107 protein-coding genes and 4 tRNA genes (2 of these 111 cut by a window edge) are annotated in these 115,343 nt (G+C 33.3%); 50 read left to right on the top strand and 61 right to left on the bottom strand.

Annotated elements, in window-relative coordinates; all coding sequences use genetic code 11:
* The 6 genes from mraY to mraZ all read right to left on the bottom strand — a co-directional run.
* A protein-coding gene (gene mraY, locus BSF42_RS12795; protein ID WP_095953479.1) for a phospho-N-acetylmuramoyl-pentapeptide-transferase crosses the window boundary here: on the bottom strand, nt 1–532 show its start. The gene continues 701 nt to the left of window position 1, outside the view; the window shows 532 of its 1,233 coding nt (coding positions 1–532); the start codon lies at nt 530–532; the stop codon falls past the left edge of the window.
* An 81-nt stretch (nt 533–613) separates the two neighbouring features.
* Nucleotides 614–2,077 (bottom strand): UDP-N-acetylmuramoyl-L-alanyl-D-glutamate--2,6-diaminopimelate ligase, encoded by a 1,464-nt coding sequence (locus BSF42_RS12790; RefSeq protein ID WP_095953478.1) that lies wholly within the window; start codon nt 2,075–2,077, stop codon nt 614–616.
* Nucleotides 2,074–4,080 carry a penicillin-binding protein gene (locus tag BSF42_RS12785; RefSeq protein ID WP_095953477.1) on the bottom strand — a complete coding sequence of 669 codons (2,007 nt, stop codon included), beginning with the start codon at nt 4,078–4,080 and terminating at the stop codon, nt 2,074–2,076. Before BSF42_RS12785 ends, BSF42_RS12790 begins: the two co-directional genes overlap by 4 nt.
* The gene (locus BSF42_RS12780; RefSeq protein ID WP_095953476.1) at nt 4,071–4,418 is read right to left on the bottom strand and encodes an FtsL-like putative cell division protein; all 348 of its coding nucleotides are present in this window, start codon (nt 4,416–4,418) and stop codon (nt 4,071–4,073) included. Before BSF42_RS12780 ends, BSF42_RS12785 begins: the two co-directional genes overlap by 10 nt.
* Nucleotides 4,419–4,439: 21 nt before the next feature.
* Nucleotides 4,440–5,348, bottom strand: a complete 909-nt coding sequence (gene rsmH / locus BSF42_RS12775; protein WP_172426683.1) for a 16S rRNA (cytosine(1402)-N(4))-methyltransferase RsmH — start codon at nt 5,346–5,348, stop codon at nt 4,440–4,442.
* Nucleotides 5,323–5,796, bottom strand: a complete 474-nt coding sequence (mraZ, locus tag BSF42_RS12770; RefSeq protein ID WP_095953475.1) for a division/cell wall cluster transcriptional repressor MraZ — start codon at nt 5,794–5,796, stop codon at nt 5,323–5,325. Before mraZ ends, rsmH begins: the two co-directional genes overlap by 26 nt.
* Before the next feature lie 377 nt (nt 5,797–6,173).
* Between mraZ and BSF42_RS12765 the strand changes: the two genes are divergently transcribed.
* A complete protein-coding gene (locus BSF42_RS12765) occupies nt 6,174–6,938 on the top strand; it encodes an alpha/beta fold hydrolase (protein ID WP_095953474.1) in 765 nt (254 codons plus the stop codon).
* Between the two features lie 43 nt (nt 6,939–6,981).
* The gene (gene yihA, locus BSF42_RS12760; RefSeq protein WP_095953473.1) at nt 6,982–7,614 is read left to right on the top strand and encodes a ribosome biogenesis GTP-binding protein YihA/YsxC; all 633 of its coding nucleotides are present in this window, start codon (nt 6,982–6,984) and stop codon (nt 7,612–7,614) included.
* 877 nt (nt 7,615–8,491) lie between these two features.
* Here yihA and gldC read toward each other — a convergent pair.
* Nucleotides 8,492–8,827, bottom strand: a complete 336-nt coding sequence (gene gldC, locus BSF42_RS12750; RefSeq protein WP_172426682.1) for a gliding motility protein GldC — start codon at nt 8,825–8,827, stop codon at nt 8,492–8,494.
* The gene (gldB, locus tag BSF42_RS12745) at nt 8,827–9,783 is read right to left on the bottom strand and encodes a gliding motility lipoprotein GldB (RefSeq protein ID WP_095953471.1); all 957 of its coding nucleotides are present in this window, start codon (nt 9,781–9,783) and stop codon (nt 8,827–8,829) included. Before gldB ends, gldC begins: the two co-directional genes overlap by 1 nt.
* Nucleotides 9,784–9,882: 99 nt before the next feature.
* Between gldB and nadE the strand changes: the two genes are divergently transcribed.
* Both nadE and BSF42_RS12735 read left to right on the top strand, forming a co-directional pair.
* Nucleotides 9,883–10,689 (top strand): NAD(+) synthase, encoded by an 807-nt coding sequence (nadE, locus tag BSF42_RS12740; RefSeq protein ID WP_095953470.1) that lies wholly within the window; start codon nt 9,883–9,885, stop codon nt 10,687–10,689.
* 93 nt (nt 10,690–10,782) lie between these two features.
* Nucleotides 10,783–11,412 carry a response regulator transcription factor gene (locus BSF42_RS12735; RefSeq protein ID WP_008467169.1) on the top strand — a complete coding sequence of 210 codons (630 nt, stop codon included), beginning with the start codon at nt 10,783–10,785 and terminating at the stop codon, nt 11,410–11,412.
* A 102-nt stretch (nt 11,413–11,514) separates the two neighbouring features.
* On the opposite strand, the gene dnaG is transcribed toward BSF42_RS12735, so the two are convergent.
* The 5 genes from dnaG to BSF42_RS12710 all read right to left on the bottom strand — a co-directional run bounded on the left by dnaG (nt 11,515) and on the right by BSF42_RS12710 (nt 17,324).
* Nucleotides 11,515–13,587, bottom strand: a complete 2,073-nt coding sequence (gene dnaG, locus BSF42_RS12730) for a DNA primase (protein WP_095953469.1) — start codon at nt 13,585–13,587, stop codon at nt 11,515–11,517.
* Nucleotides 13,588–13,713: 126 nt separating this feature from the next.
* Nucleotides 13,714–14,742 (bottom strand): hypothetical protein, encoded by a 1,029-nt coding sequence (locus BSF42_RS12725; protein WP_095953468.1) that lies wholly within the window; start codon nt 14,740–14,742, stop codon nt 13,714–13,716.
* A 124-nt stretch (nt 14,743–14,866) separates the two neighbouring features.
* On the bottom strand, nt 14,867–15,598 hold the full coding sequence (locus tag BSF42_RS12720) for a hypothetical protein (RefSeq protein ID WP_095953467.1): 732 nt from the start codon (nt 15,596–15,598) through the stop codon (nt 14,867–14,869).
* Entirely contained in the window at nt 15,585–16,145 is a 561-nt protein-coding gene (locus BSF42_RS12715; protein ID WP_095953466.1) for an RNA polymerase sigma factor, read from the bottom strand. The genes BSF42_RS12720 and BSF42_RS12715 overlap by 14 nt, the downstream gene beginning before the upstream one ends.
* A 201-nt stretch (nt 16,146–16,346) precedes the next feature.
* A complete protein-coding gene (locus tag BSF42_RS12710; protein WP_095953465.1) occupies nt 16,347–17,324 on the bottom strand; it encodes a polyprenyl synthetase family protein in 978 nt (325 codons plus the stop codon).
* 160 nt (nt 17,325–17,484) lie between these two features.
* Here BSF42_RS12710 and BSF42_RS12705 point away from each other — a divergent pair, with 160 nt between their 5' ends.
* Complete coding sequence (locus BSF42_RS12705) at nt 17,485–18,345, top strand: hypothetical protein (protein WP_095953464.1); 861 nt, start codon at nt 17,485–17,487, stop codon at nt 18,343–18,345.
* 238 nt (nt 18,346–18,583) lie between these two features.
* Here the strand turns inward: BSF42_RS12705 and rlmN are convergent, their stop codons facing one another.
* Nucleotides 18,584–19,630 carry a 23S rRNA (adenine(2503)-C(2))-methyltransferase RlmN gene (gene rlmN / locus BSF42_RS12700; protein WP_095953463.1) on the bottom strand — a complete coding sequence of 349 codons (1,047 nt, stop codon included), beginning with the start codon at nt 19,628–19,630 and terminating at the stop codon, nt 18,584–18,586.
* Nucleotides 19,631–20,172: 542 nt separating this feature from the next.
* Between rlmN and BSF42_RS12695 the strand changes: the two genes are divergently transcribed.
* The 6 genes from BSF42_RS12695 to BSF42_RS12670 all read left to right on the top strand — a co-directional run bounded on the left by BSF42_RS12695 (nt 20,173) and on the right by BSF42_RS12670 (nt 24,770).
* Nucleotides 20,173–20,742, top strand: a complete 570-nt coding sequence (locus BSF42_RS12695; RefSeq protein WP_253251043.1) for a YceI family protein — start codon at nt 20,173–20,175, stop codon at nt 20,740–20,742.
* Between the two features lie 5 nt (nt 20,743–20,747).
* A complete protein-coding gene (locus tag BSF42_RS12690) occupies nt 20,748–22,139 on the top strand; it encodes a hypothetical protein (protein ID WP_095953461.1) in 1,392 nt (463 codons plus the stop codon).
* 32 nt (nt 22,140–22,171) lie between these two features.
* Nucleotides 22,172–22,696: a hypothetical protein gene (locus BSF42_RS12685; protein ID WP_253251042.1), complete on the top strand. Its 525-nt coding sequence runs from the start codon at nt 22,172–22,174 to the stop codon at nt 22,694–22,696.
* Nucleotides 22,697–22,868: 172 nt separating this feature from the next.
* Nucleotides 22,869–23,267 carry a hypothetical protein gene (locus tag BSF42_RS12680; protein WP_095953459.1) on the top strand — a complete coding sequence of 133 codons (399 nt, stop codon included), beginning with the start codon at nt 22,869–22,871 and terminating at the stop codon, nt 23,265–23,267.
* Nucleotides 23,268–23,379: 112 nt separating this feature from the next.
* Nucleotides 23,380–24,021: an O-methyltransferase gene (locus BSF42_RS12675; protein WP_095953458.1), complete on the top strand. Its 642-nt coding sequence runs from the start codon at nt 23,380–23,382 to the stop codon at nt 24,019–24,021.
* 26 nt (nt 24,022–24,047) lie between these two features.
* Nucleotides 24,048–24,770 carry a phytanoyl-CoA dioxygenase family protein gene (locus BSF42_RS12670; protein ID WP_095953457.1) on the top strand — a complete coding sequence of 241 codons (723 nt, stop codon included), beginning with the start codon at nt 24,048–24,050 and terminating at the stop codon, nt 24,768–24,770.
* Nucleotides 24,771–24,963: 193 nt separating this feature from the next.
* Here BSF42_RS12670 and BSF42_RS12665 read toward each other — a convergent pair whose 3' ends face one another.
* The 8 genes from BSF42_RS12665 to BSF42_RS12630 form a co-directional block, all read right to left on the bottom strand.
* Nucleotides 24,964–25,527, bottom strand: a complete 564-nt coding sequence (locus tag BSF42_RS12665) for a phosphatase PAP2 family protein (RefSeq protein ID WP_095953456.1) — start codon at nt 25,525–25,527, stop codon at nt 24,964–24,966.
* Nucleotides 25,527–25,874, bottom strand: coding sequence for a twin-arginine translocase TatA/TatE family subunit (locus tag BSF42_RS12660; RefSeq protein WP_095953582.1), 348 nt, complete (start codon nt 25,872–25,874; stop codon nt 25,527–25,529). Before BSF42_RS12660 ends, BSF42_RS12665 begins: the two co-directional genes overlap by 1 nt.
* 154 nt (nt 25,875–26,028) lie before the next feature.
* Complete coding sequence (locus tag BSF42_RS12655; RefSeq protein ID WP_095953455.1) at nt 26,029–28,272, bottom strand: M1 family metallopeptidase; 2,244 nt, start codon at nt 28,270–28,272, stop codon at nt 26,029–26,031.
* 65 nt (nt 28,273–28,337) lie between these two features.
* Entirely contained in the window at nt 28,338–28,844 is a 507-nt protein-coding gene (locus BSF42_RS12650) for a DUF6702 family protein (protein ID WP_095953454.1), read from the bottom strand.
* Nucleotides 28,841–29,596: a hypothetical protein gene (locus BSF42_RS12645; RefSeq protein WP_095953453.1), complete on the bottom strand. Its 756-nt coding sequence runs from the start codon at nt 29,594–29,596 to the stop codon at nt 28,841–28,843. The genes BSF42_RS12650 and BSF42_RS12645 overlap by 4 nt, the downstream gene beginning before the upstream one ends.
* A complete protein-coding gene (locus BSF42_RS12640) occupies nt 29,586–30,314 on the bottom strand; it encodes a carboxypeptidase-like regulatory domain-containing protein (RefSeq protein ID WP_253251040.1) in 729 nt (242 codons plus the stop codon). Before BSF42_RS12640 ends, BSF42_RS12645 begins: the two co-directional genes overlap by 11 nt.
* Complete coding sequence (locus BSF42_RS12635) at nt 30,301–31,071, bottom strand: carboxypeptidase-like regulatory domain-containing protein (protein WP_253251039.1); 771 nt, start codon at nt 31,069–31,071, stop codon at nt 30,301–30,303. The genes BSF42_RS12640 and BSF42_RS12635 overlap by 14 nt, the downstream gene beginning before the upstream one ends.
* Nucleotides 31,058–31,825, bottom strand: coding sequence for a hypothetical protein (locus BSF42_RS12630; protein WP_095953579.1), 768 nt, complete (start codon nt 31,823–31,825; stop codon nt 31,058–31,060). Before BSF42_RS12630 ends, BSF42_RS12635 begins: the two co-directional genes overlap by 14 nt.
* A 165-nt stretch (nt 31,826–31,990) precedes the next feature.
* Between BSF42_RS12630 and pepE the strand changes: the two genes are divergently transcribed.
* Complete coding sequence (gene pepE / locus BSF42_RS12625) at nt 31,991–32,698, top strand: dipeptidase PepE (RefSeq protein WP_095953452.1); 708 nt, start codon at nt 31,991–31,993, stop codon at nt 32,696–32,698.
* Nucleotides 32,699–32,846: 148 nt separating this feature from the next.
* On the opposite strand, the gene BSF42_RS12620 is transcribed toward pepE, so the two are convergent.
* Together BSF42_RS12620 and BSF42_RS12615 are read right to left on the bottom strand one after the other, a co-directional pair.
* Nucleotides 32,847–32,919: transfer RNA gene (locus BSF42_RS12620), tRNA-Gly, on the bottom strand.
* A 105-nt stretch (nt 32,920–33,024) separates the two neighbouring features.
* Nucleotides 33,025–33,097: transfer RNA gene (locus tag BSF42_RS12615), tRNA-Gly, on the bottom strand.
* Nucleotides 33,098–33,232: 135 nt separating this feature from the next.
* On the opposite strand from BSF42_RS12615, the gene BSF42_RS12610 reads away from it, so the two are divergent.
* Nucleotides 33,233–33,670 carry a GNAT family N-acetyltransferase gene (locus BSF42_RS12610; protein ID WP_172426681.1) on the top strand — a complete coding sequence of 146 codons (438 nt, stop codon included), beginning with the start codon at nt 33,233–33,235 and terminating at the stop codon, nt 33,668–33,670.
* Nucleotide 33,671: 1 nt separating this feature from the next.
* Entirely contained in the window at nt 33,672–35,255 is a 1,584-nt protein-coding gene (locus tag BSF42_RS12605; protein ID WP_095953450.1) for a murein L,D-transpeptidase, read from the top strand.
* On the opposite strand, the gene BSF42_RS12600 is transcribed toward BSF42_RS12605, so the two are convergent.
* Entirely contained in the window at nt 35,244–35,969 is a 726-nt protein-coding gene (locus BSF42_RS12600; RefSeq protein ID WP_095953449.1) for a murein L,D-transpeptidase catalytic domain family protein, read from the bottom strand. The genes BSF42_RS12605 and BSF42_RS12600 overlap by 12 nt on opposite strands.
* 300 nt (nt 35,970–36,269) lie before the next feature.
* Here BSF42_RS12600 and BSF42_RS12595 point away from each other — a divergent pair, with 300 nt between their 5' ends.
* Together BSF42_RS12595 and gpmI are read left to right on the top strand one after the other, a co-directional pair.
* A complete protein-coding gene (locus tag BSF42_RS12595; protein WP_095953448.1) occupies nt 36,270–38,699 on the top strand; it encodes a DUF5916 domain-containing protein in 2,430 nt (809 codons plus the stop codon).
* A 140-nt stretch (nt 38,700–38,839) separates the two neighbouring features.
* On the top strand, nt 38,840–40,357 hold the full coding sequence (gene gpmI, locus BSF42_RS12590; protein WP_095953447.1) for a 2,3-bisphosphoglycerate-independent phosphoglycerate mutase: 1,518 nt from the start codon (nt 38,840–38,842) through the stop codon (nt 40,355–40,357).
* A 200-nt stretch (nt 40,358–40,557) separates the two neighbouring features.
* On the opposite strand, the gene BSF42_RS12585 is transcribed toward gpmI, so the two are convergent.
* On the bottom strand, nt 40,558–41,811 hold the full coding sequence (locus tag BSF42_RS12585) for a DUF445 domain-containing protein (protein WP_095953446.1): 1,254 nt from the start codon (nt 41,809–41,811) through the stop codon (nt 40,558–40,560).
* Between the two features lie 245 nt (nt 41,812–42,056).
* Here BSF42_RS12585 and map point away from each other — a divergent pair, with 245 nt between their 5' ends.
* From map to BSF42_RS12545, 7 genes are all read left to right on the top strand, one after another.
* Nucleotides 42,057–42,875: a type I methionyl aminopeptidase gene (map, locus tag BSF42_RS12580; protein ID WP_095953445.1), complete on the top strand. Its 819-nt coding sequence runs from the start codon at nt 42,057–42,059 to the stop codon at nt 42,873–42,875.
* A gap of 253 nt (nt 42,876–43,128) precedes the next feature.
* Nucleotides 43,129–43,911 (top strand): class I SAM-dependent methyltransferase, encoded by a 783-nt coding sequence (locus BSF42_RS12570; RefSeq protein ID WP_095953444.1) that lies wholly within the window; start codon nt 43,129–43,131, stop codon nt 43,909–43,911.
* Between the two features lie 102 nt (nt 43,912–44,013).
* On the top strand, nt 44,014–46,914 hold the full coding sequence (locus tag BSF42_RS12565; protein WP_095953443.1) for a DEAD/DEAH box helicase: 2,901 nt from the start codon (nt 44,014–44,016) through the stop codon (nt 46,912–46,914).
* 73 nt (nt 46,915–46,987) lie between these two features.
* Entirely contained in the window at nt 46,988–48,247 is a 1,260-nt protein-coding gene (locus tag BSF42_RS12560; protein ID WP_095953442.1) for a DUF5103 domain-containing protein, read from the top strand.
* 79 nt (nt 48,248–48,326) lie between these two features.
* Nucleotides 48,327–48,713 (top strand): Co2+/Mg2+ efflux protein ApaG, encoded by a 387-nt coding sequence (gene apaG, locus BSF42_RS12555; RefSeq protein WP_008467225.1) that lies wholly within the window; start codon nt 48,327–48,329, stop codon nt 48,711–48,713.
* Between the two features lie 154 nt (nt 48,714–48,867).
* Entirely contained in the window at nt 48,868–50,493 is a 1,626-nt protein-coding gene (pruA, locus tag BSF42_RS12550) for an L-glutamate gamma-semialdehyde dehydrogenase (protein WP_095953441.1), read from the top strand.
* Between the two features lie 285 nt (nt 50,494–50,778).
* The gene (locus BSF42_RS12545; protein ID WP_095953578.1) at nt 50,779–51,510 is read left to right on the top strand and encodes a hypothetical protein; all 732 of its coding nucleotides are present in this window, start codon (nt 50,779–50,781) and stop codon (nt 51,508–51,510) included.
* A gap of 67 nt (nt 51,511–51,577) precedes the next feature.
* Here BSF42_RS12545 and rsmG read toward each other — a convergent pair whose 3' ends face one another.
* Complete coding sequence (gene rsmG, locus BSF42_RS12540) at nt 51,578–52,207, bottom strand: 16S rRNA (guanine(527)-N(7))-methyltransferase RsmG (protein WP_095953440.1); 630 nt, start codon at nt 52,205–52,207, stop codon at nt 51,578–51,580.
* A 107-nt stretch (nt 52,208–52,314) separates the two neighbouring features.
* Between rsmG and BSF42_RS12535 the strand changes: the two genes are divergently transcribed.
* Both BSF42_RS12535 and BSF42_RS12530 read left to right on the top strand, forming a co-directional pair.
* A complete protein-coding gene (locus BSF42_RS12535) occupies nt 52,315–53,412 on the top strand; it encodes an acyl-CoA desaturase (RefSeq protein WP_095953439.1) in 1,098 nt (365 codons plus the stop codon).
* A 73-nt stretch (nt 53,413–53,485) separates the two neighbouring features.
* The gene (locus BSF42_RS12530) at nt 53,486–54,676 is read left to right on the top strand and encodes a pyridoxal phosphate-dependent aminotransferase (RefSeq protein ID WP_095953438.1); all 1,191 of its coding nucleotides are present in this window, start codon (nt 53,486–53,488) and stop codon (nt 54,674–54,676) included.
* A gap of 53 nt (nt 54,677–54,729) precedes the next feature.
* Here the strand turns inward: BSF42_RS12530 and BSF42_RS12525 are convergent, their stop codons facing one another.
* Together BSF42_RS12525 and BSF42_RS22690 are read right to left on the bottom strand one after the other, a co-directional pair.
* Entirely contained in the window at nt 54,730–55,632 is a 903-nt protein-coding gene (locus BSF42_RS12525; protein WP_253251055.1) for a serine hydrolase, read from the bottom strand.
* Entirely contained in the window at nt 55,571–55,789 is a 219-nt protein-coding gene (locus BSF42_RS22690; RefSeq protein WP_253251056.1) for a hypothetical protein, read from the bottom strand. The genes BSF42_RS12525 and BSF42_RS22690 overlap by 62 nt, the downstream gene beginning before the upstream one ends.
* A 344-nt stretch (nt 55,790–56,133) precedes the next feature.
* Between BSF42_RS22690 and BSF42_RS12520 the strand changes: the two genes are divergently transcribed.
* The 3 genes from BSF42_RS12520 (at nt 56,134) to BSF42_RS12510 (ending at nt 59,322) form a co-directional block, all read left to right on the top strand.
* The gene (locus BSF42_RS12520; protein ID WP_095953437.1) at nt 56,134–56,589 is read left to right on the top strand and encodes a PA2169 family four-helix-bundle protein; all 456 of its coding nucleotides are present in this window, start codon (nt 56,134–56,136) and stop codon (nt 56,587–56,589) included.
* Between the two features lie 124 nt (nt 56,590–56,713).
* A complete protein-coding gene (locus BSF42_RS12515) occupies nt 56,714–57,304 on the top strand; it encodes a hypothetical protein (RefSeq protein WP_095953436.1) in 591 nt (196 codons plus the stop codon).
* 143 nt (nt 57,305–57,447) lie between these two features.
* Nucleotides 57,448–59,322 (top strand): U32 family peptidase, encoded by a 1,875-nt coding sequence (locus BSF42_RS12510; RefSeq protein ID WP_095953435.1) that lies wholly within the window; start codon nt 57,448–57,450, stop codon nt 59,320–59,322.
* 47 nt (nt 59,323–59,369) lie between these two features.
* On the opposite strand, the gene BSF42_RS12505 is transcribed toward BSF42_RS12510, so the two are convergent.
* Entirely contained in the window at nt 59,370–60,167 is a 798-nt protein-coding gene (locus BSF42_RS12505; RefSeq protein ID WP_095953434.1) for a hypothetical protein, read from the bottom strand.
* Between the two features lie 886 nt (nt 60,168–61,053).
* Here BSF42_RS12505 and purT point away from each other — a divergent pair.
* From purT to BSF42_RS12490, 3 genes are read left to right on the top strand one after another with little or no spacing between them, the layout of a single operon-like run.
* Nucleotides 61,054–62,214 carry a formate-dependent phosphoribosylglycinamide formyltransferase gene (purT, locus tag BSF42_RS12500; RefSeq protein WP_095953433.1) on the top strand — a complete coding sequence of 387 codons (1,161 nt, stop codon included), beginning with the start codon at nt 61,054–61,056 and terminating at the stop codon, nt 62,212–62,214.
* A 3-nt stretch (nt 62,215–62,217) separates the two neighbouring features.
* Nucleotides 62,218–62,538, top strand: a complete 321-nt coding sequence (locus tag BSF42_RS12495) for a DUF6370 family protein (RefSeq protein WP_095953432.1) — start codon at nt 62,218–62,220, stop codon at nt 62,536–62,538.
* Entirely contained in the window at nt 62,538–63,113 is a 576-nt protein-coding gene (locus BSF42_RS12490; RefSeq protein ID WP_095953431.1) for a Crp/Fnr family transcriptional regulator, read from the top strand. Before BSF42_RS12495 ends, BSF42_RS12490 begins: the two co-directional genes overlap by 1 nt.
* A gap of 77 nt (nt 63,114–63,190) precedes the next feature.
* Here the strand turns inward: BSF42_RS12490 and aceA are convergent, their stop codons facing one another.
* Nucleotides 63,191–64,471 (bottom strand): isocitrate lyase, encoded by a 1,281-nt coding sequence (gene aceA, locus BSF42_RS12485; RefSeq protein WP_095953430.1) that lies wholly within the window; start codon nt 64,469–64,471, stop codon nt 63,191–63,193.
* 400 nt (nt 64,472–64,871) lie between these two features.
* Nucleotides 64,872–66,473, bottom strand: a complete 1,602-nt coding sequence (gene aceB, locus BSF42_RS12480) for a malate synthase A (RefSeq protein ID WP_095953429.1) — start codon at nt 66,471–66,473, stop codon at nt 64,872–64,874.
* 209 nt (nt 66,474–66,682) lie between these two features.
* Here aceB and BSF42_RS12475 point away from each other — a divergent pair, with 209 nt between their 5' ends.
* The 4 genes from BSF42_RS12475 (at nt 66,683) to BSF42_RS12460 (ending at nt 70,587) form a co-directional block, all read left to right on the top strand.
* Nucleotides 66,683–68,164 carry a helix-turn-helix domain-containing protein gene (locus tag BSF42_RS12475; protein ID WP_095953577.1) on the top strand — a complete coding sequence of 494 codons (1,482 nt, stop codon included), beginning with the start codon at nt 66,683–66,685 and terminating at the stop codon, nt 68,162–68,164.
* Between the two features lie 5 nt (nt 68,165–68,169).
* The gene (locus BSF42_RS12470; protein ID WP_095953428.1) at nt 68,170–68,529 is read left to right on the top strand and encodes a hypothetical protein; all 360 of its coding nucleotides are present in this window, start codon (nt 68,170–68,172) and stop codon (nt 68,527–68,529) included.
* Between the two features lie 659 nt (nt 68,530–69,188).
* Nucleotides 69,189–69,905 carry a pirin family protein gene (locus BSF42_RS12465; RefSeq protein ID WP_095953427.1) on the top strand — a complete coding sequence of 239 codons (717 nt, stop codon included), beginning with the start codon at nt 69,189–69,191 and terminating at the stop codon, nt 69,903–69,905.
* A 148-nt stretch (nt 69,906–70,053) separates the two neighbouring features.
* A complete protein-coding gene (locus BSF42_RS12460; protein ID WP_095953576.1) occupies nt 70,054–70,587 on the top strand; it encodes a YceI family protein in 534 nt (177 codons plus the stop codon).
* A 175-nt stretch (nt 70,588–70,762) separates the two neighbouring features.
* Here BSF42_RS12460 and BSF42_RS12455 read toward each other — a convergent pair whose 3' ends face one another.
* Nucleotides 70,763–71,626: a helix-turn-helix domain-containing protein gene (locus tag BSF42_RS12455; RefSeq protein WP_095953426.1), complete on the bottom strand. Its 864-nt coding sequence runs from the start codon at nt 71,624–71,626 to the stop codon at nt 70,763–70,765.
* 276 nt (nt 71,627–71,902) lie between these two features.
* On the opposite strand from BSF42_RS12455, the gene BSF42_RS12450 reads away from it, so the two are divergent.
* Nucleotides 71,903–72,265: a DUF983 domain-containing protein gene (locus BSF42_RS12450; protein WP_095953425.1), complete on the top strand. Its 363-nt coding sequence runs from the start codon at nt 71,903–71,905 to the stop codon at nt 72,263–72,265.
* 72 nt (nt 72,266–72,337) lie between these two features.
* Nucleotides 72,338–73,213 (top strand): ACP S-malonyltransferase, encoded by an 876-nt coding sequence (fabD, locus tag BSF42_RS12445; RefSeq protein ID WP_095953424.1) that lies wholly within the window; start codon nt 72,338–72,340, stop codon nt 73,211–73,213.
* Nucleotides 73,214–73,302: 89 nt separating this feature from the next.
* On the opposite strand, the gene BSF42_RS12440 is transcribed toward fabD, so the two are convergent.
* From BSF42_RS12440 to BSF42_RS12425, 4 genes are all read right to left on the bottom strand, one after another.
* The gene (locus BSF42_RS12440) at nt 73,303–73,626 is read right to left on the bottom strand and encodes a hypothetical protein (RefSeq protein WP_095953423.1); all 324 of its coding nucleotides are present in this window, start codon (nt 73,624–73,626) and stop codon (nt 73,303–73,305) included.
* Nucleotides 73,611–73,805: a hypothetical protein gene (locus tag BSF42_RS12435; protein WP_095953422.1), complete on the bottom strand. Its 195-nt coding sequence runs from the start codon at nt 73,803–73,805 to the stop codon at nt 73,611–73,613. The genes BSF42_RS12440 and BSF42_RS12435 overlap by 16 nt, the downstream gene beginning before the upstream one ends.
* A 131-nt stretch (nt 73,806–73,936) precedes the next feature.
* A complete protein-coding gene (gene galE, locus BSF42_RS12430) occupies nt 73,937–74,950 on the bottom strand; it encodes a UDP-glucose 4-epimerase GalE (RefSeq protein ID WP_095953421.1) in 1,014 nt (337 codons plus the stop codon).
* 176 nt (nt 74,951–75,126) lie between these two features.
* Nucleotides 75,127–76,257: a DegT/DnrJ/EryC1/StrS aminotransferase family protein gene (locus BSF42_RS12425; protein WP_095953420.1), complete on the bottom strand. Its 1,131-nt coding sequence runs from the start codon at nt 76,255–76,257 to the stop codon at nt 75,127–75,129.
* Nucleotides 76,258–76,392: 135 nt separating this feature from the next.
* On the opposite strand from BSF42_RS12425, the gene BSF42_RS12420 reads away from it, so the two are divergent.
* Both BSF42_RS12420 and BSF42_RS12415 read left to right on the top strand, forming a co-directional pair.
* Nucleotides 76,393–77,637 carry a 3-deoxy-D-manno-octulosonic acid transferase gene (locus BSF42_RS12420; protein ID WP_095953419.1) on the top strand — a complete coding sequence of 415 codons (1,245 nt, stop codon included), beginning with the start codon at nt 76,393–76,395 and terminating at the stop codon, nt 77,635–77,637.
* A 335-nt stretch (nt 77,638–77,972) separates the two neighbouring features.
* The gene (locus BSF42_RS12415; RefSeq protein ID WP_057117327.1) at nt 77,973–78,188 is read left to right on the top strand and encodes a hypothetical protein; all 216 of its coding nucleotides are present in this window, start codon (nt 77,973–77,975) and stop codon (nt 78,186–78,188) included.
* A gap of 127 nt (nt 78,189–78,315) precedes the next feature.
* Here the strand turns inward: BSF42_RS12415 and BSF42_RS12410 are convergent, their stop codons facing one another.
* The 4 genes from BSF42_RS12410 to mutS all read right to left on the bottom strand — a co-directional run bounded on the left by BSF42_RS12410 (nt 78,316) and on the right by mutS (nt 81,837).
* Entirely contained in the window at nt 78,316–78,696 is a 381-nt protein-coding gene (locus tag BSF42_RS12410) for a DUF1508 domain-containing protein (protein WP_095953418.1), read from the bottom strand.
* 197 nt (nt 78,697–78,893) lie between these two features.
* Nucleotides 78,894–78,979 (bottom strand) — tRNA-Leu (locus tag BSF42_RS12405).
* Nucleotides 78,980–78,994: 15 nt separating this feature from the next.
* Nucleotides 78,995–79,067, bottom strand: a tRNA-Gly gene (locus BSF42_RS12400).
* A 163-nt stretch (nt 79,068–79,230) separates the two neighbouring features.
* Nucleotides 79,231–81,837 (bottom strand): DNA mismatch repair protein MutS, encoded by a 2,607-nt coding sequence (mutS, locus tag BSF42_RS12395; RefSeq protein ID WP_172426680.1) that lies wholly within the window; start codon nt 81,835–81,837, stop codon nt 79,231–79,233.
* Between the two features lie 157 nt (nt 81,838–81,994).
* On the opposite strand from mutS, the gene BSF42_RS12390 reads away from it, so the two are divergent.
* The 3 genes from BSF42_RS12390 to BSF42_RS12380 all read left to right on the top strand — a co-directional run bounded on the left by BSF42_RS12390 (nt 81,995) and on the right by BSF42_RS12380 (nt 85,272).
* Nucleotides 81,995–82,426 carry a DUF1573 domain-containing protein gene (locus BSF42_RS12390; protein ID WP_095953417.1) on the top strand — a complete coding sequence of 144 codons (432 nt, stop codon included), beginning with the start codon at nt 81,995–81,997 and terminating at the stop codon, nt 82,424–82,426.
* 77 nt (nt 82,427–82,503) lie between these two features.
* Complete coding sequence (locus tag BSF42_RS12385) at nt 82,504–83,040, top strand: RNA methyltransferase (protein WP_095953416.1); 537 nt, start codon at nt 82,504–82,506, stop codon at nt 83,038–83,040.
* A 42-nt stretch (nt 83,041–83,082) separates the two neighbouring features.
* Complete coding sequence (locus tag BSF42_RS12380) at nt 83,083–85,272, top strand: T9SS type B sorting domain-containing protein (protein ID WP_095953415.1); 2,190 nt, start codon at nt 83,083–83,085, stop codon at nt 85,270–85,272.
* A 107-nt stretch (nt 85,273–85,379) separates the two neighbouring features.
* Here the strand turns inward: BSF42_RS12380 and folK are convergent, their stop codons facing one another.
* The gene (folK, locus tag BSF42_RS12375) at nt 85,380–86,513 is read right to left on the bottom strand and encodes a 2-amino-4-hydroxy-6-hydroxymethyldihydropteridine diphosphokinase (RefSeq protein ID WP_095953414.1); all 1,134 of its coding nucleotides are present in this window, start codon (nt 86,511–86,513) and stop codon (nt 85,380–85,382) included.
* A gap of 138 nt (nt 86,514–86,651) precedes the next feature.
* On the opposite strand from folK, the gene sppA reads away from it, so the two are divergent.
* From sppA to BSF42_RS12360, 3 genes are all read left to right on the top strand, one after another.
* Entirely contained in the window at nt 86,652–88,409 is a 1,758-nt protein-coding gene (gene sppA / locus BSF42_RS12370; protein WP_095953413.1) for a signal peptide peptidase SppA, read from the top strand.
* Between the two features lie 10 nt (nt 88,410–88,419).
* Nucleotides 88,420–89,370 carry an alpha/beta hydrolase gene (locus BSF42_RS12365; protein WP_095953412.1) on the top strand — a complete coding sequence of 317 codons (951 nt, stop codon included), beginning with the start codon at nt 88,420–88,422 and terminating at the stop codon, nt 89,368–89,370.
* Nucleotides 89,371–89,540: 170 nt separating this feature from the next.
* The gene (locus BSF42_RS12360; protein WP_095953411.1) at nt 89,541–92,141 is read left to right on the top strand and encodes an AsmA-like C-terminal region-containing protein; all 2,601 of its coding nucleotides are present in this window, start codon (nt 89,541–89,543) and stop codon (nt 92,139–92,141) included.
* A 77-nt stretch (nt 92,142–92,218) separates the two neighbouring features.
* Here BSF42_RS12360 and BSF42_RS12355 read toward each other — a convergent pair whose 3' ends face one another.
* Together BSF42_RS12355 and BSF42_RS12350 are read right to left on the bottom strand one after the other, a co-directional pair.
* The gene (locus tag BSF42_RS12355) at nt 92,219–93,265 is read right to left on the bottom strand and encodes a glycosyltransferase family 9 protein (RefSeq protein WP_095953410.1); all 1,047 of its coding nucleotides are present in this window, start codon (nt 93,263–93,265) and stop codon (nt 92,219–92,221) included.
* 254 nt (nt 93,266–93,519) lie between these two features.
* A complete protein-coding gene (locus tag BSF42_RS12350; RefSeq protein ID WP_095953409.1) occupies nt 93,520–94,314 on the bottom strand; it encodes a DUF2797 domain-containing protein in 795 nt (264 codons plus the stop codon).
* A 242-nt stretch (nt 94,315–94,556) separates the two neighbouring features.
* Here BSF42_RS12350 and BSF42_RS12345 point away from each other — a divergent pair, with 242 nt between their 5' ends.
* The gene (locus BSF42_RS12345) at nt 94,557–96,080 is read left to right on the top strand and encodes a GH3 auxin-responsive promoter family protein (protein WP_095953408.1); all 1,524 of its coding nucleotides are present in this window, start codon (nt 94,557–94,559) and stop codon (nt 96,078–96,080) included.
* A gap of 16 nt (nt 96,081–96,096) precedes the next feature.
* The gene (locus tag BSF42_RS12340) at nt 96,097–96,336 is read left to right on the top strand and encodes a redox-active disulfide protein 2 (RefSeq protein WP_095953407.1); all 240 of its coding nucleotides are present in this window, start codon (nt 96,097–96,099) and stop codon (nt 96,334–96,336) included.
* Nucleotides 96,337–96,825: 489 nt separating this feature from the next.
* Here the strand turns inward: BSF42_RS12340 and serB are convergent, their stop codons facing one another.
* The 7 genes from serB to BSF42_RS12305 all read right to left on the bottom strand — a co-directional run bounded on the left by serB (nt 96,826) and on the right by BSF42_RS12305 (nt 100,885).
* Complete coding sequence (gene serB, locus BSF42_RS12335; RefSeq protein ID WP_095953406.1) at nt 96,826–98,055, bottom strand: phosphoserine phosphatase SerB; 1,230 nt, start codon at nt 98,053–98,055, stop codon at nt 96,826–96,828.
* A 152-nt stretch (nt 98,056–98,207) separates the two neighbouring features.
* Complete coding sequence (locus BSF42_RS12330) at nt 98,208–98,648, bottom strand: VOC family protein (RefSeq protein ID WP_095953405.1); 441 nt, start codon at nt 98,646–98,648, stop codon at nt 98,208–98,210.
* Between the two features lie 35 nt (nt 98,649–98,683).
* Nucleotides 98,684–99,121 carry an SRPBCC domain-containing protein gene (locus tag BSF42_RS12325; protein WP_095953404.1) on the bottom strand — a complete coding sequence of 146 codons (438 nt, stop codon included), beginning with the start codon at nt 99,119–99,121 and terminating at the stop codon, nt 98,684–98,686.
* 2 nt (nt 99,122–99,123) lie between these two features.
* Nucleotides 99,124–99,531 carry a VOC family protein gene (locus BSF42_RS12320; protein ID WP_095953403.1) on the bottom strand — a complete coding sequence of 136 codons (408 nt, stop codon included), beginning with the start codon at nt 99,529–99,531 and terminating at the stop codon, nt 99,124–99,126.
* A gap of 97 nt (nt 99,532–99,628) precedes the next feature.
* Nucleotides 99,629–100,033: an SRPBCC family protein gene (locus BSF42_RS12315; RefSeq protein WP_095953402.1), complete on the bottom strand. Its 405-nt coding sequence runs from the start codon at nt 100,031–100,033 to the stop codon at nt 99,629–99,631.
* A 30-nt stretch (nt 100,034–100,063) separates the two neighbouring features.
* Nucleotides 100,064–100,474 carry an SRPBCC domain-containing protein gene (locus BSF42_RS12310; RefSeq protein ID WP_095953401.1) on the bottom strand — a complete coding sequence of 137 codons (411 nt, stop codon included), beginning with the start codon at nt 100,472–100,474 and terminating at the stop codon, nt 100,064–100,066.
* 3 nt (nt 100,475–100,477) lie between these two features.
* Nucleotides 100,478–100,885, bottom strand: coding sequence for a VOC family protein (locus BSF42_RS12305; protein ID WP_095953400.1), 408 nt, complete (start codon nt 100,883–100,885; stop codon nt 100,478–100,480).
* Between the two features lie 141 nt (nt 100,886–101,026).
* Between BSF42_RS12305 and BSF42_RS12300 the strand changes: the two genes are divergently transcribed.
* Entirely contained in the window at nt 101,027–101,992 is a 966-nt protein-coding gene (locus tag BSF42_RS12300; RefSeq protein WP_095953399.1) for a GlxA family transcriptional regulator, read from the top strand.
* A gap of 155 nt (nt 101,993–102,147) precedes the next feature.
* On the opposite strand, the gene BSF42_RS12295 is transcribed toward BSF42_RS12300, so the two are convergent.
* The 7 genes from BSF42_RS12295 to BSF42_RS12260 all read right to left on the bottom strand — a co-directional run bounded on the left by BSF42_RS12295 (nt 102,148) and on the right by BSF42_RS12260 (nt 109,049).
* Nucleotides 102,148–102,795, bottom strand: a complete 648-nt coding sequence (locus tag BSF42_RS12295) for a murein L,D-transpeptidase catalytic domain-containing protein (RefSeq protein WP_095953398.1) — start codon at nt 102,793–102,795, stop codon at nt 102,148–102,150.
* A 149-nt stretch (nt 102,796–102,944) separates the two neighbouring features.
* A complete protein-coding gene (locus BSF42_RS12290) occupies nt 102,945–103,589 on the bottom strand; it encodes a hypothetical protein (protein ID WP_095953397.1) in 645 nt (214 codons plus the stop codon).
* A gap of 450 nt (nt 103,590–104,039) precedes the next feature.
* Entirely contained in the window at nt 104,040–105,272 is a 1,233-nt protein-coding gene (gene clpX / locus BSF42_RS12280) for an ATP-dependent Clp protease ATP-binding subunit ClpX (RefSeq protein WP_095953395.1), read from the bottom strand.
* Between the two features lie 164 nt (nt 105,273–105,436).
* A complete protein-coding gene (clpP, locus tag BSF42_RS12275) occupies nt 105,437–106,111 on the bottom strand; it encodes an ATP-dependent Clp endopeptidase proteolytic subunit ClpP (RefSeq protein WP_095953394.1) in 675 nt (224 codons plus the stop codon).
* A 337-nt stretch (nt 106,112–106,448) separates the two neighbouring features.
* The gene (locus BSF42_RS12270) at nt 106,449–107,771 is read right to left on the bottom strand and encodes a trigger factor (RefSeq protein ID WP_095953393.1); all 1,323 of its coding nucleotides are present in this window, start codon (nt 107,769–107,771) and stop codon (nt 106,449–106,451) included.
* 113 nt (nt 107,772–107,884) lie between these two features.
* Nucleotides 107,885–108,229, bottom strand: a complete 345-nt coding sequence (locus BSF42_RS12265) for a phage holin family protein (protein ID WP_095953392.1) — start codon at nt 108,227–108,229, stop codon at nt 107,885–107,887.
* A gap of 55 nt (nt 108,230–108,284) precedes the next feature.
* Nucleotides 108,285–109,049 (bottom strand): alpha/beta fold hydrolase, encoded by a 765-nt coding sequence (locus BSF42_RS12260; protein WP_095953391.1) that lies wholly within the window; start codon nt 109,047–109,049, stop codon nt 108,285–108,287.
* A 209-nt stretch (nt 109,050–109,258) separates the two neighbouring features.
* Here BSF42_RS12260 and BSF42_RS12255 point away from each other — a divergent pair, with 209 nt between their 5' ends.
* Nucleotides 109,259–110,641 (top strand): hypothetical protein, encoded by a 1,383-nt coding sequence (locus BSF42_RS12255; protein ID WP_095953390.1) that lies wholly within the window; start codon nt 109,259–109,261, stop codon nt 110,639–110,641.
* 53 nt (nt 110,642–110,694) lie between these two features.
* Here the strand turns inward: BSF42_RS12255 and BSF42_RS12250 are convergent, their stop codons facing one another.
* The 3 genes from BSF42_RS12250 to BSF42_RS12240 all read right to left on the bottom strand — a co-directional run bounded on the left by BSF42_RS12250 (nt 110,695) and on the right by BSF42_RS12240 (nt 114,619).
* On the bottom strand, nt 110,695–111,549 hold the full coding sequence (locus BSF42_RS12250) for a DUF4249 domain-containing protein (RefSeq protein ID WP_095953389.1): 855 nt from the start codon (nt 111,547–111,549) through the stop codon (nt 110,695–110,697).
* Between the two features lie 5 nt (nt 111,550–111,554).
* Nucleotides 111,555–113,828: a TonB-dependent siderophore receptor gene (locus BSF42_RS12245; protein WP_095953388.1), complete on the bottom strand. Its 2,274-nt coding sequence runs from the start codon at nt 113,826–113,828 to the stop codon at nt 111,555–111,557.
* Between the two features lie 77 nt (nt 113,829–113,905).
* Complete coding sequence (locus BSF42_RS12240; protein ID WP_095953387.1) at nt 113,906–114,619, bottom strand: pyridoxine 5'-phosphate synthase; 714 nt, start codon at nt 114,617–114,619, stop codon at nt 113,906–113,908.
* Nucleotides 114,620–114,734: 115 nt separating this feature from the next.
* Here BSF42_RS12240 and BSF42_RS12235 point away from each other — a divergent pair, with 115 nt between their 5' ends.
* Nucleotides 114,735–115,343, top strand: the 5' portion of a protein-coding gene (locus tag BSF42_RS12235) for a CBS domain-containing protein (protein ID WP_095953386.1). Its footprint extends 51 nt past the window's final position; the window shows 609 of its 660 coding nt (coding positions 1–609); its start codon is at nt 114,735–114,737; the stop codon falls past the right edge of the window.

The following is a 115,343-nucleotide window of genomic DNA, read 5'->3' as shown; positions in this document are numbered from 1 at the left end:
GCACAACAGTTGTATTTGCAGCCGTTCTAAAAACATCTGTACGGCCTGTATCTGTTCTTACTGTAACGGCAGGATTAAAATAAAGAACTGCTCCAACAATAATTCCTAAACCAACCTGACCAATAACTTTAAAAATACCTTTAAGCCCTTGTTTATCTTTTTTGAATATTTTGATATAATCGTCAACGAAACCAATTGTTCCCATCCACAAAGTTGTTACAATAAGTAAAACGATGTAAATGTTATGCAATCTCGCAAATAACAAAACTGGAACTAAGGTTGCAAAAATGATGATCAATCCACCCATTGTCGGCGTACCAGCTTTTTCATTTTGACCTGCAAGACCAAGTTCACGTACTGTTTCTCCAACTTGCTGACGACGAAGAAAATTAATAATTCTTTTACCGTAAATTGTTGACAAAAGCAATGAAAGCATAAATGCCAAAGCTGATCTAAATGTAATGTACTGAAACACTCCTGTTCCCGGCACATCTAATGTTTTGTCAAAATATTCAAATAAATAGTATAGCATATATCTTTTATTTTAAATTCCAATTTTGAAACTCCAAATTCCAATTCATTCTGTGGTACTTTCGGATTTAAAAACTGATTGTTATTTATTTAGTTGATTTAAAATTTCTTTTACTGTTTCCATATCATCAAAATGATGGCGAACACCACTTATTTCCTGATAGGTTTCATGTCCTTTACCTGCAATCAGAATAATATCTTTTGGCTGCGCCAACTGACAAGCGGTTTTAATTGCTTGTTTTCTATCTGTAATACGCAGCATTTTTTTGTAATTCTGAGGCTCAACCCCTTGCTCCATTTCGTCCAAAATAACTTCTGGATCTTCATTTCTTGGGTTATCCGATGTCAATATAGCTTTATCACTCAAATCTGAAGCGATTTTTGCCATAATTGGGCGTTTCGTTTTATCACGATTTCCACCGCATCCAACAACAGTAATTAATTGTTCGTTTTTTGTACGGATGTCGTTTACTGTTTTCAAAACATTTTCAAGTGCATCCGGTGTATGTGCGTAATCCACGATTGCAGTTATGTTTTCATCTGAAACAATATATTGAAAACGACCCGAAACACTTTCTAAATCAGACAATAAGCGCAACGCTTCAAGACTATCAATTCCAAGCTCTACAGCTGTTCCATAAATAGCTAAAACATTATAGGCATTAAACGTTCCAATCAGTTTTACCCAAACCTCATTATCATTAACTTTTAACAATAATCCAGACAATTGGCTTTCTAAAATCTGCGCTCTGTAATCGGCGTAGGATTTTAAAGCATACGTCAATTTTTTAGCCGCTGTATTTTGCAGCATTACAGTTCCGTTTTTATCATCGATATTAGATAAAACAAAAGCTGATTTTGGAAGAGAATCAAAAAATGATTTTTTAACGTCTCTATATTCTGCAAAAGTTGGATGGTAATCTAAATGATCGTGTGAAAGATTCGTAAAAATCCCGCCCACAAAATGCAAAGCTTCTGTTCTCTTTTGATGAATTCCGTGTGAACTCACTTCCATAAAACAACGTGTAACTCCAGCTTCAACCATTTCATTTAAATAATGGTTAATCGTTAACGAATCTGGCGTTGTATGCGTTGCTGGATATTCTGTTTCATCTACCATGATTTTTACAGTTGATAACAATCCAACTTTAAAACCTGCTTTTTGAAATAATTGAAATAATAATGATGCAATTGTTGTTTTTCCGTTTGTACCCGTTACGCCAACTAATTTTAGTTTTGCAGATGGATCTTCAAAATAATTAGCAGCCATAAAAGCCAAAGCGGTATTCGTATCTTTTACTTGAATATAAGTGACTTCTTTAACCGTATTTTCTGGAAGCGTATCGCAGATAATTGCTTTTGCCCCTAACTGAATTGCCTTTTCGATGTAATCATGTCCATCTGAAAGTGAACCGCAAATTGCCACGAAAACATCATTTGCTTCAACCTTACGTGAATCAAATTCAATTTTTTGAATAGCAGTTTCTGTTGAACCTTTTACAGATTCAATAGCTACTTTATATAATATGTCTTTTAATACTTTCACGATAATTCTAATACAATTGTTGTGTTCTTGCTAATATTGGTTCCCGCTTGAATCGATTGATTCTTTACTTTCCCCATTCCATTTACTTTTACTTTTAAACCTAAATTCTCCAGTAAAGCAATTGCGTCCATTCCAGGCATTCCTTTTAAATTCGGAACCTGATTGCTTTTTTTATTGGCCTCAACAGTATATTTATCATAACTAGAATCTTGTTTTGGAACGCGAGAATCTAATTTTTTAATTTTATTTGTTGAAGGCGCATCTGTAAATATTTTTTGAGCGATTCTTTTAAAAACCGGCCCTGCAACATCTGCTCCATAATAATTATTTCTTGATGTATTTGGTTTATGAACCACTACAATACAAGAATATTTAGGATGATCGGCTGGAAAATATCCTGCGAAAGATGAAGCATAATACATTCCTTCTCTTCCTGCTTTACCATAATTTACCATCGCTGTTCCCGTTTTTCCTGCCATCGAAAAATCTTTCGAATACAACTTAGAACCGGTTCCTTTTTTTACTACATTCTGCAAAACTGCTCTTACTTTTTTAAGTGTTTCAGGCGAACAAACCTTTGGATTAATTACTTCTGTATCAAACTTTTTTATGGTTTTATTCCATTCTTTAATTTCTGATACAAATTGTGGTTTTACCATTACACCATTATTTGCAACTGCATTATATAAGGTCAAAGTCTGCATTGGCGTAACGGAAACTCCATATCCAAAAGCCATCCACGGAAGTGAAACTCCAGACCAGTTTTTATCTTTCGGATGTGGAATAATTGCTCTTCCTTCTCCTTGAAAATGCAGTCCTAATGTTTTATTCAATCCAAAATTCTTGATGTGATCTACAAATTTTGCCGGGTTGTTTTTATAGTTTTCATAAACCGCCTGAACCATTACGGTATTTGACGACAGCTCGAATCCGCGGGCTAAAGAAACTTTTCCGTAACCGCCTACGTGCGAATCACGAACAGAACGTCCATAATATTTTACTAGACCGCCGTGGCTGTCGTAAACCGTACTTGTATCTGCAACTTTGTCTTCTAAAATTGCCATTAAATCAACCAATTTAAAAGTCGATCCCGGCTCGTGAGATTCAGCAATTGCGTAATTTGTTGTTTCGTAATAAGATCCGTCTTCTGCTCTTCCTAAATTTGAAATCGCTTTTACATAACCCGTTTCTGTTTCCATAACGACAACACAACCGTGATCTGCCTCGTAATCTTCCAATTGTTTTAATAAAGCATGATGCGCAATATCCTGAATAAAAACATCTATTGTAGAAATAACATCGTAACCATCAACAGGATCAACTTCATTTAAATCGCGAATTGGTTTCCACTGCCCTTTTGCAATTTTTTGTTTTAAAATTTTACCGTCTTTTCCGTTCAAATAACTCTTAAATGCCCACTCAATTCCTTTTCCAACTTCTACTCCTGTTGCCGGATCAATTTTATCGTAACCAATTGTTCTTTCCGCAATTTTTCCTATTGGATGTTTTCTAACCGTTTCCTGTTCAACAATAATTCCTCCTTTAAAAGCACCTAAATTAAAAAGCGGAAAACCTTTAATTTTTACATATTCAGTATAACTCAATTTGCGTGCAATCAAGTAATAACGGTTTTTATTTTCTCTGGCTTTTCTTAATTCTTTTTCATAATATCCGCCTGGTCTATCCAAAACAGTTGCCAAAGAATCTGATAATGCTTTTACATATTTCTCAAAAGTTTCCTTTTTTGGCGCTTTTGCATCAAATCGAATTTCATAATTCGGAATTGAAGTTGCCAATAAACTTCCATCAGCAGAATAGATATTTCCTTTGTTTGCCGGAATTACAAAATTTCTAACCGTACGCTGTTTGGCCAGTTTTCTATAATAATCTCCTTCAACCCATTGAATATTGGTTAATTTAACAACAATAGCAATTGCCATCAAAAAGATGAAAACTGCTACGAGGTAAATTCTGTAGGATATATGTTTATCTTCTACTGCCATATTCTTTTAAAGAAATTTTTTTCTTCTTCTTTTTTAACTTCTATTTTCGTTGGAGGAACGGTTGACGGAAAAATTTGTTTTTCTAACATTTTATCCGAGATCGTTGACTCCATTTTTAATTTCATCAATTCTGAACGTCGATCTACAAATTCAGATCGCAGTTCTTTTACTTCATTGTTTAATTTCGCAATTTCAAAAACCTTTTGTTCGTATCGCTGTGTATTTGCAATCATCAAAATGGCCAGCAGAATTATAAAAACAATAAAACGCCAGTTTTTTACTGCATCTTCATGGATCAGAAATCTTGCTTTTAATATGCCAAATACTCCACTTTTCATTTTTTCCTACCTTAATATATATTAGATCTTTTCAGCAATTCTTAATTTGGCACTTCTTGCTCTATTATTAATTTTGATTTCCTCGTTATCTGGGACAATCAATTTTCCAATAGTTTTAAATGGAACTGAAAAGTTTCCGAAAAAATCTCTCTCTGGTTCTCCTTCAAACATTCCATTTTTGATAAATCTTTTTACCAGACGATCTTCTAAAGAATGATAGGATATTACAGAGAATCTTCCTCCTGGTTTTAAAATTTCTAATGACTGCTCGATAAATTCTTTCAAAACATCCATTTCCTGATTTACCTCAATTCGAATGGCCTGATAAATCTGAGCCAATATTTTATTTCGAACTTTCTCTGGTAAAAATTTCTTGAGAACATCTTTTAATTCGTCTGTTGTTTTGATCGGATAATCTTTTCTCGCCTCCACAATTGTTCTTGCTAAAACCGGCGCGTTTTTCAACTCTCCATAATCAAAAAAAACACGACGTAAATCCTGTTCTTCATATTCGTTAACCACACGATAAGCATTTAAATCATTTTTTTGACTCATCCGCATATCAAGTTCGGCATCAAATCTGGTTGAAAAACCTCTTTCAGGAACATCAAATTGATGTGATGAAACTCCTAAATCTGCCAAGATTCCATCTACTGATTTTACTCCGTGAAAACGTAAAAATCTTTTTATAAACCTAAAATTCTCATTTATCAGTGTAAACCTTTCGTCTGGCAATGCATTTGCAAGCGCATCTTCGTCTTGGTCAAATGCAAACAGCTTTCCGTTTGGCCCTAATCTTCTTAAAATCTCTTTTGAATGACCACCGCCTCCAAACGTAACATCTACATACACACCATCAGGTTTAATATTTAAACCATCTACTGTTGGATGAAGCAAAACCGGATTATGATATTCCATTGTCGTCGTCATTAATATTTCCCATTACTTCTTCGGCTAAATCTGCAAAATCCATATCTTCGCCGCTAATTGATTTTTCGTATAAATCTTTATCCCAAATCTCCACAATATTAACCGCAGATGAAAAAACCACATCTTTAGAAATACTTGCAAAAGCCACCAAATCTTTTGGCACCAGCAATCTTCCCAACGCATCAACCTCAACCACTTTAACACCAGCAGTAAACCTCCTAATGAAATCGTTATTCTTTTTTACAAAGCGATTAAGCTTGTTTATTTTTTTCATCATTACATCCCATTCTTCCATAGGATACAACTCTAAACACGGCTGAAAAACAGAACGCTTCAAAACGAATCCGCTTTGAAGGGAAGCTGTCAATTGCTTTTTCAAAGGAGCAGGCATCATCAGCCTCCCTTTAGCATCGACTTTACATTCATATGTTCCAACAATTGTGTTCAAAAAAACTAGTTAACATGTTATACAGCAAAAATATAAAAAAAAATACCACATTTTACCACTTTATACCACTTTGTTAATAAGTTTAACCACATTGCTACCACTTTTCATAATTCACCTGCAATCAATACCTTAACTATTAATTAACAGATTATTAAATACGTTATTCATTCAAAAAAATAATGCGCTAAATTTCTTAAAAAATTGATTATAATGCAGATTTCTTAACATTTGAAGATTTTAACAAATAACGCATTAAATACTGATTTTTAGCTAATTATATATTCTACTGAAATTATCTAGTTAAAAAATGGCAGCAAAAATTCATTTTTATTTATTTAACCCTATATTTGTCGAAATTGAAATTGGCATTAGATTAGATGGACAAACACTATAAAAAAGAAGGCAAATACAGCTATTTTGAAGCTGGAGAAGGTACACCTATCGTTATTCTGCATGGGTTAATGGGAGGTCTAAGTAACTTTGATGGTGTAGCACAATATTTCCCAACAAAAGGATATAAAGTTGTTATTCCAGATTTGCCAATATATACTCAAAGCATTTTAAAAACTAACGTAAAAAGTTTTGCCAAGTATGTAAAAGATTTTATCACTTTTAAAGGATTTGACAGAGTAATTCTTCTAGGAAATTCTCTTGGAGGACATATTGCTTTGTACCACACAAAACTTTATCCTGAAAAAGTTGCCGGACTTGTAATTACCGGAAGTTCTGGACTTTACGAAAGCGCAATGGGAGACAGTTATCCAAGAAGAGGCGACTATGAATACATCAGAAAGAAAGCTGAAGATGTATTTTATGACCCAAAAATTGCAACTCCTGAATTGATTGATGAAGTATACGCAACTGCTAATGACCGCATCAAATTAATCAAAACTTTAACGATTGCCAAAAGCGCAATTCGTCATAATATGGCCAAAGATTTACCTAAAATGGATGTAGAAACCTGCATTATTTGGGGTAAAAATGACTCTGTAACTCCTCCAAATGTTGCAGAAGAATTTGATAAATTATTACCAAACTCAACGTTGTACTGGATTGACAAATGCGGACACGCAGCGATGATGGAGCACCCTCAGGAATTTAATGAAGTTCTTGAAAAATGGCTTACTGAAAAAAATTTATAAGCCATTAAAATTTATTTTTTAGGAGGTTTTAAAACTAAGAACCATGAAAATTAACACCGCCGAATTTATTATCAGCAATTCTGATGCATCAAAATGTCCGAAGGATTTTTTGCCGGAATATGCTTTTATAGGAAGATCAAACGTAGGTAAATCATCGTTGATAAACATGATTACCAACCACAAAAATTTAGCAAAAACATCTGGAAGACCAGGAAAAACGCAATTAATAAATCACTTTAAAATCAACAACAATTGGTTTTTGGTCGATTTACCTGGTTACGGTTATGCTAAAGTTTCAAAAAAGACAAAATCAATTTTCCAGCAGTTTATTACTGATTATTTTGAAAACAGGGAACAACTAGTTTGTGCTTTTGTTTTGATTGATATACGTCATGAAGCTCAAAAAATTGATATTGAATTTATGTCATACATGGGAGAAAGCGAAATCCCGTTTTGCATTATTTTTACCAAAGCTGACAAAATCAGTAAAGTAAAAATAGATTCTCATGTTGCCGCTTACAAAAAACAAATGTTTGCTAATAACTGGGCCGAAATGCCTCAGTATTTCATAACCTCATCTACAGAATCAGTTGGTAAAGAAGAACTCTTAACTTATATCGACGAAGTAAATCAGGAAGTTTTTAAAAACAATAGCGACTTTTTGAGTTCTCTTTAAGAGGTTAGATTCCAAAATATAAAAAATCCAAATTCGAATCGTAATGATTCGAATTTGGATTTTTTATGTTCTGTAATGATACTATTTTAAAATTGCCTAAGTGATTTTTTGAGCCTTTCTTTTATAGTCAGCGCTTTCCATTCCTTAAAGATCAAAGCTTGATATAAAATATAAAACAACGAATTAAAAAACCAAAAATCAAGCAGGAATGGTTCTGTAAAAATTACCGAATCGGTATTACCAGTTAAAAATATACTCAAACTGCTCATTAGATAAATTACCAATCCATTAGAAAAATATAAATAATTAGATTTTACTTTTTTGAAATTCTGGATTAAAAATATTAATCCATATAAAATCAATAAAGCTGTAGTAACACCAATTTCAAACAAATTAAACCTCCAGTAAAGATCGGGCGTTCTATAATATTGTATCGCCAATGAAATCAAAACAGTTATCAGAAAAAACAGAATAATCTGCTTCAAAAAAACATTGGTAAATAAACTTCGAAAAAAAATACTCAGGATAATGAATTGGAAAATAAAATAATAGTGCGAAAGGAAAAAATTTGTTCCCGGCGCTGTAAATCCAATAATATTACAAAGCAGTTCGTGCACGAATAAACCAATCAAATAAATCGTAATAATACGATATTGAAAATCTTTGTTTTTTCGAGTGGAATAAAAGAGAATACTATTTAACAGCAAAAAAAATAATCCTACGAGACTTACTAAAAATGGGAACAACATACAATGGATTTTACGTCACTAAAATAGGCTATAAAAAATTTAAATTCCAATCTTTTATTTAAAACAAAAAATTCCAAACTCCAATTATTACGATTGGAATTTGGAATTTTATTTGTTGGAACTTCTATTTATTTTGTCAAATCCAGTTTTTCTGCGAAGTAATCACAGAAATCTTTCATTGTATCTGACATTTTTTCGTCGTCTGTTGCGCGTTTAAAAGTATCCGCCATAGCAACTAAAGTCTGGTGGAAGAAAATTTTCATTTCGTCTACGGGCATATCTTTTGTCCATAAATCGATACGCATTGTTTCTTTTGCCTTACTGTCCCAAATAGACAGCATAATTGCTTTTGCCTCTTCTGCCTGCACGCCTCCATCTTGTGCGCTCCATGTTAGTTTTTCCGGAACACGGTTTTCGTCTAATTCTATATTGAATTTAATCTCTGAATTTATTGTATCTGCCATTATTTTTTAGGTTTATATTTTGATTTTTCGAAAATTTCTTTGGGCTCCACTTTAAATAATTCAGCCAAAGAAACACTATTGTTTTTCATGTAAGAACGTACCATCTGCCAGCCAATCCAAGCTCCTACGCGACCTGGAGAATCATTATCTATTTCCAGATAGAATTTAGAAAAAGGGGCCGGTGTCATAAATCGGGTTGTTAATTTTGGATCATCGCTGTAAAGCATTTCTTTTTCTATAAAATAACGCCACATGTAGGCTTCATTTTCTTGGCACCATTTAATCTGTTCTGGTGTATATCCTATTTTTTCTGCATCAGTATATTCTGGAAGAAGCAAATCTTTTGCATAAAGCTGTTTTCCTTCAAAAACCATTTGCGCCACTAAGCTTCTATCCGGCATATTTGGAATATTTCGATAAGAAAAACTAGAAACCACGTCTGGCATTATTTGTCTTTCTTCAAAATTTTCTTTTAAGTAGTTTGGAAACTCATAAAACTTATGATCTTTTCCTAAGTACAATTCCAAAGCCACGATTACCAAACTATCTGCATAAATTGCTTTTGCAGTATAATCCATCTCTCCTATAACTGTAATCACTTTTGGAATTTTAGTTTTAGGAAAATAATATTTTACGTGTTGAAAAAGAGCATCAAATTCTTTACGAACAGGCTCAAAATTGCTGTATTTTTTTTGTACTTCTTCATAAACTTCTTTCCAAATTGGATCGTTCATTTTCTGAAGCCAGATATTATCATCATTACCTGCAGGAAAGAAAAAAGGATACTGCTTTTTTACCTTTGCAAGATCTTGAGGTTTTGTCTCAAAAAACACTTTATCAAAACGTTCTACTTTAATATCTACAGGAATTTCCTCTACTTCTTTTTCTACCTTAGATTTTTGGTCGCAAGACAAAAAAAACAGGCACAGAACCACTGCAAAGCGATAAATTTTCATTTTATTTTAATTAGATTTGTGTTAGCAGAATTTAAAGTAAATGTATACTTGAAATAATTCTGCAAATATACATCCCTGCATTTTAAAACTTAAACTATTATGGCTAAAAAAAGTACAATTCAGACAGAAAAAGTAAATACGCATATTGTAGAGTGGTTAAAAAATTACGCTGGCAGCGCAAAAGTGAACGGTTTTGTAATCGGAATCTCTGGCGGTGTTGACTCTGCGGTAACTTCAACTTTATGCGCGCAGACAGGACTGAAAGTATTATGTGTAGAAATGCCTATTCATCAGGCAGAAAGCCAAGTGAGCAGAGCAAAGGAACATATTGAACAGCTAAAAAAACGTTTTCCGAATGTTTCTGAAGTTCAAACTGATTTGACAGCAGTTTTTGAATCCTTTAAAAGTGCTGTACCAAAAACGGATGATGACGCAAAAGTAAGCTTATCATTAGCCAATACCCGCGCTCGTATTAGAATGACTTCTTTATATTATTTAGCAGGTCTTCATGGTTTATTAGTAGCCGGAACTGGAAACAAAGTAGAAGATTTTGGAGTAGGTTTTTATACCAAATATGGAGATGGCGGCGTAGATTTGAGCCCAATTGCTGATTTAATGAAATCTGATGTATATGCTTTAGGAAAATTTTTAGCAATTCCTCAATCAATTTTAACAGCTGCACCAACAGATGGATTATTTGGCGACAATCGTACCGACGAAGATCAATTAGGCGCAAGTTATGACGAACTCGAATGGGCGATGTTAGCCGCGGAGTCAGGAAAAACGGCAGATAACTTCGAGGGGAGAGAAAAATCTGTCTTTGAAATTTATAAAAGATTAAACACCAGCAACAAGCATAAAATGGACCCAATTCCGGTGTGTATTATACCAAAAACGTTAAAATAATTTTTTTTAACATTTGTCTGCAATTAATTACAGAATTTATTTATTAATTTTACAGTTCCAAAAACATGAACAATTCTAAAAAAGGTAAAAATTATGATTAAAGTATGTCTAGCAGACAATCATCCTGTGACGCACTTTGGCGTTAAGTCTTATTTTAAAGACCACGATCAAATTTCAATTGTTGCCAACGTAGGCAATTTTTCAATGGTTAGAGATATTCTTCAGACGAAGGAGATCGACATTTTAATTCTAGATCTAGAATTAGAAGGTCTTTCAAGTATCTTTGAAATTAAATCTATCCTAAAAAATTTCCCAAAAACAAAAATTGTTATTTTCAGTGATCTTGCTGAGCAGATGTACGCTCCAAACGCAATTAAAGCAGGAGTTTCCGGGTATGTGCACAAAACAGAAAAACTAGAAACTCTAGGACATTCTATTATTAAAGTACACGAAGGAAAAATTATCATCAACGAAACAGTACGCAAAAACATGGCACTTATTGCTAAACAAAGCAAAAGCGAGCGTCTGTACAGAAAACTTTCGAATCGCGAGATCGAAGTTTTGCGTTACTTAAGTGATGGAAAGAAAAACAATGAAATCTCTAAAATCTTAAATCTGAACGAAAAAACGATCAGTACTTACAAACTAAGATTATTGACTAAATTAAATGTTACTAATTTAGTTGACTTAGTTAATAAAGCGAAGACTTTAGAAATTATTTAATCCCAAATCGAAGATCTTAATTTTTATTTTTTTTTAAGTAAATCGAAAATCTTTATAAAAACTCTATCTTATGATTTATCATTCGATAGAGTTTTTTTCTTTTTAATGATAATGATAAGGCACCACTACACGTCCTAGTTTCTTTGAAAAATTAACCAGCAGTTTAGAATAATCGACTACCATACCCATAACTTCTGAATTGTCTTCTTGTGGATCTGTCATTATAGAATTTTTCAATTCTGAAATAATTCCAGATACCAAATACCATCTCATAGAAAAGATAGTTTCAGAAACATTCTGCTCAATGGTTTCGCTTTTATGTTTTGGAAAAATATTCTGTCCTTCCCAATTATGAATGGTTAATTTTTCATCTTCCATTAAAATATTGGTTACTTCCTGAGCAAATTCAGGCTGTAAGTGCATCAGATATTTATCTAGACTAAAAGTTTCATTTTGATTGTAAAAATCAATTATATTGGTATAAATATCTTGAAATAATTTATTAGACAATTCTACCTCATCTTCCTGCAGACTTAAATATACTTTTTCGAATACTTTATATTCTCTTTTTTCAGAAACTTCCTTTACATTTCCTTCTTCATCTGCTTTTAGGAAAACGTCTTCAAAATTTTCAACCACACTTCCGTACAAAAGAAGAATTTCAATAATTTTTCTTTCAAAATTGTATAAAATATCTACTTTTTCTTGGGGCGCTTCCGGATAATAGCCAGGTTCTCCCGGATAATCGTCTGGCGGCCCTGTTCTTGGATCTTCTGGATCTCCACCTGAAAAATTACCTTGGCTTTGTTTTTGGTTTCTAACAACTTCAAAAGGCTTTTGTTCCTGCTTTTGCTTTTTGTTCGCTTCAGCAATATCTTTTTGAATTAACTGCGCCAAAGTACTTACCAAAACCTGCTCCGAAATATCCATAATTCGGGCACACTCCTGTATATATACTTCTCGCTGAATACGGTCTGGTATTTTAGAAATACTCGTTACCATATCACGAATCAAATCTGCTTTTTTGATTGGGTCATTTTTAGCTTCTCCCATCAAGATCGAAGCTTTAAACTGTATAAAGTCTTTGCTGTTTTCTTCTAAATAAGCAACTAAATCATCATGTGAATTTTTACGGGCGAAACTATCTGGATCTTCTCCGTCAGGAAAAGAACAAACCCTAACATTCATTCCTTCTTCCAGAATTAAATCGATTCCTCGAATAGAAGCACGCAAACCCGCTGCATCTCCATCAAAAAGTACGGTAATATTTCTGGTCAAACGATTTATTAAACGAATCTGGTCTGGCGTTAAAGCAGTTCCAGACGAAGCCACAACGTTTTCGATTCCGGCCTGGCTAAACTGAATAACATCTGTATAACCTTCAACCAAATAACAATTATTTTGTTTGGCGATCGATTGTTTGGCATGGTAAATTCCGTAAAGGACTTTACTTTTATGGTAAATATCACTTTCTGGTGAATTCAGGTATTTTGCCGCTTTTTTATCATTGGTTAAAATACGTCCTCCAAAACCTAAAACACGCCCCGACATACTTTGAATAGGGAACATTACACGCCCTTTAAAACGGTCAAACGGACGATCTTCTCTAGCAATGGTCAAACCTGTACTTTCTAAAAACTCTAATTTATATCCTTTCCCGAGGGCTTCTTTCGTTAAAGCATCCCAAGTTTCTGGAGAATATCCTAAATTAAATTTTTTGATGGTTTCATTGGTAAATCCTCTTTCTTTAAAATAAGAATATCCAATTGCTTTTCCTTCTTCTGAATTTAAAAGAACATCTTGAAAATATTTAGCCGCAAATTCAGAAACCAAATACATACTCTCGCGAATATCTGTATTTGCTTTTTCTGCGTCGGTCTGCTCTGTTTCTTCAATTTCAATATTGTATTTTCGAGCCAAATACCGAATCGCTTCCGGATAGGTAAATTGAGAGTGTTCCATTAAGAATTTAACAGAATTCCCTCCTTTTCCCGTACTAAAATCCTTCCAAATTCCTTTTGCCGGCGAAACCATAAACGAAGGTGAGCGTTCATCAGAGAACGGACTCAATCCTTTGAAATTACTTCCTGCGCGTTTTAAATTCACAAAATCGCCGATAACCTCCTCTACTCGAGCAGTTTCAAAAACAGTATCTATGGTATTTTGAGAAATCAAAGTGTAAAATATTTTTAAAGTTGAGAGCTTGCAAAAATACGCAAATCCTGTTGGAATTCGAATGATTTTTTAAACAAAAAAGCATCTCTATTGAGATGCTCTTTTAACTAACTAAACGACCAATTTTTAGTTTAAATCTAATCGAAGTCCTAACGAAATATTATTTTCTTTGATTAAATTGTTCTGAAACAATGGATTTAAATCGTATTTAAAATATAAACTTAATTCTCTATAGCCGATATACGAACTCAGACCGTAAATAAAGTTATTTACATTGTAATCGCCTTTTATTGTTGTTTTATATTTTAAATCTTCATCTTCAAATTTTAAAATCTGTTTAGATTTTACATTGATTCCAGCATAACCTCCTATTCCAAAACGGAAACTTTTATGAGTTTTAAAATATGTTTTTCCGTTACTTTCAACTGGTTTCGAAAAATCAAATTCTAAATGCACGGGCGCGACCAAATAAACATTTCTAAAACGGGATTCGTTTAAATTAACCGAATTTACTTCTAGATTGGTTTGATCTCCATTTACAACAAAGCTTCTGTTATCTGTCGGACGAATATTGTTGTACATTAATGAAAGTCCGTATTTAGCGTGAAGCAGATTATCGTTTTTCATTAACCTTGAGTTATACGTAAAACCCCATTCGTAAAAATGCGACCCTATAAAACTATAGTTGGAGTCCTGAAGTTTTCCGTCAACCATCGTATTATTCAATCCCATTGCAAATACGAATTGCGACGTTGTTCTTTTTTCTCCATGAATAGAATCTTTGTTGTGTTTATAAGACTTCCAGCGAATCATATACACTTTTGACGAATCTTCTTTGATTTTTCCGTCTACCTTTTTCTGCACCAAATCATTCAGTTCATTTTGTGCCAAAGTAATTTTTTCTTCGATAATTACCGCTCTTGCTTCTGCCAGTTCTTTTTTGCGTTTATCGGCCTGTTCTTGTGTAATTTTGCCTTCAGACAATTGAACGTTTACCGCTTCAACTTCTTCCTTTAAAGTTTCTTTCTCTTCTTTGGTAATTTTTTCAATTTTTTGGGCGATTCTTTTCGCTTCCGATTCAAAGGTTTCCTGTCCTATTACTTTACTTACTATTAAAAAGAAGAAAAGTATAAGATAAATGGTAAAATTTTTCATGATTGATTGTTTTAAATGATTGACTATTGATTGATGATGTATTTAATATTAATTTTTAATTGTGATTGTTAATGATTAATGGCTGCTATTATTCTCATTGATATTGTTATTGAAATTCCCGCCCCTATTCTTGCTGATTTCTATTAGACAAAGCAACTTTAACTTCTTGGAAATTTTTATTGACTTTGGTGATCATTTTTTCTCTAAAAGAAAGTTCGAGTTCACCGTCGACTTGATTTAGCAAATCGGAAGCGTTGATTTTTATTTTTGCTTTTTTAACAGAACTTTCAGCCATAACTTTATGTTCAGCCGTTTGAAGCAATTGATCTACATTCTCTTTTTTAGGATTTTCAGCAGTTATTATTTGATTCGTATTTGATTGATTTTCTTGATTTTTTTTGATGATGATTGAAGACTCCGCTATTTGATTTGATTCCTTTTTAATGGTTTTATTTGAAATTTGATGGTTTGGTTTTTCTGGTTTATTTAACGTTTCTTCTGAATTTTTAGCCGCAATTGCATTTTTCGTTTCTATTGAGTCAACACTGTTTAAAATTGGCTCTGCAACCAATTCTTTTTCTGCTTCTTTTTCAACAACGACAGTTGTAGGCACTTCTACCGTATTTTTAGTTTGATTAAAAAAGAGAGTTCCAACCAATAAAAATCCGATAAAACTTGCAGCGATGTACAGCCATTTTTTCTTTGAATCTTTTAGTGAGCGAAGTGGAACTGCAGGTTTCTTTTCTTCTGCTACACTCAACATCGCGTCCAATCGATCCCAAGCTTTGTCGCTGGGCTCAATTTTTCTCTCGTTTAGTTTTTCACGGAAATCCTTTTCAAAATTATTCGGTTCCATTATCTTGTTTTTTTAAAATAGTAATTTGTGTTTGCAGCATTTTTCTAGCGTGCGATAATTGCGATTTCGATGTACCTTCATTTATTCCTAACATCTTGGCAATTTCATTGTGTTTGTACCCTTCGATTGCGTATAAATTGAAAACCATTTTGTACCCGTCCGGCAAAGCATCAATTAAATACTGAATCTGTTCCACTGTAAACTGACTGTCGATTTCGTTAAAGCTTTCTTCCACAAAAAACTCATCTTCGGCAAATTTTACTTTTTTCTGAACTCTTAAATAGGAAATACATTCGTTAACCATAATTCGGCGGATCCAGCCTTCAAAACTTCCTTTGTGTTCGAAATTTTTCAAATTGGTGAACACTTTCATAAAAGCCGTAATCATTACATCTTCTGCCAGCTGAATGTCTCTTATATATTGACGACAGACACTCAACATTTTTGAAGAAAAACGGCTGTAAATCTGCTGCTGTGCCTGCCGATTATTTTCGACAGCCAGCTTTATGATTTTGGTTTCTTCTTGATGTAAATGAATAATTTTCATTTATAAGCTTTTGGTTTTTGGTTTTAGAAATAGACTTCTATTAGCATAGACGATTGTCGATTTGAAATGGTTGCATCGGTTTTAGAAAATTTCAATAAAAATAAATTCCAAATTCCAACCTATACAAATACACGACTGATTTACAACAAAGTAAACCAATTATCTAGTTAATAAATTTTCTAATTATCTGATTAAAAAAAATTATTTTTTTCTCTCAATAACATAATTCACCATTAAAGTAAGGGCATCTTTGTATTCAGAATCTTCGAAGTTTTGAAGTAAAGAAAGTGCTTCCTGCTGGAATTCGACCATTTTGTTTTCGGCGTAAGCCAGACCATTATTGTTTTTTACAAAGGCAATCACTTCTTTAACGCGTTTTTTGTCTTTGTTGTGGTTTTTGATGGAGTTTATCAGCCACTTTTTTTCTTGCGGTGTACAAGTATTTAAAACGTGAATTAAAGGCAAAGTCATTTTTTGCTCTTTAATATCAATTCCTGTTGGTTTTCCGATGGCTTCTTCGCTGTAATCGAATAAATCGTCTTTGATTTGAAATGCCATTCCGATTAATTCACCAAACTTGCGCATATTCTCAACCTGAACATCGTCTTCAATTACAGATTTTGCTCCAAGTGCACAGCAAGCCGCTATAAGGGTTGCAGTTTTTTTTCTGATAATTTCGTAATAAACATCTTCGGTAATATCGAGTCTTCGGGCTTTTTCTATTTGAAGTAATTCACCTTCGCTCATTTCGCGAACAGCAACAGAAATAATTTTCAGTAAATCAAAATCGCCATTATCAATAGAAAGCAGTAAACCTTTTGACAGTAAATAATCACCAACTAAAACGGCAATTTTATTTTTCCAAAGTGCATTAATCGAGAAGAATCCGCGGCGGCGATTACTATCGTCTACCACATCGTCGTGTACCAAAGTTGCGGTGTGAATAAGCTCAATTACCGAAGCACCGCGATAGGTTCTTTCGTTTACAGTACCGCCTGAAACCATTTTTGCAGTTAGAAAAACAAACATCGGACGCATTTGTTTTCCCTTACGGTTTACGATATAATAAGTGATTCTATTGAGCAATGCAACCTTCGAAGTCATCGAGTCATGGAACTTTTTTTCGAAAAGTTCCATCTCGTTAAAAATAGGCTGCTTTATTTGAGACGTAATATTCATTTAGACTCCAAATATACTATTTTAAATAAAAATACGTTGTGTATTTTAGGTTAGGATTATATTTTTTTATGTCTTAATCTGAAAAAAAACACCAAAAATAGCTCTAACTAATATTGATTTGAATTCATTAATTTAAAAGAAGAACCCAAAACTATTATTTATGAAAACAAAATTTTTATTACTTAGCACTTGTATTACTATGTCTTTTCTCATCAGTTGTAATTCTGATGAAAAAACAAATGACGGAACGGAAACAGCGATTACCAACGAAGAAATTCTCAAAAATTCTCAAATCGATGCGACTGTAGATGATGTTACCAATATTGCCGAAGATCAATTTAGCTCACAGTTAAATATTGCTGCAAAGGCAAGCGGACCAATAAAAAATTTCCTTCCAAGCTGTGCCACTGTTACTACAGTTTTAACCAATAACACTTGGACAAAAACGGTAGATTTTGGTGTAGAAGGCTGTACTTTGAATAACGGAAATACGGTGAAAGGAAAAATGGTTGTTTCTTTTTCTAATGATTTTAACGCGTCTACTCAAACTATAAGTTACACTTTTGAAGGTTTTTACCATAACGGAAGAAAACTTCAGGGAAGTAAAAGTATTGTGAGAACAATTAAAGAAACAAGTTTATTAGTGACAGCGCACCCAGTTTCGACGGCTTCAATAGATTTAACCATAACTTTTGATGACGGCGGCGTTTATACCAGAAAAGGAACTTTGATTAAAGAAATGACTTCTGGTTACGATACTTGGTTTGATTGGGATGATAATGTATTTGTTGTTACAGGAAGCGGTTCGACAACTTTCCCAAACGGAGATACTTTTTCGGCAGAGATTACAACTCCTTTGGAATTTAATGCGGCCTGCAGAAAATCTTTCGCAGTAAAAGGAATTGTTTCGGTTACTAAAAATGGAGCGTCTGCGACTTTAGATTATGGAAACGGTGAATGCGATACTTTTGCAACAGTAACAAAAGATGGAGTTACAGAAGAAATAGATTTGAAAAAATAAGAATCCTTTTTGCCCAAAAAAAGCATTAAAAACCATTTGTGGCTTTTAATGCTTTTTTTTAAAATCTATTTGTTTCATCAAATGTCCCGACGGGACATATATTACATATAAACATTTTTTTCTACCGATGAAATACTCCTACGGAGTATATTTTAGTGCCCCGAAGGGACATAAATTCCATATGGCTGATTTTTTTTCTACCGATGAGATACTCCTACGGAGTATTCTGGCAAATATTTTATTCTGCTTCTTTGTTGGCTAGTTGACCGCAGGCGGCGTCGATATCTTTTCCTCTGCTTCGTCTTACTTTTACCACTATTCCGCTATTTTCTAATGCTTTTATATAAGCTGCAATAGATTCTTCTGAAGCTTGTTGAAACTCACCATCATCAATTGGATTATATTCAATTAAATTAACCTTACAAGGCACATATTTACAGAATTTTACCAATGCATCAACAGAAGCTTTATCATCATTAATACCTTTCCATACTACATATTCATATGAAATTTTACTTTTGGTTTTTCTATACCAATATTCTAAAGCTTCTCGTAAATCTTTTAAAGGAAAGTTTTTACTAAAAGGCATGATTCGCGCACGTGTTTCGTCGATTGCTGAATGCAGGGAAACGGCTAATTTAAACTTCACGTCATCATCTGCCATTTTTTTGATCATTTTAGGAATTCCAGAAGTCGAAACCATAATTCGCTTTGGAGACATTCCTAAGCCTTCTTCAGAAGTAATCATGTCAATTGCTTTAATGACATTGTTATAATTCATTAAAGGCTCTCCCATTCCCATAAAAACAATATTTGAAAGCGGATGATTGTAATACAAACGGCTTTCTTTATCAATTGCCAGAACTTGATCGTAAATTTCGCCTGGCTCCAGATTACGCATTCTTTTTAATCTTGCTGTAGCACAGAAATTACAATCTAAACTGCAGCCAACCTGACTAGAAACACAGGCTGTAGTTCTAGTGTCTGTTGGAATTAAAACAGATTCAACCACAAGTCCGTCATGAAGGCGTACTGCATTTTTTACAGTTCCGTCACTACTTTTCTGCATTGTATCAACTTTAATATGGTTGATTACAAAACTATTTTCAAGCATCGATCTTGTAGTCTTTGCTACATTTGTCATATCCTCAAAACTGTGAGCGCCTTTGCTCCATAACCACTCATAAACCTGATTACCGCGAAAAGCTTTGTCTCCATTTTCAACAAAAAAATCGCGAAGCTGGTCTTTTGATAAGGCTCGTATGTCTTTTTTCTCCATTTGCATGCTGCAAAGTTAATCACTTTTGTCATTTTTTATCGCTTTTTAGTGCATTCTTAACAAGAGCGCAAAATCAGAAAAGAAAATTGGCTTAAAATTCAAGTATAATTAAGGTATTCATTCTTACTATAAAAATTTAATAAAACTTCGGTTATGATTTTTATCATTCTAATCAGATCACTTTCGGTGATTTTGAAATGGCTCCTCCAAAAGCAGCACTTGGAATTGTTAAAGCTGGAAAAGATTTAACTGTGATTTTCAATATTATTTTAAGCTAAAAACAGCCTTACTCTTATATAGCAAAAGTTCAAAAATTGAGATTTCAACAAAAACTCATAATCTTTTTTACGATAGTGATCGATTTCGAAAAAATGAAAACGATGTAGTTATTAAATACTTATTTAATAAAATTTTAACAATGATTTTTATCATGTGTCAACCTGGTTTATAGGTAGATCTTTGATACAAGTTAAAACAACATTCTTAGTACTAAATACAGAATCGGCCTAGGTATCAACTTATTTTTTAAAATCAAAAACATGATAAAAATGAAAACCAACAAAATAAAATTATTCGCACTGGCAATAGCATTTTTCGGAATTACGTCATTTGCTGCAGCACAAAAATCATATACACTAGATGCCAAATCAACTTTTTCTGTTGCAGGCACATCAACACTTCACGATTGGGAAATGAAGTCGGCTTCGGGAACGGGAACAGCGTCACTAAACATCTCAAACGGAAAACTAACAGAGATTGAAGCATTGTCTATAAATCTTTTAGCCGAAAGCATTAAAAGTGAGAAAAAAAGCATGGACAAGGTAGCCTACGAAACTTTAAAAACAGATAAAAACAAAAACATCAAATATGTTTTGAAATCTGCAGAAAAAGTGAACGAGACTACTTGGGAACTAACTGGAACTTACACCATTGCTGGAGTTAGCAAAGTATACAAAACAAATGTAAAAACTACTGTAACAAAAGATGGCTTAAGCCTTCAAGGATCTAACAAAATCACTTTTACAGAATTCGGAATGAAGTCACCAACTGCAATGCTTGGAACTATTAAAACAGGACAGGACTTAACCATAAAATTTAATTTGAACTTTAATTTATAACCGCCATGAAGAAAATTTATATCCTATTTATAACATTAATAAGCACATTTGCAGTTAATGCACAAGTAAGTTTTGGACATATTCAAAATCAAATCCCAAGGAGCCAAAAAGGTATTAATCAGTTTGATGTTAAAAAAGACACCGTTGCTTACAAAGGACTAAGTGTAGATATGGGCGCAGCATTTGCGCTCCAATTTCAAGCTGTAAATTCGTTCAACGATCAACAAAATCTGACTACAGCGCCAGGTTACAGATTAAATAATTTAGAAAATAATTTCAATTTACCAAATGCCAATTTTACAATTGGAGCACAATTATATGATGGCGTACGTGTGAATTTAGATGTTTATTTAGCATCTAGACACCATAACGAAACATGGGTAAAAGGCGGTTATTTACAAATTGACAAACTTGACTTCATAAAGAAAGATTTCCTTGCCGATTTCATGCAGTACACAACTATTAAAATCGGTCAAATGGAGAACAACTATGGTGATGCACACTTTAGAAGATCTGATAACGGAAATGCTTTTATGAATCCGTTCGTAGGAAATAATATTATGGATGCATTTATAACAGAAATGGGAGCTGAAGTATATTACAACAGATCAGGTTTTGTCAGCATGATTGGAATTACGAATTCTAAACTAAATCAAAATGTGCAGGAAATTGTGCAGGCAGCGCCAACAGCAGCTAAACCAGATAACAATACAACGATCAGTCCTTCAATCCTTGCAAAATTGGGCTGGGACAAACAAATCAACGAAGATTTGAGAATTAGATTGACGGGGTCTTATTATCATACAGCAAATTCTAGCGGAAACTTATATTCTTCAGATAGAGCAGGAAGCCGTTTTTATGGTGTAATGAGCCATTCAGATTATAATATTATAGATCCAGCTACTGGTACTGTTGTTAGTACTGTTGCAAATAATTTTGATCCAACTGCCAACAAGGACACAGGAAGATTTAATCCTGGCTACGGAAACTGGGCAACATCATACATGATAAACCCATTTATTAAATATAAAGGTTTTGAATTCTTTGGAACATTAGAATTTACTTCTGGAGGTGATTTTAAAGGGACAGATGACACTCGAAAAGTGAATCAATACGTTGGAGACATTGTATACCGTTTTGGTGAAAATGAAAGATTTTATGTAGGTGGTAAATACAATTTAGTTGATGGAAAACTGGCAAATGCAAATACGCAGAATATCCAAATAAACAGATTCGAAGCGGCTGCTGGATGGTTTATGACTAAAAACGTTTTGGCAAAATTAGAATACGTTGATCAAAATTATAAAAACTTCGCTCAATTTAATGGTGCAACACCAAACGACCTTTTCGGAGGAAGCTTTAAAGGACTGATGTTCGAAGCCGTAATTTCATTCTGATACAAATGTTAAGTAGATTTCAAATATTAAGTATGGGTTTAGTAGTTTTCTTTTTCTTAGGAAGTGCTAAACCCACTTTTTTTACAGAAGATACAACCGTGGTAATAAACAAAATTAAAATAGAAATTACCGGACTATCAACTGTGGGCAAATACAATTGCTCTAATACCTTTTCGATAAAAGATACTGTTTATGTAAACTCCATTAAAAAGAACACTTTTAATACCGACATCAAAATGTCAAACTTTGACTGCGGCAACAAAATAATGACTAAGGATTTACAGGGAACTGTAAAAGTGAAAAAATTCCCAAGTAGTACCGTCAGCATTTCAGACATTAAACAAAACGGTAAAAACTACAAATGCCGTCTCAACTTTTACATTACAGATAAAACATTGAAATACAAAGATTTTATTTTATACAATTCTGATGATAAAATTCAGGGAACACTTAATTTGAAGTTTTCGGATATAGAATTGGAACCACCAACAAAAATGGCGGGATTAATTAAAGTTAAAGATGACATTGTGATTAATTTCAGTTTATATAAGAACTAAAAAAAAACTAAAAAAAAATTGAACAGCAACTTGAAAAGTGAAATTTTGGCACAAGAATTGTTTTGCTCTCAAAAGAAAAATAATCTTACAAAGAGCTCAATCATTTTAAAATGTGTACTTTTATTTTTCAGCCATATAACCTTTAAGTTTATCACCTAAAAAAAATGTAATTATGAAAAAACAAATTTTAAGTTTAGCAGTTGTTGCTTTATTAGCATTTGCTGTTCAATCATGCGAGAAAAAAGAACCGAAACCAGCAGAAGACGAATTAACTCTTGGTAACAAAGTTGATTCACTAACAACAGATATTGAAGAAGTAACAGACAGTGCAGTCAGCAAAGCAGAAAGCGCTGCTGCTAAAGCAAAAGATGCTACACAAACTGCAGCGGGCGATGTAAAAGACGCTACTAAAAAAGCAGCATCTGATGTTGAAAACGCGGCAAAAAAAACAGCAACTGATGTAAAAGATGCTACCAAAAAAGGAGCTAAAAAAGTAGAAAATGCTGCTAAAGCTGCCAAAGACGGAACTGTAAAAACAGCCAAAGATGTAAATGAAGCTTTGAAAAAATAAATTTCATCAAAATCTATAGGGAAACCATTCGCGAAAGCGAGTGGTTTTTTTATGCAAAATAGTGCGACAATATTTTTTGTACTTTTGTTATCAAATTACAAGATACTACAACATGCATTTTATATCACAAGAATTAGAAGACTATATAGAACAGCATTCTGAAAACGAACCAGAATTGTTGGCAAAACTGAATAAAGAAACGTACCAAAAAATACTTTTACCGAGAATGTTAAGCGGGCATTTTCAAGGACGTGTTTTAAGCATGTTATCTAAGTTGATTCGTCCGGTAAATATTCTTGAAATTGGAACTTACACAGGTTACGCCGCTTTATGTTTATGTGAAGGAATGCAGGAAAACGGACAATTACACACTATTGACATTAAAGAAGAATTAGTTGATTTTCAGCGCAAATATTTTGACGCATCTCCTTGGGGAAAACAAATTTTTCAGCATTTAGGAGAAGCAGTAGATATTATTCCAGATCTAGATGTAAAATTTGATTTGGTTTTTATTGATGCCGATAAAGAAAATTACCTGAATTACTGGGAAATGATTGTTCCGAAAATGAATAAAGGCGGTATTATTTTATCTGATAATGTTTTATGGAGCGGAAAAATTCTTGAACCTGTCCATCCAAATGATGTAAGCACAAAAGTACTCTTAGAATATAATCTTCATTTAAAGAATGACCCGAGAGTTGAAACAGTTTTGCTGCCAATTCGTGATGGCCTGACGGTTTCTAGAGTTTTATAAAAAGGCAATTCAATAACTTTTTAAAGATGAATTATAACGTCGAAATAAACACCGAAGGTTTTACAATTATAAATAATGTTTATACCGAAAATGAAATCGAAAAAATGATTTCATTAATTGAAAACACAACTAATAACGACTCTGATAATGCGACATTTAGAAAGTCTCAAGATTTATTTGCTATCAGACAATTTCATAAAGAAATTCCAGAAACTCTGCCGTTTATTTTTAATGCTAATTTGAAAAACATTATCGAATCTAATTTTGGTAAAGGATATTTCATAACCAAATCCATATATTTTGACAAACCTGAGAAATCAAACTGGTTTGTTGCTTATCATCAGGATTTAACTATTTCTGTTGACAAAAAAATAGAGGTTGAAAATTTTGAAAATTGGACTGTAAAACAAAATCAGTTTGCGGTTCAGCCTCCAAAAGAAATTTTAGAAGACAATTTTACGATCAGAATTCATATCGATAAAACTACTAAGGATAATGGAGCTTTAAAGGTTATTAATAATTCACATTCAAAAGGAATATTGAGAATTGAAAACCTTGATTTTGAAAATGAAAAAGAAACCATTTGTGAAGTTGAAAAAGGCGGGATTATGATCATGAAACCACTGCTATTTCATGCATCAAACAAGACCACAAATAACGAACGCAGAAGAGTTATTCATATTGAATTCAGCAAAAAACAACTTCCAGAAGGATTAGATTGGAGTGAAAAAACAATTCTTCAAAATTAAGATAAACAGTTAAAAAAGAAAAAGGCTTCAGCCAATACCCGATGTATTTTGGCTAAAGCCTTATTATTATGAAAATCATTATATCCAGTTAAAGCTGGAGGCAAGTGATAAGGTATATTTTAATCTCTTTTCAACAAACTCAGTCCCGAAATCTCGGGATAGTGTCTTAGAACCTCAGAAACTTTAAAAAAACCTATCCAGGAAAATACTGCTGTTTTAATTTTCTATACACTAAATAAAGTAAAGATCCGAAAACTGCTCCAAAGAAATATCCGGCAAGAATATCGCCTGGATAATGTAATCCTAAATAAATACGGCTGTAAGCAAAAATCAAAGGCCATAAGAATAAGAATCCTAAATATTTGAAGTGGCGTCTTAAAACTAAATATAAGAAAGTCGCAACTGCCATTGTATTTGCTGCGTGGCCAGAGAAAAAACTATATGATTTTCTAACCTGTACAATTCGAATAACCGAAGCTAAATCTGGATTATTACAAGGGCGTAAGCGTTGAAAAGTATGTTTAAATAAATTACAAGTTTGATCTGTAAAAGCAATCAAAATTGCTATAAAAAGCAATAAATATAAAGTTTGTTTGCCACCTATTTTTTTATAAATAAAGTAAAAAACTAACAAGAAAAATGGCGTCCAATACAACTGGTTGGTAATGATAAGCCAAAATGTATCATAAGTTTCAGAACCTAATCCGTTAAGATACACAAGAAGATTTATGTCTAATTCCTGTATTTTTTCAAGCATTATCTTTGGCGTTTAATAGGTCCGGAAATGGTGTCAATATCTTCTTTTACCTTGTCGATTTCATTGGCCGTGTCTCCTAAAAGACTTCCATTTTCTCCAAGTAAATTAGATTTTGCATTATTAATTTCTGCATTGATGTTTCCAGTAATATCCGTCAAAGATTTAGAGTCAAGACCATTAGCCTCTGCTCCTTTTTGAATTTCACTTTTAATATCATTAGTTGCATTTTTTAATTGAGCCATAGCTTTACCCATAGTACGTGCAATTTCCGGCACTTTATCTGAACCAAAAAGCATTAATACAATAAACAGTATAAAAACTAATTCTCCTCCTCCTATACCAAACATAACTTTTATTTTTGTTGTCGCAAAGATATTAAATTTTGCAGCGTTGAGTTTTAAAATTAACTTAAAAAGTCCTTTAAAATGCATTTTAATAAAAAAGAAAAAGTTCATCAAGCTTTTAAAACCTGATGAACTTTTTTATTATCTTTTTATTTGTTTAGTCAAATTTAGATTTTGCTTCTACTTTTGGCCAAGAATTATTAGTAACATCGATGTCTGCTGTTAACAGTTTTGGATCGACTTGAATACTCTTAATTGCTTTAGTTGTAGCATAAACTTTTTTAGCCGTTTCATTACTTTTTCTCCAGATTTGAGCCGGATATTTGTAATTGTCTTTAGAACCGTCTTCATAAGTAATCTCTACTAAAATAGGCATAATCATACCTCCTGGCTTATTAAACTCTACTTCGTAGAAATATTTAGGAGATTTTATACCCGCTTTTTCCTCAGCAGTAAAAGTCTGATCTACATAATCTGCCAAAGGTTTAAAATCTTCTACTTTTAAAGCTTTTTTCTTAGATGAATTTACTTCAGCATTATCTCCTGAAACTAGATATACGAACGGACCTTTTTCATATCCAAAACGTCCTTTTCTTACTTTAACATCTTTAAGATCTGCCGTTGGTGTATCTGAAACGTAATATTGTTTTACTTCTTTAATTCCGATATCTACAAAATCAGTTGAATAAAACCATCCTCTAAAAAACCAATCAAGATCTACTGCAGAAGCATCTTCCATTGTTCTAAAGAAATCTTCAGGGGTTGGATGCTTGAATTTCCATCTGTTTGAATAAGTTTTAAAAGCGTGATCAAACAATTCTCTTCCCATAACAACTTCTCTTAAAATATTAAGACCTGTTGCTGGTTTTCCGTAAGCATTGTTACCGAATTGGTGAATTGTTTCCGAATTAGACATAATTGGCTCCAAAAACTTTTGATCACCACTCATGTAAGGAACAATATTTTTTGCAGGACCTCTTCTAGAAGGGAAATTTGGATCTAATTCTTGCTCTGCTAAATACTCTAAAAACGAATTTAATCCTTCATCCATCCATGTCCACTGACGTTCGTCAGAGTTTACAATCATAGGGAAAAAGTTATGTCCAACTTCGTGAACCACAACACCAATCATTCCATTCTTAACTTCTTTAGGCGTAACCCCATTTTCATCTGGACGACCATAGTTCCAGCAAATCATTGGATATTCCATTCCCTGATCTTCTGCAGAAACAGAAACTGCTTTTGGATAAGGATAATCAAATGTATGAGAAGAATAACTTTTTAAAGTATGAGCGACTGTCATCGTAGAAGTTTCTCCCCAAAGCGGATTCGCTTCTTTTGGATAAACAGATTCTGCCATTACCACTTTATTATTCAATTTAACAGCCATTGCATCGTAAATGAATTTTCTTGAAGAAGCAATTCCGAAATCACGAACATTTTTAGCGCTGAATTTCCAAGTTTTTTTCTTTTCAGAAAAACCTTTTTCAGCTGCTTCTGCTTCTGCCTGCGTTACAATAACTACAGGTTTATCAAAAGATTTTTGAGCCTGCTCGTATCTTTTTACTTGTTCTGCTGTAAATACTTCGCTTCTATTCATTAATTCTCCTGTAGCATCAATTACGTGATCTGCAGGAACTGTAATATTTACATCAAAGTTTCCGAAAGGAAGAGCAAACTCTCCGCTTCCCCAAAACTGCATATTCTGCCAGCCTTCAACATCATTATAAACTGCCATTCTTGGATAGAATTGCGCAATTACATAAAGTTTATTACCGTCTTTTTCGAATAATTCATATCCAGAACGACCGCCTTCTTTTCTATAATTATTGATATTGTACCACCATTTTATCGAGAAAGAAATTTTTTCGCCTGGTTTTAAAGGAGACGTTAAGTTAATACGCATCATTGTTTCATTGATCGTATAAGAAAGTCCATTTCCTTTAGCATCTTTAACCTGCTCAATATTAAATCCACGCTCTAAATCTTTTTTCAAATATTTAGAAGAAAAACCATCAAGAGGAAGTACCTGATTTATTTTTTCACCCTCTGCCAATGAAGATTGTCCATTTGCTTTTGCTTGGTTTTGATCCAATTGCACCCATAAATACTCCAGACTGTCTGGCGAATTATTGGTATACGTTACAGTTTCAGATCCGCTTAATTTTGAATTTTTATCGTCTAATTCAACGTCAATTTTGTAATCTGCCTGCTGTTGGTAATAAGCAGGTCCTGGAGCTCCAGAAGCCGTACGAAACATGTTGGGAGTTGCCAGCAAATCGTACATTTGGCTAAACTTATTGGTATCGTATTTTCCCTGTTGTCTAACAGGCGGGGTGGTTGCTTTTTCCTGAGCGACCAACATTGCCGGAAAAAATAATAATAATGAAAGTTTTTTCATAAAAATGTAATGGTAATTTATCAGGTCGTGAAAATAGTAATTAAAATAATAAATTTTAAGATCTACTAATATTTTAACACTTCTTTCCTTGAAGATTCTGTAAAAAGAACACTTCTTTTGGTATCAAACGCTGAAATATGTGTAATGTTTTGCTGTTCTGCATTCCAATCCACTAAAATTGTGTTTGAAATTTCTAATGTTTTCAATTTATCTACATCCTTAATTCTGGAGTAACAGACCAAAACATCGTCTGCTTCAACTTCTTTAGACAAAAAAGCAATAGTTTTTGCCTGTCCGTTAACTTTGATTGTAAAGTTTTCGGAGAGGTATTTTTTCAATAAATCAATATCTGCCTGAGTTTCTTTACTGGTTCCTACAAATGTTTTTTTACGATATTTTTTTTCCATTGCATTGTTTAAATCGTCAATAAAAATGCGGGAAGTTATCTGCAGCATTTTTTTTTCTGAAGCATAATTTACCTGAAAAACACCAACATAAAACTTATGAAAAGTAAAGGCAGAAGACAATACAAAAACAACTGCCAGCAGACAGTAAACTAATTTATTTCTCATTTTTGAACAGCAGCAGCTTTCTTAAATTCTTTATTCTTATTCACCATAAAATCTATCAGCATAAATTTTTGATCCGGATTTACAAGTTGTTTTGAATGTGCATCGTTTGAACAGTACATTAAAAACAATTCTATTTCATCTGGTTTCAGGTTCAATGTTTTAGTGTAAAAATCTTTTGTAAAATTATCTTTAGCATATTCTACAAAAGCAATATCTGTCACTTCTTCTTCTTTTACATCCTCTTTCTTACTTAGAAGTTTTTTGACATCTTTAAATATTCGCACAAAATCAGTTCCATATTTAATGGTTTGATCAGAAAGCATGGCTTTATTCTCAGGAGTTGAAAGTTTATCATCTTCAAACTGCATATCTACATAATGCTGCGAATTTTGATCAAGTGATTTTACTCTTAAATCTTTATGAACCACAACTTCTTTAAGCTGATTATTAACCAAATCCAGTTTAAGTTTAAACAGCACCTCAGCACAATCTTTTTCTGTTAAAACGATTTTTTTTGATTGAAATGCCAAACCAGAAAACAGCAAAGTGTCTTTTGGACGTGCCATAATATCAAACAAACCGCCTGCGCCGATAAATGTTCTGACATTTGCGTTAATATTCATTACATAGCCGCTTTCTATAGCTAAAAAATCATTTGTAACTTGACCATGTAATGGTTTTCTTGAACCGTTTTGCCCTAATACAATTTGACAAAATAAGCAGACAACGAGTACTCCTAAATTATTTTTCATTTTCGAGAATTGTTAGATATTTTCTTGCTAGATCTGTGATTAAAAACATACTCATTGTTTTGTTTTTAGTATTCAAAGATACAGCAAATTCAGCATCTTCTATACAAAATAATTGAAATCCTTTTATATAATCCACAGGTATTTTCAATCTTTGCGTATAATAATTCTCATCAAAAAGATATTCTAATTTTCTAAAAAGCGCTTCTTTTTTCTCAACATTTACCTCTTTTTTCAGCATCGCAGTGCGTCCAGAAATTCCATTTAACAATTTATCAACCGAGGTCGAATTTGCTGTGTAAACTTTTCTTTCTGCTGGAGTATATTTTTTCTGTCCGTACGGAATTATTCCCAAATTTTCGGCGGTGATATTTGCATTTTCATTTACAATTACCTCTTTTAATTCCATCTCTTTTACTGCCATTTTAACAAGCAGTAAATTGGTATTCATATCCTCTAATGTAATTCTTCTTTTAAGCGGCTCTAAGTTTACCGCAGAAAAAACCAAAACCTCTCCTTCTCTGACTGCAATAGAAAAATTACCATCAGAATCTGAAACTGCTGTTACTTGAGTCGTATTATTAATGATATTGACACCTTCAATTGGCGTTGACTGTTCCATTATCTTTCCTAATAATTCTTTCGAATTGTTCTTTTGTCCAAAACCAATTTGAACAAAAATTAAAAACAGTATAATGGATATATTTTTATTTATTTTCACCAGCAATTATTTCTTTATACTTTTCCGCCAATTCTCCTAAAAGAAATTCCATAGAAGTTTTATTCTTAGAATTCATAACAGCACAAAAACTGTCATTCTCGACCGCATAAAATTTAAATTCATTTACATTTTCTTTAGGTATTTTTAACTGTTGGACGAAATATACGTCATCAAACAAATAACCTAATTTTAAAAAATTCTTTTCTTTTTTTTCTATTTCAACATTTGCCTTTAATCTTTTAGTTCTGCCATTTATTTTATTAATTAAAGGATCAAGCTGCATAGATCCTCCCAAAAGCCCCAACAACATAACAGGTTTAAAATCTCCTGCTGTTGCCAATTGCCTTTCTGCTTGCGTATATTTTTTTTGCCCCCGCGGAATAATTCCTAAATTTTCTGCAGTAATACCCGCATTCTCATTTATGACAACTTCATCCAAAAGCACTTCTTTTGTTGTCATAGCCACAATCAGAATTTCTGAAGACGCCATATCTTCTTTTGTAATTCTTTTTCTAACAGGATTTAAATTAACCGAAGAAAAAACCAAAACCTCATTTTCTCTTACAGGAATAGAAAAATTACCTTCGGCATCTGAAATTACGATCGCCTGAGAATTATTATTAACAACAGTAACACCTTCAACCGCTTTTGAGTTCTGCATCACCTTTCCATACAATTGCTTAAATTCTGTCTGCCCAAAATTAGCTTGAGCAACAAACAGAAAAAAAGCAGCTGATATGGTTTTATTTGTTTTCACCAGCAATTATTTCTTTATACTTTACTGCCAGTTCTCCCAATAGGAACTCTGTAGAAGTTTTGTTTTTAGAATTCAAAATCACGGTAAACTTATCATTTTCTACAGCATAATATTCAAAACCTTTTACATATTCTGCCGGAATTTTTAATCGGTCAATAAAATGTTCCAAACTAAACATATTTTCCAAAAGCTTCATGAAAAACTCTTTTTTCTCCACCGCTACTTCTTTTTTCAGCATTGCTGTTCTTCCTGAGAAAAAATTCAACAGCGGATCCGCAGAAATTGAGCCGCCAACCATTCCGCCTCCATTTGCCGTGGCGTTCAGCGCAGTTGCCGTTTCCAATTTTCGTTCGGCTGCGGTATATTTTTTCTGCCCTTGCGGAATTATTCCTAAACTTTCGGCATTAATATTATCATATCTTTTTATTACAACTTCTTGAAGCTGATACATGACCATATTAAGATTTACAGTAAAATTAAGATTGGAAAAATCTTCGGGTTTCAGCATAATTCTTTTCTCCTTAAATGTTATTGAAGAAAAAACCAGCACATCATCTGCTTTTGCCAAAATAGAAAAAGAGCCAGATTCACTTGTTGATACCGTTTCTTCTGTCTGCGCATTAATCACATAAACACCATCTAAACTTGAAGTGTTAGCCGCTATTTTGCCAGTAAAAAGAGAGCGTTCTTGAACCTGCGACAAGCAAGCCTGCCCCACAATAACAAATAAAAAACAAGTAATTTTTTGAATCAAAATGAAATATATTAGAAACATTCTTAAAACGGTAAAAATATCTTAATATCCTCCAAATTTAGTATTAATGACATGGTAAAAATATGTTAATTAAAACAATAAAAAACCATACAAAAACAGAGTTTTTATATCTTTAACCAACAAAATTTGAGTTAAAAAAAAATCATGAAAAGTATCATTATCGCAAGCACATCTACTTTGCACGGAGGTGAATATTTAGAATATCTTTTACCCACTTTAGAAGTACATTTTAAAAACTGCAAAACAATATTATTTATTCCTTATGCACGCCCAAGCGGTATTTCGCATGACGAATACACACAGAAAGCCGTACAAGCATTTGCTAAAATTAACATTGACGTTAAAGGAATTCACGAATTTGAAGATCCTCAAACCGCTGTAAAAGAAGCAGAAGGAATATTTACAGGAGGCGGAAATACATTTTTACTGGTTAGTCAGCTTTACAAAAATAACATCATGCAGTTAGTTGCAGAAACAGTAAAAAACGGCACTCCTTATTTAGGATCAAGCGCAGGAAGTAATATTTGCGGTTTATCGATGCAGACTACAAACGACATGCCTATTATTTACCCGCCAAGTTTTCAAACCTTAGGGCTAATTCCTTTTAATTTAAATCCGCATTACTTAGATGCCGATTTACAGTCTAAACACATGGGTGAAACACGCGAAACACGAATCAAAGAATTTCATGCATTCAATTCGATTCCAGTTTTAGGTTTAAGAGAAGGAAGCTGGCTGGAAGTTAAAGGTGAAAAAATAATCCTGAAAGGCGATTTGAAAGCGAGACTTTTCAAGAAAAACGAAACACCGCAGGAATTAGAAACAGAAAGTGATTTGAGCAGCTTAAAATAAAATTCCAAATATTTTTTTAATTCCAAATTCCAAATCTTTAGAATTTACTTCTTTATTAAACTTGGAATTTGGAATTTAAAAATATTGAAATTTAAGTAAATTGGTTTAAAAACAAAAAAGCCTCAAACAATGTTTGAGGCTTTTGAAGAGCGAAAGACGAGGCTCGAACTCGCGACAACCAGCTTGGAAGGCTGGAGCTCTACCAACTGAGCTACTTTCGCATTAACAGGGTGCAAATATAAATAATTTAATCTTTAAAAAAAACTAAAATCAAAAATTATTTACTTTTGACAAAAAAACCGAAACTAAAAATTTTGGTTTCTTAGAGCGAAAGACGAGGCTCGAACTCGCGACAACCAGCTTGGAAGGCTGGAGCTCTACCAACTGAGCTACTTTCGCATTGGTGGTGCAAATATAAAAAGAAAGTTAAGTTCAAAACAAGCTTTTTCGCAAAAAAAATCAATTAAAATCAACATTTTTTTATAACTTATTTAAAATTAAAAAGTTATAAAACCAATATTTTTCAAAAAAATCATGATTACAATCAAAGAAATTACATCAAAAGAAACTTATGCCGTACGTCAACCTGTTTTAAGAAAAGGAAAACCTATAGAAAGCTGTATTTTTGAAGGAGACGATTTAGAAACCACTCATCATTTTGGTTTATTTGATAATGAAAATTTAATAGGAATTATTTCCTTATTTAATAAAATCAACACTATATTTGCCGAACAAAATCAAGCTCAAATTCGAGGGATGGCAGTTTTAGAAACGCATCAAAAAATGGGATTTGGCGAGGCTTTGGTTAGACATTGTGAAACCTACTGCAATGAAAACAAAGTCGATTTGATTTGGTTTAACGCCAGAACAACAGCTGTTGGCTTTTATCAAAAAATGGATTACCAGCCCCAAGGTGAGCCTTTTGATATTCAAGACGTTGGCGAACATTATTTGATGTTTAAAAAATTATAGAATGAAAAAACTTTACTTCGTATTAGTAATATCTGTTTTTATGGGATGCAAAAAAGATGTCCCGAAACCTGCTCCTATCGTCAAAAAAACGGTACCAGCAATCATACTTACTGACGAAAGAAAAGTTGAAATAGATACTGCCGTAATAAGCACTTTTAAGAGCGAAACGCTAAAACAATTCTATATCGCATCTGAAAATAAAACGGTCTGGGGAAATCTGGAAAAGAGAACTTATGTTTTGTCTCAATTAGAAAAATCAGATGAATTAGGCTTAGAACCAGAAGATTACAAGGCATCACAGTTAAAAAAGTTTGAAAGCAAAGTAAGTTCCCTGAGCGATTCTGACTTAGCTACTTATGATATATTGCTGACTTATAATTTTGAAAAATATTTAAATCATTTACACAAAGGAAAACTTGATCCTAAAAAAATCTACACCGACTGGGATTTAGATGAAAAAGTACTTGACATTAATTCTGTTCTTATTAAAGCTTTCAACAACAATAAACTAGATAGTATTGTTGAAAATGTCCAGCCTAAAACTCAAATCTACAAACAGCTTTTGAAAGCACTAGAAATCGTAAATACTTTTCCAGATGATGAAATAGAAGATATTAAATCAGCCGAAAAAATCACTTTAAACGATACTAGCGCCGCTTTAGTAAACATTAAAAGAAGACTGTTATTTTGGAAAGATATGTCTGGAAAAGACAGCCTTACAAGAATTTACAACAAAAAAACTTTTGAAGCAGTTAAGAATTTTCAAGAAAGACATGGGTTGGCTTCGGATGGGGTTATTGGCGCAGGAACAATCAGTGCCTTAAATTATTCTAAGGAAAGAAGAAAAAAGCAGATCATTGCCAATCTCGAACGCTGGAGATGGTATCCAGATGAATTAGCCGAAAACTATTTTATCATTAATATTCCCGATTACAATTTAAATGTAGTTGAAAACCAAGACACAACTTTGGTTCGAAATGTTGTTGTTGGAACAAGTAAAAGAAAAACACCTATTATTACCTCTGTCTTAAAAACAGTAGTTTTTAATCCGACTTGGACAGTTCCTCCAACAATTTTGAAAGAAGATGTTGTTCCCGCAATGAAACGAAACCGAAATTATTTGGCTAAAAAAAACATTACCATTTATGATACGTCTGGAAATGTCGTTGAACCAATAGCGTGGAATGAAAACAAACCTAATAATTATCGTTATGTACAGAGTCCCGGCTACAATAATTCGCTGGGCTTAATGAAAATTTTATTTCCAAATCATCATAGTGTTTATCTGCACGATACCAATCATCGTAACATCTTCGGACGAAATAACCGTTCTATGAGCTCAGGTTGCGTGCGTGTTGAGAATCCTCTGGAACTGGCGCAGCATATTTTGGATGTTGAGGGAAATTGGCCTCAAGATAGGATTGATACTATTATTGCTTCTAAAAAAACGATGAGTTTCAAAATCACAAAAAAATATGCTTTGTATCAATGGTACTGGACAGCATGGAGCAAAAAAAATCAGCTCTTTTTTAGAGCTGATATTTATAATCTAGATTCGGATTTATATGCTAAATTAAGAAATTAGCCTCTCTTCCATCGCGAAACTTCTTGATGGATGATAAATGTATAAACACGATTTATCTTTTATTAACTGAATAATTTCACTTGTCATTTCTACTGGAAGAGCAGGACAACCTTGGCTTCTTCCTAATCTTTTGTGGTCTCTGATGAATGATTCAGATACATAATCTGCACCGTGCATTACAACACCTCTTTGGCGTGCGTTGTCATTCACTCCATCTTCCAGACCATCCAAACGTAGAGAAGCACCATGTTTTCCTTGGTATATTTCTCCTGTAGAATAAAAACCTAAACTACTCTTAAATGAAGAATTAAGATTTGAAAATGCAGAAGCAAATTCTTCTCCAGTATTTCTTCCATGAGCTACAAGCGAATTAAACAAGATGGTATTGCTTGTCAAATCAATTACCCACAAACGTTTTGTGTTTGAAGATAAGCTGAAATCAATAAGCGTTAAAATATTTTTCTTGATAACTCCTTTTTCTTTCAATAAGTAAAATCCCTTTAAAGCTTCCGAGAAAGTTTTAAGCTCAGGCATCTTGTAGTTATTGGAATTTAAAGTGTTATAAACGCTTTCAATTTTCGAATCAACTGTAACTTTTTCAACTTTAGCAATTGACTTTACGACAGCGTTTGTTTTAAGATCGGTAGTGTTCTTTGAATCTTTTCCAAAAGATAACAGCAAAAACACAAATAGCGGATAGATTTTGTAAATCATTGAATTTCTTTAGGTTAAACAAAAACTTGGGTATGGCAAAAATATAAATAATTCATTCCTTGCAAAATATAATCCTGATTTTCAGGCCTTTTTTACTTAAACTTTAACATTATTAACATAAAAACGCTGGTTATGTAAGATTTCTTCTTACGCTAAAAATCATAACATTTCAACCAATTTTCTTAAAAAAAGGTGAATAAAATGGAAATTTTGAAACGAAAAGTGTAACAAGTGAAACAAATTCTAGTCTATTATTTCTATATTAAAGTAATTTTGTCACTATTTCCCATCAAAATATTCATGAAAAAAATAATTTTCTTCAGTTTTCTATTATCCGCTCTGTGCAGTTACGGTCAAAAAAAAGCAATTCAGGCAAAAGTAACTTCACAAAATATTTCTATTGACGGAAAATTGGATGAACCAGCGTGGGAAAATGCATCGATTGCTTCTGACTTTATAATGCTGGAACCAGACAACGGAAAATCTATTCCTTTTGAAAAAAGAACAGAAGTAAAAGTTTTATATGATAATGATGCTGTGTACATCGCCGCTATGATGTATGATGATGAACCTTCTAAAATTTTAAAAGAAATTTCACAGCGAGACAACTTTGGTACCGCAGATCTTTTTGGTGTTTTTATAAATGGTTTTAATGATGGTCAGCAGGATTTTATGTTTTATGTTTCTGCCGCAGACGTTCAGGGAGATTGTATTATGACCGATGCCAATGGCGAAGATTATTCGTGGGATGCTGTTTGGATCAGTAAAGCTTCTATAAAAGAAAATGGATGGGTTGTTGAAATTAAAATACCGTATTCAGCATTACGCTTTTCTGCCGAGAACAAACAGACCTGGGGAATAAACTTTTTCAGAGAAATAAAACGAGAGCGTTTTAAATATACTTGGAATTTTATAGACCGTAAAATAGGAACTTTTACGCAGCAGGCGGGAACTTTAGAAGGAATCGAAAATATTAAACCTCCTACTCGATTGTTTTTAATGCCTTATGCATCGTATTATTTAAATGCAGGAGACGGACAAAAGACTTACGGAACTTTAAAAGGCGGAATGGACATTAAGTACGGAATAAATGATGCTTTTACTATTGATGCGATTTTAATTCCAGATTTTGGACAAACAAAATACGACGATCAGATTTTAAATCTCGGTCCTTTTGAACAGCAGTTTAATGAAAACAGAGCTTTTTTTACAGAAGGAACAGATTTATTCAGCAAAGGAGAGATGTTTTATTCGAGAAGAATTGGAGGCGCGCCGTCAACCGATCCTTCATTAAATGAAAATGAAGAAATTATCGAATTACCAGCTGCTGTAAATCTTGTAAACGCATTAAAGGTCTCAGGAAGAACCAAAAACGGACTGGGAATTGGAGTTTTAAATGCCGTAACAGAAAAGACTTTTGCCACCATAAAAGATAATACTACCGGAGAAACGAGACGCGAAATTGTTGAACCTCTTACTAATTATAATGTATTGGTTTTGGATCAGCGTTTCCGCAAAAATTCATCTGTTACTTTTATTAATACGAATGTTAGCCGTAATGGGCATTTTAGAGATGCAAACGTTACGGGATTGGCATGGGATTTAAATACAAAAGCAAATACCTATAGTTTATTTGGAAATGCTAAATACAGTTTTATCAATGATATTGAAGATAAAAAAGGTTTTTATTCTACAGTAGGACTGTCTAAAACAAGCGGAAAATATAGATACAGCTTTGGTTCTGATTTTGTTAGTAAAGACTTTGATCCTAACGATCTCGGAATTAATTTTTACACCAACTATTATAATTTTTACGGAAATGCCAATTATAGAATTCTGAATCCAACCAAAAAGTTCAACACTTTTAGAATCAACTATAATATGTATACGGAATTCAACAAAGAATCTGGAAAATTACAGGACAATAGTATCAATACCAATCTAAATTTAACAACAGTAAAAAACAACTATTACGGAACTGGAATTACTTTTTATCCAATGGAAATTTGTGATTATTACGAACCGCGTGCAGAAAATAGATATGTTACCATTCCCCGAAAAATAGAAACTTGGGGAAGTATTTCGACCAATTATAACCATAAATTTGCCGTTGATTTAAACGGAACTTTTAATGTTTTTGATGAATCTGAAAGAATAACGTACGGTTTTGATATTGGCCCGAGATATCGTTTCAGTGATAAATTACTATTGACTTACTTTTTTAGTTATTTGAGAAAAAACAACAACAAAGGTTATATTGATCAAATCGACACTGATGACAACCAAACCACTCCAAACGAAATAATATTTGCAAACAGAAATGTGATTACGTATTCGAATACTTTAGGAGGTAAATATGCGGTAAACAGTGCAATGACAATTAATTTATCTGTTCGCCAATATTGGTCTTATGCCGATAATAAAAACATTCTAACTCTAGAACCAAACGGAGATCTAACTCCATATCCGGAATATACAACGAATAAAAATTCAAGTTTTTATTCTTGGAATGCCGATTTATCATTCTCTTGGTGGTTTGCACCTGGAAGTCAGCTTTCTGCATTATACAGAAACAATGCGTCTAATTTTGAGCGAATTATTGATAAAGATTTCAAACACAATGTTTCTGGACTTCTAAATAATGACGCCCTAAAACACATCTTTTCTGTAAGTGTAAAATATTTTATTGACTATAATGCTGTCAAAAATAAAGTCGGAAAAAGAGCTTAGTGTGAATTAATTTTAAAAAATAAAGACTTCTATAATTAAATTAGTATTTTTTATAAGACTTCATTTTATTAAACATAAATGTAACAAAGCTTTCTTTGCCAATTTTAGAAATGACTTATCTTTGTAGAAAACAAAAAGTAATGAACAAAAAAGTTATCCTTATGATTTTAGATGGTTGGGGAAAATCTCCTGACCCTAAAGTATCTGCAATAGACAATGCAAATGTTCCTTTTATAAACAGTCTTTACCAAAATTACCCAAGCGCGCAGCTTAGAACTGACGGTTTAAATGTTGGTTTACCAGATGGACAAATGGGAAACAGCGAGGTTGGTCACATGAACCTTGGCGCTGGAAGAATTGTTTATCAAGATTTAGCAAAAATTAACTTAGCGGTAGAACATAAAACTTTAGCAAAAGAACAAGTTTTAATTGATGCTTTTACGTACGCTAAAAACAATAATAAAAAAGTACACTTTTTAGGATTAGTTTCAGATGGTGGTGTTCACTCACATACTTCACACCTTCGCGGCTTAATCGATGCTTCACAAGAATATGGTTTAGATCAAGTTTATGTTCACGCATTTACAGACGGACGTGACGTTGATCCTAAATCTGGAGCAAAATATATTCATGATTTAGACGAATATATTAAAGATACGCCGGTAAAAATTGCTTCTATCATTGGACGCTATTACGCAATGGATCGCGACAGACGTTGGGAGCGTGTTAAATTAGCTTATGATTTAATAGTTAACGGAATAGGAATTCCGTCTACAAATCCAGTAGCAAGCGTTCTTGACAGCTACGCACATGAAGTAACTGACGAATTTATTGCTCCAGTTGTAATTGTTGATGAAGAGCAAAAACCATTAGCAACAATTGTTGAAGGTGACGTGGTAATCTTCTTTAACTTTAGAACTGATAGAGGTCGTGAACTTACAGAAGTACTTTCGCAGCAAGATTTCCACGAGCAGAACATGCACAAACTAAACTTGTATTATGTAACATTGACAAACTACGACGAAACGTACCAAAACGTAAAAGTGGTTTACAATAAAGATAATATTACTGAAACCCTTGGTGAAGTTTTAGAGAAAGCAGGTAAAAAACAAATCAGAATTGCTGAGACAGAGAAATATCCGCACGTAACATTTTTCTTTTCTGGCGGAAGAGAAACTCCTTTTGAAGGTGAATCAAGAATTTTGAGAAACTCTCCAAAAGTGGCTACTTACGATTTACAGCCTGAAATGAGCGCTTATGAATTGACAGACGCTCTCGTTCCTGAATTAAACAAAGGTGAAGTTGATTTCGTATGTTTAAACTTCGCAAATGGCGACATGGTTGGACATACTGGAATTATGGAAGCTGCAATCAAAGCTTGTGAAGCTGTAGATGTTTGTGCGAAACGAGTTATCGAAGCTGCTCTTGCTAACGATTATACAACTATTGTAATTGCCGATCACGGAAACTGCGAAACGATGATTAATCCTGACGGATCTCCAAATACTGCACACACAACAAACCCAGTGCCGATTATTTTAGTTGATAAACAATTGAAAAGTATTCAAGATGGTGTTTTAGGCGACATCGCTCCTACTATTTTAGAATTGATGGGCGTGCAGCAACCAAATGCAATGACTTGTCATTCACTATTATAGAAAACAAATTTTCATTATAAAAAAGAGGCTAATTTAAAAAATTAGCCTCTTTTTTGTTTTAAACACAACCCTAATCACGTCTTTCTTGTCATTTCGACTGAAAGGAGAAATCACACTCGGGCATCGACATGCAAAATCGCCAATCTTTATAGAGCTTCTAGTGTGATTTCTCCTTTCAGTCGAAATGACAAAAATTGTGGTTACATTATAAAATAATGATACAACTGCTCAACCCCATAAATAATTAATCCAATAATTCCGCCAACTAAAGTTCCGTTGATTCTGATATATTGAAGATCTTTTCCGATTTCCAATTCTAATTTTTCCGAAACCTCTTTTCCGTCCCAGCTTTTTACCGTTGAAGAAATTAAATCTCCAATTACTTTTTTGTTATTCAAAAGAACCGAAAGCAAATCGTTTTTAATAAAATTATTGATCTTATCAATCATAATTGGATCTTCTTGAATTCCATTTCCGAATGTTTGAATTAAATTCGAAATACTGTTTTTAATAGAAGACTCATCTCTTTTATTTAAATCATTTGTTATGGAGAGTTTTATCTCATCCCAAATTCCGTTGATATAATCTTGAACTTCCTTTTTTCCAACAAAACCAAGAATCATGTCATTGATTTTTATTCTCATTTCTTCTGAGTTTTTTACCTTTTCCAGAAAATCAAAAATATACTCATCAATCTTTAAACGAACTGCACTTTCTGGTTTCTTTGCTTCATTTAAAAAATCCTGTAAACCGTTAAAAACACCTTCTGTAATGCTTTTATCAGCCAATCCGAAACTTAAAAGCGGCGTAGATGCCTTTACTTTCTGTCTGATTAAGTCTTTATTATTGGTCAATTCATCACTGATGACTTCGAGAAGATTGGTCAGCATTTGATTTTTCAAATCTCCTTTTTGTAAAGGTTCTAATGCAACGGCAACCCAATTTCCAAAATTTATTCCTTCCATTTTTGCTGCAAATTGAACCTGAATAAACCTTTTAACATCTTCATCTTTTATTGTTCTTAAAATACCTGGAATAATATTGACCGCAACTGCATCTGCAATTTTATTGGCATTTTCTGACTGCGAAAGCCATTCTGATGCTTTTCTGGCAAAGTTGAATTCGTCCAGTTTAATTTCTAATTTTTCCCGATTCAAGAATTCTTCTGAAACAAAATTCCCGAGATTTTCGCCTATCTCGTTTTTCTTAGTCGGAATAATTGCTGTATGCCAAATGGGAATTCCTAAAGGATGACGAAATAATGCTACAACTGCGAACCAGTCTGCAATACCGCCCACCATTGCAGCTTCACTAAAAGCCTGAAGAATTGGTATTTTAAAATAAATAGCAATTACAAATAGTAAAACTGCGACACCTAAAAGTGCCAAAGCATTCCTTTTCATTTTCTTTAAAGCCTTTACCTTTACTATATCTTGATCTGTAGTAGTTTCCATGATTACAAAACGTTTTTACTACTAATTTAGGGCTTTTTTCTGAGATCGCTCTTCATTCTTAGTCTTTAAATAGCCACGAATTCACGAATTTTATTTAAAAACTGTGGCCAAAAATTTGAAATAAAGAAAATTTGCGAAATCAACATTCAAATTTAATTTCTCTAATTCGTGAATTCGTGGCAAAAAATAACTCGAAAAATTTTAATTAAAAATTGTACTTTTGCCAACTGAAAATCTGAAAAAATATGATCATCCAAAAAACCAGAGAGGAAATCGAATTAATGCGCGAAAGTGCTTTGATCGTATCAAAAACATTAGGAATGATTGCTTCTGAAATTAAAGAAGGAGTTACTACATTATATCTTGACAAATTAGCCGAAGAATTTATTCGTGATCACGGTGCTGTTCCAAGCTTTTTGGGATTGTACGATTTCCCGAATTCTCTTTGCATGAGTCCAAATGCTCAGGTTGTTCATGGAATTCCTAATAATGTTCCGCTAAAAAATGGTGATGTAATTTCGGTAGACTGCGGGGCTTTTAAAAATGGTTACCATGGAGATCACGCTTACAGTTTTGAGATTGGCGAAGTTGCTCCAGAAGTAAAAAAACTTTTAAGAGTTACTAAGGAATCTTTATACGTTGGAATTAGAGAATTTAAAGCAGGTAATCGTGTTGAAGATGTTGGAAATGCGATTCAAAAATATACGGAAGCTCACGGTTACGGAGTTGTTCGCGAATTGGTAGGACACGGTGTTGGGCAAAAAATGCACGAAGAACCAGAAATGCCAAACTACGGAAAACGCGGCCGCGGAAAACTTTTTGTTGAAGGAATGGTTGTTGCAATTGAACCTATGATTAACATGGGAACAAGAAACATCAAACAATTAAAAGACGGCTGGACAATCTTGACTGCTGACGGAAAACCAAGTGCACATTTCGAACATGATGTAGCTTTAATTGATGGAAAACCAGAATTATTATCGACTTTCCAATACATCTACAAAGCTCTAGGAATCGAAAGCAACGAAGAAGATGAATTCAGACAAGTGCCACTTGTATTATAACATGGATTTCACGAATTAACACGAAATAATATTTTGTCAACTTTTATTTTTGATGAAATTATTTTAGAACAAAAAGAAAACATTAAACCATTTAGCTGCCTCGAAAAACACATTAGAATTACTAATTAATTTTGGTGAAGACAGCCTTAAATACAAAAGAATAATACTTTAACCCAAATCAAAAGTTCGTGAAATTTCAGCACAGTGCTAATCCGTGTCAATTTGTGAAATTCGTGTTCAAATTTATTTAACTGTGAAAAAACTATTCAAATTAGTACTTAATACAATCCCGCGTCCATTATTAATTCGTTTGAGTTATGTGGCGCGTCCTATTTTAGCTTTCTCATTAAGGGGAGATAAATTTACAGATCCTATTGACGGCAGAAGCTTTAAATCTTTTTTGCCATACGGATACGGAAAACAGCGTAATAATGTGCTTTCGCCAAGTACACTTTCTTTAGAAAGACATCGTTTGCTTTGGCTGTATTTAAACGATCAGACTGATTTTTTTACAGCACCAAAAAAAGTACTTCACTTTGCTCCGGAACAAGCTTTTTACAAATTATTCCGCAAGCAGAAAAACTTGGATTACACCACAACCGATTTGTTTTCGCCTTTGGCAGATGTAAAAGCAGATATCTGCAATTTACCTTTTAAAGATAACGAATACGATGTCATTTTATGCAATCACGTTTTAGAACACATTCCAGATGACACAAAAGCGATGCAGGAATTATTCCGCGTTTTAAAACCAGGCGGAATGGCAATTTTGCAGATTCCTCAGGATTTAAACCGTGAAGTCACTTTCGCAGACGATTCGATTACAGATCAAAAAGAGCGCGCTAGAATATTTGGGCAATACGATCACGTTCGTATTTACGGACGCGATTATTTTGACAAATTACGAAGCATTGGTTTTATTGTAATCGAAGAAGATTACACCAATAAAATTGCACCAGAATTGGTCGAAAAATATTGTTTGGCAAAAGGCGAAATTATACCGCTTTGCTTTAAACCTGAAAACCAAAACAATTAGATTTTCACCATATAAGTTCATTTAAAAAGGTTTTCAAATAGTAGTATTTTGAAAACCTTTTTAATTTTATAAGCCTTCCCAAATCAAAACCAAAACCTACTCTTGGAACCTTCAAAATCATTTCAATTTTGTTTTGACATCAGTTTTGAAAAAAATCTGAATGCCTTTATTCCAACAGCATATATTGTTGAGAATACAACCGAAATCAAATATCTAGACAAAAAAGCAACTGCCGGCGTACTTGAAAGTTTCGGACTTGTTTTTGAAAATCTGGATTCAAACACCAAAAGAATCCTCACAGCCTGTGAATCTTTAAAACCTGAATTCATTTTTAAAAAATTCAGCGCCAAAATCAAATCAGCGAAGACAATTACTGATTTGCAAAAAGATTCTAAAATTGATTTTGCAATTCGGCAGCATCTAAAATTTAACTTGAGCTCTTTTTTCGCTTTAGTTGTACAAGAGCAATTTCCGTTGTGTGTAAACATTGGACCCGAAAAGGATTTTTACCGTTCAAGAGTCGATGTAAGTCCGCTTTATTTTGAGCCTCAAATTCAATTTGACAAACATATTGAAGGAATAACATATACCCTTTCTTTAAAAGAAAATGAAACTGCTTTTTTACCCATGAACAGCAATGTTGATATCCTTTTGGATGAACCTGGCTGGTTAATTGTAAATAAAAAGTTAGGTCAGTTAAAAGATTTAAACGCAAAAAAGCTTTCTCCATTTTTAAAGAAAAAATCAATCGAAATTCCATCAAAATTAGTTGATGATTATTTCAAAAGCTTTATACCAGAAATAGCTAAAAAAATAGACATTGAAGCAACAGGTTTTGAAGTCGAAAATCGCGATAAAATTATTTCATGCACGATTCAGCCTGTTCATGACTTTTTCAAAAACTGTTATTATCTCAATCTTTATTTTGATTATAATGGTTATTCGTTTGATGCCTCTAAAACAAAAAAAACACATTCGTTTGTTGATTTTAGTATTGCGAATCAGCCTAAAATCATTCAATTTAAAAGAAATGCAGACGAAAGTTTATATACAGACAAATTAACTTCGCTTGGTTTAACAATAATCAAAAATGAATTCTATGGACTGAATTCAGAAACTGAAAATCCCGATCCCTATAGCAACATTCAATTTATTATTGATCATAAAGAAGAACTGGAAAATTCAGGATTTACAATTCAGAATCTAAAACTGGAAAGCAAAGAAATCGTTACAGAAAACCATACTATTTCAGCTTCAAAAGAAACGAAAGAAGATTGGTTTGACATTAAAATAATCATTACAATTGGGACTTACACAATCAATTTCAGCGAAATTATTCCCAATATAAAAAGCAAAGAAAGACTCTTTTTACTGCCCGACGGAAATTATTTTTTGATTCCGTTAGAATGGTTCAGCAAATATGGTTCTATGGCAAAATTGGCCAAAACAGAAAACGGAAAGCTTCTTTTGCGTAAAAGCAACTTTACCGCTTTGGATGCCATTCCCGAAATCAAAGACGATGTTACTTATAAAGCCGAATATAAAGGATCAGATTTACTAAAAGCAACTTTGAGACCTTATCAAATTGATGGTGTAAAATGGCTTTTAGGACATTTCAACTCCAATTTAGGAGCTTGCCTTGCCGATGACATGGGACTTGGAAAAACATTGCAGACTTTAGCCGTTTTGGTTGCCGTACAAGATCAATTGGGTTTTACGACCAGAACCAGCAATTTTGCTTTGTTTGCAAACGAAACTACCATAGAAAGAGAACCGCTTAAAGCATTGATTGTTTTACCTTCTTCATTGGTTTTTAACTGGTACAATGAAGCGGGAAAATTTACACCGCATTTTTCAAAAATGCAGTATGTGGGGAACGACAGAAAATTACTGGCGCATCGATTAGCGTCAACCGATTTAATTTTTACGAGTTACAGCATCATTCATCGTGATATTTCGGTTTTAGAAAAATATGATTTCCGCTATTTAATTTTAGACGAAAGTCAATACATTAAAAATAAAAACTCTAAGATTTTCAAGGCGATTAACAAAATAAGTACTGCGCATAAAATTGCTTTAAGCGGTACTCCTATCGAAAATTCGCTTGACGATTTATGGTCGCAAATGCAGTTTATAAATCCGGATATTCTAGGAACTTATAATTTTTTCGCAGAAAATTTTAAAATTCCGATTGAGAAAAAACAGGACGAAAACAGCTTATTTGAATTAAAAAATCTTGTTCAGCCCTATATTTTACGCCGAACAAAAGAACAGGTTTTAAAAGATTTACCCGAATTATCAGAGCAGATTTATTATTGCGATATGGATCCCGAGCAGGAGAAATTATACGAAAAAGAAAAATCTAAAGCCCGTAACTTTTTATTGAAAACAGATGGTTCAAGTCCTGACAAAATCAGCATTATTAATACGCTGATGAAATTAAGACAATTGAGCAATCATCCTAAAATGGTGGATCAAGAATCTGAAATTGATTCTGGAAAATATATTGCGGCAACTAATTATCTGGATAATTTAGTCAAAGCAAAACAAAAGGTGATTATTTTCAGCTCATTTGTTACTAATCTGAAGTTTTACACCGATTGGTGCAGGGAAAATAAAATAGAATATTGTGAAATTACAGGTGAAACTCCTGCGGGTAAAAGAGAGCAACAGGTAAATTTATTTCAGGAAAAAGAAAATCCTTTATTATTTTTTATTTCACTAAAAGCTGGAGGAGTTGGATTAAATATTACTAAAGCTTCTTATGTTTTATTTTTGGATCCCTGGTGGAATCCTTTCGCAGAAAAACAAGGCGTTGGAAGGGCGCACCGAATTGGACAATTGAACAAAGTAAACGTTATACGATTTATTTCGAAAAACACGGTAGAAGAGAAAATAATCAAATTGCAGGAAAATAAAAAACTGCTGTCTGATTCTCTTTTAGAAGAAAGTTATATTAATGATGAAATTGAAGCAAATTTAGAATACATTTTGAATTCGTAATAGGCGAACCAATAATACCGCTTCTTTTTCGTTATATAAAATTGTTATATTTACAATCTTACAACGTAATAAGATGTCAAAATTTTTATATACAAACTTTATTCTGCTTTTTATTTTTACTTCGGCGAAAGCCCAAGAAATACAAACTGAAGTAGTTCCTCCGTACAATATCAAAACTGTTACTTTTGTTCAAAATGGCGGGAATGTTGTTCCTATATTTCCATTAGGTTCAACATTTGAGTTCCAGTTTGATGATTTATTTGCAAGTGAAGCCAATTATTATTTTGAAGTTACTCATTGTGATTACAACTGGAAACCATCGGATATTCCGAAAACAGATTATTTAAGCGGTTTTGACGGCCAGAGAATTACAGATTATTCTAATTCTTTTAATACCCTTCAGATTTATTCGCATTATCGACTTCCATTTCCAAATCAATTTGCAACACAAATAAGGCTTTCAGGAAATTATATTCTAAAAATATTAAATGAAGATAAAGAAGTTATTTTTTCACGAAAGTTCATTTTATACGAAGAACATTCTACGGTCGCTGCTCAGGTAAAACGAAGCCGAAACCTCAGCAATATTGATTTTAAACAAAATATTGACTTCGCGATTGTTTCAAACGATATTACTTTTCAGACTCCAACACAAAACGTAAAAGTACTTTTATTACAAAACGGAAATTTTAATACTGCCATTAAAAATATTGTACCGCAATACACTATTGGAAATCAATTAGTTTATAAATACGACAAAGAAACCCAGTTCTGGGGCGGAAATGAGTTTTTATACTTTGAAAACAAAGACATTCGGGCAGCAAATAATAATGTTGGCCGTGTAGGTTCTAATAATGATATTTATAATGCTTATTTGTATACCAATCAGGCAAGAGGGAATCAGATTTATACCAATTACGAAGATGTAAACGGAAACTTTGTGGTTAAAAACATAAATGGTTCTAACAATGATATTGAAGCAGATTATGCATGGGTTTATTTTACACTTTCGGCACCTGCTTTCAGATTAAACAAAGACATTTATATTACTGGAATGTTCAATAATTACAGCCTTTCGCCAGAATATAAAATGGACTATAACACAGACAAAGGAGTTTTTGAAAAAGCCGTTATGATTAAGCAGGGATTTACGAATTTCCAATACACTGTTGCCAATAAAAATGGGGCTATTGATTACGAAAATGCTATCGACGGAAACTTTTATCAAACTGAAAATGAGTATACAATTCTGGTCTATTATAGAGAAGCAACAGATCGTTATCAGCGTGTTATTGGCAAGGGAAATGCTAACTCTATCAATATAGTCAACTAAAACAAATGTTAAGGTTCTAGATTAAATGATTTTTTTTTGTAGCTTTGCCATATAACACTCACATATATACGGCTTTAGTATGGTTTCTCAGATAACAAGAGGCATAAAAATATCTGTTTTGACTAGTTTTGAAGGTACTTACTTCAAAAACTACAAGATTCATTTTGCTTTTAGTTATGTAGTTACAATCGAAAACCATAGTAAAGATTCTGTACAGCTGACTTCACGTCATTGGGAAATTTTCGATTCGCTAAACGATTTAGAAGTAGTAGACGGCGAAGGTGTAATTGGTAAAAAACCAGTTTTAAAACCTGGCGAAAACCACACTTATAGTTCAGGCTGTTTATTATCCTCTCCTTATGGTGCTATGAAAGGTCATTTTAATATGATCAATTTTACTACAACAAAAACATTCAAAGTAATTGTTCCTACTTTTAGAATGTGTGCTCCTTTTGCTTTAAATTAAGGCATCGTCTGCAGCAATCTTTTTTATCGTTATCTTAATCATAAAATTGTCAATTTATTAATTTATCCTTTGTACTTTTGTGCACCGTTAGATTATTCGTAACAAATCAAATTTTCTAACATTTAAATTATCTAATAATCTAATTTTAAATAACATGCTTAAAGGATTTTTTCATGTACCAAAAGCGGTAAACGAGCCTGTAAAGAGCTACGCACCGAACTCCCCAGAAAAAGCAGCTGTTCAGGCAGCTTACACTACATTGTGGAATTCTCAAATCGACGTTCCTTTATATATTGGAAGCGAAGAAATCAAAACTGGAAACACAAGAAACATTACAGCTCCTCATGATCACAAACACGTAGTTGGAAAATATCATTTAGCTGAAAAACAACATATCGAAAAAGCAATTGCTAATGCACTAGAATCTAGAAAAGCATGGGCAGATATGGCATGGGAACAACGTGCTGCTATTTTCTTAAAAGCTGCAGAACTTATCGCAGGACCATACAGAGCTCGTATCAACGCGGCTACAATGATTGGTCAATCTAAAAATATTCACCAGGCAGAAATCGATGCTTCTTGCGAATTAATCGACTTTTTACGCTATAATGTTGAGTTTATGACTCAAATCTACAACGATCAGCCAAAATCAGATTCAACTGTTTGGAATCGTTTAGAATACAGACCTTTAGAAGGTTTTGTTTATGCAATTACTCCTTTTAACTTTACTGCTATCGCTGCAAACCTTCCTGCAAGTGCTGCTATGATGGGTAATGTTGTGGTTTGGAAACCAAGTGACAGCCAAGTATTCTCTGCAAAAATCATTATCGATGTTTTCAAAGAAGCTGGAGTTCCTGACGGAGTTATCAATGTAGTTTTTGGAGATGCTTTAATGATTACAGATACTGTTTTGGCAAGCCGCGATTTTGCTGGTATCCACTTTACAGGATCAACTCACGTATTTAAAGATATTTGGGCTAAAATTGGAGCAAACATTCACAATTACAAAACATATCCAAGAATCGTTGGTGAAACTGGAGGTAAAGATTTTATTATTGCACACCCAAGCGCAAACGTAAAACAAGTTGCTACAGGAATTACTCGTGGTGCTTTTGAATTTCAAGGACAAAAATGTTCTGCTGCTTCAAGAGCTTATATTCCACAAAGTTTATGGCCAGCTGTAAAAGAACAATTGATTGCTGATGTAAAATCTATGAAAATGGGTTCTCCAGAAGATTTTGGAAACTTTATTACAGCAGTTATTCACGAAGGTTCTTTTGATAAATTAGCAAGTTATATCGACCAAGCTAAAAAAGACGCTGATGCAGAAATCATTGTTGGTGGAAATTACGATAAATCTGTTGGATACTTTATTGAGCCAACTATTATTGTAACGACAAACCCTAAATATACTACAATGGAAACCGAATTATTCGGACCAGTAATTACTATTTATGTTTACGAAGATGCTAAATGGGAAGAAACTTTAGAATTAGTTGATACTACTTCTGAGTATGCTTTAACTGGAGCAGTATTTAGCCAAGATCGTTATGCTGTTGAAGTAGCAACAACGAAATTGCAAAATTCAGCTGGTAACTTCTACATTAATGACAAACCAACTGGAGCAGTTGTTGGAATGCAGCCATTTGGAGGCGCTAGAGCTTCTGGAACTAACGATAAAGCAGGTTCTGCATTGAACTTACTACGTTGGGCTTCTCCAAGAACAATTAAAGAAACTTTTGTAACTCCAGAAGATTACAGATATCCATTTTTAGGATAATTTTGTTTCATCCCGATAGCTATCGGGAAAGGTTTCAATTATATAAGGCCGAATCTTAATAAGATTCGGCTTTTTGCATTTTATCTCAATTTGAATACATACAAAATACTCTGTAAAACGAACGAATTTATTTTTGTAGTACTTTTCTTATTTTATTGATTTACAGTAAACTAGCTCTCTCAAAAAGCTTATTCTAATACTTTTAAAACTTTTTGTGCCTTTAAAAAAAAAAACACCCGTTTAAATTTGTCAAATAAAATTCAACCTAACAAAAAGAAAAAAGATATGAGAAATTTAAACAATGTTCCAAAGGTAATAATGGAATCAAAAAGTATTGGACACCCAATTGATTTTAGCTGGACAAAAAAGAAAATTGATAAATTTCTAGATCCACTTGAAGGAAATGAAGATTTGGAAAATCTTTTAATGCAGATCAATCATAAAGCTTCTATAGGATTAACTGCTGCATTATTAGAATGGATTTACTGGCGCTTTACTGGTTATACAGTAGCCGTAAATGATACTCAAAAAAGAATTGAAGCGCTTTGGTGCTCGGTTAATAATCGAGAGCAGACAAATCCATTGTTATTCGATCTTGATCTTGACGTTCCTGCAACAGGTTCAGTAAATGGCGCTTTATGGATTGCTTTAATGAATGTAAGATTGATTGATATTCGATATAGAAAAGGCTCTTATTTTTTACAAAGTGAACTTATTGGACTTGTTCTTCTTGCCCGCCACATTACTCCAAAAAAGAAAAAATTTGACAACTGGTTCAGTCAGGTTATTACAGAATTAGTTCATTCCCATTCTTGTACTTATAGAAACACTGAATTAGACGAGACTGATGAAGCGATATACGACTCATCTAATGAACCTGTTCTATGCCGCGAATTTTTCTTTGATTCAAAATTTAAATATAGTAATGAAGAAGCAGAAAATGCACTTCATAATTTTATTGATAATTTAGATCTTAAATCGAATCCTTTTTTAGACTTTTCTAGAAAAGCATCTTAATAGTAAAAACTATTAATTCAAAAATAACCCGAAAGAATTCTTTCGGGTTATTTATTTTATACTGAATTTAAGCTTTAAATTTCAAAGGAAGATGAACTACTTTTTTGGTTTCAAAAAATTCATCATCAAATAATGCCGCTAAATCATACAAAGTCGCATTTGGAAAATCTTTTAATTCTTCTGCTAAATCTCCTCCTTTTAAATATAGGATTCCGTTTTTCAAAGTATGTTTATGCTGTTTTTTGATTTTATCTTTTATCCAAGAAACAAAATCAGGCATATTGGTTACAGCACGACTTACAATAAAATCGAAATCACCTTTTACCAATTCGGCGCGTTTTTGTTCTGCTTTTACATTTTTTAATTCCAATGCATCAACGACACCTTGAACCACTTTTATCTTTTTAGCAATAACATCAATTAAATAAAAGCGCGTTTCTGGAAAAAGAATAGCTAGCGGAATTCCAGGAAAACCACCTCCGGTTCCAACATCCAAAACTGTTGCTCCAGGTTCAAACTTCATGATTTTAGCAATTCCTAAAGAATGTAAAATATGTTTTGTATACAAGGAGTCAATGTCTTTACGAGAAATCACATTGATTTTCTCATTCCAATCGTGGTATAAAAAGTCTAATTTTTGAAATTGTTCGATTTGAAGATCGGTCAAATCAGGAAAATATTTCAATATCTCATCCATTGCTGTAAATTTTTAACAAAAGTACTACTTTACGATTGAAATATTTAACTCAATTTTGCAAATTGAGAATTTATAATAATTACCTTTGAAAACTATTTAAATTTATTATGAATAACACTGCACCTACATTTGCAAGGCAAGACAATCTGAAATTTTTCAGAACACTTAACTCACGGGTAAACAATTACTTTAAGGAAAATAACATTCAGAAAACTGGAAACTGGAAGCTACACTTAAAAGCCGTTATTCTATTCGCAGTTTTTCTAACTCCGTATTTTTTAATCCTTACATTAGAAATGCCTTTCTGGGTAATGCTGCTTTTATCAATCGTAATTGGTATTGGAATGGCTGGTGTTGGAATGAATGTTATGCACGATGGTAATCATGGTTCCTATTCAAATAAAAGCTGGATCAATAAATTTATGGGAGGAACAATTTATGTTCTTGCTGGAAATGTTTACAACTGGCAGGTACAGCACAATGTACTTCATCACACGTATACAAACATTCCAGGTCACGATGAAGATCTAGATGCAGGAAGAATTATCCGTTTTACAAAAGATGCAAAATGGCATAGTTTTCACCGTTTTCAACATTACTATTCTGTTTTCTTATATGGTTTATTGACTTTCAATTGGGCAATCACAACCGATTTTAAGCAAATGAGAAATTATCTTAAAAGAAAATTATCTTATGGAGAACCAAAAAGCCCAAAAATCCTTTGGACAACTTTAATCATTACAAAAGTAATCTACGTTTCAATCTGGATTGTATTGCCAATGGTAATTGGAATTACATGGTGGAAAGTTTTAATTGGATTTTTTGTTATGCACTACACAGCTGGATTAATCTTGAGTGTTGTTTTTCAATTAGCGCACGTTGTTGAAGAAACTACAAATCCTTCTCCAAATGAATTAGGAGAAATGGACAATACGTGGGCAGTTCACCAATTGTATACTACAACTAATTTTGCTCCAAAAAATGCAATTGTAAACTGGTACACAGGTGGATTGAATCATCAAATCGAACATCATATTTTTCCAAATATTAGTCATATTCACTATGGTAAAATTGCAAAAATTGTAAAGGAAACTGCAAAAGAATGTAATTTACCATACTACGAATATAAAACAATGAGAAGTGCTATTGCAGCTCACTTCAAGCATTTACGTGACTTGGGAATGAAACCTGAATTATCTGTTTAAACTAAAAAAAATCTATTAATAATTAACCTTCCTTAATTAGCGTGGAAAATTAAGGACATTCAAAAATTTTATAATGAATCATATTCTTTCGGACAGAATCAACAACTTAGCGACTTCACAAACATTAGCTATGGCTGCTTTAGCTCGCGAACTAAAAGCTCAAGGAAAAGACATTATCAGTTTAAGTTTAGGTGAGCCTGATTTCAATACGCCTGACTTTATTAAAGAAGCTGCAAAAAAAGCAATCGACGATAATTACAGCACATATTCTCCAGTTGATGGATACCAAGATCTAAAAGAAGCAATCTGCAGAAAATTCAAAAGAGATAATGGTTTAGAGTACAAACCATCTCAAATCGTAGTTTCTACAGGAGCAAAACAATCTTTATACAATATTGCACAAGTAATGTTAAATGATGGTGACGAAGTTATTTTACCAGCACCATACTGGGTTTCTTATTTCGAAATCGTAAAATTATCTGGCGGCGTTCCTGTTGAAGTTTCAACGTCTGTAGAAACAGATTTCAAAATTACTCCAGAACAATTGGAAGCTGCGATCACGCCAAAAACAAAAATGATGTGGTTTTCTTCTCCTTGTAATCCTTCAGGTTCTGTTTACAGCAGAGAAGAATTAACAGCTCTTGCAAAAGTTTTAGAAAAACACCCGAATATTTACGTAGTTGCAGATGAAATTTATGAGCACATTAATTTCTCTGGAACTTTCTGCAGTATCGGTTCAATTCCAGGAATGTTAGAAAAAACAATTACTGTAAACGGAGTTGCAAAAGCATTCGCAATGACAGGATACAGAATTGGATATATTGGTGCTCCTGAATTTATCGCAAAAGCGTGTACAAAAATTCAAGGACAAGTAACATCTGGAGCAAACTCTGTGGCACAACGCGCTACAATTACTGCTGTAGATGCTGATCCAAGTGTATTAAACGAAATGGTTCAGGCTTTCCACGGTCGTAGAGATTTAGTTGTTGGATTATTGAAAGAAATTCCAGGAGTAAAAATCAACGTTCCAGAAGGTGCATTTTATGTATTCCCAGACGTTTCTTCTTTCTTCGGAAAAACATTAAGAGGAACTGAAATTAAAGATGCAAACGACGTTTCAATGTACCTTTTAGCAGAAGCAAACGTTGCAACTGTAACCGGAGACGCTTTTGGAAATCCAAATTGTATTCGTTTCTCTTACGCAACAAGCAACGAAATTTTAAAAGAAGCATTACGCAGAATCAAAGAAGCTTTGACTGCTTAATATCATAAACAATAAACTAAAAGGGTGTTTTTTCGAAAACACCCTTTTTTTATTTAGTCAATTAACAGTGTAGCAACCTCTGTTGTAATTGCCGTTGGAGAATTACATTCGCAGTTACTCAAACCAATCACATAAATTTGTTCAGAAGGTTCGTAAATTCCCATCGATTTAAATCCAAAAATACTACCGCCGTGTTCGCGTACGGTTTTATTTTTCACTTTTTCTAAATGCCAGCCATATCCATAATCAATTTTTGTCCCGTTATTTAAGTTATAATTCGTAAATGCTTTTTCGGTAAAAGAAGGACTTAATAAGACATTCTCATTAAGCGCATTCTGCCATTTAAACATATCATCAACGTTAGACATGATTGCACCCGTAGCATACGGAATAGAAAAGCTAATATAATTCGTATTTACATAACCTTGCTTATCACGATAACCCGAAACCCTGTTTTTAATAATTCGCTCGTGGCTTGCATAAGACGTATTCTCCATTCCCAATTTCCTAAAAATACGATACGTTATAAAATCTCGATACGTTTGTCCAGAAACAATTTCGATAATATAACCTAAAATCATATAACCAGAATTACAATATTTATACTGTTCTCCGGGCTTAAAATCCATTGGTTCGTTTTTAAAAAAATCTACCAACTCTTTTGGAGACAAATCCTCTCTGGCAATATTTTTTATTGCTTTCATACTCGTAAAATCCTTAATTCCTGAAGTATGCGTCAGCAAATGATGAATCGTAATCACATTCCCATTCGTTGGATAATCGGGAATAAACCTTGTGATTTCATCATTCAAGTTAAGCTTGCCTTCCTCAGCCAGCATTAAAACAGAAACAGCCGTAAACTGCTTCGTCATAGAACCAATTTCAAAAATAAACTCAGGTTTCATTTTTACATTCAATTCCAAATCTGCCATTCCAAACGCTTTTCTGTAAACCACTTTTCCGTTTTTCACAGCCCAAAAAAACAGCTCCGGGAATTTCAGGTTTAAATTTTGTACTTATTACACTATCTATTTTAGTTTCTAAATTCTGCGCCGACAAACCCGAGCAAGCCATTACAAATAGAACAATAAACGATCTTAAGATTTTTTTCATTTTGCGATTATTAGTTTGATTGATGAAAGCTTTGACGGCATCAATCAACTGAAGGTTACAACAAAAAGCATTTAAAAATTAAGGGCGTGTCCATCCGGGCCGGGCTATTCGTTACAAGTCCTCGCACTTCCTTCGTCAGGCTGTGGGCTTTCCACTGCTATCCCTCACGCAAAACGTAAAACGAGAAGATTCATTTTCAAAAAAACTCCTACATCTTAATAAAATGAAAAACAACTTTCAAAATTCCCATTCCACAATATTGTAAAACAACAAGTACAATCCTGTAAAACAGAACACTTTATAATCGCCAACTTTGTAATGTATTAATTTAAAAACTATTAGTCATGATACATACAGATGAAACCACAAAAGAAACAGTTAAAACTTTAGAAGGATTAATTTCAATTCTAGAAGACGGAAAACTAGGATATACTAACGCTGCAGAACACGTAGAAAATCCAGCAATGAAAACTGACTTTCTGGAATACGCACGTGAAAGAGCCTTATTTATTGTAGAGTTACAAGACGAGATCAATAAATTAGGAAAATCGACAGATACTTCTGGAGGCGGACCATTAGGAGCTTTACACAGAACTTGGATCGATATTAAATCATCTTTTACAGGCGGAGATACAGAAGCAATTATCAATGCCTGCGTAACTGGTGAAGAAGCTGCAATCGAAAAATATAAAAATGCACTCGAAGAAAATCACCTTGAACACAATCAAGTTTCTATTGTTTCAAAACAATTAAACAGTATTCAAAACACTCTATCACAAATTAAAATAAAAGCGAACTAAACGATTCATGCTTTTTTTTTGGAAAACTGCTCAGTCTTCGGATTGCGCAGTTTTTTTTGTTTTAAATTCGAAAAATACTATTACATTAGCCGCGATTTATTCTTACAAATAAAACCAACATCTAATGATTTTAAGTTTACGCTTTTCTACTGCTATTGTTTTTACAGTATTATTTTCATCTCATTTAAAAGCCCAGACCACGGGTAAATTTATTAAAGCATCTATAGGTTATGGATCAAGCAGTTCCTATTATATCGAAGATTATGGAAATCAGGATGAAGTGGATGTTATGGGAGGCGGGCTTTATCTTCAAGCAGAATATGTTTTAGGTGTAAAATCATGGCTTAGCATAAGACCCTATGCAGGTGCCATTTTTGAATCTGTAGATAAAGATCAAAATATACAAAACCAACCGCAGTATAAAGTAACAACAAATGCTTTTTTAATGGGAGGCAAAATTAGAATTTGTGCTCCTATACCATGGGTCGCACCATTTATTGAAGGTGGTATTGGTACCTCAATAGGTAAGTTTGAAACTTTTACCCCTAATGTTAATTTCAACAAAAGCGATGTATTAATGCATATTCCTTTTAGTTTAGGATTAGCCATTGGCCGAAAACACAATTTCGAAATTGGTATTTCTGGTTACTTTCATCCAGCTGCAAAACAGTCAACTGGAGTATTTGCTCTTGGATATTCTTTTCCTTTAGATTAATCACAATCACTATTTAATCATCATCATTCCATATTAGGTTAACAATTTCAAAAAAATCGCTTCAGCATTAGTAAACTCGAAATATTTATAAGAACTTTGCACACTTTTTTCCGTGAATACCACAAAAGCCTAAAGTTCTAAAAATGAAGAAGAAAATTGAAATATTAGCTCCTGCTAAAGATTTAATTGGAGGAATGGCCGCCATAAATAGTGGCGCCGATGCAGTTTATATTGGTGCACCGCAATTTGGAGCACGTTCTAACGCCAACAATTCTATTGAAGATGTTGCCGCTTTGGTACAATATGCGCATTTATTTAATGCTCAGGTTTTTGTTGTGATGAATACCATTTTGTACGATAACGAACTTGAAACGTGTCGCTCAATGATTTGGGAATTATACGACATTGGTGTAGATGCTTTGATTATTCAGGATATGGCGATTATGGAAATGGACTTACCTCCTATCGTACTTCACGCCAGCACACAAGCCAATAATCGTGACGCCGATAAAATTAAATTCCTTAAAGATGCCGGAATCAAACGTGTGGTTTTAGCCCGCGAATTAAACCTGCATCAAATTAAAACAATATACGACGAGGCAGATGTTGAATTAGAATTTTTCGTAACAGGAGCTTTATGTGTTTCTTTTAGCGGAAACTGCTATATGAGTGTGGCTAATGGAGAACGAAGTGCCAATCGTGGTTCTTGCGCACAAAACTGCCGTTTACCCTATAACCTTATCGACGGAAACGGAGAAACTTTAATCAAAAACAGTCACTTACTTTCTATTAAAGATTTAGATATTTCAGAGCAGATTCCGAATCTTATTGAAGCAGGAATCGTTTCTTTTAAAATTGAAGGAAGATTAAAAGATGTCGTTTACGTAAAAAACAACGTTTCGTATTTACGTCAAAAACTAGACAGCTATTTAGAAGGAGCCGGAAGCGAAAAATATATGAAAGCTTCTTCTGGAACTTGTACCTATACTTTTGATTCTTCTCTAAACCGAACTTTCAACCGTGGTTATACCGACTATTTTGTAAACGAAAGACACAGCTCAATTGGTTCTTGGGAAAGTCCAAAATCAAAAGGACAATATATTGGTAAATTAATAAGAACTGTTGGAAACGCTTACGAAATCGAAAACGGCGAATTATTAAATAACGGTGACGGACTTTGTTTCATCAACGAAAATAACGAAGCCGACGGAATCTACGTAAACAAAGCCGAAAACGGTAAAATTTACCCGAACGTCCTTAAAGAAGTAAAAGACGGAACTTTCATCTACAGAAATAACGATGCCGCTTTCATCAAAATTGTGGAAAGAGAAGATAGTGCCGTTCGAAAACTAAGCACAACTTTATTACTTACAGAAACAGAAACTGGTTTCGAATTAATCGCAACCGACGAAGACGGAAATGTAAGCGTCGTAAATTTAGAACACACAAAAGAGCAGACAAAAACTGGCGAATCAATCGAAGAAAACATCAAAACACAATTAGCAAAAACAGGTTTCACGCCTTATACAGCTAATGAAATCAATATTATGTTTTCTCAAAACTGGTTCCTTCCTATTTCAAAAATCAACGAAATGCGAAGAACCGTTTACGATCAGTTAACCGAAATTCGTTTAAAAAATTACAAACGCGAAGAACACCAAATAGTTAAAACGTCACATCCGTATCCTGAAACTAAACTTGACTTCATGTACAATGTTTCCAACAAAGTCGCTCGTAAATTCTACGAACGCCACGGTGTTACCGAAATCGAAAAAGCATTCGAATTACAATGGGATCCAGGAAAATCTCGTGTAATGACAACCAAATACTGTATCAAATACGAATTAAAAAAATGTCCGATACACCAAAAAGACATTGTAGGTGTTAAAGTAAAAGAACCATTAGTATTGAAACAAGGCGAATTGGAGTACAAACTAAAATTCAACTGCAAACCCTGCGAAATGGAAATTTGGGAAAAAGATGCCGAATTTGAAATCGAGGAAGATCACTTCCATTAAAATAAAAAAAAGCGATACTCAAAAAGTATCGCTTTTTATTTACCAATTTATTTCTTCTTTGTGGTTTTCGTTTTTGGCGCTGCCTTTGGCGGTGTCACCTTTATTTTTGTAGCTTTTAATTCTGATTTCGGTTCTGCTTTTGGTTCAGCTTTCTTCGCCGGCTTCATATTATACAAATTCACAACTTTCTCAATATCTTCATATTTGTATTCCTTATCTTGTATTTTTTTTACAATTTCAGGTTTATCACTAAAATAATAAGCACCATATTCTTTAAAAAAAACATTAAAACCAATAGATGCACCATTTGAACTTAAAGAAACCAATATAGGATAATCTTCATTACTCCTTTTCATATAGTGGTTAACTTCTTTACTAACCACTTCCATTTTAGATTCTTTTATCTTTTCATTAGTCACTTCATCCTTTACCTTAACTTCCTTAATTCCGTATTCCAAGCCACCTAAATACAAAGACACTTTTCCAATAATAGTTTTACACAACCAGTTTTCCTTAATAACCTTAAATGCTGTACCCTTCTTTTTGTATACTTTCGTTTTCGTCCATAAAAAAGTATAAGATAACTTTTTATCCGCATCAAAAATCTGAATCGAATCTATCTCTTTGGCCGCATATTTTTCATTCTTATCTCCTACTTTAATTTTTACTTTTTTATCTTCAAAATCAGGAAAATGAACTATACCGCTAACCGTTTGTTTGTCTTTTTTAAAAATTACAGCATCTGCTTTCTGCTGTCCTAATCCAAACCTATATATTACGATTTGAGAACTAACGGCTGATGTAATGAACAAAGCGCTCATTATCAAAAAAAATTTTACTTTCATTATCTTGGGGTTTAATTTGTAAGCCGGCAAATATATAAATATAGAATCGCTTTAAACAACCTTTTAAAACAGTAATGAATTAAGTTATGCCATAATTATTAACAAAAATTTCTTCACAAAAATAATCTGGGCGTGTCCCTCCGGGTCGGGCTATCCGCTTCAAGTCCTCGCACTTCCTTCGTCAGGCTGTGGGCTTTCCACTTCTATCCCTCACGCAAACGGGTAAACAAGAAAATTCATTTAAAAAAAGTGTCACCCTGAGCGAAGTCGAAGGTTTGCACAACTAGAAAGGGCTTCGACTCCGCTCAGCCTGACAATAAAAAAGTCACAAAAATGAATTGCCTCCAGCTTTAGCTGGAGCTCAAAAAGAATCTTAAAATTAGGCTTTAGCCAAACCACGAATTTTGGCTAAAGCCACTAACTTAATAAATTATCAACCTCCAGCTAAAGCTGGAGGCAATTCAATCAACCAAAGTATAAATCTGCAAAATCTGCGAGAAACTCTCAGCATCCTATTTTAATAATATAAAAAAACAATATTTGATAGATTTCAGGATTACAGCCTTTGCGATCAGACATACGGTACGTAGACGCACTGCTGTGCGTCTCTACATCAATACATGCGAATATTTTACTTTGCGTGCTTCGCGTAATCCCTTGCGAACTTTGCGGTTAAAATATTAAATCTGCCGAATCTGCAAAATCTGCGTTAGATTCTATGCGAACTTTGCGATTAGACATACAGTACGTAGACGCACTGCTGTGCGTCTCTACATCAATACATACGAATATTTTACTTTGCGAACTTCGCGTAATTCTTTGCGAACTTTGCGGTTAAAAACATTTTTCGCTACTTTTACTACTCCATTTTTTACAACACTCCAAAATGAAAATACTACTCCTGGGTTCAGGTGAATTAGGCAAAGAATTTGTCATCGCCGCACAACGAATCGGACAAACCATAATTGCTGTTGACAGTTACGAAAATGCTCCAGCAATGCAAGTAGCTCACGGATTTGAAGTTATCAATATGCTCGACGGCGAAGCGCTTGACCGAATCGTAGCCAAACACCAACCAGATTTTATAGTTCCCGAAATAGAAGCCATTCGCACCGAACGTTTTTACGATTACGAAAAACAAGGCATTACTGTTGTTCCTTCAGCGAAAGCGGCAAACTTTACCATGAATCGCAAAGCAATTCGTGATTTAGCAGCAAAAGAACTTGGTTTAAAAACGGCTAAATATCAATACGCCACTTCGGCAGAAGAATTGCAAAAAGCCGTTCAGGAAGTTGGAATTCCGTGTGTGGTAAAACCTTTAATGTCTTCCTCAGGAAAAGGACAATCAACAATCAAAACAGAAAGTGATATTGAAAAAGCGTGGCAATATGCCGTTGCAGGTTCGCGTGGTGACGTTATCGAAGTAATTGTAGAAGCTTTTGTAGATTTTCATTCAGAAATTACCCTTTTAACGATTACACAGAATAATAATCCAACTTTGTTTTGCGCGCCAATTGGCCACAGACAAGAACGCGGCGATTATCAGGAAAGCTGGCAGCCAGCACAAGTTTCTGAAGCCGATTTGTACGAAGCACAGGACATGGCCGAAAAAATTACCGAATCGCTTGGAGGTGCCGGACTCTTTGGTGTTGAATTTTTCTTAACCAATGACGCCGTTTATTTCTCAGAACTTTCTCCTCGCCCGCATGATACCGGAATGGTAACTTTAGCCGGAACGCAGAATTTCAATGAATTTGAATTGCACTTAAGAGCAATTTTAAGTCTTCCAATTTTTGAAATTACTCTAGAAAAAGCCGGAGCAAGTGCCGTAATTTTAGCATCTGAAGATTCTACAAATCCCACTTTTACCGGAATCGAAAAAGTAGCCGCTTTACCTAAAACCGATTTCAGGATTTTTGGAAAACCAACTTCAAGACCCTATCGCAGAATGGGAGTTGTTTTAAGCAGTGATACATTGGCCACTCCAATCGAAAAAGTAGTAGAACGTGCCAAAGAAACGGCAAAACTAATAACTGTAAATTCTTAAAAAATGAAAAAACTAATATTCATGATTTTCCTGTTTATTGGAATTTCAGCTCAAGCACAAGACAAAAAGAAATTTGATAAACCAACAATTGTAGAAGCTTCTTGCGGAGAATGCCAATTCGGAATGAAAGGTAAAAGCTGTGATTTAGCTGTTCGCATCGACGGAAAAACCTATTTCGTTGACGGCACAACTATTCATGATCATGGCGACTCACATGCCGATAACGGATTTTGTAATGCTGTTAGAAAAGCTTCTGTAACAGGAACAATCGAAAAAGATCGTTTTAAAGCAACTTCATTTACCTTAATAGACGTTAAAAAATAATGGAGTTAATTCTTGAAAACATTGCCAAACACGTTTCATTGACGCCAGAAGAGCAAGCACTTTTTTTATCGAAACTAGAAACGAATATTTATAAGCCTAAAACAATTTTATTAAATGCCGGCGAAGTCTGCAGACATTCTTATTTTGTAAATTCAGGAATTTTAAGAAGCTTCAACATCAACGACAATATTGTTGAACATGTTTTATCTTTTGCCTGCGAAGGCTGGTGGATGAGCGATATGTACAGTTTTTTTTCGCAAAAACCGGGACAGCTTTTTATTGAAGTTTTAGAAGAAGCAGAAGTAGTTTCTTTATCCAAAGAAAATCAGGAACAATTGTATTTAGAGATTCCAAAATTAGAGCGCTTCTTTAGAATTTTAATTGAGAATTCATTAGTTGCCAATCAACAGCGATTAATGGACAATTTAAGTTTACCAGCCGAAGAACGTTTTGAAAAGTTTACCACCAAATATGGATCTCTTGTTCATAAAGTTCCTCAAAAACAAATTGCTTCATTCATTGGCGTAACGCCAGAATTTTTCAGCAAAATGAAAGCTCGCCTTTTAAAAAAATAAGATTTTCCGCCACGAATTCACGAATTTTACTCACAAAGATTGTCAAAAATAATTCGTGAATTCGTGGCGGAAAAAAATTAAAATTGCTCAACCTCCGTAGAATGCTTCATCGCTGTTATTGAAGATCTTCCTATCATAACCGTATTTTGAACGGCGTCAAAATAAGAAGTTCCAACAAACGCTTGATGTTTTACCGCTCTGAATCCGTTTTTCTGCAAAGCAAATTCTCGTTCTTGTAATTCAGAATATCCCGCCATTCCGCGTTCTTTGTATGCTTTAGACAATTCGAACATACCCGTATTCAAAGCATGAAATCCTGCCAAAGTAATGAACTGAAATTTATATCCCATTGCAGCCAAATCTTCTCTAAAGGTTTCCATTTCTGCAACCGTTAATTTTGCAGCCCAATTAAAAGATGGTGAACAATTATACGCCAGCATTTTATCTGGAAATTCTTTTATCATAGCGTCTGCAAACTTTTTCGCATAAACCAAATCTGGATTACTGGTTTCCATCCAAATCAAATCGGCATAAGGTGCATAGCTTAAACCTCTAGCAATTCCCTGCTCGATTCCGTTTTTTACGTAGAAGAAACCTTCAGCAGTTTTTTCACCTGTTAAAAATTTCCTGTCTCGTGGATCAGCGTCGCTTGTTAATAAATTTGCTGCATCAGCATCTGTTCTGGCAACGATTAAAGTGGAAACTCCCATAACATCTGAAGCCAAACGTGCCGATATTAATTTATTAATCGCTTCTTGTGTTGGCACCAAAACCTTTCCGCCCAAGTGTCCGCATTTTTTGGCAGAACTTAGCTGATCTTCAAAATGAACTCCAGAAGCTCCGGCTTCAATCATTGATTTCATTAATTCGAAAGCATTTAAGTTTCCTCCAAAACCAGCTTCGGCATCAGCCACAATCGGCACCAAATAATCTTTTTTATCTTCACTATTATTTACAGTCTGAATTTGGTCAGCACGCAATAAAGCATTATTGATCTTTTTTACTACTATCGGCACGCTGTTTACGGGGTAAAGTGATTGGTCTGGATACATTTCTCCAGCCAGATTTGCATCAGCAGCCACCTGCCATCCGCTTAAATAAATCGCTTCTAAACCCGCATCGACTTCCTGAATCGCCTGATTTCCAGTCAATGCGCCCAATCCGGCAACATAATCCTGACTTTTTAACTTTCTCCATAATTTTTGCGCTCCCATTTTTGCAATAGAATGCTCAATTTGATATGACCCTTGAAGTGTAACTACTTCGGCAGCAGTATAAGGACGTTCAACACCTTTCCATCTCGGGTTCGTGATCCAATCGTTAATCAATTCTTGAATTCTGTCTTCTGTTGTTTTCATAAATAGTTTAGTTAAAGTGGTTAGTAAATGTATAGTTTTCAGTCTCAGTTTTCAGTTTTGAACTGAGACTTATTTTTTCTTTGAGTTTAATTTTTAAACACATAGAGACATAGTCCATCTTTCTGGTTAAAGGCCTTTCACTTGTTTAAACAAACATAGCTATGTGTGGAAAACTAGTTTTTTTTAAAATTCTCTAAAAATTTAATTTTAAAGAACCATAAACCTATGTTTCTATGTGTTTAAAAAATAAACGCAACATTTATAAAAGAATTAAAATCTGCGTTATCTGCTACGCGAGCGATAGCGAACTGGCAAAGCAAATCTGCGTGAAAAAATTATTCTCTCGCAGATTTAGCAGATACTGCAGATTTTTAATTTCTAATTCTCAATTTTTAATTGTTTATAGGTATTTGTAACATGGAATCGTCAAGAAATCGACGAAATCAGGATTTACAACTAATCTTTCCAATACTTTTTCGGCTAATGGAAATTGCTGTTTTTCGTGATTTTCTTCACCTAATTCCTGCTTGATTTTTCTGAATTCATCTAAAGCCAATTCGTGATAATAAGCCAAATCTAATTTCCGTCCATTATCCAAAACCACTTTATTCTGAAGCCATTGCCATAATTGTGATCTCGAAATTTCGGCTGTTGCAGCATCTTCCATCAAATTGTGCAATGCCGCTGCGCCTTGTCCGTTTAACCATGAAGCCAGATACAAAACCCCTACGTTGATGTTTTTTCGAACGCCGTTTTCAGTAATGATTCCGATTGGTGGTTCAATCAAATCACCTTCTGTGATTTTTCGATATTCTCTTTTAATATGAATCTGATTTGGAGTCGGCATTCCTTTATCAAAAATTTCTTTTGCCAGTGACACTAAATCTGGATGCGCCACCCAAGTTCCGTCGTGACCGTTTCGAACTTCACGTTCTTTATCGGTTTTTACTTTCGCGAAAGCGACAGCATTTGCTTCTTCATTATTGCGAATCGGAATCTGCGCTGCCATTCCGCCAATCGCATGAATTCCTCTTTTATGACATCTCTGAATTACCAAATTGGAATAAGCATTCATAAAAGGCGAAGTCATATTTACCTGATCGCGATCCGGGACAATGAATTTTGGATTTTTTCTAAACTTTTTGATGTAAGAAAAAATATAATCCCAACGTCCGCAATTCAAGCCTACGATATGCTCTTTCAATTCATAAATAATTTCATCGAGCTGAAAACTTGCTGTAATAGTTTCAATTAAAACCGTCACTTTTATCGTTCCTCTTTTTAATTTCAAATAATCTTCTGTAAAGTCAATTACAGTATTCAACCAGCGCGCTTCCAGATAATGTTCTAATTTCGGAATGTAGAAATAGGGTCCTGAATTGTTTTCTAAAAGTTTTTTATGGTTATGAAAAACATACAAGCCAAAATCAACTAAAGAACCCGAAACTTCTTTCCCTTCAATTAAAAGATGTTTTTCAGGCAAATGCAATCCTCTTGGTCGAACAATTAACGTTGCGATTTTTTCATTTAACTGATAACTTTTGTTTTTAACCGAATCTGTATAAGAAATCGTTTTGTTTACAGCATCAATTAAATTCATTTGCCCCTCCATTAAATTTTGCCAAGTTGGTGAAGTGCTGTCTTCAAAATCGGCCATAAAAGTCTTTGCTCCCGAATTCAAAGCGTTGATAATCATTTTGCGATCAACCGGTCCGGTGATTTCTACTCTTCGATCCAACAAATCTTTCGGAATTTCGCCTGCTGTCCAATTGCCTTCTCTAATACTTTTGGTTTCTGGAATAAAAACCGGCATGATTCCCTGATCAAAATTGACTTGTTTTTGATCGCGCTGCAAAAGCAATAGTTTTCGCTGTGATTCGAATTTTCTATGCAGTTCAGTTATAAAAGCAATTGCTTCTTCGGTCCAGATCTTTGGATAACGAAGCTTCTTTTCGGCTAAAAATTCCATTGCCGTTTCGGTAATTTCTAATTGGTTTTTCATAGCTGCTGATTTTTATTTTTAATTGGTCAGCTATGCAATCGCTTAGTCTATTTTGCCTTCCAAAAGACAATAATTTAATTAGCGATGTCATAGCTAATATATTTTATACTACAATGTTACAAAAAGTTTTTTATAAAAATAGCGAACGTTCGCTAAAATTTAAAAATATTTTTTTGGCGATTATTTGTAAATCAGTTACATTTGATATTATGGATATCGAAAAAGACTATATAAAGCTGATATTTGGACTTAAACTCAAGCAGGTCAGAACCCAAAAAAATCTTTCTCTTTTTGGTCTGGCCAAATTGACAAATCTTTCAAAATCGTATTTAAATGAGATTGAAAAGGGAAAAAAATATCCAAAAACAGATAAAATTCTTCTTTTGTGTCAACATTTAGATGTTCCTTACGATCAATTAGTATCTTTAAAACTCGACAACAACCTCGCTCCCATTGGCGAAATTTTGAAATCTGGAATTCTAAAAGAGATTCCGTTAGAACTTTTTGGCATTCAGGAAGCCGATTTAATAGATATTATTGCTAATGCTCCAGCAAAAGTCAACGCCTTTATTAGTACAATTATTGAAATTGCCCAACATTATAATTTAAGCCGCGAAAGCTTCTTTTTAGCTGCTTTGCGATCGTATCAGGAAGCGCACAGTAATTATTTTGAAGATTTAGAAGAGAAGGTAATTGCTTTTTCGAAGTCGTTTCAGATTAATTTAGATTCTAAAATAAATATTGAAGAATTAGAGGCAATTTTAAAAGAAGAATACGAATACAACATCAAAGAAATTGCTTTTACCGATCAGGAAGCTTTGGGTGATTTGCGTTCGATTTATGTTCCGAAAAGCAAAACTTTATTACTTTCTACTGAACTCGACGGGCCGCAGAAAGCTTTTATTTTAGCAAAAGAAATTGCTTATAATTATTTAAAAATTTCAGACCGATTATTGACTTTCAGCTGGATTAAGTTCGAAAATTTCGATCAGGTTCTGCATAATTTTTACGCTTCTTATTTTGCCGGCGCCTTGTTATTGCCTAGAAAATTGGTTGTGGACAAAATCAATAATTTTCTAAATTATGAAAATCCAAAACCGGAAGAATTTGTTTCTTTAATTGAAAGTTTTGAGGTTTCGCCAGAATCCTTTTATCAGCGCTTAACAAATTTATTACCGAAAGATTTCCAGCTTAAAAACTTATTCTTTTTAAGAATGTCGCACCCTATTGGCTCTGATGTTTACCAGATAAAAAAGGAACTTCACATTACGAATCAGCAGGAACCGCACGCCAATGAAACAAATGAGCATTATTGCAGAAGATGGGTTTCTGTAAAAACCATCAATGAAGCTATAAGTCAAAACAAATCTCATTTTTTTGACGCGCAAATTTCGAGTTATGTCCATAGCGGTAATGAATATTTGGTTTTTTCATCTGCAACAAAAGATCCGTTTGTCGAGAATAATATTCGCAGCATTTCTGTTGGAATTTTAATTACTCCAACAATGAAAAAGAAATTTAAATTCATTGAAGGAAAACCTCTTATTAAACGAATCGTTGGCGTTACTTGCGAAACTTGCTCCGTGAAAGATTGTTTAGAAAGAGCCGCTCCTCCAATTGCCTTGGAAATAAAAAAACGCCACGACAACACGGATTTTGTTGTCCAGCAGTTTATTAATCAATACAGTTAGAACTCATGAAATATTTATTTATAATAGTAACACTGCTTTCTATTAGCATAAACCAGAAAAGAGACAAACTTAACGGCCGTTATAGTTATTTAATAGAAGACAACAATTCGTATATACAAAAAGATAAAATTACTTTTAGCGACAGTGTTTTTGTGTTTGATAACAAGTTTATGCCCAAAGGAAAAATTTCTTATGGCAATACAATAGTATTGGACAATTTCATAAATACTGATTTAATTATAAGTATTCCCAAAGATCAAATTCAAAAAGATACGATTCCGTTTTATATGCATGACAAAAAAAGTTCGGCTGTGAATTATCTTGATGAAGTGGTTGGAAAAGGGAAATTGGTTAAGATAAAATAGTTTAGTTTTTTATATAATATTGCAGAGACGCGAAGTCGCGAAGTTTTATTTTCTTTGAACGCAATTGCTTAACACAATCTTGTCATCCTGATTTCTATGATAAAACCTGTGGTTACTTTGATACTAAGTGATTTTTTCAGCAAAAAAATTGAAGAAACAAATCTTTGTCGAGTTACTTGCGGAGATCTCTCCTTCGTCAGAGATGACAAAACCGTGTGTGGTTATTGTGAGACCAAATATTTTTTTTAGCAAAAACTTTGAAGGAACAAATCTTTGTTGAGCTTCGAGTGTGATCCTTCGTTCCTCAGGATGACAAACTGGAACCTTGAACCTCTGCAGCTTTGAGTCTCTGCACCTTCTTATAAAAATGAAACTTCTAATTTAGCCCCGATAGAACTGGAAATCCTTTTATGCTGGGGTTCAGCATAAAAGATTGGAAGGTATAGCGGGACTTCAGGTCTTTTGAAAACCAAAATTTCTGCTGCCAAAAAACAAGAAAAACCTTTGAACCTTTGTAAATTTAAGTCTTTGCACCTAAAAACCTTAGCCCCTTAGAACCTCAGAAACTTAGAGCCTTAAAGAACTTAATCTAGATTAAGTGCTTTTCCTTGATGTTGGTCGTAAATTTGTACCATAATAATAACACAAAGGAAAACATCATGGAAAATATAGTATTACATAAAGCAGAAACAAGAGGAAACGCAAATCACGGATGGTTGAACGCTTATCACAGCTTTAGTTTTGCGAGCTGGTACAATCCAGATAGAATTCAGTTTGGAGCACTTCGTGTTTTAAACGATGACACGATTGCTGGCGGAATGGGTTTTGGAACGCATCCTCACGATAATATGGAAATCATTACGATTCCGTTAGAAGGTGATTTAGCTCACAAAGACAGCATGGGAAATACTGAAATCATTAAAAATGGAGATATTCAGGTGATGAGTGCGGGTACTGGAGTGCAGCACAGTGAGTTTAACCCAAATGCAGATCAGCAGACTAAATTATTGCAAATCTGGTTATTTCCTAATAAAAGAAATGTAGCGCCGCGTTACCAGCAAATTACTTTGGATGTTGCGGACAGACACAATAAATTGTCTCAGATTTTATCTCCAAATGCAGACGATGAAGGTGTTTGGATTCACCAAGACGCTTGGTTCAATATGGGTAATTTTGACTCAGGTGTATCTACAGAATATACAATTAAAAAAGAAGGAAACGGAGTTTATGCTTTTGTTTTAAAAGGAAACGTTACGATCAACGGTCAGGAATTAAATACTCGTGATGCTGTTGGAATTTCAGGAACTGATATTTTAAACATTCAGGCAAATACTGATGCTGAATTTTTATTGATGGACATTCCGATGAACTATTAATTCGACAGCAATTTTTCAAACAACAAAAACAATACAAACGGACAAAATTATTCATTTTCATTTCTTAATCTAGGTTAAGTGCCGAATGAAGACAGTCGAAGTAACTTTGTCCTATCAAAATGAAATTAATTATTTAAAAAATAAAATTATGGCAACTACAAAATGGTCAATTGACCCAACTCACTCAGAAATTGGTTTTAAAGTTAAACACATGATGTTTACAAATGTTTCAGGAAAATTTGGAACTTACGATGCAACAATTACTACAGAAGGAGAAGATTTCGAAAACGCTGCGATTGAATTTTCTGGCGATATCGCTTCTATCGATACAGCAAATGCAGACAGAGACGGGCATTTAAGAAGTGCAGACTTTTTTGATGTAGAAAACAATCCAAAATTAACTTTCAAAGGTTCATCTTTCAAAAAAATCGATGCTGGTGATTACCAATTAACTGGTGATTTAACGATCAAAGGTGTTTCTAAAGAAGTGAAATTTCCTGTAGAATTTAGCGGTATTATGACCGATCCTTGGGGAAATACTAAAGTAGGTTTAAGCATAGAAGGAAAAATTAATCGTAAAGATTGGGGTTTAAACTGGAACTCAGCTCTTGAAACTGGAGGAGTTTTAGTTGGAGAAGAAGTAAAATTAAACATTGAATTACAATTTGTAAAACAAGCTTAATTTTAAAAATAGGTTTTAATTTGGTTGGTTAAAAAGCCTGCACTTTTTAGGAAGTGCAGGCTTTTTTGTTTTTTTGACTTACCACGAATTACACGAATTTTCACTAATTTTTTATCTGCTAAGTGTACAAAAATTAATTCGTGGAAATTCGTGTAATTCGTTGCAAACTTAAAAATCATCGCACAGTATTTCGAAATTCTGTTGGTGACAACCCTGTTTGTTTTTTGAAGAATCGAGAGAAATACGAATAATCTTCGTAGCCCACTTTAAAAGCAACTTCGTTTACAGCTAATTGTTTGTCGATCAGCATTCTTTTTATTTCGAGAATTACGCGGTCGGCAATCACTTCTGTCGCGGTTTTTTGGAGAATTTCATTGCAGATTCTGTTCAAATGTTTCAAAGTGATATTTAATTTTTCTGCGTAGAAAGACGGCAGTTTTTCAGCTCTGAAATATTCTTCTAAAAGTGATTCAAATTTATTGATTTTAATATTGTACGAATGGGTTTGATGTGAATAGGTTTCGCTGTACTTTCTCGAAATTTCGATGTGAATGCAATCCAGCAGATTCAACAATTTATCCAATTGCAATTTATTATTTTGAAGATTTTCCTCAATCAATAAATTAAAATATGGGAGAATTTTTGGCATTTCATTTTCTTCAAAAACCATCTCAGGACGATTATGAATCGAATGATAAAAATTATAATCGTTGATATTTTTCTGTCCGAAATATAAATTATATAATTCCTGCGAAAAGATAATTACAAAACCTTCAATATCTTCAGACAAACTCCAATGATGCATTTGTCCTGGCTGCAAAACAAACAAACTTCCCCTTTTTATTTCAAATTGATCAAAATCGACTTCGTGTTGTCCTGAACCATTGGTAAAAAACACCATTAAATAAGAATCATGACGATGCGGCTCTTCGACAAAGCTGTGACTTTTTAAATGTTCTTTAAATGTATTTACATAAAAATCACGATGAATATCATTGCAGCTAAAATTCTGTACGCTGTAAATGGGATATCTTTTCATAACACGATTAAATTTTAGATTTTAGTCCCGAAGCCTCGGGATTAGATTGTAGATTATAGATTGTAGATTATAGATTGTAGATTGTAGATTGTAGATTGTAGATTGTAGATTTTTGGAATTTGGAATTTGGAATTTGGAATTTGGAATTTCTTTTTTGAAATTTCTTTTTTGAAATTCCAAACAACATGTCCTTATTGTGCTATAATACGCGAAGATATAAAAAAGACTTTTATCTTACTCTGAATTACCTTTGTATAAATAAAAAACATCAAGATCATGTCAAGTGCATTAACTCATATTCTAAGCAACGAATGTCCTGTTTGTCATAAAGGAAAAGTTTTTAAAGACAATAATATTTTTCTAACTTTTGGTTTGCCAAAAATGAATGAATACTGCAGTCATTGCAATTACAAGTTCCAAAAAGAACCTGGATATTTCTTTGGCGCCATGTACGTAAACTACGGATTAACAGTCGCTCAAGGTATTGCAACTTACTGTATTGCTCAATTTTTCTTCGATCAAACATTTGATTTAAGAATCATTCCTATTATTGCTGTTGTCATTACTTTACTTACTTCTTTTAATCTCCGATTTTCAAGATTAGCATGGATTTATATGTTTAAAGATTATACGAGCTAAAAAAATACTATTTTTGCCTTCCAATTGAAACTAATTTTCAATTTTAAAAAAAGTAAAAATTAAATTAGACAAATGAAAGCATACGTATTTCCAGGTCAAGGCGCGCAATTTACAGGAATGGGCAAAGACTTATATGAAAACTCGGCTTTAGCCAAAGAATTATTCGAAAAAGCCAATGAAATTTTAGGTTTCAGAATTACAGATATCATGTTCGAAGGTACTGCCGAAGAACTAAAAGAAACTAAAGTAACGCAGCCAGCTGTATTTTTACACTCTGTAATTTTAGCAAAAACTTTAGGCGAAGATTTTAAACCAGAAATGGTTGCAGGACATTCTTTAGGAGAATTTTCAGCATTGGTTGCTAACGGAACTTTATCTTTTGAAGATGGTTTGAAATTAGTTTCTCAACGCGCTTTGGCAATGCAAAAAGCCTGTGAAATTACCCCATCTACAATGGCTGCTGTTTTAGGCTTAGCGGATAATATTGTTGAAGAAGTTTGCGCTTCTATTGACGGAGTTGTGGTTGCAGCAAATTATAACTGCCCAGGACAATTGGTAATTTCTGGAGAAACTTCAGCTGTAGAAAAAGCTTGTGAAGCGATGAAAGCAGCAGGAGCAAAACGTGCTTTAATTTTACCTGTTGGAGGAGCATTTCACTCACCAATGATGGAACCAGCAAGAGAAGAATTGGCTGCAGCGATTGAAGCAACTACATTCTCTACTCCTATCTGCCCAGTTTACCAAAACGTTACTGCAAATGCAGTTTCTGATGCAGAAGAAATTAAAAAGAACTTAATCATTCAATTGACTGCTCCTGTAAAATGGACTCAATCTGTTCAGCAAATGATCGCCGACGGCGCTACTTTGTTTACTGAAGTTGGTCCAGGAAAAGTATTAGCTGGTTTGATTAATAAAATTGATAAAGAAGCGGTTACTGCTAATGCTTAATTTTTAAGTATTCAGTCTCGGTTTTCAGTTTTCAGTTATCGATATTAAATAAAAAATCCTCATAACTTAATGTTTGTGAGGATTTTGTTTTATAGCTCTTTTGCTTCTTCGCTGTAATTATTTGTAATTCCTGTTATTACATAATTCTGGTTTCTTTTCTCAAAGAAAATATACCAAGTTGTTCTGACAGTTGGCTTGTAAAAAATATAATTTGAACCTAAATATTGAAGTGCTTTTGGGGTTTTCTTATGAGAAGTTTTTTTTATTCTTTCTGGTATTGCATTATGTATATCAGAAACATAATCTTCCGCAGATTCAAAACCAAAATATTCTTTTTTATATAACGTTACAACTAAATCATCTAGGTATCGAATTACTTCTGGCGTAAAAATAACTTCTATTTCCCCCACCATTCTCTAATTCTTCTAATAGATTCAGCCTTTGCTTGTTCCGGCGTTAACCCTCTTGCAAACTCAGCATCAAAATCAAAAGTTTCAGGATCTATTCCTTTAAATTTAGGTTTTTGAATTTCGTATTCTACTCTAGGCTCTTCAACCTTATCATTTTTTTTATCTTCTTTTTTCGAATTCATAATTCCTACAATTTTATCTTACAAAATTACAAAATAAATTGAATTAAAATAAAAATCCCAAATGATAAATTCATTTGGGATTTTTTAATTTAGTTTTCAACTAAAAACTTAAACTGCGAGTGAATACTAAACTAAGAGCGAACTTTCTGCTCCCATTTCCAGGCGCTAGCCATTGCTTCGTCTAAACTTAATTCTGCTTTCCAGCCTAAAACGTTATTTGCTTTATCTGTATTTGCATAAGCTTCTGTGATATCGCCTTCGCGACGCGGCTTAATTACGTATGGCAGTTTTTTGTCGCTTACTTTTTCAAAACTATGAATTACTTCCAAAACAGAACTTCCTGTTCCAGTTCCCAAATTAAACGTTTCAACCTTCGCTAAATTCTTTTTATTGAATAAACGCTTCAAAGCAATTACGTGCGCTTTCGCTAAATCGACAACGTGAATATAATCACGAACTGCGGTTCCGTCCGGCGTTGGATAATCATTTCCGAAAACAGATAATTCCTGACGTAGTCCCATTCCTGTTTGTGTTATAAACGGAACCAAATTTTGAGGAACTCCTAAAGGTAATTCTCCAATTTCTGTACTTGAATGTGCCCCAACTGGATTAAAATAACGCAATAAAATCGCGCTGATATTAGTCACTTTAGTGGTATCTGTAATAATTTCTTCTCCAATTTGCTTCGTATTCCCATAAGGAGACATTGCTGTCTGAACTGGAGCATCTTCTGTAATTGGCATTTTTTCGGCTTGACCGTAAACCGTACAAGAAGAACTGAAAATAAAACTTGCTTCCGTTTTTTGCTGCAATTCCTGTAAAAGATAAACTAAACTGCTAATGTTATTTTCATAGTACAATAACGGCTGTTCAACACTTTCACCAACTGCTTTTGAAGCTGCAAAATGAATGACCCCAGTAACGTCATTGTGTTTTTTAAAGAAATCCTGAACGGCACTTTTTTCTCTTAAATCAATTTTTTCGAATAAAGGCGTTTTCCCCGTAATGGCAGTAATTCCTTTTAAAACATCTTCTGAAGAATTCGAAAGATTATCAATTATCACCACTTCAAAGCCTTCATTTTGCAATTCGACTACCGTGTGAGAACCAATAAACCCAAGTCCTCCTGTTACTAATACTTTCATATATTTTTTTTAGATTATAGAAAATAGAATAAAGAATATAGATTTCTATAATTCTTTTTCTATCATCCTTTATATTTCTATTCTCCCTATTCTATTCTCCTTATTCTATTCTCTTTATTCTATTCTCTTTATTCTATTCTCTTTATTCTATTCTCTTTATTCTATTCTCTTTATTCTTATTTTAAAAATTCTAAAACAGAATCAGTTATGAATTTAATTTGTTCATCATCAAGTTCTGTATGCATGGGCAAAGCAATAACTTCTTGAACCAATTGATTTGTAACTGGAAATTGCTCTTCTTTATAACGTGTATCCACATATGCTTTTTGAGAATGCAATGGAATTGGGTAATAAATCGCGCATGGAATTCCTTTGTCTAATAAATGCTGCATTAAAGCATTTCGATCAGCATCTATAATTCTTAATACATATTGATGAAAAACATGATCATTTTCATCTGCATCAAAATCTGGTGTAATAATATGTGCATTTCCTGCAAAAGCCGCATTGTATTTTGAAGCCGCTAAACGACGCGCTTCATTATATTGATCCAATAAAGGAAGTTTTGCATTTAAAACCCCAGCTTGAATACTATCCAAACGAGAATTCACCCCTACAACATCATGATGGTAACGCTCGTACATTCCGTGATTTACAATTCCGCGGATGATATGAGCTAGTTTATCATCATTTGTAAAAATAGCACCACCATCTCCATAACATCCTAAATTTTTAGAAGGGAAGAAAGAAGTTGCCGCAACATGACCAATTGTACCCACCTTGCTTTTTGCTCCAGATTTAGAAATATAATCTGCACCAATTGCTTGTGCATTATCTTCGATTACATATAAATTATGCTCAGCAGCAATTTCCATAATCGCATCCATATTAGCAGCGCGGCCAAATAAATGCACAGGAACAATTGCTTTTGTTTTTGGTGTGATTGCTTTTTTAACAGCATCAATATCAATGTTCATGTTTACCATATCAACATCAACCAAAACTGGTGTTAGTTGCAATAATGCAATTACCTCAACAGTAGCAGCAAAAGTAAAATCGGCTGTAATAACCTCATCACCTGGCTTTAGGTCCAATCCCATCATTGCGATCTGCAGGGCATCAGTTCCATTTGCACAAGGAATAACGTGTTTTGCACCTAAATAATCTTCAAGATTTTTTTGAAATTGATGAACTAAAGGTCCGTTTATATAAGTATTTGTATCTAAAACCTCTTGAATTGAAGCGTCTACAGTAGATTTTATTTTTTCATATTGACTTTTCAAGTCAACCATTTGAATTTTTTTCATTTTGAATACTATTTAAAAAGTAAAGACTCTATTTTAGATAGGAATCTCTAAAAGGAGGAACAAAAATAGTTATTAATAGCTTCAAACCAATGAAAATAGTCGAAAGAAATGTAATTTAGCTGCAAAAATTATTACATGCTTTTTTTATACAATTTAGTCGTTTCTTTAGCGGGCTTTTTCCTGAGAATCATAGCGTTGTTTAGTCCAAAAATTAAGCTTTTTATTGAAGGCCGAAAAAATGTTTTTTCAATTTTAGAAGAAAAAATAAAACCCGAAGACAAAACGATATGGTTTCATTCGGCTTCACTTGGCGAATATGAGCAAGGACTTCCTGTGATTGAAAAAATCAAAGAAAAATATCCTTCACATAAAATTATTGTAACCTTTTTTTCCCCTTCTGGATACGAAGTGCGTAAAAATAACACAGTTGCAGATATTACTATTTACCTGCCGTTAGACACAAAAAGCAATGCAAAGAAATTTTTAAAACTAGTTCATCCCGAACTTGCCTTTTTTATTAAATATGAATTTTGGCTGAATTATTTAAAAGAATTAGAGCAAAGCAAAACTCCAACTTATTTGATTTCAGGAATTTTCAGAGACAATCAAATGTTTTTTAAATGGTACGGAGGTTTTTACAGAAAAGCTTTAAAAGCATTTACTTTCTTTTTTGTCCAAAATGAAAGTTCTAAGCAAAAAATTCAATCCATTGGATTTGATAATGTAATTGTTTCCGGCGATACACGTTTTGATCGCGTTGCTGCCATTTTAGAGAGAGACAACAAACTGGATTATATCGAAAATTTCAAAAACAACAAAAAGACCATCGTCATTGGAAGTTCATGGCCTAAAGATGAAGTTTTAATAGCCGAATATATCAATCAAGCACCTGATGATGTTAAATTCATCATTGCCCCTCACAACATTAAGGCTGATCAAATTTCAAACCTTAAATCACAAATTACAAAATCAACGGTTTTATTTTCAGAAAAAGAAAATAAGGATTTATCAAGCTGCGATGTTTTTATAATCGACACCATTGGCATTTTAACGAAGATCTACAGTTACGGAACAATTGCTTATGTGGGCGGTGGATTTGGAAATCCTGGAATTCACAATATTTTAGAACCTGCTGCTTTTGGAATTCCAATTGTAATAGGACCTAATTATTCTAATTTCGCAGAAGCTGTTTCTCTAGTAAACCTAGAAGGATGCACGGTTATTTCTAATACTAAAGAACTAAAAACCACTTTCGACCAACTACTATTTGACAATGAGCTATTTACAACAAAAAGCAGGATTTGTAAATCATTTATTCAAGACAATCAAGGAGCAACAGAAACCATTATAAAAAGCGTTTTAAAACCTCTTGAATCTTAAATTTTAGATCGATTACAGACTTTTTGCGATAATTAAATCCATAAAAATATATTTTTTGCACATTTGAAAGAATCGAATATTCTCTTAAAAACAAAATAAACCACAACAAACGCAATTAAAAGAGCCAAAACAGCGATAGAATTTTCAACAAAAAATAAATTAGACAAAACATACCATAATATAATTTATTTTTGTTATTTTGGCATATTATTTGATAACTAAGATAATCGTGAGTAAGGAAAATATTTTAAAAAAAAAGTGAAAAAATATTTTACGTATTAAAAAATTTATATCTTTGCCACGAATTAATAATTAACCTTTTATAATAAAGTAAGATGAAAAAAGTATTTTTAAGTTTAGCTGTTGTTGCTGTTTTAACTGTTGTATCTTGTAAAAAAGCTGACGCTGCTGCTTCAGAAGCTGCTGTAGATTCTACTGCTGTTACTGTTGATTCAGCTGCTGCTGTTGTTGATTCAGCTGCTGCAACTGTTGATTCTGCTGCTGCTAAAGTTGATTCAGCTGCTGCTAAAGTAGAAGAAGTAAAAAAATAATTAGAACCTAAGTTCTAACGATTTTAAAACCATCTTTTAGATGGTTTTTTTTATGATTAATTTCAAAATTAATCACACTTCAGTAATAAAAAAGCGTTTACAATCTGTAAACGCTTTTTTTTTATTATTATTCCGCAGCCTCATCTTCATTTTCCTCATCTTCATCACCAAAAATAGATTCACTTGACGAAAAATCCAAAATCTCAGATTTAGAAGAATAAGTCACAATCTCTTTTATACCTTTTTGCAAAAGCAATTCAGTACTGTATTTTCGACTTGTAGCAAAGTGAACTTCACCCAGCATCAATTTAAAAAAATACTTCCCCCCAGATCCTTTAAATTTCAAAAACCTTGCAAGATCAATATTCTTCTTAAACTTTTCAATATCCTCCTCACACTCAAATCTCAATTCATAACTCAAACTCGTAAAGATAACCTTCCCCCTGCGCGAAGTAAATGTAAATTTATACTCATCATTAAACCGCTTGCTAATTACAAAAGCCCCCATTTACAATTTTAGATTTTAGATTTTAGATTGTTGATTGTTGATTGTTGATTGTTGATTGTTGATTGTTGATTGTTGATTGTTGATTGTTGATTGTTGATTGTTGATTGTTGATTACATATAAATTTACTGCGTAAATTTATTATTTCAAATTTGAATTTACACAATAAAAAAAGCCTCTTCAAAAGAAGAGGCTTTAGTACTCAGAGCGGGACTTGAACCCGCACGAACATTGCTGTTCACTGGATTTTAAGTCCAGCGTGTCTACCAATTTCACCATCCGAGCATAATATGGTTTTTGAGCGAAAAACGGGGCTCGAACCCGCGACCTCGACCTTGGCAAGGTCGCGCTCTACCAACTGAGCTATTTTCGCGTTTCAAATTCTATTAAAGAACTCTGCAACAGTCAACTTGTTTCGTATTGCGAGTGCAAATTTAGGACATTTATTCAATTAAACAAGCGTTTTTTGAAAAAAAAGTTTACTTATTTTATAATGTTCTGATAACCTAAACTTTAAACTTGAAAATTTTTTGAAATTATTTTTTAACCAGCATTCTTTTGATTTCATTCAGCTTCATCAATGCTTCAACTGGCGTGATTGCATTAATGTCGAGACTCAAAATCTCTTCTTTTATTTCTTCTAACAAGGGATCATCCAAATTAAAGAAACTCATCTGCATTTCATCATTAGCCGCTTTTATTCCATGTAAAGCGTCACTCGAATGATTCTTCTCCAGTTTCTTTAAAAGTTTTTGTGCTCTAGAAATAACGAGCTGCGGCATTCCAGCCATTTTTGCTACGTGGATTCCGAAACTATGAGCACTTCCACCTTTTACAAGCTTTCTAACAAACAAAACAGTATCTTTTAATTCTTTTACCGCGACATTAAAATTCTGGATTCTTGGCATCGATTCTGTCATTTCATTCAATTCATGGTAATGCGTTGCAAAAAGTGTTTTTGCCCTGCCTGGATGTTCGTGCAAAAATTCGGCAATTGCCCAGGCAATAGAAATTCCATCATACGTACTAGTTCCTCTTCCAATCTCATCTAAAAGAACCAAACTACGATCTGAAATATTATTCAAAATCGAAGCTGTTTCATTCATTTCAACCATAAAAGTAGATTCACCCATCGAAATATTATCTGAAGCTCCTACTCTGGTAAAAATTTTATCCACAATTCCCATTCTAACGCTGTCTGCAGGAACAAAACTTCCCATCTGAGCCAAAAGAACAATTAATGCCGTCTGTCTTAAAATAGCGGACTTACCAGACATATTTGGACCCGTAATCATAATTAGCTGTTGTGTTTCCCTGTCGAGGAAAACATCATTTGCAATATAAGGCGTTCCTACCGGCAATTGTTTTTCAATTACTGGGTGTCTTCCGTTTTTAATATCCAATTCAAATGTTTCGTCAATTTCTGGCTGTACATATTGGTTTTCGACTGCCATTTGCGTAAACGAACACAAACAGTCTAACTGCGCAACCAAATAAGCATTCATTTGAACCGGCTTAATATAAGTACTTATCCACGCTACTAATTGCTCAAAAAGCTCGCTTTCTATTTTATATATCTTTTCTTCAGCTCCTAAAATCTTGGTTTCATATTCTTTTAACTCTTCCGTAATATAACGTTCTGCGTTTACCAAAGTCTGTTTACGAATCCATTCTTCTGGAACTTTATCTTTATGCGTATTTCGAACTTCTATATAATATCCAAAAACATTATTAAATGAAATTTTCAACGAAGAAATCCCTGTTCTTTCTGATTCTCTTTTTTCAATTCCTTCCAAAAATTCTTTTCCAGAAGTTGAGATCGCACGAAGCTCATCCAATTCTTCACTAATCCCGCTTGCAATTGCATTTCCTTTTGAGATTGCAACCGGCGCATCTTGATTTAAGGTAGTTTTAATTTTTTCACGAAGAAGTTCACAGGCATGCAGACTATCTCCAATTACTTTCACTGCTTCCTGCGGACTTTCGAGCGCAAGTGTTTTTATCGGAATAATAGCGTCTAGGGATTCTTTCAAATAAACAATTTCTCTAGGCGATACTTTTCCTGCAGCTATTTTAGAGATCAAACGTTCTAAATCTGAAATCTGCTTAATTTGATATTGAATATTATGCAGGATTTCTGGATTCGATTTCAAGTAAGCCACAACTTCATGTCGGCTTTTTACTTTATTACTGTCTTTTAACGGCAGCGCAAGCCAGCGTTTTAATAAACGTCCTCCCATTGGAGAAAGTGTTTTATCTATAACATCCAAAAGCGTAACTGCATTTGGATTATAACTATGGTATAGTTCTAAGTTTCTAATCGTAAAACGGTCCATCCAGACATACGCGTCTTCTGCAATACGCTGAATCGCCGTGATATGCTGTACACGATTGTGTTGTGTTTCTGATAAATAATACAAAATAGCACCAGAAGCAATAATTCCTTCTTTCAATTCCTCAACCCCAAACCCTTTTAAAGAAACGGTTTGAAAATGTTTTGTCAGTGTTTCTAAAGCATAATCTTCTTTATAAATCCAGTCTTCTAGATAAAAACTATGAAAATCTTCACCAAAAGCACTTTTAAAATCGCCTTTATTATTCTTTGGAACCAAAACCTCACTTGGATTAAAGTTCTGTAATAATTTATCAATGTATTCGGCATTTCCCTGAGCAGTTAAAAACTCTCCTGTTGAAACATCCAAAAAAGCAACCCCAATATTTTTATTGGCAAAATAAACAGATGCTAAAAAGTTATTTGATTTTGAATGCAGCACTTCATCATTTAAAGAAACACCAGGAGTTACAAGTTCCGTTACGCCTCTTTTGACAATTGTTTTAGTCATTTTTGGATCTTCAAGCTGATCACAGATTGCTACTCGAAGTCCAGCTTTAACCAATTTTGGCAGATAAGTATTTACAGAATGATGCGGAAAACCCGCCAGAGCTGTTTCAGTTTCAGACCCTGCTCCTCTTTTAGTTAGTGTTATTCCTAAAATTTTTGAAGCTCTAATGGCGTCTTCTCCAAAGGTTTCATAAAAATCTCCTACTCTGAAAAGCAGACATGCATCAGGATATTTAGCCTTGATTTCGTTGTACTGTTTCATTAAAGGTGTTTCTTTCACCACTTTCTCTTTAGCTGCCAAATTATTATGTTTTAAATGAAAAATTAAGACAGCGAATTTAAGATTTTTTGACGGCATATCGAAAACTTCAAAAATTAAAATATTTTAAGATATTTTTAGGTTGTGATTTAAGATTTTTACATAGCTTTGTTTATCATTAAAAAAGACCCTAGAAACAATGAAAAAAATAATTTTATTCGCTATGTTAGCTGTAGCTGGTATTACGGCTACGAATGCACAAACAACTAAAAAAGCTAAGACTGCTAAAGTTGCAAAAGTTGAAGGAGCTGGAATGGCTTTTGAAACTGAAACTATCGATTACGGAACTATCGCTCACAATGCTGATGGAAAACGTGAGTTTGTTTTTGTAAACAACGGAACTAAACCATTGATCATTACAAACACTCAAGGATCTTGCGGATGTACTGTTCCAACTACTCCAAAAGAGCCAATCGCACCAGGTGCTAAAGGTGTTATAGGTGTAAAATATGCTACTGACAGAGTTGGTGCTTTTACAAAAACGGTAACCGTTACTTCTAACGCAGAAGGACAACCTACAAAAACCCTTACTATTAAAGGTACTGTTTTACCAGATCCAGTAAAAAGCTAATCTGAAAAACATTTAAAATAAATCGAAAAAGCTTCCTTATCTTTGGAAGCTTTTTTTATGACTTGAATTCAACACCAATGAGAAAACTCGAAAACAGCGAACTGGACCGCAAATCAATTGAAGATTTTAAGAAATCTGAGAAAACACCTTTAATATTGGTTTTAGATGATATCCGAAGCCTTCATAATATTGGTTCTGTTTTTAGAACTGCAGATGCGTTTTTGATCGAAAAAATAATCTTATGCGGCATTACTGCAACTCCTCCAAATAAAGAAATTCATAAAACTGCTTTAGGTGCAACTGAAACTGTCATTTGGGAACATCATGAAAATGTCCTTGAAGTTATTGAAAATCTAAAAAAAGAAAATGTTCTAACAATGGCAATAGAGCAGGTCGAAAGTGCGATTTTTCTTCAAGATTTTAAAACTGAAAAAAATCAAAAATATGCATTGGTTTTTGGTAATGAAGTATATGGTGTAGCCCAAGAAGCCGTTGCAATATGCGACGGATGTATTGAAATTCCTCAGCTTGGAACCAAACACTCTCTTAATATTGCAGTAAGTACTGGAATTGTGGTTTGGGATTTATTTCAAAAAATAAACTGGTCAAAATAGAAATTTATTTTTTTATAATTTATTAATTGATATTTTTAACGAATGAAAAATATCAAATTACCAGTTATTCTTCTTTTGTTTTACGCTTTAAGTTTTAATTTTTCAATTGCAAACGAAAATAGAGAAACTTTTAACAAAAACAATGCGCTAACTTCAAAACACCCCATAAAACCAAAAATAAAAAAGTCAAAAAAAAATAATTTTGTAATTGATCCGCCTAAACTTATTGCACAAGGAGATCAAATTTACTGCCCGCAGACTTCTATAAATATTGTTACTGATTTTACCATTGATCACGATCCTGCAGAAAACGGAACACAAGTACTTTATATTCAGATCTCATCAGGATATTCAAGTGGTTTTGATCAATTAGAATTAACAAATCCTGCGTTACATCCAAATATTGTAACGAGTTGGGACGCAGCTTCTGGAAAATTAAGATTGTCTGGATTAAACGCGGCTACTGAAACACCTTATGCTGATTTTGTTGCTGCAGTAAAAGATGTTGTTTTTAACAATTCGGCTGCGACAGCTTCTGGAACAAGAACATTTTCTATCACAATAGGACAAGCCAATTATCTTCCTTCTACGGGACATTATTATTTATTTATTCCGAATGTGGGAGTCACTTGGACAAATGCAAGAGATTTAGCTGCTACAAGTACTTATTACGGACTTCAAGGATATTTAGCCACTATTTCATCAACAGATGAAGCTAAACTTATAGGCGAACAAGCTTCTGGAACAGGATGGATTGGAGGAAGCGATGCTGAAACAGAAGGCGTTTGGAAATGGGTAACCGGCCCTGAAGCTGGAACTATTTTCTGGAGTGGAAACGCGAATGGCTCAACTCCAAATTTTGCTTTTTGGAATTCGGGCGAGCCCAACCAACAAGGAGATGAGGACTATGCCCATATTACACAGCCAGGTGTTGGAATAAGAGGTTCTTGGAATGATTTATCAAACACTGGAGACTCAAATGGTAATTATCAGCCCAAAGGATATGTTGTAGAATACGGCGGCATGCCAGGCGAAGCTCCTTTAGAAATTGCCGCAAGTACCAAAATTACTATTCCAGTCGCAACTCCAGCTGCTAATCCGAACGCTGTTTGCGATTCAGGAACTTTTACGTTTAATGCAACAGCAACGATCGGAGCAACAATTCGTTGGTTTGATGCTGCAATTGGGGGTAACTTATTAGGAACGGGAACTTCTTACACAACTCCATCAATAAGTACAACTACAACTTATTATGTAGATGCAGGCTGCGAATCAAACCGAAAATCTGTAACTGCTGTTGTAAATACTACTCCGACAACACCTGTTGCAGAACAAAGTTCTTATTCTAACTGCGGACCTGGAACTGTCACTATGAAAGCAGCTTCAAATATTGGAATAATTAATTGGTTTACAACTGCTACAGGAGGTAATAGTGTGTTCACAGGAAGTAGTTTTACAACTCCCACAATTTCAACCAATACAACTTATTATGCCGAAGCTTCAAACAATGGCTGTATTAATTCTACTCGAACTCCTATAGATATCCTAATTTATACACCGCCTGTTGTTACTAACGAAACCTTTCCTTTATGCGAGCTTCAAACCATAACATTGGACGCTGGAATTTCTGAAATGAGTTATCTTTGGTCAAATGGAGCAACAACACAAACTATTACTGTTAATGCAGGCGGAACTTATACCGTAGATGTTAGTAGCCCTGCTCCTGAAAATTGCACCAGCAGAAAAACTATTATTGTCGAAGAACACAAAATACCACAGATAGATCGTATCGATGTTGAAGGAACAAGAGCTATAATTTATCCTGTTAAAGCTGAAGATTATTTTGAGTATTCTGTAGATGGAATTAATTTTCAAGATTCTAACATTTTTTTTGATGTTCCCGGCGGACTTCAAACGGCATATGCACGTGAAAAAAGTGGCTGCGGACAGTCCACAAAACAATTTGTAGTTCTTGTTTTTCCTCCATTCTTTACTCCTAACAACGATACTTTTAACGATATTTGGGAAGTTACCGGCATGGAAAATTATCCACAGGCAGAAGTCACAATTTTTGATCGATATGGAAAATTAGTTGCCCAATTAAGCAGCTCAAAAATGAGCTGGGATGGTAATTTAAACCAAGTCCCGCTTCCCGCTTCTGATTATTGGTATGCCTTAAAAATAGATGACACAATGCCTGTTTTAAGAGGTCATTTTACTTTGAAAAGATAGTTTTAATTAGAAAATGTGTCGATTTAGAAGTAGAAAATGTGCCCATTTGAAAATTAGACAATTAAAGAAATATACATAAAGAATTATCTAATTGACTAATTACCTCCTTAGTTCAACTTCTTTTTGATTTCATCTAAAATAAAAACATAGTCTTCGTGTTTTTTTACAAAATCACGGTCAGATACATCAATGATTAAAACATTCAAATCGGTTTGTGATTTTATATATTCTAGATAGCCGTTGTTGATTTTTTCTAAATAAGAAGCTTCGATATTCTGTTCGTAAGTACGCCCTCGTTTCTTGATGTTTTGCAGCAGCCGTTCTGTATTTTGATATAAATAAACATACAGATCTGGTTTTGGCATTTCCTTGTAAATAATATCAAATAAATTTCTGTACAAACGATATTCGTCTTCCTGTAAAGTAATCTTAGCAAAAATCAAAGATTTAAAAATATGATAATCGGCTACTATAAAATCTTTAAACAAATCGAACTGCGCCAAATCATCTGATAACTGCTGATAACGATCGGCTAAAAAGGACATTTCTAGAGGAAAGGCATATCTATTTTGATCTTTATAAAATTTTGGCAGAAACGGATTATCGGCAAATCTTTCTAAAACCGTTTTAGCATTAAAATCTTCAGCAATTTTATGCACTAAAGTTGTTTTACCGGCACCAATATTGCCTTCAAAAGAAATATAATTAAATTGACTCAACGGGATTTCGTTAAGTGGATTTTTCAAATCCTGAACCACTGTACAAACACTTTCATCTGGAGAAACAGCAATTAATTCCGTGATCGTTTTCTGCAGAATGGGATGCCTCCAATTCAACTTTAAGTCTTTCATCGGCAGTAAAACAAAATTTCTGTTCTGCATTAGCGGATGCGGAATCTGAAGTTTCTCCGAATCAATAATTTCATTATCAAAAACAATCAAATCAATATCGATAATTCTGGACTGATAACCTTCTTGATTCAAGCGGATTCTTCCTAATTCTTTTTCAACTTTTAAAACTTGATTTAGTATTTTTTGTGCAGACGAATTGGTATGCAAAAGAAGTGCACAATTATAAAATGCATCGCTCTCAAAACCCCACGCAGGAGTTTCGTAAAGTTTGGAAACCTGAATGACAGTGCCGACCTTTTGATGGATTAAATCAATACAATTTTGGATGTTTTCTAATCTGCTGCCTTGGTTGCTGCCTATCGATAAAACGACTTGATGCTGTAATTTCATAATTAATGCAAATTAACTAAAACTATTTTAGAATTAACCAATATATTTGTGAAACGACGCCTTAGATTTTATCTAAATCTTAGATGTCTTATTTGTAACAATTTGCCCTTTTTCGCTACTTATTAAAAAAATATACATATGAAGTTTTTAGGAAATGTACTTGCCACCGTAATTGGTATTTTTGTATTTATTATGCTTTTCTTTTTTGGAGCCGTTTTTATCGCTGCCCTTTTTGGCGGAGACGATAAAGTTTCGGTTAAATCTGATTCGGTTATTGAATTTAATCTAAAGGAAATCAAAGATGATTATGCCGGTAAATATAAAGATCCATGGGTAACCGCCTTTTCAGATAAAAAAGGAATTGGTTTAACAGATGTTATTAATGCAATCGAAGCTGCAAAAACAGACGACAATATTAAAGGAATATCGATCTTAAATGATGAATCTTCCCTGGGTCTTGCACAATACAAAGATTTGAGAAATGCTCTGGAAAGTTTTAAAAAATCAGGGAAATTTGTTTGGGCTTATGCCAATACATATTCGCAGAAAGAATATTATTTAACCTCTGTTGCTAACACGATTTATATAAATCCTACAGGAGATTTAGATTTTAAAGGACTATCTTCTGAAGTAATGTTCTTCAAGGATTTTCAAGAAAAATCAGGCATTCACATGGAGGTAATTCGTCACGGAAAATACAAAAGTGCCGTTGAGCCTTTTTTACAAAACAGCATGAGTGATGCTAACAGAGAACAAATTACTGCACTTTTAAATTCTATCTGGTCTACAGTTTCTGCCGATATTTCAAAAAGCAGAAATATTCCGCTGCCAAAATTAAACGAAATTGCAAATGGTCTTTTGGCCAGAACTCCAGAAATGGCAAAAGAACAGCATTTGGTAGATATTATTGCTTATGAAGATGTGTACCATAATGCCATCAGAAAAGCTTTAAAAGTAGATCAAGATGAGGATTACAACAAAATTTCAATTCTAGATTATACAAAAAATAATACCACAACTGCCTTAGCAAATACTGCTGCGGATCAAATTGCTATTATTTACGCTCAAGGCGAAATTGGAAGCGGCGAAGGCGATGTAAATACTATTGGAGAGGGATCCATGCGCCGTTCTTTGCAGGAAGCTAGAAAAAATGACGATGTTAAAGCTATTGTTTTAAGGATTGACAGTCCAGGCGGAAGCGCCCTTACTTCTGATTTAATCTGGAGAGAAATTGAAATTACTAAAAAAGTAAAACCAGTTGTTGTTTCTATGGGTAATTATGCTGCTTCGGGCGGTTATTATATTGCCTGCAACGCCAATAAAATATTTGCTGAAAATAATACTATTACAGGATCTATTGGTGTTTTTGGAGTACTGCCTAACTTTACTCCTCTTGCCAATAAATTGGGTATCAATTCTGAGCAGGTAAAAACCCATGAAAATTCGGCTAATTATAGTCCGTTTGTACCAGTTGATGAAAAGTTCAAAGCTTTTACTTTAGAAGGAGTAGAAAAAATTTACAACACTTTTGTAACTCATGTTGCAGAAGGGCGTAAAATGACTTTTGAACAAGTTGATGCAATTGCACAAGGTCGCGTTTGGTCGGGAACAGAGGCTTTAAAATTAGGTTTAGTAGATAAAATTGGCGGATTGAATGCTGCGATTGTTGAAGCTGCTAAAATTGCTAAAATAAAAAATTACGGTACGCAGAATTATCCTGAATACGAAAAATCTTTTAATGATCTTCTTTCTAGTATGCCTTTTGCAAAATCTAAAGAAGCTTTTATTAAAGAAGAAATCGGAGAGGAAAATTATCTTCTTATCGAACAGGTAAAGAAATTTCAGAAACAAAAAGGAATACAAGCCATGATGCCTTACGGAATCAACATTTATTAATTTATTTAAGATGAATAAGATAATCCTTTTTTTAACGGTTTTGTTTTTGAGCGCTTTAAATGCCCAAAACAAAAAAGAAATTACTTTTAAAGAAGCTCCAGCGGTTCTTAAAATAAACAACGATCAAATATTTGGTACGCTGACGACTCCAGATTTAACCAAAAAATATCCTGTTGCTTTAATCATTGCCGGTTCTGGACCAACGGATAGAAATGGAAATAATCCAATGATGAAAAACAATTCGCTGAAAATGCTGGCAGAAGATTTAGCAAAAAACGGAATTGCATCATTACGCTTTGATAAAAGAGGAATTGGCGAAAGCAAACCTGCCGGAGGAGCATCTGAAAGCAGTTTAGTATTTGAAAATTACATTCAAGATGCTAAAAGCTGGATTAATTTTTTAAGACAAGACAAGCGTTTTTCAAAAGTAATTGTAATTGGTCACAGCGAAGGTTCATTAATAGGAATGATTGCCGCTGTAAAAGCAGATAAGTTTGTTTCGATTGCAGGCGCAGGAGATTCTGCAGATAAAATCATCAAAACGCAGATTGGTGCCCGCTCAATGAAACAGCTTAATGACATGACCTTCCCAATAATCGACAGTTTGAAAAACGGATTTACAGTAAAAAAAGTAGATCCAATGTTGATTTCTCTTTTCAGACCCAGTGTTCAGCCTTACTTAATTTCTTGGTTCAAATACAATCCGCAGGAAGAAATAAAGAAACTCACTATTCCTATATTAATTCTGCAGGGAACTAATGACATACAGGTTTCTGTTAAAGATGCTGAAAATCTATCGCAAGCCAATAAAGCTGCTGAAATGGTGATAATTGACAAAATGAACCACGTTTTAAAAATAGTTGAAGGTGACAGAGATGCCAATTTAGCCAGTTACAACAACGAAACTCTTCCGCTATCAGAAACACTTGTAGACAAGATCGTTTCGTTTATTCAGAAGTAAATGAAATAAAGCATATTTAAAATCCGTTTGAAACTATATCAAACGGATTTTTTTATTTACTATTTAAGTAAAATTCTTACAATTTAAGAAAACTTTATATGTCACTCTGCTAAAAAAAACTATTTTTGCAGGAGTCGATTTTAATAAGTTAAACCCTCAAATCTATTTATATGTTAAAGAAAGTTTTAAAAATAACTGCCATAGTCATTGTGGTATTTGTTGCCACATTATTTGCCATTCCGTATTTCTTTAAAGATCAAATTAAAGCCAAAATTGCTGATGCGATTAACGAAAGCGTTGATGCCAAAGTAAGTTTTAAAGATGCTGACTTAAGTTTATTCAAAAATTTCCCAAACGCAACGGTGGGAATTGAAAAACTAGTTATTATCAACAAAGCGCCATTTGAAGGCGACACTTTAGTTTCGCTGGGCGAATTGAATTTAAAAATGAGTATTAAAGAGCTTTTCAAAGGAAAAGAGGAACCTTTAAACATTCAAGGAATTAGTTCTACAAACGGACTCGTAAATATTATTTTTAATAAAGACGGTGTTGGAAACTTTGACATTGCTTTAAAAGATAAAAAAGAAGACAAAAAAGACGAAGCAGGTAAACCGCTTTCTTTGAAAATTCAAAATTATAAAATCGAGAATTTTACTTTTAGATATATCGATCAAGGTTCAAAAATTAAAATGGTAATAGACAGTTTAAACCACGAAGGAACTGGAGATTTTACCAATTCAAAATTAGATTTGAATACAAAAACTACTGCGAAAGTTTCATTGGACATGGATAAAATGAATTACATGAAAAATGTAAAACTTACTTTAGACGCCGTTCTTGGAATTGATTTGGAAAAAAGCAAATATACTTTTAAAGAGAATAAAGCTTTAATTAACCAATTGCCATTAGAGTTTGATGGTTTTATTCAAATGGCTGAAAACAAACAGATTTACGATTTGAAGTTTAAAACGCCTACTTCATCGTTTACAAACTTTTTAGGTTTAATTCCTTCAGCGTATGCTTCCAGCTTAGACGGCGTAAAAACTACTGGAGATTTTACAGTAGATGGTTTTGCTAAAGGTGAATTAACAGAAACCACTGTTCCGAAATTCAATATTAAGATTGCCTCAAATAATGCTTCATTCCAATATCCAAACCTTCCAAAATCGGTTCAGAATATTGTAATTGATACCAAAATTATCAACGAAACTGGAATTCTAAATGATACTTATGTCAATTTAGATAAATTATCTTTCAGAATTGATCAGGATATTTTTAACGCCAAAGCGAATATCAAAAACATAACCGTAAACCCGATTGTTGATGCTGCTTTGAAAGGAACAATTAACTTGGCGAATCTTTCAAAAGCATATCCAATTAAAATGGATAAGCCTCTGGCAGGTATTTTAAAGGCTGATGTTACCACTAATTTTGACATGGCTTCTGTAGAAAAAAGTCAATATCAAAACATTAAAAATGCTGGAACAATGAGTTTATCAGGATTTAAATACACTGATGAAAACAATAAATCTATGAATATCAGCACGGCATTGGTTGAATTTAATCCGAGTACAATTAACCTAAAACAGTTTAATGCAACAACTGGAAAAAGTGATATCGCTATCAACGGAGTCTTAGAAAATTTCTATGGTTTTATGTTTAAGAAACAAGAACTGAGAGGAAACTTCAATATGAGTTCGAATCAATTAGCTGTTGATGATTTTATGACTTCTGGAGAACCTGCAAAAACAGAGACCAAAACTCCGGCAAAACCAGCAGAAGCAATGAAAATTCCAGCTTTCTTGAATTGTACTTTAAATGCAAAAGCAACCACAGTTTTGTATGACAATTTAAAACTAAAAGATGTTTCTGGAAAGTTACTTATCAAAGATGAAAAAGCAACTTTGGAAAACTTTAAAACAAATATTTTCGGAGGGTCTATTGGTCTTAACGGAGCTGTTTCTACCAAAGAAAAGGTGCCGACTTTTGATATGAATCTTGGATTTAATCAAGTTGATATTGCACAGACTTTCACGCAATTGGATATGATGAAAAAAATTGCACCAATTGCCGGAATTATCAACGGTAAATTAAATTCTACTATTAAGTTAAAAGGAAATTTAGATGCTAAAGAATTGACTCCCGATTTAAAATCAATTTCTGGGGATTTAATTGGCCAGTTACTTTCAACTACTGTAAATTCCAGCAATTCTACTTTGCTAAATGCGTTAAGTTCAAACGTTAAGTTTATTGATTTGAACAAAGTAAATTTAAATGATATCAAAGCTGCATTAACTTTTGACAATGGAAAAGTAAACATAAAGCCTTTTGATATAAAATATCAGGATATTAAAGTAACAGTTGGCGGAACCCACGGTTTTGATCAAACTATGAATTATAGCCTAAAATTTGACGTTCCTGCCAAATATCTAGGAACTGAAGCAAATGCCTTAATTGCCAAAATGTCTCCTGCAGATGCTGCAAAACTGGATAATATTCCAATTAATGCGTCTTTAACTGGAAACTTTTCAAGTCCTAAAATCAGTACGGATATGAAAACGGCTGTAAACAGTTTAACTACACAATTGGTTAACCAGCAGAAAGAAAAATTAACGCAAAAAGGAACTGCGGCGCTTACAGACTTAATCAATAAGAATACTAAAGCGAAAGACACAACGCAGGCTGCAAAAACAGAAAAAGAGCAGAAAACTCAAGAAGCGACCAAAAAAGCAAGTGATTTGCTGAATGGTTTATTCAAGAAGAAGAAGTAATCTGTTTCTTATCATAAAAAAAATCCTGTTCTAGATTTTATCTTGGAACAGGATTTCTTTTTTATTTCAACTTAATATTACTTTTCTAGAATTGCTTTTATTTCTTTTATAAAATCTGGAACTCCTAGAATATTTGTATCTAAACCTTTACTTCCGTTTCCGTAAGGCTCATATTTTTTGATATTAGCGCCAGAAAATAAACCTAGCGTTGGTGCTTTTGAAGCACTGGACAAATGCATAATTCCGCTGTCTGCACTTATAAAAACATCTACATTTGCTAATACTGAACCGATCTCGCGAACATCCTTACTGTAAAAAGATGGCGCTTGAAAATTGATTTGAGAAACATTTTCAACTGGTAAAACTTCCAAAATATTATCATTTGGAAATTCTTTTTTTAATTCAGTATAAAACGCTTCCCACCAAGTAGGATTATAGCATTTTTCGCCAGTTGCATAGGTAAAAATCGCAATTGTCTTTTTGTCTGCGTCGACAATATCGTTAACTATTTTTTTTCCGTTTGCAATTTCTTCTTGAGATAATTTTAAATCAATTAGCGCAACAGGCTCTTTTTTATCTTCTAAACCAAACTGGCTTAAAAAATACCTAAAATTATAAACTGGATATTTTGCAATATGATTGTAATCGTCAAAGTTCAATTGAACATTTTCTGGAAGATCCCCAAAAAATTTGTATTTCGCACTCGAAAATTGAGCCGCCAATCTGCCCGAAGATGAATTTTGATCTACATTAATTACAAGATCATAGTTCTGTGCTTTAATTAAAGTCCAAACTTTAAAGTACTTTATTAATTCTTTAAAAGGTTTTTTGGGAAGATGAATTATTTTGTCAATGTCAGTATATTTCTCAAAAACAATTGGCGCAACCATTCCTTTTACGAACACATCAATTTTGCATTCGGGAAAAGTTTTACTCACTTCTTGAACCAGTGGCGTAATTAAAAGCATATTGCCCAATCGTCCGTTTGGTCTGCAGATTAAGACTTTTTTAATTTTTGTCGTATCTATTTTTCCGCCTTTACTGTTACCGGCACTGCCAATATTCTTAGTTAAAGTACGCATAAGGCTTCGCCTGACAATGTTAACTTTTTTTAAGTTACTCATTCAATAATTAATATTTAGGATTAAAAAAGCTTTAGATTTGACTCTAATAGTTTGGTATGGAACTATTTCAAATCTACACTAATTATTTTCTAAAATTAAATTCTTTGAATAAGGCAACATTACAAAATTGTAAAGAAATCTTTTATAATTCACATCATTTAATCTGAAAACGAGATTAAAAATACAAAAATTATGATTTTCATTAACAATTACTAGACGATTTTGTTATAATACTAGACGAGCAGTCAATTACACTAGACGTTTATAGATACCACATATCCTTCGGAACCACGAATATTGAAGACTGTGCCGTTTTCAAATAGTAAATACTGCCCTTTAATTCCAGTTAATTTGCCGCTGAATGAAGGCGTTTTATCCAAATTCAAACTATTTACTTTTGCTGGGTAACTTAGAACAGGATAATTTAGTTCATAAACGTCGTTTTTTTGACTGTAAAAATAATCTTTGACTTCAGCAGGAATCAAATTCTCAACTTTTGATTTTTCCAAAATTAAATCACATCCTTCAGCTGTACATTGCAGCATTTTTCGCCAATTGGTTTTATCCGCATAATAATCTTTCAAGGCTACCTCCGTAATACCAGCCAAATATCTATTTGGAACCTCAACAATTGAAATTGCCTGTGTAGCACCTTGATCAATCCATCTTGTAGGCACCTGCGTTTTACGTGTAACTCCAACTTTAATTTCACTTGATAATGCTAGATATACTACGTGTGGCTGTAATTGTGCTTTTGACTCATAATCTAGATCTCGGTCTGCAATTCCTAAATGTGCCGTACTTAATTCTGGTCTCATGATCCAATCGCCCACTGCTGGACTTGAATAGAAACAATCGTAACAGAAGCCTTGTCGGTATATTTTTTTCTTTTTACTGCAATTCAAACACTGACAGCCAATAAAATTAATTTCGATCTCTTTATCTAATAATTGATTCATATGTAGAAAACTATCTTCGAAAACCAAATAATATTGAATTGGACTTCCCAATTCAGTTTGCATTTTTGTCAGGACACCTTGATATTGCATTCGCTTTTTATTTTTATTGCTGATTTAGATTTATCAAAAAGAATTAAAATTTTTAGTGTTAAAATTCTACTTACTATGTAGAATCTTTACTAGAAATCGGATTGTTTTTTACAAAAAAATACTATTTTTGATATGAGGACAAAGTTACTATTTGTCTCTCGATATTCAAATTTTAAGTTTTTTGTTTTTACAATGTTTGTAGAATTTAAAAACCTAAAATCAGCAATCTTAAAAACAAATTCATGCCACTATCTATAATCAATTCGTTTGCATCTTGGGTTCTTAAACAAAGGATCCATCAAATAGAACTTTTTTTAAAATATCCAAATGAAGTTCAAGAAGAATTACTGCACAACTTATTGACGGCATCTGAAAATACTGTTATTGGAAAACAATATGAATTTTCGAGTATAAACTCCTATCAAACCTTTGCAGAAAGAGTTCCAATTGCAACTTATGAGGAACTGCAGCCACTGATTGAACGCACGCGTTTAGGCGAACAAAACGTTTTTTGGGAAACTCCTATTAAATGGTTTGCTAAATCGAGCGGTACAACAAATGCAAAAAGTAAATTTATTCCCGTTAGTACGGAGGCGCTGGAAGATTGCCATTACAAAGGCAGTAAAGATCTTTTATGCCTTTACTTGAACAATAATGAAGATTCTGAACTGTTTTTAGGAAAAAGTCTTCGTTTGGGCGGAAGCTCTCAGATTTACGAAAACAACAATACTTTCTTTGGAGATTTATCGGCAATTTTGATTGAAAATATGCCAATTTGGGCCGAATTCAGCAGTACACCAAGCAGTAAAACTTCGTTAATGAGCGAATGGGAAACTAAAATGGCTGCGATTATTAATGAAACTAAAAATGAAAATGTAACCAGTTTTGCGGGAGTTCCTTCCTGGATGCTGGTTTTAATGAATAAGGTTTTAGAAAACACAGGAAAGCAGAGTTTATTAGAAATTTGGCCAAATCTTGAAGTTTACTTTCATGGCGGTGTGAGTTTTTCTCCGTATAAAGAGCAATACAAGAAAATTTTACCAAGTAAAGATTTTAAATACTACGAAATTTACAATGCCTCTGAAGGTTTCTTTGCGATTCAGGATTTGAATAATTCAAGCGATTTATTGCTGATGCTGGATTACGGAATTTTCTATGAATTTATTCCAATGGATACTTTTGGAACTCCGAATCAAAAAGTAATTCGTTTGGCCGATGTTGAATTGAATAAAAACTACGCAATTGTTATTACTACGAATTCTGGCCTGTGGCGTTATTTGATTGGCGATACGGTTCGTTTTACTTCTTTAAACCCTTATAGAATTAGAGTTACTGGAAGAACGAAACATCATATAAATGTTTTTGGTGAAGAATTAATGGTCGAAAATACCGATCAGGCAATTGCAAAAGCCTGCCAGATTACTCAAACCGAAGTAATCGATTATACGGTTGCCCCTATTTTTATGCAGGACAAAGAAAAAGGTGCGCACGAATGGATGATCGAATTTAAGAAAAGACCTTCTGATGTTGGTCTTTTCCAAAAAGTCCTTGATGAAACTTTACAGACTTTAAATTCTGATTACGAAGCAAAACGCTATAATAATATGACTTTAAATCCGCTGGTGATTAATGTAGCGCGTGAGAACTTATTTTACGATTGGTTAAAGGAACGTGATAAATTGGGCGGACAGCATAAGATTCCGAGACTTTCGAATCAGAGAGATTATTTGGAACAGTTGAAGGAGATGCAATCTATTAAAGTTTAATTTGTACCAAACTAAAATGAAAAAGAATTTTAGCGAAATGAGTAATGAGGAATTAATCAAGACTCAAAAATCATTAAAAACAGTGACTTACCTTTTTGGAGTTGTATTGCTTCTTTTATTTGGCCTTAATATATTTCTTGTCGCTAATAAAGGCTTTAGTGCTTCTAATGTTATTCCGATTGCATTGCTTCCTATTTTTATTTTGAATATGAATACTTTGAAGGAAATGAAAAAGGAGTTGGAGTCGAGAGAATAATTTTGACTGCCGAATTTCCTGTGTGATTCTTCGTTCCTCAGAATTACAACTTTCTACTGAATTACCACTAGCTTTAGCTAGTGGTAGAAAAATTGATTTACTCAATGGCTTTAGCCGAATACTACATTGCTAAATAATTTGGCTAAAGCCTTTAGATGCTTTACTATTTATTGCTCCAGCTAAAGCTGGAGGCTATTCAAATAATTCTAATGTATTTTTTCTTTATTAATTTGAAGAACTTTTAAAATGCTAATTCCACTAAATCGCATAAGGGATAGAAGTGGAAATCCTTTTGTGCCGGGGTTCGGCACAAAAGATTGAAACGGATAGCCCGACCCGCCTTTTTCTGGCGGGATATGCCCATAAAAAAACCTTAATTCAAATGATGAACTAAGGTTTTTTGTTTTGATTTGATTGTCAGGCTGAGCGAAGTCGAAGCCATTTTCGACACGAATGCCCTTCGACTTCGCTCAGGGTGACAAACGTTTATTACATCATATCAATATATCGATCGTGATATCCTAAAAGGTATAAAACACCATCAAGTCCTAAACTTGAAATGGAAGTTGAGGCACTTTCTTTTACTTTTGGTTTGGCGTGAAAAGCAATTCCAAGACCCGCTAAATTTAGCATAGGCAAGTCGTTTGCACCGTCTCCAACCGCAATAGTTTGGTTAATGTGGATTCCTTCTTTTTCTGCAATTGCTTTTAAGAATTCGGCTTTTTTTTGACCGTCTACAATATCACCAATATATTTACCGGTTAGTTTTCCGTCTTTTATTTCTAATTGATTGGCATGAACGTAATCTATTCCTAATTCTTTTTGAAGATATTCTCCAAAATAAGTAAATCCTCCAGAAAGGATTGCCGTTTTGTAGCCGTAGTATTTTAGGGCTTTCATTAAACGATGAGCGCCTTGTGTTATTGGTAAATTGACAGCAACGTTTTGTAAAACTTCTTCGCTTAAACCTTCTAGCAATGCCATACGCTGCTTGAAACTTTCGTTGAAATCAATTTCACCATTCATTGCCGATTCTGTAATGGCTCTTACTTGTTCTCCTACTCCGTTAAGTTCTGCCAGCTCGTCGATTACTTCGGTTTGGATTAAAGTTGAATCCATATCGAAACAAACCAGACGGCGGTTTCTTCTGTAAATATTATCTTCTTGGAAAGAAATGTCGACGTTAAGTGTTCTGGAAATTTCCATGAAACTTGCCGTCATGATGATCTTGTTTACAATTTCGCCTGTTACAGACAATTGAATACAAGAACGCGGATATTGTTCTTTTTCGACAATAGAAGTTCTTCCTGTTAATCTGATGATCGAATCGATATTTAGGTTTTGATCTGACATTATTTTGGTTACCGCTGCCAATTGTGACGCCGCCAGTTTTTCGCCCAAAATATTTATAATATAACGCTGTTTCGATTGTGATTTTACCCACTTTTCGTAATCATCTATAGAGATTGGAATAAATTTGACTTTGATTTCCAATTCATACGCTTTAAACAAAAGGTCTTTTAAAACAGGTCCAGAGGAAGATCCCGCTTCAATCTCGAATAAAATTCCAAGTGACAGTGTATCATGAATATCGGCTTGGCCTATATCCAAAATATTAGCATCATAAGCAGCTAATACAGCCGTTAAACCTGCTGTAACCCCAATTTTATCGTGTCCTGAAACTTTTAATAAAATTATCTCTTTATCTTCTATCGCCATTTTTCCTTTTATTGATTTTGAAGCGACAAAAATCGACAATCTCTCGTTGATAAAAAAGAATAATCATTGTTTTTTTGAAACGTAAAAGCACATTTTCATGTGCTTTTACAAGTAATTTAACAATTATGTTCTACTATTAAAATTACCTAACTTTAAAATTCTCCTGATGGCTGATTTTTATCAAAACTCACCATCCAGTTTACTCCAAATTTGTCTTTAAACATTCCGAAGTAAGATCCCCAGAAAGTGTCATTCATCGCCATTTCTACCTTTCCTCCTGCAGAAAGTCCAGTAAAAATTTTATCAGCTTCTTCTCTACTTTCTGTATTGATTGAAATTGAAAAATTATCGCCAAAACCAACATCTCCATACCTTGGATGACTGTCACTTCCCATTAAAATGGTGTTTCCAATTGGGAGTGATACGTGCATGATTCTATTTTGAGCTTCCTCAGAAAGTTGTTCACCTTCTTCTGCCGGTGCGTCTTTATATCTTCCCATGTATGGAAATTCTCCACCAAAAACTGATTTATAAAACAGAAATGCTTCTTCGCACGTTCCGTTAAACATTAAATAAGGGTTTACTGCTGCCATGATCTTTTTTATTAATTGTTAATTGTATGTCTGTTTTACTTCTCGGATAATTCTTTTATTATTTCCAAGGCTTTTGGAAACGCATTTTTAAAATAATCCAAATGTTGTTCGACGACATCAACCTGACAAATTAAGTCTATAAATTCATCATCCTGAATTAATCGATAGGTTTCCATTGCCCCTAACCACTGTTTTGATTCTTCGTTGAGGGGCTGTTCTTTAAAATCCTTGATTTCGCCTGCATTTTTAAAAGCTATGTATTCGTTTGGAATTTTAGTTTCTATAATACTATTCATTCCACCGCCGTCAGGCCCAAGAAATTGCACTTTATCACCTTCTTTCCAATCACTTACTGCATATGATCCTTCATAAAAAACTCCTGCCCATTTTCTGTAGGTTTCATCATTCCATAGAACCGACCATACTTTTTCTGCCGAAGCTTTGATTCTAATTTTAAATTCTAATGTTTCCATAATTACGATAGTTTAGTAAAATCCATAAATAAAACATTCCAACGATGACCGTCTAAATCGGCAAAACCAAAACCGTACATCCATCCTTGGCTTTCTACAGGAGGAGAAAAAATTGTGCCTCCGGCTTCTTCAACTTTTTCTGCTAACTTGTCTACCTCCTCCCTATTTTCTGCATCAATCGAAATCAGAACTTCTGAACTCGCTTTAGTATCGGTAATACTATTTTGAGAAAAACTTGAAAAAAGCATCTCTTCAAAAAGCATTACAACAAAATGTCCTTCGCCTACAATCATGCACGTCGAGCTAGGAGTGTCATGTTGTTCATTGAACGAAAAACCAATTTTCCAGAAAAAATCTTTCGCTTTTGCTACATCCTTTACAGGAAGATTCAACCATATTTGTTTTGTCATTTTTTTTGTTTTTTGGTTTGATATTATGCTAGTAAGTAATTTTAACTTTAACCTTTGTAACTTTGAACCTTTGAACCTTTATAACTCAAAAAACAATTTAGTTGTTTTCTGCGTAATTTTTAAAATTATCCAAAATTGCCTGCCAGCCATCACGCTGCATATCTTCAGGATTTTGCGTTTCTGGATCAAAACTTTCTATGATTTCAACACCGCCTGGAGTTTCAGTAAATTTGATTTCAACCTTTCTGCCATCTGCCATAACATATTGCAGTGCGCTGTTCGGTTGTACCAAAGTAAATTCGCCTTCAAAATCAAAACTCATACTTCCGTCTTTTGCAGCCATAGTCGATTTAAATTTCCCTCCTTCTCTTAAATCAGATTCTGCATAAGGAGTGTGCCAATCTGGAGATGCGAAACTCCAATTTTTTACATGTTCTGGTTTATTCCAAAATTCCCAAACTTTCTCAAGCGATGCTTTAACGGTATTTTTTACTGTGATCATTATATTTTGTTTTACAATTTATAAATTGAATTATTCTTTAAAATTTTCAACGTAGTTTTTAAAATTCTGGATGATGGCAGCACAAAACTGCTTTTCCACCTGAGCTAATTCTATTGTTGTGGGTTCAAATGTTTCCGTAAGTTTTACATTATCCCCTTCAATTTCAAAACGAACATTAGCCGTTCTGTCATCCAAAAGTTTGTATTCTATTAATGACAATTTTTCGATTTTAGTATAAATACCTTCAAAATCAAAACCATCACTTCCGTCTTTAAGTGCCATGGTAAATTTAAACGTACTTCCTGTTTTCAAAATATTTTCTACATAAGGCGTGTGCCAATCTGCAGAAGCGTTATTCCAATTCATAATATGCTCAGGCAATGTCCACAAATCCCAAACTCTCTCTATTGGCGCATTAATTATAATTTGTACCGAAACCATCTTTTAATTATTTGGAATCTGACTTTCATCCATAAAAAATACTTCCCAATGATGTCCGTCTATATCTAAGAAAGTTCTTTGATACATCCATCCATAATCCTTTGGTTCGATATAATCAGTTCCGCCGGCTTTAACTGCTTTCTCCAATATATCATCTACTTTTTCACGTGATTCCATTGAAATAGAAATAAGAACTTCACTAGCTTTAGCCGTATTACAAATTTCTTTATTGGTAAATGTTTTATAAAACTCCTCTACCAAAAGCATGACGTTTATATTTTTACCAATTATCAAACAAGTACCTTTCTCATTTGTAAACTTTGGGTTAAACGAAAAACCCAATTCAGTAAAAAATGATATTGCTTTATTTAAATCTTTTACAGCCAGATTTAAGAATATTTTAGTTTCCATCTTTATAAAATTACAAATTAATTAAAACAAATGTAATTTTTTAAGATTAGTTTAAAATGACAATAAAAGTCATTTTTAGGGGCATTTAAGACAAATTGTTTATTTTTGTTTCAATATGAAATTTCAAAAACACGAAATATTATGAGCAAGAAATTAGGATTAATCGTGCCTCACGACTATAAATTATTAAGTATTGCGGCTATTTTAGAAGTATTTGAAACGACAAATAAACTCAGTTCTGGAGCTGAAAAACCATTCGATATCATGATTTTTCAATCGAAAGAACAAAGTGATCAGGGAAATTTATTTGGTTATGAAAGCAAAACAATTGAAAACTCAGATATTATTTTAGACCTAATTTTAATTCCAGCATTCACGACTGACAATATGAGTGAAATGATTAAAAAGAACAAAAATTTCATTCCGTGGCTGCAAAAACAACATCAGGCTGGAGCCGAATTGGCAAGTTTTTGCACGGGAGCATTTTTGTTTGCCGCTTCTGGCCTGCTCAACGAAAAATTAGCAACTACACACGTTGATGCGTGCAGTGCTTTTACAAAAGCATTTCCGATGGTAAAACTAAAACCAGAAGAAACCCTAACTGCCGACGGAAGTTTATACACCAGTGGGGGATCAACCTCAACATTTCATTTATTGATTTTATTGGTTCAAAAATTCTGCGGAAACGAAATGGCTGTCAACATTGCCAAGATATTTTCGATAGATTTAAATCGATACAAACAGAGTTATTTTAGCACTTTTAGACCTAATCATCTGCATAATGATACTTTGGTTGCCATGTTACAGCAAAAAATTGAAAGTCAGTATCATTCAATAGAAAAGCTCGAAGAAATCACCAAAGATATTCCGACAAGCGCCAGAAACATGACACGTCGTTTTAAACAAGTAACAGGAATCCCGCCAATTGAATACCTGCAAAATATAAGAGTCGAAAGCTCTAAAAAATACTTGGAACAAACCCAGCTTTCTATTTCAGAAATTATCGAAAAAACTGGTTATAACGATCCAAAAGCTTTTAGAAAAGTATTTTATAAAATGGTTGGAATGAAACCAATTGAATATCGAGAAAAATTTAGGGTGCAGTAATTTTTTTAGCAGCAGCTTATTTTCGTTTTCAAAAGAAAGTTTTGTCCTGCTCTACACTATATCTTTTGCTCTGAACCCCAGAGCAAAAGGATGCCGTTTCGATCAGGGCTAAGAGAGAACTATCATTTTCATAAAAACTAAAAACCTTTCTAAGATTAGGATTTAATAATCCACATCAAAACTTTTTTGTTTGTTTTTAGGAGCTCGTCGATTTCTTTCATGCTTTCATTTGAAACCGCTGGACAACCCCAGCCTTCTGGTGTTCCTTCAGGATACACTTCTGTATTTGGAACAGCTTCCCAAGAATGGAGTACAATGGCACGGTTTCGAGCATTAGAATTTGTTTTGTCTTTTCCCTGTAAAATATAATTAACTTTTATTCCCCACTGACTTATACCACGATTTAAAATCACATATTTACCAATAGAAGAACAATGCGAATCAAATTCGTTACTTATTTGAACATTCTCTTTTGAAGAAGTCGCACCCCATCGATTATCACCACAACCATGACTTACTATATAGGATTTTGAAACAACGTTCTTTTTTAAATCATAAACAAAAAATCTTTTAAGTCCAGAATGTAATCCTAAATCAATTAATATAAATTTACTCTGATTCAAATTGTTTGCCTTGCAGTATTGTTTTGCTTCTTTATAGTATTTGCTGTAATCGATTTCAACTCGACGATTATCTTGTGTAACTTCTTTTCTATTTTCATTTTTAGAAATAACAACTTGAGCCTCTTTTTGATTACAAGATAATATCCAGGCCATAGCAATAACAAAAAACATATTTTTCATGTTTACAATTTACATAAAATCTGAAACGGAAATGATAACGAAAAAGTATAAAAAAACCTGTTCAAAATAAATGAACAGGTTTTATAAATTGAGTTTCGTTAATTTTTTCACTAATTAGATCAGAATTATTTCTTACATCTTTAAAAAATTTAATTTAATTCATAATTTGAAATTTCGTCAACAACAGCCCATTTATTTTTTACTTTTTGCATTACTACTACTTTTGCATTTGAAAATCCAAAAAATGGTGTGGTTGTAATATTAAATTGAAAAATTAAATATTTTTTATCATAAATAATTGGTTGTGACAATCCAATTACAAGAGTATTGTTTAGTAAATTATTTATTTCTGAATCATCTCCTTTATTTGAGTTTGCCACAAACCTAACAAATGAAATGAACTTTATTTTATCTAAATCCAAATCCGTCTTATTCCATTGCTCATCGGTGATATTTGATATAGCGTATTTTTTATCATCATGATATTTATTTTTCATAATCGTAAATGCCCTATCATTAAACAAAGGTCTTTTGGCTCCACCGTACAATTCATTATAGTCAAGTTTATCATTTTCAGATCTTGGAAATTGTCCTTGAAAAATTTGTAAAGTTACATTTGGATTCAATTTTTCTTTAATCACAATTATTTCATTCGCTTTGTCTTTTACTTGCAATTTTAAATATTGATTAATTACTTGATAAAAATCCTGGTTATCAAATATTGCAGTTGCCTTTTTTTGGGCATATGTTAAGCTACAAAAAAAAGTGACTAGTAAAATAATATTTTTTTTCATTATAATTCTGTTCTCCAACTTTTGTCTTTAAGTTTGACTGCACTGTAAAAGGAACTTCTATAATTTCGCCTTTATCACCAGAACTGACAATTGATTTACTCCATTCAACATCTTTAATATAATTCAGTAATTCAAAATTTTCAGAAGTCACATTATTTGTAAACAATGTTGAGCTTCGGTTGCAGAAGCAGAAACTGAATCTTCGGCAGTACATGCATAAAACAGTAAAATGACCACACTAAAAATAAAGGGTAATTTTTCCAACATAGTTCCTAAATTGATCGTTAGCTGACACGAATATAATAATTTTATAAGAAATTACACCTATTAAAATCAAATAACAAAACTTTTAACTCAATACTTCCCGTAAAAAAACCTACGTATAATCCGTAGGTTTAAATGGTAAACTTTGGCAAAGTTTTAAACTTTGCCAAAGTGATATTATAAGATTTAAGAAGCAATTTCCATGCGCTTCAATAAATTTTTACTCAAAGTATGCTCTGCGTATTCTTTGTCAATTGTCAGTGTTGTATCATCTGAAGTTGGCAATTCATACATTGCATCTGTTAGGATTGCTTCACATAAAGAACGTAATCCACGTGCCCCTAATTTGTATTCTAATGCTTTATCAACAATAAAATCTAAAGCTTCGTCTGTAATCGTAAATTCAACATCATCCATTAAAAATAATTTCTGATATTGTTTTATTAATGCATTTTTAGGCTGTGTTAAAATGGCACGAAGTGTTTCTTTATCCAAAGGATCCATATGCGTTAAAACTGGTAAACGACCAATAATTTCTGGAATCAAACCAAAATCTTTAATGTCTTTTGGAATGATATATTGCAGTAAATTGTCCTTATCAATATTATCTACATTTTTAGAAGTGGAATAACCAACTGCCTGACGGTTTAAACGTTTTGAAATAATACGTTCTACTCCATCAAAAGCTCCACCAGCGATAAATAAGATATTTTGAGTATTTACCTCAACAAATTTTTGATCTGGGTGCTTACGTCCTCCTTTTGGCGGTACGTTTACAACAGTTCCTTCTAATAATTTCAATAATGCCTGCTGTACACCTTCTCCAGAAACGTCACGCGTTATTGACGGATTATCACTCTTGCGGGCAATTTTATCAATCTCATCGATAAATACGATTCCTCTTTCTGCTTTGGCTACATCGTAATCAGCAGCTTGAAGTAAACGGGTTAAGATACTTTCAACATCTTCTCCCACATAACCAGCTTCTGTTAATACAGTTGCATCAACAATTGCCAAAGGAACGTCTAACATCTTCGCAATTGTTTTTGCTACTAATGTTTTTCCAGTTCCGGTTTGACCAACCATAATGATGTTACTTTTTTCAATCTCTACTTCATCGTCCAATTGCTGCTGCATTAAACGTTTGTAGTGATTGTAAACCGCAACCGACATTACTTTTTTAGTTTGGTCTTGACCGATAACATATTGATCTAAGAAAGCTCTAATCTCTTTTGGTTTCTTTAAAATTAAATCTCCAACAAGTTTTGCGCTTCCACTAGACTTTAATTCTTCTAATACAATTCCGTGTGCCTGCTCAATACACTTATCACAAATATGCGCATTGATTCCAGCAATCAATAAATTAGTTTCTGGCTTCTTTCTTCCACAAAACGAACATTCTAATACTACTTTAGCCATTCTTTTTTAGTTACTAAGCTGCAAAGTTACTAAGTTTCTGAGACTTTCAACGAAAACCTCAGAAACTTAGTAACTTCTTAACTTATTTATTTTTGTTCCAAATTTGAAGTTTCAACTTTCAAGTTAACAAAAGCAACCTGAAAACTGAAACTTTAAACTAGTTTTTAACTTCTTCTTAATACTTCATCAATCATTCCGTATTCTTTTGCTTCGTCAGCTTTCATCCAGTAATCACGCTCACTGTCTTTGTGAACTCTTTCGAAAGACTGTCCTGAATGCTGTGAAATGATGTTGTATAATTCATCTTTCAATTTCAACATTTCACGTAAGTTGATTTCCATATCTGTAGCAACACCTTGTGCTCCTCCAGATGGCTGGTGAATCATCACGCGTGAATGAGGAAGAGCCGAACGTTTTCCTTCTGCTCCTGCGCATAATAAAACTGCTCCCATAGAAGCTGCCATTCCTGTACAAATTGTAGCAACATCTGGTTTGATGTACTGCATCGTGTCATAAATTCCTAAACCTGCATAAACACTTCCTCCTGGAGAGTTTAAATAAATTTGAATATCTTTTGATGCATCAGCGCTTTCTAAAAACAACAACTGAGCCTGAACGATATTTGCGATTTGATCGTCGATACCAGTTCCTAAAAAGATAATTCTATCCATCATTAATCTAGAAAACACATCTAATTGCGAAATATTCAATTGACGTTCTTCGATAATATATGGAGTCATATTAGTTGGATTCATCGCTGCAACGATTTTATCGTAATACATTGCGTTTACCCCTTGGTGCTTTGTAGCAAATTTTTTGAATTCTTTACCGTAGTTCATATTTTTAGTTTAAAGTTTGAAAGTCTAAAGTCTGAAAATGACTCAAACGAATGAAACAAAGTTCATACCTTTTTATAAAGGATGCCAATTTGTCTTATTTTAGATTTGTTTCAGGTTTTAAGTTAATTCTGTTTCATGTTTTATGCATAACATATAGAAACTTGAAACTTAAAACAAAATAAACCATGAAACAAAAAGAGCGTCAAAAATATCTTTTTGACGCTCAAATATAACTTTTTTGTCTTTCAGTTTCGGTAATAAAATCTTAAAATTTAAATTAAGCTTACAATGCAGCTTATAGCTTTTGACTTTATAACTTTAGACTTTTAGACTAAATTTATTCTCCGTAAGAAGCAGCAATAAATTCTTCGTAAGTAACTTCTTTAGTTGTTGGATTTGCTTTCTCTTTGAATAAATCTAACAATTTAGCAGCTACAACTTGCTCAGAAAGTCTTTTCACTTCTTCTTGGTTAGATAAAACTCTAGCCACGATTCCTTGAACTTCTTCTTCAGTTGGATTTGTTTGTCCAAATTGAGCCATTTGTTGTCTGATAGCGCCTGAAGTAAACTCTTTCAAATCTTCAAATGTAATTTGAATGTTACTTTGAGCCATCGCTTTTCCTTCGATTAATTGGAAACGTAATCCTTTTTCAGATCTTGCGTATTCCACTTCAGCTTCTTCAGGAGAAAGTTTTTTCTCTCCAACAGTTTGCAACCATTTTTTAAGGAATTCAGCTGGTAAATCAAATTTTGTATTTTCGATCAAGAAATCTTGAACGTCTAATAATAATTTTTGGTCAGCTTGCTGTGCGAATTGAGCTTCAGCATCTTCTTTAATTTTAGCTTTTAAATCTTCTAAAGAAGCAACTTTCCCTTCACCAAAAAGTTTATCGAATAATTCTTGGTTTAATTCTGCTAATTCAGCACCGTTGATTGCTTCGATAGTAAAGTTTACTTCGATATCTAAACCGTGAACATCATCATGAGCTACTTTTAAGTAATCCATTAATTGGTGATCGTCTTCAAATAAACCTTTTGTACTTACTGCAACAACATCCCCAACTTTTTTACCGATGAATTTATCTCCAGCAGCTTTATTGAAAGCAGCTACAGAAATTGTAGTTGTATTGTTGATCCCTTTTTCTTCGTTTGTAAAAGTTCCAGTTAAATCAGAATCAGCTTCAACTTTATCTTGTGGAATTGCTTTTCCGAATTGTTTTTGGATACGCTCTACTTGTCCGTCGATTAATTTATCGTCAGCAGTAACGATATATTTTACGATATCGTTTTTAGCTTCTAAATCAATTTCGAAGTTTGGCACTAAACCAATTTCGTATTCAAAAGTTAATTCTTCAGCATCCCAATCAAAGTTTTCGTTTTCTTTAGCAAGAGGAGTTCCTAAAAGATTTAATCTTTCAGATTGAACAAAACGCTCTAAAGCCAAATCAACAACTTTTTTAACTTCTTCTTGTTTGATAGCTTTTCCATATTGTTTTTCAACAAGGTCTTTAGGAACTTGTCCTTTTCTAAAACCTTTAACGGTAGCCAAAGGCATTTTTTCGTTTATTCTTTTAGCCACTTGACCTTTATAATCCATATGAACAACGTTCAATACAATTGTCTCGTTAACAGCGTCTATTGCTACTCTTTTAATATCCATCGTCTTCTTTAATTTACATAATAAAATTGGGTTGCAAAATTATAAAATTTTTGCAACCCAGCCAAGTTTTTAATTTATTGTATTTGAAGCAGTTTTAATCTGCTAATTTACTTTTATTTATCGTCTCCCAGTATTTTATATGTAATAGATTGCAGAATAGACAGAATAATACTGAAAATTAATGCTGTCCAAAACGAATCGACTGCAAAGCCTCCAACAATATTTGTACACAATAAAATAATTATAGCATTGATTACCAATAAAAACAAGCCCAGTGTGACTAATGTAACCGGCAGGGTTAAAATGACTAAAATAGGTTTGATAAAAATATTCAGCAATCCTAAAACTACCGCAACAATTACAGCTGTACCAAAAGTTGCAACGTGTACACCAGTCAAAATATTCGACAACAACAAAACTAAGGCAGCAGTAACAAGGAGTCTAAGTAATAATTTCATATATTTTCAGGTTTTAAAATTTATTTAAAAGTACTAAAATTTTTATCAAAAGTGATTATTGTTTCAAAAACTCCGTTGTCAATTCGAAAAACATTTTAGGATTTTCAGCATGAAGCCAATGCCCTGCATTTGGAATAGTTTCTAATTTTAAATCTGGAAAATGCTGGCGAATTGAGTCGATATCTGAATCTGGGACATAACCAGAATTGCCGCCACGAATAAATAATGTTGGATGATCAAAAACTAAATTTTCAGCCAAAGGTTTTCCAATTGCATCCAGATTATTATTAAAAGCATCTAAATTAAATCGGAAAGCCAATTGTCCTGGTGTTGCCCAATATAAATTTTTCAATAAAAACTGACGAGTTCCAAAATCAGGAACATATTGAGAAACTATTTCTTCAACATCATTTCGGCTTGGTTTCACCGAAAAATCAACTGCATTTAAACCTGCGAAAATTTCCTGATGGTGCTGTTTATAAAATTTCGGGCCAATATCTGCCACAATTAATTTGTCTACTATTTCTGAATGAGTTGCAGCAAAAAGCATTGCTACTTTACCTCCCATTGAGTGTCCAAGAATATCAATTTTCGTTAGATTGTTTGCTTGACAATATTCATAAACATCCTGCACCATTGCTTCATAGCTCCATTCATCAGAATGAAAGCTGCGACCGTGATTGCGCAAATCTAAAATATGAACTTGAAATCCGGCTTCTACATATTGTCCCGCTAAAGTTTTCCAGTTATCAGACATTCCAAGAAATCCGTGCATGATGATAAATGGTTTTCCTTCGCCTTCTATTTTTGAGTATAACATATTGTATTGATTTTATAAAAATTTAACAAAGGTAAAAACTTATCAGCCCGAAGTAAAGCACATTTTACAGAAAAACACATTTAACAAAAAATAATTTACAATTTTACGTGTTCCCGTAAAGCAATTTCAAACTTAAAATGTATCTTGCGGCTTAGAAAATAAAGTCAGAAAAATCTTTATTTTGAAACCCAATTAAAAATTTTAAAACCATGATTAAAAAATTTCTTTTATTATCAGTAGTTGCTTCTCAACTTATGATTTCATGTTCTAGTGACGACAGCACTGATGAAACTAAACCAGAAACAGAACTAACTATAGAAGAGCAAATTGCTGCCTTACTAAAACAACCTTACTCAAGTCTTACTCCCGCTCAACAAAAAACGAAATTGGAAGCTGAAGCTAACGAAATGCTTGTTCAATTGGATAAAACTAAAAGTTCAGGAGCAATCGAAGCCTTAGAAAATTTAAACAATTTATTACAAGTTAGTAAAATTGATATTTTTGATGGAAAAAATGATAACAAGGTAGAAGACATTTTACAAGTTTCTGGTGTTTATGGTATTTATACTTGGAGTAATACCGCTCAGGCTTGGACTAAAACCGCTTCAAACACAGAATTAAAATTTGTTTTCCCAGCTAAAAGATCTCAAACTGCAAACAACGCTGTTTTTTCTGCTAAAAGTGTTTCCTCTGACATCAAAGTAAAACTTAAAGACTTTAATGGAAATTGGTCATACGATGAACAAACAGAAAAATGGGTATTAAATGATCAAGTAAATGACTATTTTTTCTTACCAACTTCATCAGATGCTGTTCTAACAATTGACAATGCACAAGCAGCTACTTTTGCTCAAACTGCAAAATATTCTAATGGAAAAGAAGTTCCAAATGAATTCGCTTACAAAATGACTTTGAATGACGGTTACACGTGGGAAATGAGCAGTATAAAAGCTATCGAAAACAATGCAAAAGCAGCTCTTACTTATAACGGAAAAACTTTAATTGATTTTAATGGTGGAAGTAATTCTGAAATTGACAAATTATTAGATAATAAAGAGCTTATCCAATACAGAGGAAAAGCAAATGGATTGTTTCAATTAATGGAGAACTTTGTTATTATTGCAGATATGGATTTAGCTGCAGAAGCTGCTGCTAAAGAAGCTTTGTACAAAAACAATACTCGACCTGAATATCTTCAATACGATAATCCAAAAAATGATTACAAAGCGTATTACACTGCTAAGAATGCATATGAGAAAAAAATATCTGAAGGAAATACTGCTAATTTCAACAAAAACATGAAGTTAATTTTGGTTTCCAAAAAAGATGGAACTAAAATAGCAGATCTTGTTCAACATTCAGAAGAAAGTGGCGAGCCATATGTTTTTCATTTACCAATTTGGGATGCTCAAAATAAATACTGGAATAGCTGGAATTCTACTGGAGAATTATTTTCTCAGCCATATTTGGAAGAAGTAATTTACCTAAAATTCAACGATAACACAGAAGTAGAAATGAGCGCTTATTTCTCTGAAGGTTTTGAGAAATTTCAAACTAAATTCGAAGATTTTATTGCAGCTTTCGAAAAATAAGAAAAGCTTAAATTAAATACATTTTAATGCCGATTTGAATATTCAAATCGGCTTTATTTTTTTGGAGGAGTTTTAACAATTATAGTACTTTGCCCATATCCTGCCCAGATACCTATTCCTCCCTTTATATTCGATTTTAAACTTGTGTTTGATGGATAAATAGGATTTTTACTGTTTACTATTTCATTTTGCCAGCTGTTCCAGAAATCTAATACTTCTTTGGTTTGTGTTCGTAATTTTACGTGAATCAAATCTCCATCGGCAAAATAAGGTGTGAATTTTGTTTTTGGAAACAATATAACTCCCCTATTTATTTGAACCGAAACCGAAGAACTTTCGAAATTTCTATCATCTAAATTTCCATAAAATGAAGGCACGAAAATTGGTTCTTCTCCATCAATTTTTGTTGCAATTTGATAGTAGTTTTTTTCAGCTACCGGATCATCAAATTTTACAAAAATATAACCCGTTGTGTCTGCTTCGTTCTTCCTTATATATTCGGCACTTTTCAATTGTACAGATTTAGGAATTGTGGTTACAGCTTCAACAACACGATCTAGATATTCAATTTTAATCGAGTATTCTTTTCCCGATTCTCCTTTTAATGTCGAACCAAAATACACAAATGGAGGAATTCTATTTTTATCGTTTTTAACCCTCAAAACTTCTGAATTCTGTCCATCAGAAATTGTAATTTTAGCAGATCGAATAACATGATTTAAGACATTTGTAGAATCAATAACATCTGTAACGGGAATACTGCTCGATAATAAGACATTAGCAAAATCATCTTCTTCAATCCAGCCCTCAACAACTATTTTTGATTCCAGACTTTTTTGTTCACTAAAATTGTCATTTGAACAACTAATTGCTACCAAACCATAAAGAAACAATAGATATTTTTTCATATTCCTTAAAATTTAAATCTCCAACTAATAGACGGAAGAATTCTATATAAAACTTTCTCTTCTTGCTTTACTACAACTTTGTCTTTATTTTCATTTACCTCGACATCTAAAACAACATAAATTGGGTTTGATATATTAAAAGTATTGTAAATCGAAAGGTTTAAAGCACTTTCTTTCTTCTGTGTTTTTATAAAATAATAGTTTACTGAAAGATCTGTCCGTACATAATTTGGCATTTGCGCATTATTATATCCTGAATATTCTTTCACAGGATTATTATTTATGAAATACCAAGAAGTTGGCATTGTAAATCGATTTCCTGAACCAAATATCTGAGTAACTCCGAAATTCCATTTTGAGTTCAAATCGTACATTCCAACTACAGAAAGATTGTGACGTCTGTCGTATTTTGCAAAATAAGTTTTCCCGTTATTCAATTCAGCAAAATTTCGATCAGACCAGCTTAATGTATAACTCAGCCAGCCGGTAAATTTTCCATTGCTTTTTTTCAGCATCATTTCAAATCCATAAGCTTTTCCTTTTCCTACATACAAATCATTTTTGAGTGTCGTGATTTCGTTAAATTGAGTAATTCCATACGGATATTCAAGAAGGTCTTTCATTGAGCGATAAAATCCTCCAAAAGAAGAAGAAAAATTTCTGGTAATATTTTGATTGGAACCAACAGCAAATTCGTTAGAAGATTGTGGCTTTATCCCATCAGAACTTGCAATCCAAAAATCGGTTGGAATACCAACACTTGAAGTTGTAATCAAACTTAAATATTGATACTGCCTATTATAAGAAGCGTAAAAAGAATAGTTTTCGTTTGCATAGTAATTCACAACAGCTCTTGGTTGAAAATGCAAGTAAGAATCAGATCCAGAAGTGTAATAATTAATTCGAAGACCTAAATCGGCTGTTACATTTTCAAACAACTTCGGTTTTGCACTTGTAAAAAACGAAGCTTCATTCGCATTAATTATCCTTTGAGAAAAATTATCAAGAGTTGTCAGATTTTCTACATTTACTTTTTGAGGCTGCAGACTATGATAAACATATTGAAAGCCAGATTCAAAAGGAACTGAAGCAATCGAAAATCGTACAGCATTTGTAAAACCAAAATCTTTTACAGAAGAAGAAACACCAAATTGAATAGTTGCCTGCTCCATTGTTAAATCATTAGAATAATGACTCAAATATATCGAGTTTGACATATTAACATTAGAAGAAAAAGCCGTTGTTACAGATGGAGACACAGTAAAATTACTCCATTTTAAGTTGGTTCTTAATGCTAGATTTTCATCTTTAATTTTCAATTCGTCTCCGCTAAAAAAAGCATCTAATGAAAATAGATTCCTTTTAGAAATTTGCGATAAAAAAGTAAAATTTGCATCAGAAAAACCATATTTCATATCCTGAACATCATTGTTTTTTGAGCCCGATTTCAATATTGGCCCTACAACTTCATCAATATACGTTTTTCTTCCAGAAATATAGAATCCTGTTTTATCACCAACGGGAACTGCCAATGTTATTTGCGAAGCCAAAATTCCAGCATTTCCTTGAATAGAAAAATTAGATGGTATTTTTTTATTGGTATTTAAAAGCGTTGTAGAACTTAATCGTCCGCTATATTTTGGATTCGAACTTGATTTATCAAATTCCACATCTTTAATATGATCAGTATTGTAAAAAGGAAAGATTCCTAACAAATGAGACATCCCATAAATTGGAGTTTCATTATAGAGAATTGCGTTGTGACCTGGATCGCCGCCTCGCACATAGAGATAGCCGTTTGCATCTCCCGAATTTTGCACTCCAGGAGTCAATTGCAGTAATTTAATAATATCTGTAGTTCCTAACACAGTTGGAACAGCACTCAACTCTTTTAAATTAAAAGAAAGCTTCCCACCAGAAAGTGTTTTGATTCCATTTTTTTTATCATTAGAAATAATAACTTCTTTTAGTTGAGAAATATCTTTGTCTAATATGATCGAAAAAACTGTATCTTTTTGAACATTGCAGTAAATCGTTTTGGATAAAAAGTCTACGTGATTAACCGTAATTTTTAAATTGCCTGAAGAAATACTTTCTGAAAAATTCCCTAAATTATCTGTGACAGCTTGAAAATGATTCTGATTTATCTCAAATGAAACATTTACACCAAGCAGGTTTTGATTTTCAGAAGATCTTACATTTCCTGTTATCTGTAATTTTGACTGTGCAAAAACACTAGAAAAGGATAATAAAAAGAAGAGAATAATAGATTTTGACACTTAATTTTAATAAGAAAAGTGCGAAAGTAAACAATTATAACCCAATTACATCAGGTTATAATTGTTAAATTTTAATCTTATTTCAATTTATTTAAATACATATTAACCACATTATCCAAACCAAGATAAAGTGCTTCTGAAATTAAAGCGTGTCCGATTGAAACTTCCAATAAACCAGGAATATTTTGTTTAAAAAACTGAATATTATCCAGACTTAAATCGTGTCCTGCGTTAATTCCTAATCCTAATTCGTTTGCCAATTCTGCAGCTTTTACATAAGGATCGATTCCGTTTTTGTTTCCCAAATCATATTGGTGTGCAAAAGCTTCGGTATACAATTCGATTCTATCTGTTCCTGTTTTTTTTGCTCCTTCAATAACTTCCAAAACTGGATCTACAAAAATTGAAGTTCTAATTCCGTTTCTTTGAAATTCCTGAATAACTTCTGTCAAATATTCCTGATTTTTAATCGTATCCCAGCCTGCAGATGATGTAATGGCACCAATTGCATCAGGAACCAGCGTAACCTGATCTGGCTTGCATTCTAAAACTAAATCTATAAAATTATGCTGCGGATTTCCTTCAATATTATATTCGGTTGTAACAATTGCTTTTAACTCGCGTGCATCCTGATAACGAATATGGCGTTCATCCGGACGTGGGTGAATCGTAATTCCCTGCCCGCCAAAACGCTGAATATCTGTCGCTACTTTTAATAAATCAGGAACATTTCCGCCTCTTGCATTTCGAAGCGTTGCAATTTTATTGATATTTACACTTAACTTTGTCATATAAATAGATATTTAATTCTAGTAACACTATATTTGTAACGACAAAAATACAAAGTAAAACGCAGCAGTTTTCGGTATTTTTTGATTATTTTGCATCAAATATCTTCGATGATTTATGACAGAAATTACAAACTATATCACAAACGATTTCAGAGCGATTGATAGTCAGGAAACGATAGCCTCGATTCAGGACTTTTTTATCGATGTAAATTTTTCTCATTTTCCCATTTTAGAAGATGGGATTTTTATTGGAAGCATCTCTTCTGAGGATGTAGAAACATTTGACACGGATAAAAAAGCAATTGACTACAAATATACTTTAGAACGTTTTTTTGCCAGAAAATCGATGATCTGGCTTGATGTTCTGGAAGTTTTCGCAAAAAACCACACTAACATAATTCCTATTCTTGATGAAAATAACAGCTACATAGGGTATTATGAAATGGAAGATATAATGAAATTTTTTCAAGAAACTCCATTTTTAAAAGAACCCGGCGCTATTATTATTGTTCAAAAAGGGCTTTTGGACTATTCGATGAGCGAAGTAAATCAAATTGTAGAAAGCAACAATGGTAAAGTTTTAGGCTGTTTTGTTTCTGAAGCTGATTTGGAAAATGTTCAAATTACTGTAAAAATAGGTTTAGGAGCGATCAATGAAATTATTCAAACCTATAGAAGATATGGTTACGAAATTATTTCAGAACATCAGGAAGATACTTATATC

The sequence above is a fragment of the Flavobacterium sp. ACN6 genome (genome assembly GCF_002304005.1).
In the GTDB taxonomy this organism is placed as follows: Bacteria; Bacteroidota; Bacteroidia; order Flavobacteriales; family Flavobacteriaceae; genus Flavobacterium.
Note: the sequence above shows the minus strand (reverse complement) of the source record. Positions and strands in the feature narration are given on the sequence as shown.

Bases quoted from the DNA above. Each gene is read 5' to 3' on its own strand.
- BSF42_RS12340 (WP_095953407.1), top strand. From the start codon at position 96,097: ATGAAAAAGAATTTTAGCGAAATGAGTAATGAGGAATTAATCAAGACT.
- BSF42_RS12380 (WP_095953415.1), top strand. From the start codon at position 83,083: ATGAAAAATATCAAATTACCAGTTATTCTTCTTTTGTTTTACGCTTTA.
- BSF42_RS12545 (WP_095953578.1), top strand. From the start codon at position 50,779: ATGAGAAATTTAAACAATGTTCCAAAGGTAATAATGGAATCAAAAAGT.
- BSF42_RS12465 (WP_095953427.1), top strand. From the start codon at position 69,189: ATGGAAAATATAGTATTACATAAAGCAGAAACAAGAGGAAACGCAAAT.
- BSF42_RS12780 (WP_095953476.1), bottom strand. From the start codon at position 4,418: ATGAAAAGTGGAGTATTTGGCATATTAAAAGCAAGATTTCTGATCCAT.
- purT (WP_095953433.1), top strand. From the start codon at position 61,054: ATGAAAATACTACTCCTGGGTTCAGGTGAATTAGGCAAAGAATTTGTC.
- BSF42_RS12470 (WP_095953428.1), top strand. From the start codon at position 68,170: ATGAAATATTTATTTATAATAGTAACACTGCTTTCTATTAGCATAAAC.
- folK (WP_095953414.1), bottom strand. From the start codon at position 86,513: ATGAAATTACAGCATCAAGTCGTTTTATCGATAGGCAGCAACCAAGGC.
- BSF42_RS12475 (WP_095953577.1), top strand. From the start codon at position 66,683: ATGGATATCGAAAAAGACTATATAAAGCTGATATTTGGACTTAAACTC.
- BSF42_RS12710 (WP_095953465.1), bottom strand. From the start codon at position 17,324: ATGAATATTACGTCTCAAATAAAGCAGCCTATTTTTAACGAGATGGAA.
- clpP (WP_095953394.1), bottom strand. From the start codon at position 106,111: ATGAACTACGGTAAAGAATTCAAAAAATTTGCTACAAAGCACCAAGGG.
- gldC (WP_172426682.1), bottom strand. From the start codon at position 8,827: ATGGCAGATACAATAAATTCAGAGATTAAATTCAATATAGAATTAGAC.
- BSF42_RS12520 (WP_095953437.1), top strand. From the start codon at position 56,134: ATGATACATACAGATGAAACCACAAAAGAAACAGTTAAAACTTTAGAA.
- BSF42_RS12330 (WP_095953405.1), bottom strand. From the start codon at position 98,648: ATGGCAGCAGTAAACCCTTATTTAATGTTTAACGGAACGTGCGAAGAA.
- sppA (WP_095953413.1), top strand. From the start codon at position 86,652: ATGAAGTTTTTAGGAAATGTACTTGCCACCGTAATTGGTATTTTTGTA.
- BSF42_RS12735 (WP_008467169.1), top strand. From the start codon at position 10,783: ATGATTAAAGTATGTCTAGCAGACAATCATCCTGTGACGCACTTTGGC.
- aceB (WP_095953429.1), bottom strand. From the start codon at position 66,473: ATGAAAAACCAATTAGAAATTACCGAAACGGCAATGGAATTTTTAGCC.
- BSF42_RS12685 (WP_253251042.1), top strand. From the start codon at position 22,172: ATGGGTTTAGTAGTTTTCTTTTTCTTAGGAAGTGCTAAACCCACTTTT.
- BSF42_RS12310 (WP_095953401.1), bottom strand. From the start codon at position 100,474: ATGGTTTCGGTACAAATTATAATTAATGCGCCAATAGAGAGAGTTTGG.
- BSF42_RS22690 (WP_253251056.1), bottom strand. From the start codon at position 55,789: ATGAAAAAAATCTTAAGATCGTTTATTGTTCTATTTGTAATGGCTTGC.
- BSF42_RS12250 (WP_095953389.1), bottom strand. From the start codon at position 111,549: ATGAAAAAATATCTATTGTTTCTTTATGGTTTGGTAGCAATTAGTTGT.
- BSF42_RS12510 (WP_095953435.1), top strand. From the start codon at position 57,448: ATGAAGAAGAAAATTGAAATATTAGCTCCTGCTAAAGATTTAATTGGA.
- BSF42_RS12365 (WP_095953412.1), top strand. From the start codon at position 88,420: ATGAATAAGATAATCCTTTTTTTAACGGTTTTGTTTTTGAGCGCTTTA.
- BSF42_RS12490 (WP_095953431.1), top strand. From the start codon at position 62,538: ATGGAGTTAATTCTTGAAAACATTGCCAAACACGTTTCATTGACGCCA.
- BSF42_RS12315 (WP_095953402.1), bottom strand. From the start codon at position 100,033: ATGATCACAGTAAAAAATACCGTTAAAGCATCGCTTGAGAAAGTTTGG.
- BSF42_RS12505 (WP_095953434.1), bottom strand. From the start codon at position 60,167: ATGAAAGTAAAATTTTTTTTGATAATGAGCGCTTTGTTCATTACATCA.
- rlmN (WP_095953463.1), bottom strand. From the start codon at position 19,630: ATGCAAATGGAGAAAAAAGACATACGAGCCTTATCAAAAGACCAGCTT.
- BSF42_RS12440 (WP_095953423.1), bottom strand. From the start codon at position 73,626: ATGGTGGGGGAAATAGAAGTTATTTTTACGCCAGAAGTAATTCGATAC.
- BSF42_RS12435 (WP_095953422.1), bottom strand. From the start codon at position 73,805: ATGAATTCGAAAAAAGAAGATAAAAAAAATGATAAGGTTGAAGAGCCT.
- BSF42_RS12650 (WP_095953454.1), bottom strand. From the start codon at position 28,844: ATGAGAAATAAATTAGTTTACTGTCTGCTGGCAGTTGTTTTTGTATTG.
- rsmG (WP_095953440.1), bottom strand. From the start codon at position 52,207: ATGGATGAGATATTGAAATATTTTCCTGATTTGACCGATCTTCAAATC.
- BSF42_RS12385 (WP_095953416.1), top strand. From the start codon at position 82,504: ATGAGAAAACTCGAAAACAGCGAACTGGACCGCAAATCAATTGAAGAT.
- BSF42_RS12585 (WP_095953446.1), bottom strand. From the start codon at position 41,811: ATGGAAACTACTACAGATCAAGATATAGTAAAGGTAAAGGCTTTAAAG.
- BSF42_RS12725 (WP_095953468.1), bottom strand. From the start codon at position 14,742: ATGAAAAATTTTACCATTTATCTTATACTTTTCTTCTTTTTAATAGTA.
- BSF42_RS12715 (WP_095953466.1), bottom strand. From the start codon at position 16,145: ATGAAAATTATTCATTTACATCAAGAAGAAACCAAAATCATAAAGCTG.
- BSF42_RS12495 (WP_095953432.1), top strand. From the start codon at position 62,218: ATGAAAAAACTAATATTCATGATTTTCCTGTTTATTGGAATTTCAGCT.
- rsmH (WP_172426683.1), bottom strand. From the start codon at position 5,348: ATGACGACGACAATGGAATATCATAATCCGGTTTTGCTTCATCCAACA.
- apaG (WP_008467225.1), top strand. From the start codon at position 48,327: ATGGTTTCTCAGATAACAAGAGGCATAAAAATATCTGTTTTGACTAGT.
- gldB (WP_095953471.1), bottom strand. From the start codon at position 9,783: ATGAAAATTTATCGCTTTGCAGTGGTTCTGTGCCTGTTTTTTTTGTCT.
- BSF42_RS12240 (WP_095953387.1), bottom strand. From the start codon at position 114,619: ATGACAAAGTTAAGTGTAAATATCAATAAAATTGCAACGCTTCGAAAT.
- BSF42_RS12595 (WP_095953448.1), top strand. From the start codon at position 36,270: ATGAAAAAAATAATTTTCTTCAGTTTTCTATTATCCGCTCTGTGCAGT.
- BSF42_RS12360 (WP_095953411.1), top strand. From the start codon at position 89,541: ATGTTAAAGAAAGTTTTAAAAATAACTGCCATAGTCATTGTGGTATTT.
- BSF42_RS12325 (WP_095953404.1), bottom strand. From the start codon at position 99,121: ATGGAAACATTAGAATTTAAAATTAGAATCAAAGCTTCGGCAGAAAAA.
- BSF42_RS12515 (WP_095953436.1), top strand. From the start codon at position 56,714: ATGATTTTAAGTTTACGCTTTTCTACTGCTATTGTTTTTACAGTATTA.
- BSF42_RS12265 (WP_095953392.1), bottom strand. From the start codon at position 108,229: ATGAAATTATTACTTAGACTCCTTGTTACTGCTGCCTTAGTTTTGTTG.
- BSF42_RS12390 (WP_095953417.1), top strand. From the start codon at position 81,995: ATGAAAAAAATAATTTTATTCGCTATGTTAGCTGTAGCTGGTATTACG.
- BSF42_RS12535 (WP_095953439.1), top strand. From the start codon at position 52,315: ATGAATAACACTGCACCTACATTTGCAAGGCAAGACAATCTGAAATTT.
- BSF42_RS12270 (WP_095953393.1), bottom strand. From the start codon at position 107,771: ATGGATATTAAAAGAGTAGCAATAGACGCTGTTAACGAGACAATTGTA.
- aceA (WP_095953430.1), bottom strand. From the start codon at position 64,471: ATGAAAACAACAGAAGACAGAATTCAAGAATTGATTAACGATTGGATC.
- BSF42_RS12425 (WP_095953420.1), bottom strand. From the start codon at position 76,257: ATGAAAAAAATTCAAATGGTTGACTTGAAAAGTCAATATGAAAAAATA.
- BSF42_RS12680 (WP_095953459.1), top strand. From the start codon at position 22,869: ATGAAAAAACAAATTTTAAGTTTAGCAGTTGTTGCTTTATTAGCATTT.
- BSF42_RS12705 (WP_095953464.1), top strand. From the start codon at position 17,485: ATGAAAACAAAATTTTTATTACTTAGCACTTGTATTACTATGTCTTTT.
- BSF42_RS12560 (WP_095953442.1), top strand. From the start codon at position 46,988: ATGTCAAAATTTTTATATACAAACTTTATTCTGCTTTTTATTTTTACT.
- gpmI (WP_095953447.1), top strand. From the start codon at position 38,840: ATGAACAAAAAAGTTATCCTTATGATTTTAGATGGTTGGGGAAAATCT.
- BSF42_RS12600 (WP_095953449.1), bottom strand. From the start codon at position 35,969: ATGATTTACAAAATCTATCCGCTATTTGTGTTTTTGCTGTTATCTTTT.
- BSF42_RS12460 (WP_095953576.1), top strand. From the start codon at position 70,054: ATGGCAACTACAAAATGGTCAATTGACCCAACTCACTCAGAAATTGGT.
- BSF42_RS12530 (WP_095953438.1), top strand. From the start codon at position 53,486: ATGAATCATATTCTTTCGGACAGAATCAACAACTTAGCGACTTCACAA.
- BSF42_RS12720 (WP_095953467.1), bottom strand. From the start codon at position 15,598: ATGGAACCGAATAATTTTGAAAAGGATTTCCGTGAAAAACTAAACGAG.
- BSF42_RS12455 (WP_095953426.1), bottom strand. From the start codon at position 71,626: ATGAAAAGATATCCCATTTACAGCGTACAGAATTTTAGCTGCAATGAT.
- BSF42_RS12670 (WP_095953457.1), top strand. From the start codon at position 24,048: ATGAATTATAACGTCGAAATAAACACCGAAGGTTTTACAATTATAAAT.
- galE (WP_095953421.1), bottom strand. From the start codon at position 74,950: ATGAAAGTATTAGTAACAGGAGGACTTGGGTTTATTGGTTCTCACACG.
- BSF42_RS12305 (WP_095953400.1), bottom strand. From the start codon at position 100,885: ATGGAAACTAAAATATTCTTAAATCTGGCTGTAAAAGATTTAAATAAA.
- BSF42_RS12350 (WP_095953409.1), bottom strand. From the start codon at position 94,314: ATGCAATATCAAGGTGTCCTGACAAAAATGCAAACTGAATTGGGAAGT.
- BSF42_RS12450 (WP_095953425.1), top strand. From the start codon at position 71,903: ATGTCAAGTGCATTAACTCATATTCTAAGCAACGAATGTCCTGTTTGT.
- BSF42_RS12290 (WP_095953397.1), bottom strand. From the start codon at position 103,589: ATGAAAAAAAATATTATTTTACTAGTCACTTTTTTTTGTAGCTTAACA.
- fabD (WP_095953424.1), top strand. From the start codon at position 72,338: ATGAAAGCATACGTATTTCCAGGTCAAGGCGCGCAATTTACAGGAATG.
- pepE (WP_095953452.1), top strand. From the start codon at position 31,991: ATGAAAAGTATCATTATCGCAAGCACATCTACTTTGCACGGAGGTGAA.
- BSF42_RS12255 (WP_095953390.1), top strand. From the start codon at position 109,259: ATGATTAAAAAATTTCTTTTATTATCAGTAGTTGCTTCTCAACTTATG.
- BSF42_RS12260 (WP_095953391.1), bottom strand. From the start codon at position 109,049: ATGTTATACTCAAAAATAGAAGGCGAAGGAAAACCATTTATCATCATG.
- BSF42_RS12645 (WP_095953453.1), bottom strand. From the start codon at position 29,596: ATGAAAAATAATTTAGGAGTACTCGTTGTCTGCTTATTTTGTCAAATT.
- BSF42_RS12655 (WP_095953455.1), bottom strand. From the start codon at position 28,272: ATGAAAAAACTTTCATTATTATTATTTTTTCCGGCAATGTTGGTCGCT.
- nadE (WP_095953470.1), top strand. From the start codon at position 9,883: ATGGCTAAAAAAAGTACAATTCAGACAGAAAAAGTAAATACGCATATT.
- BSF42_RS12420 (WP_095953419.1), top strand. From the start codon at position 76,393: ATGCTTTTTTTATACAATTTAGTCGTTTCTTTAGCGGGCTTTTTCCTG.
- BSF42_RS12320 (WP_095953403.1), bottom strand. From the start codon at position 99,531: ATGACAAAACAAATATGGTTGAATCTTCCTGTAAAGGATGTAGCAAAA.
- BSF42_RS12765 (WP_095953474.1), top strand. From the start codon at position 6,174: ATGGACAAACACTATAAAAAAGAAGGCAAATACAGCTATTTTGAAGCT.
- BSF42_RS12415 (WP_057117327.1), top strand. From the start codon at position 77,973: ATGAAAAAAGTATTTTTAAGTTTAGCTGTTGTTGCTGTTTTAACTGTT.
- clpX (WP_095953395.1), bottom strand. From the start codon at position 105,272: ATGGCTAAAGTAGTATTAGAATGTTCGTTTTGTGGAAGAAAGAAGCCA.
- BSF42_RS12785 (WP_095953477.1), bottom strand. From the start codon at position 4,080: ATGGCAGTAGAAGATAAACATATATCCTACAGAATTTACCTCGTAGCA.
- BSF42_RS12410 (WP_095953418.1), bottom strand. From the start codon at position 78,696: ATGGGGGCTTTTGTAATTAGCAAGCGGTTTAATGATGAGTATAAATTT.
- BSF42_RS12660 (WP_095953582.1), bottom strand. From the start codon at position 25,874: ATGTTTGGTATAGGAGGAGGAGAATTAGTTTTTATACTGTTTATTGTA.
- BSF42_RS12610 (WP_172426681.1), top strand. From the start codon at position 33,233: ATGATTACAATCAAAGAAATTACATCAAAAGAAACTTATGCCGTACGT.
- yihA (WP_095953473.1), top strand. From the start codon at position 6,982: ATGAAAATTAACACCGCCGAATTTATTATCAGCAATTCTGATGCATCA.
- pruA (WP_095953441.1), top strand. From the start codon at position 48,868: ATGCTTAAAGGATTTTTTCATGTACCAAAAGCGGTAAACGAGCCTGTA.
- BSF42_RS12675 (WP_095953458.1), top strand. From the start codon at position 23,380: ATGCATTTTATATCACAAGAATTAGAAGACTATATAGAACAGCATTCT.
- BSF42_RS12355 (WP_095953410.1), bottom strand. From the start codon at position 93,265: ATGAGTAACTTAAAAAAAGTTAACATTGTCAGGCGAAGCCTTATGCGT.
- BSF42_RS12665 (WP_095953456.1), bottom strand. From the start codon at position 25,527: ATGCTTGAAAAAATACAGGAATTAGACATAAATCTTCTTGTGTATCTT.
- BSF42_RS12345 (WP_095953408.1), top strand. From the start codon at position 94,557: ATGCCACTATCTATAATCAATTCGTTTGCATCTTGGGTTCTTAAACAA.
- BSF42_RS12300 (WP_095953399.1), top strand. From the start codon at position 101,027: ATGAGCAAGAAATTAGGATTAATCGTGCCTCACGACTATAAATTATTA.
- BSF42_RS12690 (WP_095953461.1), top strand. From the start codon at position 20,748: ATGAAGAAAATTTATATCCTATTTATAACATTAATAAGCACATTTGCA.
- BSF42_RS12605 (WP_095953450.1), top strand. From the start codon at position 33,672: ATGAAAAAACTTTACTTCGTATTAGTAATATCTGTTTTTATGGGATGC.
- BSF42_RS12695 (WP_253251043.1), top strand. From the start codon at position 20,173: ATGAAAACCAACAAAATAAAATTATTCGCACTGGCAATAGCATTTTTC.
- BSF42_RS12295 (WP_095953398.1), bottom strand. From the start codon at position 102,795: ATGAAAAATATGTTTTTTGTTATTGCTATGGCCTGGATATTATCTTGT.
- map (WP_095953445.1), top strand. From the start codon at position 42,057: ATGATCATCCAAAAAACCAGAGAGGAAATCGAATTAATGCGCGAAAGT.
- serB (WP_095953406.1), bottom strand. From the start codon at position 98,055: ATGGCGATAGAAGATAAAGAGATAATTTTATTAAAAGTTTCAGGACAC.